Annotated in this window: 101 protein-coding genes, 1 tRNA gene, 1 other RNA gene and 1 pseudogene (2 of these 104 only partly in view); 54 read left to right on the top strand and 50 right to left on the bottom strand. The window is 69.4% G+C overall.

The features are described from left to right. The 4 genes from lnt to trmB all read left to right on the top strand — a co-directional run. Positions 1–767, top strand: partial view of an apolipoprotein N-acyltransferase gene (gene lnt, locus AB7M35_RS15840; protein ID WP_453962549.1) — the final stretch only. 886 nt of this gene lie to the left of the window's left edge; 767 of the gene's 1,653 nt are visible here — the last part of the coding sequence; its start codon lies beyond the left edge, outside the window; it ends in the stop codon at positions 765–767. Between the two features lie 103 nt (positions 768–870). After that, positions 871–1,281: a helix-turn-helix domain-containing protein gene (locus AB7M35_RS15845; RefSeq protein ID WP_453961323.1), complete on the top strand. Its 411-nt coding sequence runs from the start codon at positions 871–873 to the stop codon at positions 1,279–1,281. A gap of 166 nt (positions 1,282–1,447) precedes the next feature. Continuing rightward, positions 1,448–2,617: a methionine adenosyltransferase gene (gene metK / locus AB7M35_RS15850; protein ID WP_453961324.1), complete on the top strand. Its 1,170-nt coding sequence runs from the start codon at positions 1,448–1,450 to the stop codon at positions 2,615–2,617. Between the two features lie 40 nt (positions 2,618–2,657). Beyond that, positions 2,658–3,350 carry a tRNA (guanine(46)-N(7))-methyltransferase TrmB gene (gene trmB / locus AB7M35_RS15855; protein ID WP_453961325.1) on the top strand — a complete coding sequence of 231 codons (693 nt, stop codon included), beginning with the start codon at positions 2,658–2,660 and terminating at the stop codon, positions 3,348–3,350. A gap of 124 nt (positions 3,351–3,474) precedes the next feature. On the opposite strand, the gene AB7M35_RS15860 is transcribed toward trmB, so the two are convergent. Beyond that, complete coding sequence (locus AB7M35_RS15860) at positions 3,475–5,757, bottom strand: NADP-dependent malic enzyme (protein WP_453961326.1); 2,283 nt, start codon at positions 5,755–5,757, stop codon at positions 3,475–3,477. Positions 5,758–5,977: 220 nt separating this feature from the next. Here AB7M35_RS15860 and mutS point away from each other — a divergent pair, with 220 nt between their 5' ends. The 4 genes from mutS (at position 5,978) to AB7M35_RS15880 (ending at position 10,933) form a co-directional block, all read left to right on the top strand. Beyond that, positions 5,978–8,701: a DNA mismatch repair protein MutS gene (gene mutS, locus AB7M35_RS15865; protein WP_453961327.1), complete on the top strand. Its 2,724-nt coding sequence runs from the start codon at positions 5,978–5,980 to the stop codon at positions 8,699–8,701. A gap of 119 nt (positions 8,702–8,820) precedes the next feature. After that, positions 8,821–9,624: a 4-hydroxy-tetrahydrodipicolinate reductase gene (gene dapB, locus AB7M35_RS15870; RefSeq protein ID WP_453962550.1), complete on the top strand. Its 804-nt coding sequence runs from the start codon at positions 8,821–8,823 to the stop codon at positions 9,622–9,624. Between the two features lie 43 nt (positions 9,625–9,667). Beyond that, positions 9,668–10,288 carry a 2,3-bisphosphoglycerate-dependent phosphoglycerate mutase gene (locus AB7M35_RS15875; protein ID WP_453961328.1) on the top strand — a complete coding sequence of 207 codons (621 nt, stop codon included), beginning with the start codon at positions 9,668–9,670 and terminating at the stop codon, positions 10,286–10,288. A gap of 129 nt (positions 10,289–10,417) precedes the next feature. Further along, positions 10,418–10,933 carry a GNAT family N-acetyltransferase gene (locus AB7M35_RS15880; RefSeq protein ID WP_453961329.1) on the top strand — a complete coding sequence of 172 codons (516 nt, stop codon included), beginning with the start codon at positions 10,418–10,420 and terminating at the stop codon, positions 10,931–10,933. Between the two features lie 14 nt (positions 10,934–10,947). Here AB7M35_RS15880 and AB7M35_RS15885 read toward each other — a convergent pair whose 3' ends face one another. Continuing rightward, positions 10,948–11,775 (bottom strand): AraC family transcriptional regulator, encoded by an 828-nt coding sequence (locus tag AB7M35_RS15885; protein WP_453961330.1) that lies wholly within the window; start codon positions 11,773–11,775, stop codon positions 10,948–10,950. A 52-nt stretch (positions 11,776–11,827) separates the two neighbouring features. On the opposite strand from AB7M35_RS15885, the gene AB7M35_RS15890 reads away from it, so the two are divergent. Continuing rightward, positions 11,828–12,421 carry a LysE family translocator gene (locus AB7M35_RS15890; RefSeq protein ID WP_453961331.1) on the top strand — a complete coding sequence of 198 codons (594 nt, stop codon included), beginning with the start codon at positions 11,828–11,830 and terminating at the stop codon, positions 12,419–12,421. A 38-nt stretch (positions 12,422–12,459) separates the two neighbouring features. Here the strand turns inward: AB7M35_RS15890 and AB7M35_RS15895 are convergent, their stop codons facing one another. Then, positions 12,460–15,486 (bottom strand): ATP-binding protein, encoded by a 3,027-nt coding sequence (locus AB7M35_RS15895; protein WP_453961332.1) that lies wholly within the window; start codon positions 15,484–15,486, stop codon positions 12,460–12,462. A 375-nt stretch (positions 15,487–15,861) separates the two neighbouring features. On the opposite strand from AB7M35_RS15895, the gene AB7M35_RS15900 reads away from it, so the two are divergent. From AB7M35_RS15900 to AB7M35_RS15910, 3 genes are all read left to right on the top strand, one after another. Further along, a complete protein-coding gene (locus tag AB7M35_RS15900) occupies positions 15,862–16,257 on the top strand; it encodes a phasin family protein (RefSeq protein ID WP_453961333.1) in 396 nt (131 codons plus the stop codon). 394 nt (positions 16,258–16,651) lie between these two features. Beyond that, positions 16,652–17,161, top strand: coding sequence for a phasin (locus AB7M35_RS15905; protein WP_453961334.1), 510 nt, complete (start codon positions 16,652–16,654; stop codon positions 17,159–17,161). Between the two features lie 187 nt (positions 17,162–17,348). After that, a tRNA-His gene (locus AB7M35_RS15910) sits at positions 17,349–17,425 on the top strand. A gap of 40 nt (positions 17,426–17,465) precedes the next feature. On the opposite strand, the gene AB7M35_RS15915 is transcribed toward AB7M35_RS15910, so the two are convergent. From AB7M35_RS15915 to plsY, 3 genes are all read right to left on the bottom strand, one after another. Next, positions 17,466–18,263, bottom strand: a complete 798-nt coding sequence (locus tag AB7M35_RS15915; RefSeq protein WP_453961335.1) for an SDR family NAD(P)-dependent oxidoreductase — start codon at positions 18,261–18,263, stop codon at positions 17,466–17,468. 88 nt (positions 18,264–18,351) lie between these two features. Next, positions 18,352–19,482 carry a DNA-processing protein DprA gene (dprA, locus tag AB7M35_RS15920; protein ID WP_453961336.1) on the bottom strand — a complete coding sequence of 377 codons (1,131 nt, stop codon included), beginning with the start codon at positions 19,480–19,482 and terminating at the stop codon, positions 18,352–18,354. Beyond that, positions 19,479–20,093, bottom strand: coding sequence for a glycerol-3-phosphate 1-O-acyltransferase PlsY (gene plsY / locus AB7M35_RS15925; protein ID WP_453961337.1), 615 nt, complete (start codon positions 20,091–20,093; stop codon positions 19,479–19,481). Before plsY ends, dprA begins: the two co-directional genes overlap by 4 nt. A gap of 263 nt (positions 20,094–20,356) precedes the next feature. On the opposite strand from plsY, the gene AB7M35_RS15930 reads away from it, so the two are divergent. Together AB7M35_RS15930 and AB7M35_RS15935 are read left to right on the top strand one after the other, a co-directional pair. Then, the gene (locus AB7M35_RS15930; RefSeq protein WP_453961338.1) at positions 20,357–22,042 is read left to right on the top strand and encodes an acyl-CoA dehydrogenase family protein; all 1,686 of its coding nucleotides are present in this window, start codon (positions 20,357–20,359) and stop codon (positions 22,040–22,042) included. 87 nt (positions 22,043–22,129) lie between these two features. Beyond that, positions 22,130–23,488 carry a thaumatin family protein gene (locus tag AB7M35_RS15935; protein WP_453961339.1) on the top strand — a complete coding sequence of 453 codons (1,359 nt, stop codon included), beginning with the start codon at positions 22,130–22,132 and terminating at the stop codon, positions 23,486–23,488. 31 nt (positions 23,489–23,519) lie between these two features. Here the strand turns inward: AB7M35_RS15935 and ruvX are convergent, their stop codons facing one another. Further along, positions 23,520–24,008: a Holliday junction resolvase RuvX gene (ruvX, locus tag AB7M35_RS15940; protein ID WP_453961340.1), complete on the bottom strand. Its 489-nt coding sequence runs from the start codon at positions 24,006–24,008 to the stop codon at positions 23,520–23,522. Positions 24,009–24,186: 178 nt separating this feature from the next. Between ruvX and AB7M35_RS15945 the strand changes: the two genes are divergently transcribed. Beyond that, a complete protein-coding gene (locus tag AB7M35_RS15945; RefSeq protein ID WP_453961341.1) occupies positions 24,187–24,888 on the top strand; it encodes a metal-dependent hydrolase in 702 nt (233 codons plus the stop codon). 16 nt (positions 24,889–24,904) lie between these two features. On the opposite strand, the gene AB7M35_RS15950 is transcribed toward AB7M35_RS15945, so the two are convergent. Genes AB7M35_RS15950 through AB7M35_RS15970 form a run of 5 tightly spaced genes read right to left on the bottom strand, consistent with a single transcriptional unit; the run spans position 24,905 to position 30,423 of the window. Then, the gene (locus AB7M35_RS15950) at positions 24,905–25,663 is read right to left on the bottom strand and encodes a polysaccharide deacetylase family protein (RefSeq protein WP_453961342.1); all 759 of its coding nucleotides are present in this window, start codon (positions 25,661–25,663) and stop codon (positions 24,905–24,907) included. A gap of 4 nt (positions 25,664–25,667) precedes the next feature. Then, a complete protein-coding gene (locus AB7M35_RS15955; RefSeq protein ID WP_453961343.1) occupies positions 25,668–26,816 on the bottom strand; it encodes a glycosyltransferase family protein in 1,149 nt (382 codons plus the stop codon). Continuing rightward, positions 26,813–27,928 carry a glycosyltransferase gene (locus AB7M35_RS15960; protein WP_453961344.1) on the bottom strand — a complete coding sequence of 372 codons (1,116 nt, stop codon included), beginning with the start codon at positions 27,926–27,928 and terminating at the stop codon, positions 26,813–26,815. The genes AB7M35_RS15955 and AB7M35_RS15960 overlap by 4 nt, the downstream gene beginning before the upstream one ends. A gap of 43 nt (positions 27,929–27,971) precedes the next feature. Then, a complete protein-coding gene (locus tag AB7M35_RS15965; RefSeq protein WP_453961345.1) occupies positions 27,972–29,204 on the bottom strand; it encodes a glycosyltransferase family 4 protein in 1,233 nt (410 codons plus the stop codon). Between the two features lie 4 nt (positions 29,205–29,208). Beyond that, positions 29,209–30,423, bottom strand: a complete 1,215-nt coding sequence (locus tag AB7M35_RS15970) for a glycosyltransferase family protein (RefSeq protein WP_453961346.1) — start codon at positions 30,421–30,423, stop codon at positions 29,209–29,211. A 343-nt stretch (positions 30,424–30,766) separates the two neighbouring features. On the opposite strand from AB7M35_RS15970, the gene AB7M35_RS15975 reads away from it, so the two are divergent. The 4 genes from AB7M35_RS15975 to AB7M35_RS15990 all read left to right on the top strand — a co-directional run bounded on the left by AB7M35_RS15975 (position 30,767) and on the right by AB7M35_RS15990 (position 35,589). After that, a complete protein-coding gene (locus AB7M35_RS15975) occupies positions 30,767–33,439 on the top strand; it encodes an ABC transporter transmembrane domain-containing protein (protein ID WP_453961347.1) in 2,673 nt (890 codons plus the stop codon). Next, positions 33,436–33,900 carry a cyclic nucleotide-binding domain-containing protein gene (locus tag AB7M35_RS15980; protein WP_453961348.1) on the top strand — a complete coding sequence of 155 codons (465 nt, stop codon included), beginning with the start codon at positions 33,436–33,438 and terminating at the stop codon, positions 33,898–33,900. The genes AB7M35_RS15975 and AB7M35_RS15980 overlap by 4 nt, the downstream gene beginning before the upstream one ends. Then, the gene (locus AB7M35_RS15985) at positions 33,897–34,760 is read left to right on the top strand and encodes an MBL fold metallo-hydrolase (protein ID WP_453961349.1); all 864 of its coding nucleotides are present in this window, start codon (positions 33,897–33,899) and stop codon (positions 34,758–34,760) included. Before AB7M35_RS15980 ends, AB7M35_RS15985 begins: the two co-directional genes overlap by 4 nt. A gap of 61 nt (positions 34,761–34,821) precedes the next feature. Then, positions 34,822–35,589 carry an SDR family NAD(P)-dependent oxidoreductase gene (locus AB7M35_RS15990; RefSeq protein ID WP_453961350.1) on the top strand — a complete coding sequence of 256 codons (768 nt, stop codon included), beginning with the start codon at positions 34,822–34,824 and terminating at the stop codon, positions 35,587–35,589. 38 nt (positions 35,590–35,627) lie between these two features. Here the strand turns inward: AB7M35_RS15990 and AB7M35_RS15995 are convergent, their stop codons facing one another. Genes AB7M35_RS15995 through AB7M35_RS16005 form a run of 3 tightly spaced genes read right to left on the bottom strand, consistent with a single transcriptional unit; the run spans position 35,628 to position 37,349 of the window. After that, positions 35,628–36,329 carry a retropepsin-like aspartic protease family protein gene (locus AB7M35_RS15995; RefSeq protein WP_453961351.1) on the bottom strand — a complete coding sequence of 234 codons (702 nt, stop codon included), beginning with the start codon at positions 36,327–36,329 and terminating at the stop codon, positions 35,628–35,630. A 4-nt stretch (positions 36,330–36,333) separates the two neighbouring features. Next, positions 36,334–36,504: a DUF1289 domain-containing protein gene (locus AB7M35_RS16000; protein ID WP_453961352.1), complete on the bottom strand. Its 171-nt coding sequence runs from the start codon at positions 36,502–36,504 to the stop codon at positions 36,334–36,336. A 26-nt stretch (positions 36,505–36,530) separates the two neighbouring features. Next, the gene (locus AB7M35_RS16005) at positions 36,531–37,349 is read right to left on the bottom strand and encodes an adenosylcobinamide-GDP ribazoletransferase (protein WP_453961353.1); all 819 of its coding nucleotides are present in this window, start codon (positions 37,347–37,349) and stop codon (positions 36,531–36,533) included. 225 nt (positions 37,350–37,574) lie between these two features. Here AB7M35_RS16005 and cobT point away from each other — a divergent pair, with 225 nt between their 5' ends. Further along, positions 37,575–38,597, top strand: coding sequence for a nicotinate-nucleotide--dimethylbenzimidazole phosphoribosyltransferase (gene cobT, locus AB7M35_RS16010; protein ID WP_453961354.1), 1,023 nt, complete (start codon positions 37,575–37,577; stop codon positions 38,595–38,597). 462 nt (positions 38,598–39,059) lie between these two features. Here the strand turns inward: cobT and AB7M35_RS16015 are convergent, their stop codons facing one another. Continuing rightward, a complete protein-coding gene (locus AB7M35_RS16015; RefSeq protein ID WP_453961355.1) occupies positions 39,060–39,191 on the bottom strand; it encodes a hypothetical protein in 132 nt (43 codons plus the stop codon). A 226-nt stretch (positions 39,192–39,417) separates the two neighbouring features. On the opposite strand from AB7M35_RS16015, the gene AB7M35_RS16020 reads away from it, so the two are divergent. Together AB7M35_RS16020 and AB7M35_RS16025 are read left to right on the top strand one after the other, a co-directional pair. Next, a complete protein-coding gene (locus tag AB7M35_RS16020; protein WP_453961356.1) occupies positions 39,418–40,029 on the top strand; it encodes a glutathione S-transferase family protein in 612 nt (203 codons plus the stop codon). Then, a complete protein-coding gene (locus AB7M35_RS16025; RefSeq protein ID WP_453961357.1) occupies positions 39,987–40,694 on the top strand; it encodes a uracil-DNA glycosylase family protein in 708 nt (235 codons plus the stop codon). The genes AB7M35_RS16020 and AB7M35_RS16025 overlap by 43 nt, the downstream gene beginning before the upstream one ends. Before the next feature lie 3 nt (positions 40,695–40,697). Here AB7M35_RS16025 and AB7M35_RS16030 read toward each other — a convergent pair whose 3' ends face one another. From AB7M35_RS16030 to AB7M35_RS16050, 5 genes are all read right to left on the bottom strand, one after another. Continuing rightward, a complete protein-coding gene (locus AB7M35_RS16030; protein ID WP_453961358.1) occupies positions 40,698–41,543 on the bottom strand; it encodes a TIGR00282 family metallophosphoesterase in 846 nt (281 codons plus the stop codon). Continuing rightward, on the bottom strand, positions 41,521–42,153 hold the full coding sequence (locus AB7M35_RS16035) for a 5-formyltetrahydrofolate cyclo-ligase (RefSeq protein ID WP_453961359.1): 633 nt from the start codon (positions 42,151–42,153) through the stop codon (positions 41,521–41,523). Before AB7M35_RS16035 ends, AB7M35_RS16030 begins: the two co-directional genes overlap by 23 nt. A gap of 186 nt (positions 42,154–42,339) precedes the next feature. Continuing rightward, positions 42,340–42,498, bottom strand: a non-coding RNA gene (gene ssrS, locus AB7M35_RS16040) — 6S RNA. A gap of 117 nt (positions 42,499–42,615) precedes the next feature. After that, entirely contained in the window at positions 42,616–42,996 is a 381-nt protein-coding gene (locus tag AB7M35_RS16045; RefSeq protein WP_453961360.1) for a cell division protein ZapA, read from the bottom strand. Positions 42,997–43,131: 135 nt separating this feature from the next. Next, positions 43,132–43,413: a DUF4164 domain-containing protein gene (locus tag AB7M35_RS16050; RefSeq protein WP_453961361.1), complete on the bottom strand. Its 282-nt coding sequence runs from the start codon at positions 43,411–43,413 to the stop codon at positions 43,132–43,134. Positions 43,414–43,758: 345 nt separating this feature from the next. On the opposite strand from AB7M35_RS16050, the gene tkt reads away from it, so the two are divergent. From tkt to AB7M35_RS16100, 10 genes are all read left to right on the top strand, one after another. After that, entirely contained in the window at positions 43,759–45,783 is a 2,025-nt protein-coding gene (gene tkt, locus AB7M35_RS16055) for a transketolase (protein WP_453961362.1), read from the top strand. A gap of 105 nt (positions 45,784–45,888) precedes the next feature. Continuing rightward, positions 45,889–46,896, top strand: a complete 1,008-nt coding sequence (gap, locus tag AB7M35_RS16060) for a type I glyceraldehyde-3-phosphate dehydrogenase (RefSeq protein ID WP_453961363.1) — start codon at positions 45,889–45,891, stop codon at positions 46,894–46,896. Between the two features lie 87 nt (positions 46,897–46,983). After that, on the top strand, positions 46,984–48,177 hold the full coding sequence (locus tag AB7M35_RS16065) for a phosphoglycerate kinase (RefSeq protein ID WP_453961364.1): 1,194 nt from the start codon (positions 46,984–46,986) through the stop codon (positions 48,175–48,177). Positions 48,178–48,292: 115 nt separating this feature from the next. Then, positions 48,293–49,324, top strand: coding sequence for a class I fructose-bisphosphate aldolase (locus AB7M35_RS16070; protein ID WP_453961366.1), 1,032 nt, complete (start codon positions 48,293–48,295; stop codon positions 49,322–49,324). A 120-nt stretch (positions 49,325–49,444) separates the two neighbouring features. Continuing rightward, positions 49,445–50,083, top strand: a complete 639-nt coding sequence (locus tag AB7M35_RS16075; protein WP_453961367.1) for a thiamine phosphate synthase — start codon at positions 49,445–49,447, stop codon at positions 50,081–50,083. Then, positions 50,080–51,534, top strand: a complete 1,455-nt coding sequence (locus AB7M35_RS16080) for a tetratricopeptide repeat protein (protein WP_453961368.1) — start codon at positions 50,080–50,082, stop codon at positions 51,532–51,534. Before AB7M35_RS16075 ends, AB7M35_RS16080 begins: the two co-directional genes overlap by 4 nt. A 144-nt stretch (positions 51,535–51,678) precedes the next feature. After that, complete coding sequence (efp, locus tag AB7M35_RS16085) at positions 51,679–52,242, top strand: elongation factor P (RefSeq protein WP_453961369.1); 564 nt, start codon at positions 51,679–51,681, stop codon at positions 52,240–52,242. 63 nt (positions 52,243–52,305) lie between these two features. After that, a complete protein-coding gene (locus tag AB7M35_RS16090) occupies positions 52,306–53,115 on the top strand; it encodes an inositol monophosphatase family protein (protein ID WP_453961371.1) in 810 nt (269 codons plus the stop codon). A gap of 81 nt (positions 53,116–53,196) precedes the next feature. Next, entirely contained in the window at positions 53,197–54,195 is a 999-nt protein-coding gene (locus tag AB7M35_RS16095; RefSeq protein WP_453961373.1) for a flagellar motor protein MotA, read from the top strand. Between the two features lie 179 nt (positions 54,196–54,374). After that, positions 54,375–55,397 (top strand): peptidoglycan -binding protein, encoded by a 1,023-nt coding sequence (locus AB7M35_RS16100; protein ID WP_453961374.1) that lies wholly within the window; start codon positions 54,375–54,377, stop codon positions 55,395–55,397. Positions 55,398–55,437: 40 nt separating this feature from the next. Here the strand turns inward: AB7M35_RS16100 and AB7M35_RS16105 are convergent, their stop codons facing one another. The 3 genes from AB7M35_RS16105 to AB7M35_RS16115 form a co-directional block, all read right to left on the bottom strand. Beyond that, the gene (locus tag AB7M35_RS16105; RefSeq protein ID WP_453961375.1) at positions 55,438–55,968 is read right to left on the bottom strand and encodes an RES family NAD+ phosphorylase; all 531 of its coding nucleotides are present in this window, start codon (positions 55,966–55,968) and stop codon (positions 55,438–55,440) included. Beyond that, a complete protein-coding gene (locus AB7M35_RS16110; protein ID WP_453961376.1) occupies positions 55,949–56,299 on the bottom strand; it encodes an antitoxin Xre/MbcA/ParS toxin-binding domain-containing protein in 351 nt (116 codons plus the stop codon). Before AB7M35_RS16110 ends, AB7M35_RS16105 begins: the two co-directional genes overlap by 20 nt. A 117-nt stretch (positions 56,300–56,416) precedes the next feature. Then, a complete protein-coding gene (locus AB7M35_RS16115; RefSeq protein ID WP_453962551.1) occupies positions 56,417–58,288 on the bottom strand; it encodes an ABC transporter transmembrane domain-containing protein in 1,872 nt (623 codons plus the stop codon). 303 nt (positions 58,289–58,591) lie between these two features. Here AB7M35_RS16115 and rpmE point away from each other — a divergent pair, with 303 nt between their 5' ends. Then, the gene (gene rpmE, locus AB7M35_RS16120) at positions 58,592–58,816 is read left to right on the top strand and encodes a 50S ribosomal protein L31 (protein WP_453961378.1); all 225 of its coding nucleotides are present in this window, start codon (positions 58,592–58,594) and stop codon (positions 58,814–58,816) included. A gap of 385 nt (positions 58,817–59,201) precedes the next feature. Here the strand turns inward: rpmE and AB7M35_RS16125 are convergent, their stop codons facing one another. The 5 genes from AB7M35_RS16125 to AB7M35_RS16145 form a co-directional block, all read right to left on the bottom strand. Continuing rightward, positions 59,202–60,383: a kynureninase/PvdN C-terminal domain-containing protein gene (locus tag AB7M35_RS16125; RefSeq protein ID WP_453961380.1), complete on the bottom strand. Its 1,182-nt coding sequence runs from the start codon at positions 60,381–60,383 to the stop codon at positions 59,202–59,204. Beyond that, the gene (locus AB7M35_RS16130; RefSeq protein ID WP_453961381.1) at positions 60,380–61,471 is read right to left on the bottom strand and encodes a tryptophan 2,3-dioxygenase family protein; all 1,092 of its coding nucleotides are present in this window, start codon (positions 61,469–61,471) and stop codon (positions 60,380–60,382) included. The genes AB7M35_RS16125 and AB7M35_RS16130 overlap by 4 nt, the downstream gene beginning before the upstream one ends. A gap of 199 nt (positions 61,472–61,670) precedes the next feature. After that, positions 61,671–62,564 carry a hypothetical protein gene (locus AB7M35_RS16135; RefSeq protein ID WP_453961382.1) on the bottom strand — a complete coding sequence of 298 codons (894 nt, stop codon included), beginning with the start codon at positions 62,562–62,564 and terminating at the stop codon, positions 61,671–61,673. Positions 62,565–62,773: 209 nt separating this feature from the next. Next, positions 62,774–63,430, bottom strand: coding sequence for a hypothetical protein (locus AB7M35_RS16140; protein ID WP_453961383.1), 657 nt, complete (start codon positions 63,428–63,430; stop codon positions 62,774–62,776). A 334-nt stretch (positions 63,431–63,764) separates the two neighbouring features. Further along, positions 63,765–65,954: an anthranilate synthase component I gene (locus AB7M35_RS16145; RefSeq protein ID WP_453961384.1), complete on the bottom strand. Its 2,190-nt coding sequence runs from the start codon at positions 65,952–65,954 to the stop codon at positions 63,765–63,767. Positions 65,955–66,274: 320 nt separating this feature from the next. On the opposite strand from AB7M35_RS16145, the gene glpK reads away from it, so the two are divergent. The 3 genes from glpK (at position 66,275) to AB7M35_RS16160 (ending at position 70,237) form a co-directional block, all read left to right on the top strand. Further along, complete coding sequence (glpK, locus tag AB7M35_RS16150) at positions 66,275–67,792, top strand: glycerol kinase GlpK (protein WP_453961385.1); 1,518 nt, start codon at positions 66,275–66,277, stop codon at positions 67,790–67,792. 330 nt (positions 67,793–68,122) lie between these two features. Next, positions 68,123–69,325: an ABC transporter substrate-binding protein gene (locus tag AB7M35_RS16155; protein ID WP_453961386.1), complete on the top strand. Its 1,203-nt coding sequence runs from the start codon at positions 68,123–68,125 to the stop codon at positions 69,323–69,325. A gap of 237 nt (positions 69,326–69,562) precedes the next feature. Beyond that, entirely contained in the window at positions 69,563–70,237 is a 675-nt protein-coding gene (locus tag AB7M35_RS16160; RefSeq protein ID WP_453961387.1) for a DUF4136 domain-containing protein, read from the top strand. Positions 70,238–70,250: 13 nt separating this feature from the next. On the opposite strand, the gene AB7M35_RS16165 is transcribed toward AB7M35_RS16160, so the two are convergent. The 6 genes from AB7M35_RS16165 to AB7M35_RS16190 all read right to left on the bottom strand — a co-directional run bounded on the left by AB7M35_RS16165 (position 70,251) and on the right by AB7M35_RS16190 (position 76,168). Next, positions 70,251–71,639, bottom strand: a complete 1,389-nt coding sequence (locus AB7M35_RS16165) for an AmpG family muropeptide MFS transporter (protein WP_453962552.1) — start codon at positions 71,637–71,639, stop codon at positions 70,251–70,253. An 18-nt stretch (positions 71,640–71,657) separates the two neighbouring features. Beyond that, the gene (locus tag AB7M35_RS16170) at positions 71,658–72,602 is read right to left on the bottom strand and encodes a branched-chain amino acid ABC transporter permease (protein WP_453961388.1); all 945 of its coding nucleotides are present in this window, start codon (positions 72,600–72,602) and stop codon (positions 71,658–71,660) included. 37 nt (positions 72,603–72,639) lie between these two features. Next, positions 72,640–73,503: a branched-chain amino acid ABC transporter permease gene (locus AB7M35_RS16175; RefSeq protein WP_453961389.1), complete on the bottom strand. Its 864-nt coding sequence runs from the start codon at positions 73,501–73,503 to the stop codon at positions 72,640–72,642. 36 nt (positions 73,504–73,539) lie between these two features. Then, a complete protein-coding gene (locus AB7M35_RS16180; RefSeq protein ID WP_453961390.1) occupies positions 73,540–74,244 on the bottom strand; it encodes an ABC transporter ATP-binding protein in 705 nt (234 codons plus the stop codon). Between the two features lie 10 nt (positions 74,245–74,254). Next, positions 74,255–75,028: an ABC transporter ATP-binding protein gene (locus AB7M35_RS16185; protein WP_453961391.1), complete on the bottom strand. Its 774-nt coding sequence runs from the start codon at positions 75,026–75,028 to the stop codon at positions 74,255–74,257. Between the two features lie 249 nt (positions 75,029–75,277). Then, positions 75,278–76,168, bottom strand: coding sequence for a hypothetical protein (locus AB7M35_RS16190; protein ID WP_453961392.1), 891 nt, complete (start codon positions 76,166–76,168; stop codon positions 75,278–75,280). A gap of 256 nt (positions 76,169–76,424) precedes the next feature. Between AB7M35_RS16190 and AB7M35_RS16195 the strand changes: the two genes are divergently transcribed. From AB7M35_RS16195 to AB7M35_RS16215, 5 genes are all read left to right on the top strand, one after another. After that, on the top strand, positions 76,425–76,802 hold the full coding sequence (locus AB7M35_RS16195) for a rhodanese-like domain-containing protein (RefSeq protein ID WP_453961393.1): 378 nt from the start codon (positions 76,425–76,427) through the stop codon (positions 76,800–76,802). Between the two features lie 519 nt (positions 76,803–77,321). After that, positions 77,322–77,693 (top strand): hypothetical protein, encoded by a 372-nt coding sequence (locus AB7M35_RS16200; RefSeq protein ID WP_453961394.1) that lies wholly within the window; start codon positions 77,322–77,324, stop codon positions 77,691–77,693. After that, on the top strand, positions 77,690–80,035 hold the full coding sequence (locus AB7M35_RS16205) for a putative bifunctional diguanylate cyclase/phosphodiesterase (protein ID WP_453961395.1): 2,346 nt from the start codon (positions 77,690–77,692) through the stop codon (positions 80,033–80,035). The genes AB7M35_RS16200 and AB7M35_RS16205 overlap by 4 nt, the downstream gene beginning before the upstream one ends. 314 nt (positions 80,036–80,349) lie before the next feature. Continuing rightward, entirely contained in the window at positions 80,350–80,970 is a 621-nt protein-coding gene (locus tag AB7M35_RS16210) for an outer membrane protein (RefSeq protein WP_453961396.1), read from the top strand. A 282-nt stretch (positions 80,971–81,252) separates the two neighbouring features. Then, complete coding sequence (locus AB7M35_RS16215; protein WP_453961397.1) at positions 81,253–81,951, top strand: outer membrane protein; 699 nt, start codon at positions 81,253–81,255, stop codon at positions 81,949–81,951. Between the two features lie 96 nt (positions 81,952–82,047). On the opposite strand, the gene AB7M35_RS16220 is transcribed toward AB7M35_RS16215, so the two are convergent. Continuing rightward, entirely contained in the window at positions 82,048–83,622 is a 1,575-nt protein-coding gene (locus tag AB7M35_RS16220) for a trimethylamine methyltransferase family protein (RefSeq protein ID WP_453961398.1), read from the bottom strand. Positions 83,623–83,957: 335 nt separating this feature from the next. On the opposite strand from AB7M35_RS16220, the gene AB7M35_RS16225 reads away from it, so the two are divergent. The 7 genes from AB7M35_RS16225 to AB7M35_RS16255 all read left to right on the top strand — a co-directional run bounded on the left by AB7M35_RS16225 (position 83,958) and on the right by AB7M35_RS16255 (position 90,328). Further along, on the top strand, positions 83,958–84,659 hold the full coding sequence (locus AB7M35_RS16225; protein WP_453961399.1) for a corrinoid protein: 702 nt from the start codon (positions 83,958–83,960) through the stop codon (positions 84,657–84,659). A 55-nt stretch (positions 84,660–84,714) separates the two neighbouring features. Beyond that, on the top strand, positions 84,715–85,359 hold the full coding sequence (locus AB7M35_RS16230) for a DUF1638 domain-containing protein (RefSeq protein WP_453962553.1): 645 nt from the start codon (positions 84,715–84,717) through the stop codon (positions 85,357–85,359). A 249-nt stretch (positions 85,360–85,608) separates the two neighbouring features. Further along, positions 85,609–85,911 (top strand): virulence factor, encoded by a 303-nt coding sequence (locus tag AB7M35_RS16235; protein WP_453961400.1) that lies wholly within the window; start codon positions 85,609–85,611, stop codon positions 85,909–85,911. After that, positions 85,904–86,824, top strand: coding sequence for a methylenetetrahydrofolate reductase (locus AB7M35_RS16240; RefSeq protein ID WP_453961401.1), 921 nt, complete (start codon positions 85,904–85,906; stop codon positions 86,822–86,824). The genes AB7M35_RS16235 and AB7M35_RS16240 overlap by 8 nt, the downstream gene beginning before the upstream one ends. Continuing rightward, the gene (locus AB7M35_RS16245; RefSeq protein ID WP_453961402.1) at positions 86,821–87,765 is read left to right on the top strand and encodes a dihydropteroate synthase; all 945 of its coding nucleotides are present in this window, start codon (positions 86,821–86,823) and stop codon (positions 87,763–87,765) included. The genes AB7M35_RS16240 and AB7M35_RS16245 overlap by 4 nt, the downstream gene beginning before the upstream one ends. A 118-nt stretch (positions 87,766–87,883) precedes the next feature. Then, entirely contained in the window at positions 87,884–88,207 is a 324-nt protein-coding gene (locus tag AB7M35_RS16250) for a hypothetical protein (protein WP_453961403.1), read from the top strand. A gap of 15 nt (positions 88,208–88,222) precedes the next feature. Continuing rightward, on the top strand, positions 88,223–90,328 hold the full coding sequence (locus AB7M35_RS16255) for an ASKHA domain-containing protein (protein WP_453961404.1): 2,106 nt from the start codon (positions 88,223–88,225) through the stop codon (positions 90,326–90,328). A gap of 751 nt (positions 90,329–91,079) precedes the next feature. Here the strand turns inward: AB7M35_RS16255 and AB7M35_RS16260 are convergent. From AB7M35_RS16260 to AB7M35_RS16275, 4 genes are read right to left on the bottom strand one after another with little or no spacing between them, the layout of a single operon-like run. Next, a complete protein-coding gene (locus AB7M35_RS16260) occupies positions 91,080–91,724 on the bottom strand; it encodes a sarcosine oxidase subunit gamma (RefSeq protein WP_453961406.1) in 645 nt (214 codons plus the stop codon). Further along, positions 91,717–94,833 carry a sarcosine oxidase subunit alpha family protein gene (locus AB7M35_RS16265; RefSeq protein ID WP_453961408.1) on the bottom strand — a complete coding sequence of 1,039 codons (3,117 nt, stop codon included), beginning with the start codon at positions 94,831–94,833 and terminating at the stop codon, positions 91,717–91,719. The genes AB7M35_RS16260 and AB7M35_RS16265 overlap by 8 nt, the downstream gene beginning before the upstream one ends. Continuing rightward, a complete protein-coding gene (locus tag AB7M35_RS16270) occupies positions 94,830–95,207 on the bottom strand; it encodes a sarcosine oxidase subunit delta (RefSeq protein WP_453961410.1) in 378 nt (125 codons plus the stop codon). The genes AB7M35_RS16265 and AB7M35_RS16270 overlap by 4 nt, the downstream gene beginning before the upstream one ends. Positions 95,208–95,219: 12 nt before the next feature. Continuing rightward, positions 95,220–96,470 (bottom strand): sarcosine oxidase subunit beta family protein, encoded by a 1,251-nt coding sequence (locus AB7M35_RS16275; protein WP_453962554.1) that lies wholly within the window; start codon positions 96,468–96,470, stop codon positions 95,220–95,222. Between the two features lie 39 nt (positions 96,471–96,509). Here AB7M35_RS16275 and AB7M35_RS16280 point away from each other — a divergent pair, with 39 nt between their 5' ends. Further along, positions 96,510–97,769 (top strand): serine hydrolase domain-containing protein, encoded by a 1,260-nt coding sequence (locus tag AB7M35_RS16280; protein ID WP_453961411.1) that lies wholly within the window; start codon positions 96,510–96,512, stop codon positions 97,767–97,769. A gap of 27 nt (positions 97,770–97,796) precedes the next feature. On the opposite strand, the gene AB7M35_RS16285 is transcribed toward AB7M35_RS16280, so the two are convergent. Further along, positions 97,797–99,470, bottom strand: a complete 1,674-nt coding sequence (locus AB7M35_RS16285; protein WP_453961413.1) for a formate--tetrahydrofolate ligase — start codon at positions 99,468–99,470, stop codon at positions 97,797–97,799. A gap of 264 nt (positions 99,471–99,734) precedes the next feature. Here AB7M35_RS16285 and AB7M35_RS16290 point away from each other — a divergent pair, with 264 nt between their 5' ends. From AB7M35_RS16290 to AB7M35_RS16300, 3 genes are all read left to right on the top strand, one after another. Beyond that, complete coding sequence (locus AB7M35_RS16290) at positions 99,735–100,739, top strand: GlxA family transcriptional regulator (RefSeq protein ID WP_453961415.1); 1,005 nt, start codon at positions 99,735–99,737, stop codon at positions 100,737–100,739. A gap of 115 nt (positions 100,740–100,854) precedes the next feature. Next, entirely contained in the window at positions 100,855–101,253 is a 399-nt protein-coding gene (locus AB7M35_RS16295; protein WP_453961416.1) for a hypothetical protein, read from the top strand. Positions 101,254–101,299: 46 nt separating this feature from the next. Next, on the top strand, positions 101,300–101,794 hold the full coding sequence (locus AB7M35_RS16300) for a GFA family protein (protein WP_453961417.1): 495 nt from the start codon (positions 101,300–101,302) through the stop codon (positions 101,792–101,794). 65 nt (positions 101,795–101,859) lie between these two features. Here the strand turns inward: AB7M35_RS16300 and AB7M35_RS16305 are convergent, their stop codons facing one another. Beyond that, a complete protein-coding gene (locus tag AB7M35_RS16305; RefSeq protein ID WP_453961418.1) occupies positions 101,860–102,534 on the bottom strand; it encodes an NADPH-dependent F420 reductase in 675 nt (224 codons plus the stop codon). Positions 102,535–102,638: 104 nt separating this feature from the next. Between AB7M35_RS16305 and AB7M35_RS16310 the strand changes: the two genes are divergently transcribed. Further along, positions 102,639–103,547: a LysR family transcriptional regulator gene (locus AB7M35_RS16310; protein ID WP_453961419.1), complete on the top strand. Its 909-nt coding sequence runs from the start codon at positions 102,639–102,641 to the stop codon at positions 103,545–103,547. A 77-nt stretch (positions 103,548–103,624) separates the two neighbouring features. On the opposite strand, the gene AB7M35_RS16315 is transcribed toward AB7M35_RS16310, so the two are convergent. The 3 genes from AB7M35_RS16315 to AB7M35_RS16325 form a co-directional block, all read right to left on the bottom strand. Then, positions 103,625–104,431 (bottom strand): DUF1194 domain-containing protein, encoded by an 807-nt coding sequence (locus AB7M35_RS16315; protein ID WP_453961420.1) that lies wholly within the window; start codon positions 104,429–104,431, stop codon positions 103,625–103,627. 153 nt (positions 104,432–104,584) lie between these two features. After that, positions 104,585–107,095, bottom strand: a complete 2,511-nt coding sequence (locus AB7M35_RS16320; protein WP_453961421.1) for a GcvT family protein — start codon at positions 107,093–107,095, stop codon at positions 104,585–104,587. A gap of 289 nt (positions 107,096–107,384) precedes the next feature. After that, positions 107,385–107,987: a TetR/AcrR family transcriptional regulator gene (locus AB7M35_RS16325; RefSeq protein ID WP_453961422.1), complete on the bottom strand. Its 603-nt coding sequence runs from the start codon at positions 107,985–107,987 to the stop codon at positions 107,385–107,387. 116 nt (positions 107,988–108,103) lie between these two features. Here AB7M35_RS16325 and AB7M35_RS16330 point away from each other — a divergent pair, with 116 nt between their 5' ends. Beyond that, the gene (locus AB7M35_RS16330) at positions 108,104–108,499 is read left to right on the top strand and encodes a RidA family protein (protein ID WP_453961423.1); all 396 of its coding nucleotides are present in this window, start codon (positions 108,104–108,106) and stop codon (positions 108,497–108,499) included. 307 nt (positions 108,500–108,806) lie between these two features. Here the strand turns inward: AB7M35_RS16330 and AB7M35_RS16335 are convergent, their stop codons facing one another. The 5 genes and pseudogenes from AB7M35_RS16335 to AB7M35_RS16355 all read right to left on the bottom strand — a co-directional run. Further along, the gene (locus tag AB7M35_RS16335; protein WP_453961424.1) at positions 108,807–110,198 is read right to left on the bottom strand and encodes an NAD(P)(+) transhydrogenase (Re/Si-specific) subunit beta; all 1,392 of its coding nucleotides are present in this window, start codon (positions 110,196–110,198) and stop codon (positions 108,807–108,809) included. A gap of 13 nt (positions 110,199–110,211) precedes the next feature. Further along, positions 110,212–110,691 carry an NAD(P) transhydrogenase subunit alpha gene (locus tag AB7M35_RS16340; protein ID WP_453961425.1) on the bottom strand — a complete coding sequence of 160 codons (480 nt, stop codon included), beginning with the start codon at positions 110,689–110,691 and terminating at the stop codon, positions 110,212–110,214. After that, entirely contained in the window at positions 110,688–111,857 is a 1,170-nt protein-coding gene (locus AB7M35_RS16345) for a Re/Si-specific NAD(P)(+) transhydrogenase subunit alpha (RefSeq protein WP_453961426.1), read from the bottom strand. The genes AB7M35_RS16340 and AB7M35_RS16345 overlap by 4 nt, the downstream gene beginning before the upstream one ends. A 227-nt stretch (positions 111,858–112,084) precedes the next feature. Continuing rightward, positions 112,085–112,192: pseudogene (locus AB7M35_RS16350) on the bottom strand (aa3-type cytochrome c oxidase subunit IV); the annotation flags it as partial. Between the two features lie 322 nt (positions 112,193–112,514). Beyond that, positions 112,515–113,003 carry the 3' portion of a LysR family transcriptional regulator gene (locus AB7M35_RS16355; protein ID WP_453961427.1) on the bottom strand. Its footprint extends 456 nt past the window's final position, so only the last 489 of its 945 coding nucleotides appear in the window; its start codon lies beyond the right edge, outside the window — the gene reads right to left on this strand; it ends in the stop codon at positions 112,515–112,517.

Raw genomic sequence — 113,003 nt, forward strand, 5'->3', positions numbered from 1 at the left:
CGGAGAACCTCATCGTCATCTGGCCGGAATCGGCGATCCCGTTCTTTTTGTCCGACGCCCCGCTGGCGGCCGAGGCGATCGGCGACCTTCTGCCGAAGGGAGGCCGGTTGCTGACCGGTGCGGTGCGCCACGAGGCGCTGGCCTCCGATCCGGCGAACCCGCGCTATTTCAACAGCATCCTGCAGGTCACGTCCGACGGAACGGTCCGGCCGCTCTATGACAAGGTGCACCTTGTTCCGTTCGGCGAGTATCTGCCGTTCCAGGACTTCCTAGAGCGCATCGGGCTGGAGCAGCTCACCCAGCTTCCCGGCGGCTTCTCCGCCGGCCGCGACCGCGTCACGCTGCACATGGACGGCGTGCCTTCGGTCGGGCCGCTCATCTGTTACGAGATCATCTTTCCGGGCGCGGCCATCGATCCGACCGATCGGCCGGCCTGGCTCCTGAACATGACGAACGACGCCTGGTTCGGCCGCACGCCGGGGCCATACCAGCACCTGCTTCAGGCGCGCGTGCGCGCCGTGGAGGAGGGGTTGCCCGTGGTGCGGGCGGCCAACACGGGCATTTCCGCGCTCATCGACCCCTATGGCCGGATCCTGGATCGGCTCGGCCTCGACGAGGTCGGCGTCATCGACGCGGTCCTGCCCGCCGCGATTGCGCCGCCGCCCTATGCCCGCTTCGGCGACCTGCCGCTTTTCGCGGCGCTCGCCCTCTCCGGCCTCGGTCTTCTTGCCGCGCGCCGGGGTCGCGCCCGTCGGCCGGGAGATTGACGAACGGCATCGCGGATGGACATTATCCGCGACCCGCCGGGCCGAAACGATGCGCCGCCCCTGGGGTGCTACGCTTTCCGGCGGCAGGAGGGACGTACCCGCCATGGCTCTGAAGAAGACCCCGAATCCGGTCGACGTGCATGTCGGCAGTCGCGTGCGGATGCGGCGGATGATGCTGTCAATGAGCCAGGAGCGGCTGGGCGAGCAACTGGGCATCACCTTCCAGCAGATCCAGAAGTACGAGAAGGGCTCAAATCGCATTGGCGCCAGCCGGATGCAGGAGATCGCCCGGGCCCTCCAGGTGCCCGTTGCCTTCTTCTTCGAGGATGCCCCCGGCGGCGAGGCCGGCCAGCCGGGTTTCGCGGAAGGACAGTCGGCGAGCTACGTGACGGATTTCCTGACGTCCAGCGAGGGTGTCGCCCTCAACCGGTCGTTCGCGCGCATCGCCGACGCCAAGGTCCGGCGCCGGGTGATCGACCTTGTCGAGGCGCTTGCCGACAAGCCCTCTGAATAGCGCTTCAGCCGCCCTTAACTCCGCCCTATCTGCGCAGGAACGCTGGAAGATTTGCGGCTTGACCGGCCTCTCTATCCTTGTCACATAGCCCGTCACTAACCTGTGCCGTATTCCCGGCACTCGCGCCGAGTCTCCGTCCAACGGCGCGCCATGCGAGGATCAGATCGTGCCGCACGATACCTATCTCTTCACCAGCGAATCCGTTTCCGAGGGACACCCCGACAAGGTGTGTGACCGCATTTCGGACACCGTCGTGGATGCCTTCCTCTCGGAGATGCCGGAAGCGCGCGTGGCGTGCGAAACGCTGGCGACGACGAACCGGGTGGTGATTGCCGGCGAGACCCGCGGACCGGAGAGCATCACCCACGACTACATCGCGCACCTCGCGCGGCTCGCGATCCGTGACATCGGCTACGAGCAGGAAGGCTTCCACTGGCAGCACGCCAAGATCGACGTGCACCTGCACGCCCAGTCGGCCGACATCGCCCAGGGTGTCGATTCCGCCGGCAACAAGGACGAGGGTGCTGGCGACCAGGGCATCATGTTCGGCTACGCCTGCCGCGAGACGCCGGAGCTGATGCCGGCGCCGATCTACTATTCCCACAAGATTCTCAAGCTGCTCGCCGACGCCCGCAAGAGCGGCCGCGAGCCGGCGCTCGAGCCGGACGCGAAGAGCCAGGTCACCATCGCCTACGAGAAGGGCAAGCCGGTCCGCTGCACCCAGGTCGTGCTGTCCACCCAGCACACCGGCGACCTCTCCTCCCAGGACGTTCGCGGCATCGTCGAGCCCTACATCATGGCGGCGCTGCCCGACGACTGGGTGAACGAGGACACCGTCTGGCACGTCAACCCGACCGGCAAGTTCATCATCGGCGGTCCTGACGGCGACTGCGGCCTCACCGGCCGCAAGATCATCGTCGACACCTACGGCGGTGCCGCGCCGCACGGCGGCGGCGCCTTCTCCGGCAAGGACCCGACGAAGGTGGACCGCTCCGCCGCCTATGCCGCCCGCTATCTGGCGAAGAACGTTGTCGCCGCCGATCTCGCCGACCGCTGCACCATCCAGCTCGCCTACGCCATCGGCGTGTCCGAGCCGCTGGCCGTGTACGTCGACCTGCACGGAACCGGCAAGGTGTCGGAAACCGCGGTGGAGAAGGCCTGCCGGCAGGCCATGAACCTGACGCCGCGCGGCATTCGCGAGCACCTGAAGCTCAACCGCCCGATCTATGCGCGCACCTCCGCGTACGGTCACTTCGGTCGGGCCGCGGAATCCGACGGCGGCTTCTCCTGGGAGAACATCGACCTCGTCCATGCCCTCCGCGACGCCGCCCGCTGAGGCGGGCATATCGTCGCCCGACGACGAGGGGCCGCTCCGCATGACTGACGCGGAGCGGTCCCCCCGAACGCTTTTCGGCCGCCGCAAGGGCCATCCGCTTACCGAGACGCGCGCGGCCCTGTTCGAAACGGTGCTGCCGCGGCTCGCCTTTCCGCTCGACCAGCAGCGGATCGCGGATCCGAGGAGCCTCTTTCCCGAGCCGGTCGACGCGATCCGCGTCGAGATCGGCTTCGGCGGCGGCGAGCATCTCATCCACGAGGCGAAGAGCCGGCCGAACGACGGTTTCATCGGCTGCGAGCCGTTCCTGAACGGAATGGCCAAGGCGCTGGCGGCCGTGCAGGAGGCGGGGCTCACCAACGTGCGCCTGCACTTCGGCGATGCGGTCGAGGTGCTCGACCGGCTGCCGGACGCCTCGCTGGCGCGCGTCGATCTGCTCTATCCCGATCCCTGGCCGAAGAAGCGCCACTGGAAGCGACGCTTCGTGGCGTCCGACCGGATTGCCAGGGTCGCGCGGACGCTCGCCCCCGGCGCCACGTTCCGGGTCGCAAGCGACATCCCGTCCTACATCGACTGGACGCTGCTGCATCTCATCGACGACCCGGCGTTCCGCTGGACCGCCCGCACCGCAGACGACTGGCGCAGGCCTTATCCGGGCTGGCCCGGCACGCGGTACGAGGCGAAGGCGCTCAAGGCCGGACGCACGCCCGCCTACCTGACGTTCGAGCGGGTCTGAGCTCGGAAGCGTTGAGACACAAAAAAGGGGAGCATGTGCTCCCCTTTTTCTTGCCCGTCAGCAGGATCCGCCCCGTCCGGAGCGAGGCGGCGAAGCCGCTTCGCGTGGGGACAATGGACCTGCCTCAGGTGATCCCGTAGGCCGCGATCGCCGCCAGGTTGACGATCTCGGAGTCCTTGGCGCCGAACGGGACGATCTGCACGGGCTTGTCGAGACCGACCAGCAGCGGCCCGAGCACCATCGAGCCGCCGAGTTCCTGCAGCGTCTTGGTGGTGATGGAGGCGGCGTCGAAGGTCGGCATGACCAGCACGTTGGCCGGGCCGGTGAGCCGGCAGAACGGATAGGCCGAGCGCATGATCTCCGAGTTCAGGGCCACGTCGGCGGCCATTTCGCCGTCGTACTCGAAGTCGACGCGGCGCGAATCCAGCAGCTTCACCGCTTCCTGGACGCGGCTCGCGCGCTCGCCCGGCGGATGGCCGAACGAGGCGTAGGTGAGCAGCGCCACGCGGGGCTCGTAGCCGAGGCGACGGGCCACGTGGGCGGCCTCCTCGGCGATGTCGGCGAGGTCGACCGCGCTCGGGTCGTCATGCACGGCGGTGTCGGCCACCAGCACCGTCCGGCCGCGCGCCAGCACCATCGAGATGCCGATCATGCAGTGGCCGGGCTTCGGCTCGATCACCCGCCGCACCGTGTCGAGGGCGACCGAGTAGTTCCTGGTCACGCCCGTCACCATGGCATCCGCGTCGCCGAGCGCGACCATCAGAGCGCCGAAGAAGTTGCGGTCCTGGTTGACCAGCCGCTGGCAGTCGCGCAGCAGCATGCCTTTGCGCTGGAGCTTGGAGTAGAGGTACTCCGCATAGTCGCGGTTGCGCCGCGACAGGGCGGCGTTCAGCACCTCCAGGCCCGGCTTCAGCTCGATGCCGGCGGCGAGCGCCTGTTCGCGCACGCGCTCCTCGCGGCCGATCAGGATGGCGGTGCCGAGCTCCTGATTCACGAAGCTGGCGGCCGCGCGGATGACGGCCTCCTCCTCGCCCTCGGCGAAGACGACGCGCTTCGGCGACTGGCGCACCTTGGTGAAGATCCGCTGCAGCGAGCCCGCGACCGGGTCGCGGCGCGCCGACAGGGTCTCGGCGTAGGCCTTCATGTCGATGATCGGATGCCGGGCGACGCCGGAGTCCATCGCGGCGCGGGCGACCGCCGGCGGGATCACCGAGATCAGCCGAGGGTCGAACGGCACCGGGATGATGTACTCCGGGCCGAAGCGCGGCCGGTTGCCCTGATAGGCCGCCGCCACCTCGTCCGGCACGTCCTCGCGCGCCAGCTTGGCGAGCGCCTCGGCCGCGGCGATCTTCATCTCCTCGTTGATCGCGGTGGCGCGCACGTCGAGCGCGCCGCGGAAGATGTAGGGGAAGCCGAGGACGTTGTTGACCTGGTTCGGGTAGTCCGATCGGCCCGTCGCGATGATCGCGTCATCGCGGATCTCGGCGACCTCTTCCGGCGTGATCTCGGGGTCCGGATTGGCCATCGCGAAGATGATCGGCTTCGGCGCCATCGAGCGCACCATCTCGCGGGTCAGCGCCCCCTTCACGGAGACGCCGAAGAACACGTCGGCGCCGTCCATGGCCTCGGCCAGCGTGCGCGCGTCCGTCGGCACCGCATGGGCCGACTTCCACTGGTTCATGCCCTCGGTGCGGCCCTGGTAGATCGGTCCCTTGGTGTCGCACAGGATGACGTTGTTGTGCGGCACGCCCATCGCCTTGATGAGCTCGATGCAGGCGATGCCGGCCGAGCCGGCGCCGTTGCAGACGACCTTGATGTCTTCCAGCGTGCGGTCGGTCAGGAACAGCGCGTTGATCAGGCCGGCCATGGCGATGATCGCGGTGCCGTGCTGGTCGTCGTGGAAGACCGGAATGTCCATGATCTCGCGGAGCTGCTGCTCGATCAGGAAGCAGTCCGGCGCCTTGATGTCTTCCAGGTTGATGCCGCCGAACGACGGGCCGAGATAGCGCACGCAGTTGACGAACGCGTCCACGTCCTCGGTGTCGACCTCCAGGTCGATGCCGTCGATGTCGGCGAACCGCTTGAACAGGACCGCCTTGCCTTCCATCACAGGCTTGGAGGCGAGCGCGCCGAGGTTGCCGAGGCCGAGGATCGCGGTGCCGTTGGAAATCACCGCCACCAGGTTGCCGCGCGCGGTATAGTCGAAGGCGCGATCGGGGTTTTCCGCGATGGCACGAACCGGAACCGCCACGCCCGGCGAATAGGCGAGCGACAGGTCGCGCTGGGTCGCCATCGGCTTGGTCGGCGTGATCTCCAGCTTGCCCGGCCGGCCGCGCTGATGAAACTGCAGCGCTTCCTGGTCGGTGAAGGCGGGGCGGGTGCGGCCTTTGGTGCCGTCGCTGGTCATGTTCTCGCGTTTCCTCGAAGTCCGGGATTTTCAGGCGTCTTGAATATCGGTGCGGCGGGATCTGCCGTCGGGTGGGGACCTTACTTGTCCGGCAATGGCCTCACAAGCAGCGACCGGCGGGTCCCCGCATCGCCGATGGCGAAAACCGTTGGAGGAACGACGACCCGTCGGTGAAACGGCGGCCGCGGTTTGATAAGACCGGGTGCAAAGGGGACCGCCCATGGACGCTGACGCAAATCCCGCCCAGGCTCGGCCGACGCCGATGATGGAGCAGTACATCGAGATCAAGGCAGCGAACCCCGACTGCCTGCTGTTCTACCGCATGGGCGACTTCTACGAGCTGTTCTTCGACGACGCGGTGGCGGCGTCCCGCTCGCTCGGCATCACGCTGACCAAGCGCGGCAAGCATCTCGGCGACGACATCCCGATGTGCGGCGTCCCGGTCCATGCCGCCGACGACTATCTACAGAAGCTGATTTCGCTCGGCCACCGTGTCGCGGTCTGCGAGCAGACCGAGGATCCGGCCGAGGCGCGCAAGCGCGGCTCGAAGTCGGTGGTGAAGCGCGACGTGATCCGGCTGGTCACGCCGGGCACGCTCACCGAGGAAACGCTGCTCGACGCCGGCCGGGCCAATAACCTGCTCGCCCTGTCGCGGGTGAAGGCCGGTTCGGGCGGCGACGACGCCACCTACGGGCTCGCCTGGATCGACATCTCCACCGGCGCCTTCCGGGTGGGGGAGACCGGCAGTGCTGCGCTTGCCGGCGAGATCGCGCGGATCGACCCGAGCGAGATCGTCGTCGCCGAGCAGGTGGCCCAGGAGCTGGAGGTCGCGGCGGCGCTCTCCTATGCGCGCGGCGCCGTGTCGCCGGTGGCGCGCGCCCTGTTCGACGGCTCCACGGCCGAAGAGCGCATCACCCGCTATTTCGCCGTCGCCACGCTGGACGCCTTCGGCACCTTCTCGCGCGCCGAGATCGCCGCAGCCGGTGCCGCGCTCGCCTATGTCGAGAAGACCCAGATCGGCTCGCGCCCGCCGCTCGATCCGCCGGTGCGCGACGCCGGCGCGTCGACGCTCGCCATCGATCCGGCCACCCGCGCCAACCTGGAACTTACCCGGACGCTCTCCGGCGAGCGCAAGGGCGCGCTGCTGGCGGCCGTCGACCGCACCGTCACCGGCGCCGGGAGCCGGCTCCTCGCCGAGCGCCTGGCGAGCCCGCTCACCGACCCGGACGCCATCGCCGAGCGCCTCGACGCCGTCGGCTTCCTGCTCGGGGCGGAGACGCTGCGCAACGACCTCAGGGCGCAGCTCTCGGGCGTGCCGGACATGCCGCGCGCGCTCTCCCGGCTCGCCCTCGACCGGGGTGGGCCCCGCGATCTCGGCGCCCTGCGCGAGGGGCTGTCCACCGCCGGCGCCGTCGCCCGCGACCTCGACCGCGCGACCGATCCGCTGCCGGCGGAGCTCGCCGCCGTACGCGAGGCGCTGGCGCGCCTGCCCGCCGCCCTGCTCGACGACCTCGAACGCTGTCTGGACGACGATCTGCCGATGCTGCTGCGCGACGGCGGGTTCGTGCGCAAGGGCGTCGACGTCGACCTCGACGAGGCCCGCACCCTGCGCGACGAGAGCCGCCGGGTCATCGCCACCCTGCAGGCGACCTACGCCGAGGAAACCGGCATCCGGACGCTGAAGATCAAGCACAACGCCGTGCTCGGCTGGTTCATCGAGGTGACGGCGCTCAACGCCGAGCGGCTGATGGCGGAGGTCGCCACTGGCGACTCCAAGTTCCGCCACCGCCAGACCATGGCGGGCGCGATGCGCTTCACCACCGTCGAGCTCGCCGAGCTGGAATCGGCAATCGCGAACGCCGCCGACCGCGCGCTCGCCATCGAGACGCGCATCTTCGGTGAGCTGAAGCGCGCGGTGGTCGAGGCCGCCGAGGCCATCAAGCAGGCTGCGGCGGGGCTCGCCCGGCTCGACGTCGCGGCGGGCCTTGCCGAACTCGCGTCCGACCAGCGCTACGCACGCCCCCACGTCGACCGGTCGCTGCGCTTCCGCATCGAGGGCGGCCGCCACCCGGTGGTGGAGCAGGCGCTCGCCGCCGCCACCGCCGACCCGTTCGTGGCGAACGACTGCGACCTGTCGCCGGAAGACGGCGGCGAGGCCGGGCGGATCGTGCTCGTCACCGGCCCCAACATGGGCGGCAAGTCGACCTTCCTGCGCCAGAACGCACTGATCGCCATTCTCGCCCAGGCGGGATCATACGTGCCGGCGGACCGCTGCGAGATCGGCGTCGTCGACCGGCTGTTCAGCCGGGTGGGTGCTGCCGACGATCTTGCCCGCGGCCGCTCCACCTTCATGGTGGAGATGGTCGAGACGGCGGCGATCCTGAACCAGGCCGGCCCACGCGCGCTGGTGATCCTCGACGAGATCGGCCGCGGCACCGCCACCTACGACGGCCTGTCCATCGCCTGGGCGGCGATCGAGCACCTGCACGAGGTGAACCGGTCCCGCGCGCTGTTCGCCACTCACTATCACGAGCTCACCGCGCTTCCCGATCGCCTGGAGCGATGCGCCAACGTCACCATGCGGGTGAAGGAGTGGAAGGGCGACGTGGTGTTCCTGCACGAGGTGGTGCCCGGCGCGGCCGACCGTTCCTACGGCATCCAGGTCGCCAAGCTCGCGGGGCTGCCGAAGGCGGTGGTGGCGCGGGCGCGCGACGTGCTGGACCAGCTGGAGGCGAGCGACCGCAAGTCGGCGCGCGCCGACCTGGTCGACGACCTACCGCTGTTCTCCGCCACCATCCGCGCCTCGCAGGCCGCCTCTGCCGCGTCGCTCAGGGACGATCCCCTGCGCACCGCGCTGGAGACGATCCATCCCGACGACATGAGCCCGCGCGAGGCCCTCGATGCGCTCTACCGGCTGAAGGCGGCGGCCACGAAGGACACGTGACCGCACTCCCGTCGCCGGATGCGTTGCTCCCGGCGGCAGGCTCGGGATAAAAGGCTGCGTCTCAAGAGGTTTGGCAGCTCTCCGCCGCCGCGTTTTCAAGGGGTAGGATCATGGAAGCCATGCGACTGGTCGTGGTGGGCGCCGCGGGCCGGATGGGCCGGGTCCTGATCCGCACGGTGTCGGACACCCATGGCGCGGTGATCAGCGGCGCGGTCGAGCGCCCGGGCGCGGCCGAAATCGGCGAGGATGCCGGCACGCTGGCCGGCCTCGCGCCCCTCGGCGTCAAGGTGACCGACGACGCCGAGGCCGCCTTCGCCGGTGCCGACGGCGTGCTCGACTTCACCATTCCCGCCGCATCCCTCGTCTTCGCCGAGCTGGCCGCCAAGGCCGGCATCGCCCACGTCATCGGCACCACCGGGTTCACCGCATCGGGCGAGGCGGCGATCGACGAGGCGGCGAAGTCGATCGCCATCGTCAAGTCCGGCAACATGAGCCTCGGGGTGAATCTGGTCGCCGGGCTGGTGGAAAAGGCCGCCCGCGCGCTCGGCGACGACTTCGACATCGAGGTGCTGGAGATGCACCACCGCCGCAAGATCGACGCGCCGTCCGGCACGGCCTTCCTGCTGGGGCAGGCGGCGGCGCGCGGACGCCAGGTCGCGCTCGAGGATCGCGCCGTCTACGCCCGCGAGGGCGAGACCGGCGCGCGCGAGACCGGTGCCATCGGCTTCGCGACCCTGCGCGGCGGCACCGTCGTCGGCGAGCACTCGGTCATCCTCGCGGGGGAGGGCGAACGCATCGTGCTTACCCATATAGCGGAAGACCGCACGATCTTCGCGCGCGGTGCGGTGCGCGCCGCCCTGTGGGCGCACGGCCGCGCGCCGGGTCTCTATTCGATGACGGACGTGCTTGGCCTCAACGACTGAAGCCGGGCGAGCCGTCTCAATTCTCGATCGTTAGGAGTGAACAATGGACCGTCTTCTTGTGCTGGTGCGGCATGGCCAGAGCGAGTGGAACCTGAAGAACCTCTTCACCGGCTGGCACGACGTTGCGCTCACCGAGCAGGGCGTGGCGGAAGCCCACAAGGCCGGCGAGAAGCTCAAGGCACTCGGCTACGCCTTCGACGCGGCCTACACCTCCGACCTGAAACGGGCCCAGGACACGCTGGCGATCATCCTGGAAGAGCTCGGCCAGGCCAGCCTTCCGGTGATCCGCGACCAGGCGCTCAACGAGCGCGACTACGGGGATCTCACCGGCCTCAACAAGGACGACGCCCGCAAGCGCTTCGGCGAGGAGCAGGTGCACATCTGGCGCCGCTCCTTCGACGTTCCGCCGCCTGGCGGCGAGAGCCTGAAGGACACGGCCGCGCGCACGCTTCCCTACTACGAGAAGAACATCCTGCCGCGCGTGCTGGCCGGCGAGCGCATCCTCGTCGCCGCCCACGGCAACTCGCTGCGCGCCCTCATCATGGAGATCGAGGGGCTGTCGGGCGAGGAGATCGTCAAGCGCGAGCTCGCCACCGGCGTGCCGATCATCTATCGGCTCAACGAGGACGGATCGATCGCCGAAAAGAACGATCTGGCGGCCTAGGGCAAGATGAAGAGCAGTGGGAACCGGTTCTCCGCCGGCGCGAGGCCCCGGCGAGAGCGCCGGGCGCGCGGTCAGGTCGTCGGGTCGTTTCGATCCGAAGGCGTCTTGATCTGATCCGGGATGGGGCGGGTGGCGGTTCGCGCGCTTGATCCACACGACATCCGGCAGCACCGCAAGGCGCTCGGGAAGCTTCTCGTCGATTGCGTGGAGGAGGATGCGGCCGTCGGCTTCGTCCGGCCCTTCGGGCTGCGCGAGGCGATGGACTACTGGGACGAGGTGGCCACCTCCGTCGAGGCGCGCCGTGTCGTCCTCCTCGGGGCGTGGTCGACCGACCTGAGCTTCGTCGGCCTCGTCCAGGTCGCGCTGAAGATGCAGCCGAACCAGGCCCACCGCGCCATCATCTCCAAGCTCATGGTGGCGCCCGCCGACCGCCGCACCGGCCTCGGCAGCGCGCTGCTGCGCCGGGCCGAGGTCGAGGCGACGCTGCATGGGCGCACGCTGGTCACGCTCGATGCGCCGGCCGGCAGCGACGTGGAGCGCCTGTGCGTGCGCCATGGCTGGCGCCCGGGCGGCGTCATTCCCGGGCTGTCCACCTATCCCGACGGCACCTTCTGCGACACGATCTTCTACTGGAAGGCGGTCTGAGCGGAGGCGCGCGCTCAGCCGGCGGCGAGCATGCGGCGCCATCGTCCGGGCGCGAAGCCGTAGGTGTCCTTGAACTGCCGCGTCAGGTGGCTCTGGTCGGAAAAGCCCGCCTCCAGCGCGGCCTCGGCAAGACCTGCCCCGGCCCGGATCAGGGTGCGGGCCCGGTCGAGGCGGCGCATCTTCACGTAGCGGTAGGGGCTGACGCCATGCACGCCGCGAAACTGTCGGTAGAGCGTCCAGCGTTCCAGCCCGCTGATCCGTTCCAGCGTCTCGATGGAGAAGTCCTCCGTCGGCGCGGCGTCGATCAGCGCCGCGACCCGGCCCACCGCGCGGGTGTCGAGCGGTCCCGCCGCCGCCGCATCGTTGTCGGCGACCGCCTTCAGCGCATCGGCGAGGGACGCGATGATGTCCGTCGCCTGCATCTCCGAGATGGGGCTGTCGAAGTCGGTCATCGCGAGCCGCATCGCGGCCGCCAGCCGCGGATCGGTGCTCACCGGCTCGGGGACGAACGGGAGCCGGCCGCCGAGCGCCTCGGCGATCCGGTGCGGCGCGACGTAGAGCCCGTAGTAGGCGAGGCCGGTTTCGGTTCCCGGATGGCCGTCGTGGAGTTCGTCGGGATGGAGCACGCACACGTTGCCCGAGACGGATGCGCGGGAGGCTCCGCGATAGCGGAACGCCTGCACGCCGGAAATGGTCATGCCGAGCGCATAGGTGTCGTGGCGGTGCGGCGCGTAGGCCTCGTCGGCGAGGTCGATCTCGGCCCGCTCGATGCCGCAGGCGCCTCCGCCGAACCGCACACGGCTGCGCATGGGCAGCTGGAGGCTCGTGTCAGGATCGTTCAAGAGCGCCTCTCCCGTTCCCGCTAGGGTAGGTCCCGTTGGCCGGAGGTTGGACATGCTCGAAGCGGTGCTGGTGATAGTGTCGGTTGCCTTGCCCCTGATGGGAAGCCCGGGCCCGAACACGCTGTCGGCGGCGGCGGTCGGCTCGGCCTTCGGGGTCCGGGGCGGCGCGCGCTACGTCGCCGGCCTGAGCGTCGGCGCGGCGACCGTGCTCCTCGTGATGGCGTCCGGCGTCACCGGCATGCTCATCGCGGTCCCCGGCGCGCTGCCCGTGCTGATGACGCTCGCCGCCGCCTACATCCTCTATCTGGCCTACCGGATCGCCACCGCCCCCGTCGTCGCGGCGCGGGACGCGGGGCGGCAGGCGCCGTCGTTCCTGCCGGGCTATCTGCTGGCGATCGCCAACCCCAAGGCCTATGCGGCCTTCGGCGCGATCTACGGGTCCACCGCCAGCCTCGGAGGCGGTTCGGCCGCCTACGTGGCGCTGCGCATCGGCGTGGTGGTGGCGCTGATCTTCATCGTGAATCCGGCCTGGCTGGCGCTCGGATCCGCCTTCACGCGCGTGCTCTCCTCGCCGCGCTGGGGGCGGATCGTCAACGTCGCGTTCGCCCTGCTGCTCGTCGCCTCGGTGGCGGCGATGTTCCTCTGAGCGCCGACCGCCCGCGCCCGACCCTGACATGGGCCGTGTCAGGCGGCGAGCACCCGCGGCGCCGGGAAGATGATGTCCACCACCGTGCCGCCGCCAGGCTCGGAACGGATGGCGAAGTCGGCGCGGTTGGCCTCGGCCAGTGCCTTGGTCAGCGGCAGGCCCAGCCCGGTGCCGCTCTTGTTGCTCGACCCAACCCGCCGGAACGGCTCCATCGCCGCCTGCAGGTCGTCCGGCGACATGCCCACGCCGGTGTCGCTCACCCGCAGGATCACCGCCCCGCTCTCGTCGCGGAAGGTCGACAGCGAGACCTCGCCGCCGGAGCGGTTGAACTTGATGGCGTTGGACAGGAGGTTGAGCGTGATCTGACGCAGCGCGCGGCTGTCGGCGAGGATGCGCGGCAGGTCGCTCTGCAGCCGCGTACGGATCGCCACCCGGTCCGTGTGCGCCTGCGGCTCCATGATGTTCGCGCAGTCGCGGGCGATGTCGTTGGCCGACACCGGCTCGAACGACAGGTCCAGCTTGCCAGCCTCGATCTTCGACAGGTCGAGCAGGTCGTTGACCAGGCTCAGGATGTGATGGCCGGAGATGGAGATGTCGCGCAGGTAGTCGCGGTAGCGGTCGTTGCCCAGCGGGCCGAGCTTCTCCGCCAGCATCACGTCGGCAAAGCCAAGGATGGCGTTCAGCGGCGTGCGGATCTCGTGGCTGATGCGGGCGAGCATTTCCGATTTCTGGGCGTTGGCCGTCTCCGCCGCCTCGGTCGCGGCCGAGTAGCGGGCCTCCGCCGATTTCCAGCGCCCGACGTCGCGCAAGACGGCGCAGGCGCGGGGCCCGTTGCCGACGCGGCCGAGCGACAGGGCGAGCGGCACCTGGCCGCGCTCGCGGCAGAGGCCGACGACCTCGTCGATCACCAGCGGCTGCTCGCCGCCGAAGCCGGCGGACAGCTGGTCGAACAGGTCGCGCGTCGCGCCGGCGTCGTCCTCGCTGAGGAGATGCTCCAGCAGCATGCCCTTGAAGGCGGCGACCGGCCGCCGGAAGATCGCCTCGGCGCCGCTGTTCGCCAGCACGATCCGGCGGTCGGGATCGAGGACGAACACGGCATCGGGGATGGCGTCCAGCACGCCCGTGAGATGGGGCGAAGCGCCGGTCTGCGGAGCGTCCGCCGACTGTGCGGCATCGGTGCGTGTCCGGCCGTCTCCGGCGTCGGTCTCATCGCTCATGGCGTGGTCCTCCCCGGCGCTCTTGCCGGCGGGCTGGGCCCGCAAGATTATCAGAAGCGCGCGTCCGTCGCCCCATGGCACCGTATGAAGGCGGACCTCCGCGGGCATGGCGCGGCCGTCCGCATGGCTGAGATGGATGGCGTTGTCGCTTCCCCCCGGGCCGTCCACCACGTCGGCGAACACCGCGGTGAGCCCGCCGGCGCGCTCCAGCTCCTCCTGGCTCCCGTAGCCCAGCAGCTTGAGCGCCGCCTTGTTGGCGTGGGCGAGCCGCTGGTCGCGCGAGACGATGAGCGCCAGCGGCAGCCGGTCGAGGATGCGGGTGTCCGGCTCGCGCCCGAAGCTGGCGAAGGCGGACGGCATCGCCGTTGCCTCAGGCTCGGCGCGGCGCGGGCGCGGTGCGGTCGGCTGGGGACGGATGGGTGCCGGCTTGGGGGTAGGCTCCGGTGGTGCCGCGGCCTCCACGAAGGCCGGCGGCTCGTCGTCGTCGCCTTCGAAGCGGGCGCCGAGCGCCGCCGCGATCATGCGGAAGGCGTCGCGTTCCGGCCGCGACAGGTGCCGGTTGTCGGTGCGGTCGCCCTCCCGGCCGGGCAGCTGGACGACGTTGGTGCGGCGATCGGCCGGATCGGCCTCGTCCGTCGCAGCCGCTGCGGGCTTGCGGACGAGCGTCAGGTGCGCCGCCGCGCGGGTATCCATGTCGCCGCCGGCGGTCTCGTCGATGGCGGTGTCGCCGGCGCGGATCAGCCCGAAGCCTCGGAACCCGGAAAACACGCGGTCGCGGCTTTCGATGGCAAGGCCCGCGAGGTCGATCGGGACCCGGCCGCCGTGGCGGCGGCTCGGCCAGTGGATGGTGGTGCCGCTCCACGCCGCCCGCTCCGACAGGGCCTCGGCGAAGGTGCCTTCCGGGTCGAGGCCGTAGGCGCTCGACAGCTCCGGCCAGGGCAGGCCGAGGATCCCGTCGGTGGACCCGAACACTATGGAGAACTCGGGCGAGAGATAGGTCAGGCGGTCGTCGCCATCGGTCTGCCAGGTGAAGCGGATCGGCCGGGTGGTCTCGCCCGGCTCGGCGCTGGCTCCCTCGAACGGAGCCGCGATGTCGTCTTCCGCCTCGTCCGGCGCGTCGAACACGCCGTCGTCGTCGTCGTCCCAGGGAGACGGCGTCTCGTCGGCGGCGAAGCTTCCTCCCTCCGCCACCGCGTCGACCGGCGGCTTGGCCGGTGCGGGCGCCGCCTCCGCCGCTGGCGGTGCCGCCTTGGCGCCGAGGTCGGCCGGCGCCACGTGCCGGCAGGGCGACAGGTGCACGGCATCCAGGGGCGGCCGGGGCGAAGCGGATGTGTCGGGCATCTCGGGTGCGGTCTCTGGTTGGCCTGCCAGCCTGAGGAACAGGCCCGTGGTTCCGAGCGCGACGGATCGCCGCCCGAGCTGGCGGGGGAACCAGTCGCTGCCGGGGCCGGAAACGATGGATCCGTCGGCGTCGACCACGGCGGCGGTGTCGCCGCCGACGAACCGGGCGAAGGCGGCAAGCGGATCGTGGGTGCGGAGCGCGAAGCGGGCGGGCGCGGCGACGAGCGCGAAGGCGACGGGCTCACGGAAGGGATCGGCGTCGACGCCGTGCACCAGGCACTGCAGCACCAGCATCTCGGTGCCGACGCGGACCCGGACGAGCGTCGCGCGCTCCTCGCGTCCGCGCAGCCTGACGTGCCGGGAGAGGTCGCGGGCAAGCGTGGCGGCGCGCCGCGACGGCATCGTCACCAGCTCCCAGGCGGTGGAATGGCTGCACAGCCGGGCGCCCGCGGCGTTCGCCCAGGCGACCCTCTCGGCCTGCGGGTCGACCACGACAATCGGTCGCACCTCTCGCGTCGCTCCGCCGATCTCGGGGTGCGTGCACAGACTGAGGAAGGTTTCGAACGCCTCGTTCATGGGAAGGTGTGACAGGTCCCCGGCGCCTTGATGTGCAAGTGCTTCCTGCAGAAATGGCCCGTTTCCGGCTAATTTGGCGTTAATACAAAGCCATGGGCGGGCGGTCCACCATGCGGGGCGCAAACGGGGAGACCTTCAGCGGGGAGGGTTAACGCCGGCGGGCCGGTTGTTGCGACGCAATACCAATCGTGCGAAAGTCGCGGATGATGCAGTACGCATTCGCCTTGGTCTTGAGGGCTTCATATTCTTGTGGGCTTTTACCCGTTCATTCGACCGGTAGACGTCATGCAGGAGGGAGGGTTGGCGATGAGTGACAAACCGAATAGCCCATTCGAAATTCCCGATCAGCTCCGCACCTACGCGGAACAGAGCATTACGCAGGCGCGCAAGGCTCTCGAGGATTTCATGAAGGTGGCGCAGTCGACGGTGACGACGGTCGAGGGATCGACGAACCAGATCCAGGCCGGCGCGACCGACATCAACAACAAGATGCTCTCCTACGCCGAGGAAAACATCGCCGCCGCCTTCGACTTCGCGGAGAAGATGGCCCGCGCGAAGGACATGGACGAGATCGTGAAGCTCCAGTCGGACTTCATGACCAAGCGGATGTCCGCCTTCGGCGAGCAGACCCGCGAGATCGGCGACACGGCCGCCAAGACCGCGAGCGAGGCAGGCAAGGCCGCCAAGGCTGCGAAGTCCTGAGTTCGGCACTCCCCCGGCCGGCAGCGCGCTGCTTCCGGCTGGAGGACATGGATCCGCACATGCCAGGGCGCGCTGCGCCCTCGCGGTAGGGGCCGGCAAGGCCCGCCGCATCCGGGGCCGGGGCAACCAATCGGTCCGGTTTCAGCGATCCAGATCCCCTGCGTCCGCACCTCCGGTCCGGCGCGAGCGGTCCCTTTTTTCTTTTTTGCTGCACTGCAATAAAATTATTGCAATGCGATACATCCTCCCCTATATGGGGGGTGTCGCCCAATGGGCCGCCGGGAAGGCTGGTTGCGACCTTGGATTGAGTTCCCTGAGCCGCCCGCCTTAACCGGCATGTCAATCGCGCAGCTCGTCGAGTGAGTCGGCGCGAAGATTGGAAGGACCGAAACAAATGACCAAGAAGACCGAGTCCAAGCCCGACGCCACCGAAGCGGCGGAAGCCGCTGCCACCACCGCGCTGCCGGGCAATGTCACCGAATTCCCGGGCTTCTCTGCACAGAAGTTCGAGATTCCGGAGCAGGTCCGCGAGATCGCCGAGCAGGGCGTCGAGCAGGCCAAGCACAACTACGAAACATTCAAGAATGCGGCTGAGGAGGCCACTGACATGATGGAAGACGCTTACGAAAACGCCCGCAAAGGCTTCGTCGACCTGAACCTCAAGGCGATCGAGAACGCGCAGTCGAACACCGACCGTGTTTTCGCCTTCGCCAAGCAGTTCGTGACCGCGAAGTCCGTGTCTGACGCCGTCGAGCTGCAGACCAAGTTTGCCCGCGAGCAGTTCGAGACGCTCACGGCGCAGGTGAAGGACATGCAGGAGCTGGCCACCAAGGTGGCGTCCGAGAGCTCGGCTCCGGTGAAGGACATCTGGGAAAAGACCCAGGAGAAGATGAAGGTCGCGTAACGCGCCTCATCTGACGTCAATACGGAAGGGCGTGCCGGATCATCCGGCGCGCCCTTTCTGCGTTCGAAGGACGGCGCCGATCGCGCCGCCCGAATACTCCCCGGGGCGCATGTGAATTTGCCCGGGATTACGTCGTCAGACCCGCTTGCCAAACGGCGGCGTTGAACCTAGGTTGGCGGCCGTTCGCGCAGCCGTAGCTCAGTTGGTTAGAGCGCTGGATTGTGGATCCAGAGGTCGGTGGTTCGAATCCACCCGGCTGTACCATTCCCCGGCGAACGCACTCCCCCACGCTTCCCCTTGCCCATCAGTTTCCGGCGCGGAAACGACCTGCCCGGTTCACCACTTCGCTGATGGCGTTGCGGGCGAACGCGGCGGGCGCGAAGGCGACCTTCGAAAGCGGGTCGACCACCAGCGTGCGCTGGCGCCCGATCGCCCGGTAGGTCGCTTCGACGACGCGCTCCGGCGCGACCGCGCCCGGCAGGCTGCGTCCCTCGTAGCCGGCGTTCTCGCCGAATTCTGTGCGCGTCGGCCCCGGGCACACCGTCAGCACGTCGAGCGGCTCGCCGGCGAGCTCCGCCGCAAGCGCTTCCCCGAACGACAGGATGAACGCCTTGCTCGCGGCATAGGTGGCGATCTGCGGCGCCGGCACGAAGGCGAGGCTGGACGAGATGGTCACCAGCGCGGCGCGCCGGCCCTCGGCATCCGCGCTCGCGATCAGCGTCGGCACCAGCCCGTGGGTGAGCGCCAGCACGGCGGAGATGTTGACGGCGACCACGGCTGCGTGCCGGTCGGCGGGCACCTCCATGAACGCCCCGAACGCGCCCAGCCCGGCATTGTTGATCAGGAGGTCGATGCCAGCCTCCTGGCCGGCCTCGATCACCGCCTCGCGGCCCTCGGCGGTCGCGAGGTCGGCCACCAGCGTCTCCACCGTCCGGCCTTCCGACCGGAGGGCGTCGGCCACCTCTTCCAGGGCGGCCGCGTCCCGGCCGGTCAGGATCAGCTCGGTGGCGGGCGGCAGTCCTTCGGCGTAGGCGCGGCCGAGGCCGCGCGAGGCCCCGGTGATGAGCGCGCTGCGGTAGGTGCGGTCGGAATGGCGATGCACGTGGCGTCTCCCTGTTGCCGGCCCCAGCCCGGATAGCGACTATCGCTGCTGCGGCGGCCCATTCTAAGGCTACGCGCGCGCGGCTTTCTCAGATCAGCGACACCGATCCGCCACCGTGGCGGGCCAGCCGGCCGGCAAGGTCGAGTTCCAGCAGCACCAGTTGCACGACCGCCGGCGCGAATCCGGTCTCGCGGATGATCTCGTCGACCAGCACCGGCGTCGGGCCGAGCGCCTCGATGATCACCGAGCGGGCGCTGTCGTCGGGCTCCGGCGTCGTGTCGGTCGGCGGCATCGCGTCCTCCAGCCGCGGCGGCGGCGCGAGCGGCCGTTCGATGAGCGGGGCCAGCGCCTCGATGACGTCCTCGGCGCTCACGATCAGCGTCGCCCCCTCGCGGATCAGATGGTTGCACCCTTCCGCCCTCGGGTCGAGGGGCGAGCCCGGCACCGCGAACACGTCGCGGCCCTGGCTGCCGGCGAACCGGGCGGTGTGCAGCGAGCCGGACCGCTTCGCCGCCTCGATCACCACCACGCCCATGCTCATGCCCGAGATCAGCCGGTTGCGGCGGGGAAAGTCCTGGGCGCGGGCGGTCCAGCCGAGCGGCATCTCCGTCACCGCGGCACCGCCCTCGGCGACGATCGCCTCGAGAAGGGGCACGTTCTCCGGCGGATAGATGCGGTCGAGCCCGCCGGCCAGCACCGCCACCGTTCCGGTCTTCAGCGATGCCTCGTGGGCGGCGGCGTCGATGCCGCGTGCCAGGCCGGACACGATGACGAAGCCGGCCTCGCCCAGATCGGCCGCCACCTTGCGGGCCATCTTGCGGCCGGCGAGCGAGGCGTTGCGGGCGCCGACCAGCGCCACGGCCGGCCGGTCGGCGACGTCGGCGCCGCCGATCATCGAGACCAGCGGCGGTGGCGCGTCGATGGTGCGCAGGTGGACCGGGTAGCCGGGCTCGCCGATCGCCACCAGCCGCCCGCCCATCTGTTCGGTCGCGTCCAGCTCGGCCTCCGCCTCGTCGCGCGAGGCGATGCGGATGCCGCGCACGGCGCCGCCGCGCCGCGACAGCTCGGGCAGGGCGTCGACGGCGGCGGCCGCGGATCCGTAGTGATTGAGGAGTTCGCGAAACGTCGTCGGTCCGACCCGCTCGGAGCGGATCAGCCGAAGCCATGCGACCCGCTGCTCGAAGGTGAGCCGGACGGCCGATGGCGGCTCGCCGGTCATGCCTTGCTGCCGATCTTGCTCTCTGTGCCTGCCGCCAGCCGGGCGATGTTCTTCCAGTGCTTGGCCCAGGAGAGTGCGGTCAGAAGCGCGAACAGCTCGGCCCACTGCAGGCGCGAGAAGAACGCCAGGAAGATCACGGTGGCGAGGCTCGCCAGCAGGGCCGCCAGCGACGAGTAGCGCAGCGTGAAGGCGATCGCCAGCCAGACGACGGCGAACACCAGCGCCGCCGGCCAGGCGATGACGATCAGGATGCCGAGATAGGTGGCCACCCCCTTGCCGCCGCGGAAGCCGAGCCAGACCGGAAACAGGTGGCCGAGGAACGCCCCCAGCGCGGCGAAGACGACCGGGTCCGGCCCCCAGTGCGCGGCGATCAGCACGGCGACGGCGCCCTTGCCGGCGTCGCCCAGCAGGGTGAGGGCGGCCAGCCCCTTGCGGCCGGTGCGCAGCACGTTGGTGGCGCCGATGTTGCCGGAGCCGATGGTCCGCAGGTCGCCGGCCCCGGCGAGCCGTGTCAGGATGATGCCGAACGGGATCGAGCCGATGAGGTATCCGACGGCGAACGCGGCCAGGAAATAGGGCCACGTCAGGGACCAGCTGATCGGATCGGGCATGCGGGCTTCCTTGGATCGGTCGGTATGCGAAAACGGCGCGAGAGACCCTAAATCATAGATCGGTGCCGGGAAATCATCCGCTGCGCGAAATCGGCGGACCGGCGGCGGGGGCCCCGGAGCAGCCGGCCGCCGATGCGCCGATCGCCGCAAATGGCCGGGTGTTCAGCAAAATTTAGGATGCGCGCCGCTAGTTTAGGTCCCCGATTCGTCCCTTCCCGCCGCCGGCCCGCGCCAAAGGCGCCGGCGCAAAGGAGCCGACCGACATGTCGACCCCCGTGGACCCGCACTCCGACACGGCCGACTGGCTCGGATCGTTCGAGACCCATCGGGTGACGAACCAGGTGCCGCCGTCCGACGGGCGCAACCTGTTCGACGGCGACCCCATCCTGATCGCGATGCTGGAAGAGCTGCTCGAGCCGGAGACCGAGGACGAGCTCTACCGGGCCGGCGCCTACTGGGGTTCGGCGGATGCCCGCGACATCGCCCGCATCGCCAACGAGCACACCCCGGTTCTGCGCACCCACGACCGCAACGGCCGCAGGCTCGACGTGGTCGAGTTCCACCCCGCCTACCATGCCCTGATGAGCCGCAGCGTCGCCGCCGGCCTGCATGCCTCCATCTGGGAGGAGCCGGAGGGCGTCGCGGGGGCCCAGCACCGCCTGCGCGCGGCGCGCTTCTACATCACCGCCCAGACCGAGTGCGGCCATCTCTGCCCGCTCACCATGACCAACGCCTCGCTGGCGGCGCTCGCGACCTCCTCCGATCTCTTCGAGGACTGGCTGCCCGCCGTCTGTTCGCGCCGCTACGACTACCGGTTCGCGCCGGTTGGCGAGAAGACCGGCGCGACGCTCGGCATGGGCATGACGGAAAAGCAGGGCGGCACCGACGTCCGCGCCAACCGCACCGTCGCCGAGTGGAGTTCCGCCGACGAGGCCTACCGCCTGATCGGCCACAAGTGGTTCATGTCGGCGCCGATGTCCGACGGGTTCCTGGTGCTCGCCCAGGCGTCGGAAGGCCTCAGCTGCTTTCTGGTGCCGCGCTGGCGGCCCGACGGCACGCTGAACGCCATCCAGTTCCAGCGCCTGAAGGACAAGCTCGGCAACCGTTCCAACGCGTCCGCCGAGGCGGAATTCCTCGGTGCGTCCGGCTTCCTCGTCGGCCAGGAGGGGCGGGGGCTGCGCACCATCCTGGAAATGGTCACGCTGACCCGGCTCGACTGCGCGGTGGCCTCGGCGGGCATCATGCGCGCCGCCGTCGTCGAGGCCGTGCACCACGCGCGCTACCGCTCCGTCTTCGACAGGACGCTGATCGAGCAGCCGATCATGCAACGGGTGCTGGCCGACATGGCCCTCGATGCCGCCGGCGCCATCGCGCTCTCCATGCGGCTCGCGGAAGCCTTCGACAAGGCGGCCGACGACGACCTGGAGCAGACCTACGCGCGGCTCCTGACGCCGGTCGCCAAGTACTGGATCTGCAAGTCCGCGCCCCGGCTCGTCTACGAGGCGATGGAGTGCCTCGGCGGCAACGGCTACGTCGAGGAATCGATGATGCCGCGCCTCTACCGCGAGGCGCCGGTCAACGCGATCTGGGAAGGCTCCGGCAACGTCATGTGCCTCGACGTGATGCGGGTGGCCCATCGGATGCCGGAGGCGATCGAGGAGGTGCTGGCCGACATCGCCGGCGAGCTCGGCGACAGCGTCGAGGCGGAGATCGGCGCGCTGAGGACGGCGCTCACCGGCGGCGATCCCGACGAGGGGTCGCTGCGCGGCCACACCGAGCGGCTGGCCCTGCTCGCCGCCGCGGCGGCGCTGCGGCGGCATGCCCCGCGGGTCGTGTCCGACGCGTTCCTGTCGGCCCGCATTCATGCGCCGTGGCGGTCGAGCTACGGCGCGCTGGAGACCCGCTACGACGCCGCCGCGCTGATCGACTTCATCGTCCCGGATCACTGAGTAGATCTCACTCCGCACTTCAATCTGAAGTAGCGAAGTTGTACCTTTGATGGCATTCTGTAGGTTGGAAAACCTTAGGAGGCCGCCATGCCGACACGTCCGCCTTCTTGTCCGCCGAGGGTAGTGCTCATCGTTTTGTGGGTGATGGCGTTCGGTCTGGCTCCGACACCCTTGATCGCCAAAAACGACGACGACCGCACGATCGAGTTCGTCAACATGTGCCCGTCAACGGTCCGAATCGGCGTCAACGGTGGCTCGTTGTTGGATCGGAAGTCGGGTAACCCGATCGTCTGCGACAAGTCCGCACCGTGCCCGGATGGATCGACCTGCTATATCGCCGAAAGCGCGACATCAGGACACTGCTTCTTTAACTTTCCAGCGCCGACGAGCGGCGGCGCGGTCCTGAGTCCCGCTGGAAGCAAGAGTGGCACGACGGCCACTTACGTCTTGACCAATCCGCCTTGGATCGGCGGCGTCTCAGTGAAAGGTGGTGTAGCGACCACTTCCATCAAGTGGAGCGGCAACGTCTATGCTGCGGCGAATTGCGATTCGAAGGGAAACAACTGTCAAACCGGCATGTGCCCTCTGTCCAAGGACGGAAAGGCATATATCGTTCCTTGCCAATCTGGCGACGCGCCGGTCGGTCCCACAACTCTCGCCGAATTCACCTTGCAGAACACAGGGCCGGACTTCTACGATATCTCGATGGTGAACGGGGCCAACGTGCCGGTTTCCATGGAGCCGACCTCCTCCCCTTCTGCCAACCCGAACAACAGTTCCTATTGGTGTTCCGCCCCCGGGAGCACCAAGGTGAGTAGCGGTAGCTTATTGTCGGCCTGCGACTGGACATTCGACGCGACGATCGGTGGCGCCGACCACAGCAGCGTCTTGCGCGCTGTTACTGCCGGTTCGACCGTGTGCACCGACAGCTTGCCATGCACAAAACCAGAGGTCTGCGGGTACTCTTTCATCGTCGGCACCAATACCGTGACGCAAAATTGCGGAACGCCGATCGGGTGGTGGAACGCAGACGAACTCTGCACCTTTACGGGCGGCGCCTTCGGCAAGCCGATCTTATGTGCCAGCACCGTCAAGGATCAGGGGACCAACACCGACCTGTTCCAGTGCACGGCCGTAAATAGCGGTTCGTGCTATTCGGCAAATGCAGGATCAGACTGCTGCGGATGCCCGACCTGGACCGTCAACGGTCAGCCTCTGCCACTCACGCCGGGTAAGAGTTGCATAGCGACCAATAATAACTGGACGTCCGTCGCCAAACCCTGGGCCAAATTCACCAAGCAGGCGTGTCCGACGGCCTATAGTTTCCCCTACGACGACGCGACCAGCACGTTCGTCTGCTCGACCCAGGCCTCGCCCACTGAAAAGAACCCCAACGCGATGAACTACAAGATCACCTTCTGTCCCGGTGGGAAGACGGGGTTTTGAGAACGAAACCGGTAGGACGGCGGTTCGCCGTCTAATCCAAGCCGCGTGAGCCCATCCGGTCGAGGGCGCCCTGCAGGATGTAGGCGGCGGCCACCTTGTCGACGACCTCCCGGCGCCGGGCGCGCGAGGTGTCCGCCTCGATCAGCGTGCGGGTCACCGCCGCCGTCGACATGCGCTCGTCCCAGGCCAGCATCGGCAGGTCGGTGAGCTGCGCGAGGTTGCGCGCGAACGCCTTCGTCGCCTGCACGCGCGGGCCTGTGCTGCCGTCCATGTTGAACGGCATCCCCAGCACCAGCCCGGCGATCTCGCGCGAGGCGGCCAGCCTCAGGAGCTCCGCCGCATCGGTCTTGAAGGCCTTGCGGCGCAGCGTCACCATCGGGGTGGCCACCCGCCGGCCGAGGTCGGAGATGGCGATGCCGATGGTCTTGGTGCCGAGGTCCAGGCCGAACAGCGCGGTGCCGGCCGGCGCGGCGGCCAGGAAATCCTCCAGCGACAGAAGCGGATCGTTACGGGCGGTCATGCGTTGGCCTTCCTGAACCCGGGCGCCGGAATCCCGGCCGGCCGGTTGAGCCGCCTCGCGGTGGCTGGTTAGATCCGGTCGCGGCCCGAGGCGCGCTTATCGGCCGCGCGCGCAATCGGATCAAGCGATCCGCGCCGGACGGCCCAGCCGGCGCCATCTTAGAACGGAGCGACCCACCATGCAGATCACCTGGCTCGGACATTCCGCCTTCCGCCTCGAACTCGGCGAGGCGGTCGTCCTCATCGACCCGTTCCTGACGGGCAACTCCCTGTTCACCGGCTCCGTCGAGGCGGCCCAGGAGGGGTGCACCCACATCGTGCTGACCCACGGCCACGACGATCACGTCGGCGACGCGCCCGAGATCGCCAAGGCCACCGGCGCCCAGGTGGTTGCCAGCTTCGAGATCTGCATGTGGCTCTCCGAGAGCTTCGGGATCGAGAACATCAACCCGGGCAACACCGGCGGCACCGTCGACTGCGGGCCGTTCAGCGTGAGCTTCGTGCGCGCCGACCATTCGTCGGGCACCGTGCGCGACGGCAGGTCGATCTACCTCGGCAACCCGCTCGGCGTCGTCATCAAGGCGGAGGGGCAGCCGACGCTCTATCACATGGGCGACACCGACATCTTCTCCGACATGGCGCTGATCAACGAGCTGCACCAGCCGGAGATCGGCATCGTGCCGATCGGCGACCGCTTCACCATGGGCGCGCGGTCGGCGGCGCTCGCCTGCACCCGCTACTTCTCCTTCAAGACCATCATTCCCTGCCACTACCGGACCTTCCCGATCATCGACCAGTCGGCCGACGGCTTCCTGGACAACATGGGCGCCGGCCGCGATGCGGTCGTGGTCGCCGAGCCGATGGTGCCGTTCGAGGCCTGATCCGCGGCCCGCGCCGTCAGCCCTGGCCGAAGCCGAAGGCGTCGGCCGGGTGCGGCCAGCGGGCGGCGGGGTGGGCGGCCGCCACGCCGAGGAACGCGTCCAGGAACGACCACGTCGCCTCGTCCTGCACCAGGTGATGGGTCAGGATCCCGATCGGCGTCGGGCTTTCGGCCCGGCGGTCGATCTCGGCGGCGATCGCATCCGCCGCCGCCTGCCAGCCGACGAAGCCGCGGTCGCCGCGCCAGCCGATCGGATCGACATGGGTGTCGAGCCGGTGGTCGGCGGTCTCCAGCGACTTGAAGCAGGAGAGGCCGGGCAGTCCGGCTTCGACCCGCCGGGCGGCCACGTCGTCGGCGATCCGGTTCCAGGGCGGCACCACCACCGGCAGGAAGCGGCTGCCGAACATCCGCGACAACCGCTGGTGGCCGCGGCTCAGGTCGTCCAGCACCGTGCCGATCGGACGGTCGTTGCCGAGCTCGGTCGGCTTCTCGCCCTCGGCCGCGTGGTTCGCGTGGGCCCAGCCGTGCTGCAGCACCACCACGTCGCCGGTCGGCTCCAGCCGGTCGCCGAGCGCGCGCTCGGCCCCCGCGGCGATCACCGCGAGCGCCAGCGGCACCGCGTGAGCGTCCGCCAGCGTCAGCAGCCGGTCCAGCGCGGGGCTGGGCACCACCGCGTCGTCGTCGCGCCACCAGAAGGCGACGGTGCGGTCGTCGGCCGCCACCGCATCGAGCATCTGCCCGATGCGGCTCGCGAAGTCGGCTTCCATGCCGCTCATGATGTCAGATGCCTTTCCGCCGCGTCATTTCGTCAATCAGGATCTCGGCGCTCGCCGCCGCACCGTCGGTGCGCAGCATCACGTCCGGCGGAGCGAGGTCGAGGGCCCTGTCGGCCGCCGCCGCCAGCCGCCCCGGCGTCACCGCGTCTTCCGGCACGAGCTCCGCCATCCCGCGCTCGGCGAGGATCTGGCCCCGCTGCATCTGTTCCGTCTCGCCTTCCTCGGCGAACGGCACCAGCACCGCCGCGCAGCCGGCCGAGAGCACGTCCAGCACCGTGTTGTAACCGGCCTGGCTTACCGAAACCGCCGCGCGTTTCAGAAGCCCGGGAAAATCCTTCCGCGCCGCCTCGACGACGGTGCCCGGCCCGGCGCGGTCCCGGAGGTCCGCGAGCCGGTCGGCGCCGTGCTCGGCGCTCACCAGGATCCGCCACGTCCCCGTCGCAGCGCGCGCATGGGCGCGCGCCTCGAGCGCCGCCTCCAGCAGCCGCAGGCCCACCGGTCCGCCGCCGCAGGACACGATGACCTCGCCCTCGCCGTCGCCGGCCGGCGGCTCCAGCTCGGAGGGCGTGTACACGTAGCCCGTGTAGCGCACCATCTCCGCCACGTCGTCGGCAAACGGGAACGAATCCTCCAGCCGCACGAACGCCGGGTCGGAGTGTACCAGCAGAACGTCGTAGAAGGTCCGCGCGACGTCGGCCATCCAGCGTTCCTTGGCGATCTCCTGCTTGCGCACCAGGATGTCGCGCACCGAGGCGGCGACCAGCGGCGGGCGGGGCAGGGTGCTGGCCACTTCCAGCGCCGGGAACAGCTCGAAGGCGAACTGCCGGCGCCCGAGCGGAAACGTCTCGGTGAGGAAGAGGTCCGGCGCCGTCTCCGCGACCAGCCGGGTCAGACGGTCGGCCCGCTCGTTGCGGAAGGCGTCGTCCACCTCCCGGCCGTCCGGGGTAACGTAGCGCGAAAAGCGCGCGTCGGCGGCCCGCATCGGCGGCAGTTCGGCGATGGCGAGCCCGGCGGTGTCCAGCGTCGCGGGCAGCGTGTTGCCGGTCACCAGGGTCACCTCGACGTCGCGCGCCATCAGCGCCCGGGCGATGGCGACCGCACGCACCACATGGCCGGTGCCGAGCAGGTGCTGGACGTAGAAGAGGGCCTTCATGGGGTGCGGGCTCCAGCCCTTCGTGTCTTCGCCGCCTCGATGATTGCCGACAGCCTATCGCGGGCCTGGGCGATATCGTGGCGGGCGAGGGCATTGGTTCTCGCCGCGGCGGCAAACGTCGCGCGGCGGGCGTCGTCGGCGAGGAGGGCGCCCACCGCCTCCGCAAGCGCCGCCGCGTCGCCCGGCTCCACCAGCAGGCCGGCGACGCCGTCCTCAACCACCTCCGGCACGCCGCGCGCGCGCCCGCCGACCACCGGCAGCCCCGACGCCTGCGCCTCGAGGAAGACCAGCCCGAACGGCTCGTTGATCGCCGGCCAGACGAACAGGTCGGCTCCCGAATAGACGTCCGGCATGCGCGTCTTGTCGACCGCGCCCAGGAACGTCGTCCGCGCGGGATCGAACAGCGGCCGGATGTCGGAGGCCGCCTCGCCGTCGCCGGCGATGGTCAGGTGCCAGTCGCGTTCGCCCAGAAGCGCGGTCGCGTCGGCGAGCGTCCGGTAGCACGCTTCCTTGTTGCCCCGCCGCATCATGCCGGCCGCCAGCAGGCGCGGCGGTGTTCCGGGTGGGCGTGGCCGCGGCACCGCGGCCGCGAACGGCGCGGTGTCGATGAACGGGGCGAGGTCGAACAGCCGGTCGGACGCGACCACGGGGGCGAGCCCCTCGTGGTCCTCCGCGTGCATCGCCACCACCGCGTCGGCGGCGGCGAGCGCTTGATCGGCGGCGGCGAAGCCCGGCGCCCATGGCCCGCTCGCCCGCTTCGGCGCGCGGCTGGCCTCCACCACCACATAGGGGATGTCGAGGGCGCGGGTGACCGCCGGTCCGATCCAGTCCGGCGCCTTGTGGTAGAGGTGATAGGTGATCCAGGCGGCCGGCCGGGTGCCGTCGGCGCGCCAAGCGGCGACGATCCGCTCCGCCTCGGCAGCGGACTCCGCCTCGAGCGCGGCAAAGGTCGCTGCGTCCGGCTCGGCGCGCCATGTCCGCAGCCGCGAGGCGAGCACGGGCGTTTCGCCGAGCCCCTCGATGACGCGGGCGATCAGGCGCGCGAACTCGCGGTCGCCCGAGGCGACCGGATGGTCGGGCGGTTTCATCGGACAGTAGTAGGCGATGGTCATCGCAACGGTGCCAGCTGAAACGCGGCGCGGCGGCCGGGCAGGATCACGCCGCCTGCCGTCCCGCAGCGGAAAACCGGTTGGCGAGCCAGTCGAACCCCGGCGCGCTGGAAAAGCGCGTGCGCACGTCGGCGGCGGCGGCGTGTCCAAGCTCCGCCCGCCGGCGCGGATCGGTCACCAGCCGGCGCAGCGCGTTGGCCAGCGCCTCGCCGTCGTCGGGCTGCACCAGAACGCCGGTCTTCCCGTCGCGCACCAGTTCCGGAATGGCAGACACCTCGGTCGCCAGGATGGCGAGCCCGGTGGAGGCCGCCTCCATCAGCACGTTCGGCAGGCCGTCGCGGTCGCCGGACTTGGCCACCCGGCTCGCCAGCACGAACAGGTCGGCGTCGCGGTAGGCGGCGACCACGTCGTCGCGGGACTTGGCGCCGTGGAACGTGATGCGGTCGGCGATGCCGAGCCGGGCCGCCTGGTCCTCGAGCTTGCCGGTCAGCGGGCCGGCGCCGATGTGGTCGAACCGCCAGGCCACGTCCTTCGGAAGGGCGGCCAGCGCCTTCAGCACCAGGTTCAGCCCCTTCTTCTCCACCGCCCGGCACACCGACAGGATGCGCACCGGGTCGCCGCCGGAGCCGTCCCGCGCCGGCCGCGTCGCCTCGGCGGGAAAGCGCGACAGCTCCAGCCCGTGGTAGACGAGATCGACGGTCTTCGGCTTCGGCGACAGGCTGCGCAGGTAGGTCGTGTTGGCGGCGGTGCAGGTGACGCCCCAGTCGGCGTCCGCGAGCTTTTCGCGCAGCTCCCACTCCGGCGTCGTCCAGATGTCCTTGGCGTGGGCGGAGAACGACCACGGCAGTCCGGTCATCATCGCCGCGTAGCGCACCACCGACGCCGGCGTGTGGAGATAGTGCACGTGCAGGCGGGTGATGTCGTCCGGCAGTTCGTTGGCGAGCACGCACGCCTGGCCGAAGCGCCGGTGGCGGCTGGCCGAGCGGTCGCGTTCGAGGTCGTGGTGGTAGGCGGCTTCCGCCGCGCCGTAGCCGGCGAGCGTTTCCGCATGGCGCCGGCCGGCCCGCACCCGCGCCGGATCGTCCTTCAGGTACTCCGGAAGATAGAGCACGTCGGCGGCGATCTGGTCGTGCAGGTCGTGGTGGGTGGCGTCGGTCGGATGGCGCAGCGAGACGATCAGGCTCCGGATGCCGCGCCGTTCCAGGCCCAGGATCTCCTGGGCGATGAACGTTTCCGAAAGGCGCGGATAGCCTTTGACGACGATCGCGATGCGTCCCATGGGCTTATTCGCCGGCGGCCGCGCGGGCCGGCCTGGTCAGCGGTGCCGAGATGAAGTCGGCGACGCGATTGTTGATCACGTCGAGGCCGTCGAGCAGGCCGTCGACGCCGGCCACCGACGGGGGCGCCTGGCGCGGCAGCCGGGCCAGCGCGTCGACCATGGCGTCGACGTCCGGATAGAGCTCGATCGACAGAACGCTCAGGAGCCCGGCCGATTCGGCCTTGGCGGCGCGGATCGCCTGCTCGCGGCGCGGCTGGACGCGCGGCACCAGCAGCGTCGGCTTGTCGAACGACAGGATCTCGCAAAAGATGTTGTAGCCGCCCATGCCGACGATCGCGACCGCCTCGTCCATCAGGTTCTCGATGGTCGGGGTGAAGCGGATGATGTGCACGTCGCGCAGCTGTTCGGTGCGCGCGATGAAGCTTTCCTGGTGCTCGGTGGCCATGAACGGGCCGAGCACGATCACCGCCGGGAACAGCGGCTGGTCGTGCGCCTCGTAGGCGCGCAGAACCCAGTCGACCAGTTCCACGCCGTCGCCGCCGCCGCCGGGGGTCACCAGGATGAACGGCTCCTCGCCGAACGGAGAACGGAACGAATGGGGCGTCAGCGCCGGCATCTCGCGGCGCAGGTAGCCGGTGAACAGCGCCTTCTCGCGCACGCTGTCCGGGACGCCGATGCCCTCCAGCGGATCGTGGATTTCCTTGCGGCCGTACACCCAGACGTCGTCGTAGAGGTTCTCGACCGCTTCGGGAGCGCCCTTGCGCTCCCACTCTTCCTTCAGGACGTCCGGGTCGTCCATCACGTCGCGCAGGCCGAGCACCAGCCGGGTGCCGCGTTGGCCCAGCTTCTCTAGCGTGGTGCGAACCTCGCCGCGCAGGCCGAGCGGTTCCTTGTCGACGATGAAGACGTGCGGATCGAACACCTCGGCGGTGTGCTCGATGATCGAAGCGCGCAGTTCCAGCATCTCCTCGATGCCCAGCGGCAGCGTGTGCGCGCTGTACTGGCCGTTGCGCAGCTTGATCACCCCCGGCACGCGGACGAAGTCGACGCGGCTGCGGAAATCGAACGAGCCGATGATCGGCGAGCCGGACAGGATGATGACCGACAGCTCCTCGAACGCGCCGACGAGCGAATGCGCGATCGTCCGGCATCGCCTGAGATGGCCGAGGCCGAACGAATCGTGGCTGTAGATCAGGATCTTCGGTTGGTCACACCGCATCAGCAGATCGCCGGGGAACTCTCTTGATAGGCTGGACGTCCCCGCCGGTAGAGTGAGCGAGGCGCGACACGTGCAGACGACGCAGGACAGACTGACGTAAGGCAAGCGACGGCACGGCCGGGATCTCGTCCCGGGGTTGGCTAGACCCTAATCCGGAAAGGAAGCCGCAGTCCAGCGTGCGAGCGGTCGCGGGGCTCGCGAAGACGCCTTTTTGGCCTGCGGTCGAAACAGTCGACCGAGCGACGTGCGAAAGTGGCATTTCCGGGTTATGTCTTGCAGTCTGGAGCCGGTTGGGCACACAACCGGGGGCACGACCCCGCACCGGGGCGGTCGAGGCGGGCGGATGCAGAAGAGCCTTTTCGCGTTCATCTGGGAATACAGCAAGCGCCAGCAACTGGTGATCCTCGGGATCACCCTGCTGTCCTTCCCCATTCTCTACATGACGCTCGAACTGCCGAAGTGGATCGTCAACGACGCCATCGACGGGAAGGACTTTCCCCGCACGATCGCCGGATACACCCTCGACCAGATCCCCTATCTGCTTGCGTTGTGCGCGATTTTCCTCGCGCTCGTCGTGCTCAACAACGGCGTCAAGTTCGTCCTCAATCTCTACAAGGGCATCGTCGGCGAGCGCATGCTCCGCCGCCTGCGCTACCAGCTCTACTACCAGATCATGCGGTTCCGGCTGCCGCAGTTCCGCGGCGTCAGCGCCGGCGAGCTGATCTCCATGATGATCGCCGAGGTCGAGGATCTCGGCGTCTTCATCGGCGACGCGGTGGCCACGCCGGCGTTCCAGGGCGGAACGCTGATCGTCTACATCGTTTTCATCTTCGTGCAGGACCCGTTCCTCGGCGCGGCGGCGGTGTCGCTCTATCCGATCCAGGGCTACATCATCCCGAAGCTGCAGCGGAAGGTCGTGCTGCTCGCCCGCGAGCGGGTGAAGAACGTCCGCAAGATTTCCGACAAGGTCGGCGAGAGCGTCGCCGGCATCGCCGAAATCCACGCCCACGACACCGCCCAGTGGCATCTGGCCGACATCACCGACAAGCTTCTGACGAACTACCGCATCCGCTTGGATATCTACAAGCGGAAGTACATGATCAAGTTCATCAACAATTTCATGAATCAACTTCCGCCATTTTTCTTCTATGCGGTGGGCGGGTATTTCGTCATTTCCGGAAAGCTGTCCTTCGGTGCGCTGGTCGCGGTACTGGCCGCCTACAAGGATCTCGCCAATCCGTGGAAGGAACTGATCACTTACTATCAGAACCTGTCGAACATGAACGTGAAGTACGACACGGTGATCGAGAACTTCGATCCGCCGAACATGTATCCGCCGGCCCGCCTCGATACGGACCGCGGGGAGGACGAGATTCTCGACGGCGACATCGTCTTCACCAGCGCCAACGCGGCCTTCGGCAGCGGCCAGGAGGTCATCGACCTCAGCCTCACCATTCCCGCCAACCAGCAGCTCGCGGTGTTCGGGACCGGCTCGAGCGGGCGCACCGAAATCCTGCTGCTCGCCGCCGGGCTGATGGATCCGGCGACCGGCCGGGTGGAGATCGGCGGCAAGTCGCTGGACGGCATGGCCGAGGCGGTGACCGGGCGCGAGATCGCCTACGTCGGCCCGTCGCCCTACATGTTCAACGACACCATCCGCGCCAACGTCGTCTATTCGCTGCGCCACCGGCCGATCGCGCCCGCCGAGATCGACGACGACGAGCACAAGCTGCGGCTGTCGGAGGCCAAGCTCACCGGCAACAGCCGCTATGACTTCGACGCGCGGTGGGAGGATCTCGAAAGCGCCGACGTCAGCGACCTGAAGGACCTCGACCAGCACATCCTCGATCTGTTCGACCGCACCGGCCTCGGCAACGATCTGTTCCGCATGGGCCTGAAGTCGACCATCGACCCGGAGGCCGATCCGGGCCTCGCCGAGCGGGTGCTCGAGGCGCGCCACACCATCACCGAGCGGATCCGGGGCGACGACGAGTTGCAGGACCAGGTGGAGCTGTGGCGGGCGGATGCGTTCAACGCCAGCGGAACGCTCGCCGAGAACGTGCTGTTCGCGCTGCCCGCCGATCCCGACGTCTCGGTGGATGCGATCGCCCAGGACCACGAGGTGATCGCCGCCCTGAAGGAAGCCGGGGTCTACGACGATCTGGTCGACATCGGCGCCAAGGTCGCCGAGACGATGATCGAACTGTTCTCCGGCATGACGGTCGACGACGGCCTGATGGGCGATTTCAGCCTGCTGACCAGCGACCAGCTGCCGGCGTTCGAGCCCTACGTCAAAGCCTACAAGAACGGCGGCGTCGACGGGCTGAAGCCGGCCCAGGCGAGCGACCTGATCGGGCTCGCCTTCCGGCTCATTCCGGCCCGACACCGTCTGGTGGAAATCGACGGGGAGCGCGCCGCGCGCTTCGTCGCCGGGCGCGAGGTGATGCGCGAGCGGCTCGAGGCCCTCGAAGGCCGCTACGCGCTCTTCGATCCGGAACGCTACATCAAGCCGCTGAAGGTCGAGGAGAACATCCTGTTCGGCAAGCCGCGGCTCGACCGGCGCGGCTCCAGCGAGCGCATCGAGGGCTTCATCCGCAACGCGCTCACGGAGCTCGGCGTGCGTGACCCGATCGCGCGGGCTGGCCTCGACTATCCGGTCGGGGTGGCCGGTTCGCGGCTCTCCCCGGTGCAGCGCCGGCGGGTCGGGCTGGTGCGGGCGCTCCTCAAGCGGCCCCGGATCACCCTGCTCGACGGCACGGTCGACGAGGAGCCGCGTGTCATCGACGAGATCCGCAAGGCGATCGGCGACAAGACGCTGGTGGTGGGGACGTCCTCCACCCAGGTCGCCCGCCGGTTCGACCGCGTGGTGGTGATGCTGGACGGACGCTTGGTCGCCGACGGCGATTACGATAGCGTTGCGGACGCGATATCCGACGACGACGATCATCAGCAGCACGAGCGGGCGCCGGCCGAAGAGGCCGGTGAGACCGCGGAAGCCCAGGAGGAGACGGCGTGAGCCTGGACACGGAGGTTGAGGCTCTGAAGAAGGTCCCGCTCTTCCGCGGGGTCGACGACGCGAAGCTTCGGCTGCTTGCCTTCATCAGCGAGCGGATGAGCTTTCGCCCGGGCGAGCACCTGTGCGAGCAGGGCGAGCGCGGCGACGTCGCCTACATCATCCTGGATGGCGCGGCGGACATCCAGATTTCCACGAACCACGGTCAGGAGACCGTGGCGACCGTCAAGCAGCACGACGTGGTCGGCGAGATCGCCATCCTGATCGACGTGCCCCGCACGGCCTCGGTCGTGGCCACCACCGAAATGAAGGTGCTGGCTATCGCCAAAGACAATTTCTTGAAACTTCTTAAGAATTTCCCAGATATGGCGATTGAGGTCATGCGCGTGCTGGCGCATCGTCTTGAACGGACGACGCGGGAAGTTGGCCGGTTGCGCGCCGGATCGGCAGAGGCCGAACAATGACGATGATCGATCAGAGGGATAATCTGAGCATCAACTTCTGGGGTGTCCGCGGGTCGATCCCGACACCGGGCCGGCACACCCTGCGCTACGGCGGCGAGACCACCTGCCTGGAGGTCCGCGCCGGTCCGCATCTGCTGATCATCGACTGCGGCTCGGGCGCCCGGCGGCTCGGCTGGCTGATGGACAAGCGCCAGGCCCAGCCGGCCGACCTGCTGTTCACCCACACCCACCTCGACCACATCTGCGGCCTGCCGTTCTTCTGCCCGGCCTACAGCCAGCGCTCCGAGATCAAGGTCTGGGCCGGTCACGTGCCCCGCGACGGCTCGCTGGAGGACATGCTGGCGCGGCTGATGTCGCCGCCGCTGTTCCCGGTACCGACCTCGGCCCTGCGAGGCTGCCAGTTTCGGCGCTTCACCGCGGGCGAGTCCGTCGGTCTCCGGCCGGGCCTCACCATCAAGACCATGCCGCTCAACCATCCCGGCGGCTCGACGGCCTACCGCATCGAATGGGGCGGCGGCGTCATCGTCACCGTGACCGATCACGAGCACGGCAATCCGGAGATCGACGCGGCCGTCGCCAAGTTCGTCGAGGGCGCCGACATCATGGTCTACGACGCCACCTACCGGGACGAGGAATACGAACGCTTCGTCGGCTGGGGCCATTCCACCTGGCAGAAGGCGGTCGCGCTTGCCGACAAGGCCGGCGTCAGCCATCCGGTGATGTTCCATCACGACCCGACCCGCACCGACGAGGATCTCGACCGCATCGCCGAGCTGGCGATGGCGCGTCACCCCGGCGCCATCGTCGCCCGCGAGGGCCTCGAGCTGGTGGCCGGTACCGCGCCGGTGATGGCCGTCTGACGGCCCGATCTTCCGACAACCAGAACACTGACACTGACAGCGACCGAGAGGAACGCTCGCGATGAAACTCGACGACAGTGCCGCCGCCGTGGTCACCGGCGGGGCCTCCGGCCTCGGCGCCGCCACCGCCCGCGATCTCGCCAGCCGGGGCGTCAAGGTCGCCCTTTTCGACCTGTCCGAGGAGGCGGGCGAAAAGCTCGCCGACGAGATCGGCGGGATCTTCGTGCGGGTCGACGTCACCAGCGACGAGAGTGTATCCGCCGGTTTCGCGGTGGCCCGCGCCCGCCACGGTCAGGAGCGCATCCTGGTCAACTGCGCCGGCATCGCGCCGGCCGCGAAGACCACCTCCCGCGGCGAGCCGCATCCGCTCGGCATGTTCGAGAGCGTCATCGCGGTCAATCTCGTCGGCACCTTCCGCTGCGTCGCCCATGCCTCCACCGGCATGGCGGAGCTGGAGCCGCGCGGCCCCGACGGCGAGCGCGGCGTCATCGTCATGACGGCCTCGGTCGCCGCCTTCGACGGCCAGATCGGCCAGGCGGCCTACGCGGCGTCGAAGGGCGGCATCGCGTCGCTGACCCTGCCGGTCGCCCGCGACCTCTCGAAGCTCGGCATCCGGGTGATGACCATCGCGCCGGGGATCTTCGAGACGCCGATGCTGACGGGGCTGCCCCAGGAGGTGCAGGATTCGCTCGGCACCCAGGTGCCGTTCCCCTCGCGGCTGGGAAAGGCCACCGAATACGCGGCGCTCGCCATGCACATCTGCGAGAATCCGATGCTGAACGGCGAGACCATCCGCCTGGACGGCGCCATTCGGATGGCGCCGCGCTAGGGCCTTTTCCGGTGAGGTGAGATCACCCGCCGGCGCGCCTACTGCTGCATCACCAGCCGGTCGCCGGTGATCTCGAAGCGATAGAGCCGGGAGAGGAAGCTCATCCCGAGCAGGCTGGTCGCCACCGAGCCGGCCGGCGCCACGGCGCCGTCCACATGGGTTTCCTCCACCGAGCCGACGGTCACGAGATCGAGCGACACCGGCGCCACGTGCGTCATCCCGTTTGCCGTGGAGACCGGCAGCGAGAAGTCCGTGCGCGTGGGCGCGATGCCGGCGCGCGACGCGTCCTCGGCGGTCAGCAGGATCAGGCTCGCGCCGGTGTCCAGCAGGAAGGTCACCGGGGTGCCGTTGATCGCCCCCTTGATGCGGAAGTGGCCGTCGGAGCTGCGGGTGATGGTCACCCCCTCCTGGATCGGGACCGCGAGGCCAGGGATCACCGAGGACAGCACGTTTCGTCCGCCGCGCTCGATGTCCGCCCGGTAGCTGTAGACGGCGATCAGGATGAGGGCGAGGACACCCCAGATCAGCACGGCGCGCCCCACCTCGACGAGGCGTGGCCCGCCGGCGATCACGCCCGCGCCCAGCACGGCCAGCAGCAGCACCAGGCTGATCGTGCGCGGCCATGTGGTGTCCAGCTGGGCGCGCAGCTCCTCGGTCGTCGTGGGAGATCCGGACGCCATCCACCAGATGACGGCGGTGGCGCAGATCGCGACGATCACGAAGATGGCGATGCGGCGCATGGGCCTACGCCTCCTGGACGCGGTGGAGGCGGTCGCCGAGGCGGCGCATGATGTCCCGCCGGCCCGCTTCCGGCAGCGATCCCCACGCGGCGATCTCGTCGAGCGTGCGGCCGCAGCCCACGCAATAGCCGCTGGCGTCGTCGATCCGGCAGGTCTTCACGCAGGGGCTCGTCACGTCGGCGCACTCGCGGGTTGGGAACGTCACGAGACAGAGATAACGATGGCGGCGAGAACCGCAATCTCGGCGATCTGCTGTGTCGCCCCGAGCACGTCGCCGGTGTGGCCGCCGATCAGCCGTTCGGCTGACGTCGCGAGGTACCATCCGGCCAGCGCCGCGCCGATCGCCGCCGGCAGCACCGCGACCGGGGCGAACCACACGGTGAGGGCGAAGACGATGACCGCGGCGGTGATCCCGGCGGTGATCGCGGCCGCGGTATGCGGTCGGCCGACCAGCCGGGCGAGGCCGTCGGGGCGCGCCGGGGGCTGCGAGATCCAGGGCCACAGCATGGCGGTGCGGCTGGCGGCGGCCGCCGCGATCAGCCCGGCCGCACCGATCAGCGGCGCTTCATCGGCCAGCGCGCCGAGCAGGCTCGCGCGCACCAGCACCGTCAGGGCGAGCCCCAGCGCGCCGAACGCGCCGATCCGGCTGTCGCGCATGATGGTCAGGCGCTGTTCCGGGTCGCGGCCGCCGAAGAAGCCGTCGCAGACGTCGGCGAGGCCGTCCTCGTGCAGCGCGCCGGTGGTAATCGCGAGCACCGCGAGCGCCACGGCGGCGCAGGCGAGTGGCGGCAGGTCGATGGCGGCAAGCACCGCCAGCACGCACGCGGCGGGCAGCGCGATCAGCGCGCTCGCGACGGGCAGCGCGCGCACAGCGCCCGACAGGCGCCGGCGCCCGGCCAGCCGCGAGAACCGGTCGGGAAGCGCAAGCGCCAGCCGCGAGAAGAAACGCAGGCAGACGACCACGTCCGCGCCGTAGGCGGAAACGGGGTTCAGACGGTCCTGACGGTCGTAGGCGGTCATCGTCGGTACCTTCTCGTGGATCTGTGGGGGCGGTTTCGCGACCGGTCGCGCCGCCGGATGCCGCCGCCTGCCCGTTCCCTGCCCCGGACGCCGGCAGGGTAGGAGTCCGCGGCGCCGCTGCCAACACGGGAACGTGGATATTCGGCAGCCGTTGCATCGGTGTGAACCGAGCCTGTAAGACGCGGTCTAGGCTCCGGCCCCGCAGCACCATATTCGAGAGTGATCATGACAGGTTCAACCGGGCTTCCGTTCGACGACATCCGCGCCCTCATTTCCTCGATGCCCGGACCCGACACGGCGGCAATGGCGGCGGTCGCCGAGCGCGACGCGGTGCTGACCAAGCCGGCCGGATCGCTCGGCCGCCTGGAGGACATCGCCAGCTGGGTGGCGGCCTGGCAGCGCCAGGCCCAGCCGGAGATCCAGGCGCCGATGGTGGCCGTGTTCGCGGCGAACCACGGCGTCGTCGATCAGAACGTGTCGGCCTATCCGGCCGCCGTCACCAAGCAGATGGTGGAGAACTTCCGCGCCAACGGCGCCGCCATCAACCAGATCTGCCTCGCCAACGACATGTCGCTCAGGGTGTTCGAGCTGGCCCTCGACCGGCCGACCGGCGACATCTCGCTGGTCGATGCCTTCGACAGCGAGCGCGAGTGCGCGGCCACCATAGCCTACGGCATGGAAGCGATCGCCGGGGCGGTGGATCTGCTGTGCCTGGGTGAGATGGGGATCGCCAACACCACGGTCGCCGCCGCGCTCTTCCACGCGCTCTACGGCGGCGAGGCGGCCGACTGGGTCGGGCGGGGCACCGGCGTCACCGGCGATGCGCTGGTCCACAAGGCCGAGATCGTCGCGCGCGCCGTTGGCCGCATCGAGGGCGAACGCGATCCGCTGGTCATCCTGCAGCGGCTCGGCGGCCGCGAGATCGCGGCCATGGTCGGCGCGATCATCGCGTCGCGCCACCAGAACATCCCGGTGATCGTCGACGGCTTCGTGACGACGGCCGCGGTGGCCGTGCTCCATGCGATCGACCCGTCGGCGATCGGCCACTGCATCTTCGGTCACGTGTCGGCGGAGAAGGCGCATCGGGCGGCGCTCGAGCGCCTCGGCGCCGAACCGCTCCTCGACCTGGGCATGCGGCTGGGCGAGGGCACCGGCGCGGCGCTCGCCGCCGGCATCATCCGATCGGCCATTCAGGTCCATCGGGGCATGGCGAGCTTCGCCGACGCGGGCGTCTCCGGTCCCGCCTGAGCCTGGCTTCGGCCCGCAAGCCCGGCGCAAGGATGGGCTGGCAGGCTTCCCGGCATCGTGTCTCGCGTCGTGATGGTCGAGTGCCGTCACGTCGGTCAGGGCCCTGTCGATCGCCCCCCCGCGACGGGGTTCTGTGTCCGTGCGACGGCGCGCGGCGAAGCACTGCGGGTGCCTTTGGCCCCGCGGTGCTTCAACCGCCGGCGATCGGCCGCGCGGGGTGCCCCGCACCTGCCACCACGCCTCATGGTCTCCCGGCATTCTCCCTTCGGTCCGCCCATCGCGCGGCAGGACTGTCATTCGCCTGGCCATCCGGGATCCGTCCCGGGGCCCCGCAAAAGCAAAGCCCCGCGGAGGCACGAGGCTTCCACGGGGCTCGGGTCGTTTCGAAGATGAAGGCCAGGTCCGGAGGTTCAGGTCCGCTTGATGATCAAACCGGACGGTGAACGGACGGTCGGCGCGGGCTCAGCCCAGGCGCGCCCGGATCCACTCCGCCGAGGCGCGCGACAGCTGCGACCACCGGCTCTCGGAGACCTGATCGTGCCGGTACTTGTCCCGGCAATAGAGTGCCCGTCCCAGAAGAAGTTCATTCAGCATCGCAAGACCTCCCCAACGCAACAAGGCCACAACAAACTCACAAACGCAGTATGCACTCTGTACGCTTCGGCGCAACAGAAAAAAGCGCAGTGAGTGCACTGCATTGCAGCATGGGGGAAGGCGTGCTTTCTCGCGGGTGGGGGCTGATGCCATATTGGGTCGGCGAACGGCCCTAAGGGGCTCCGCGAACCGGCATGCCAGACGCGTCGACAGCGAGAGAAACCCAATGAAACTCTACGATTCTCCACGCGCGGCCAATCCGCGGCGGGTGCGTATCTTTCTCGCCGAGAAGGACGTCGTCATCGAGACGGTGCCGGTCGACATCATGGCCGGCGAGCACCTGGAGGATGCGTTCACCCGTCTCAACCCGTTGCAGCGGCTGCCGGTTCTCGTGCTCGACGACGGCACCGTCATCGCCGAATCAGTTGCGATCTGCCGCTACTTCGAGGAGACGCATCCCGATCCGCCGCTGTTCGGCCGCGACCCGAAGGAGAAGGCGCTGGTCGAGATGTGGCAGCGCCACGTCGAGTTCGGCCTGCTGATCCCGGCCCAGCAGGCGTTCCGCCACACCCATCCGGCGATGCGCGAGCTCGAGGTGCCCCAGGTTCCGGACTGGGGCGAGGCCAACAAGTCCAAGATCCTCACCTTCCTGTCCATTCTCGAGCGCCAGCTCTGCCACGACGAGTTCGTGGTCGGCGACACCTACACGATCGCCGACATCACGGCGCTGGTCGGCATCGACAGCCTGAAGCTCGCCAAGGTGCGGGTGCCGGACGATCTGGAGCGGTTGAAGAAGTGGTACGATCGCGTCTCGAGCCGCGCCAGCACGGTGCTCTAGGCCCGGCGCGGGAGGGCGAGGGCTGGCGCGGGCTTCCCGATCCGCCCGACAGCGAGCTCGGCGGCCTCGTCGGTCGCATCCGCCGTTGCCGGATCTGCGTGGAACGGCCGCTCGGCCGGCCGCTGCCGCATCAGCCGCGCCCGGTCATCCGCGCCGCGTCGGCGGCCTCCATCGTGGTCTGCGGCCAGGCGCCGGGCACCCGGGTGCACGCCAGCGGCCAGCCGTTCACCGATCCCTCCGGCGTGCGCCTGCGCGACTGGATGGGCGTCGACGAGACGGTCTTCTACGACACGACGAAGGTGGCGGTGGTGCCGATGGGCTTCTGCTTCCCCGGCCAGGATGCCAAGGGCGGCGACCTGCCGCCGCGCCGCGAGTGCGCGCCCACCTGGCACGACCGCGTCTTCGCCGAACTGCCGAACCTCAAGCTGGTGCTGGCCGTCGGCCTCTACGCCCACAGCTATCATCTGCCGCAATGGCGCAAGCGCTCGCTGACGGAGCGGGTGGCGGCCTATCGCGAGATCATGGCGGCGGGCGACGGGCCGACCATCGTGCCGCTGCCGCATCCGTCGTGGCGCAACAACGCGTGGATCCGGCGGAACCCCTGGTTCACCGAGGAGCTTTTGCCGGTGCTGCGCCGGGAAGTCGCCGGCGCGCTCGCGGGCTGAGGGTCAGTCGGCGAGGCCGCGCGGCATCTCGCCCAGCATCGCCGGCCAGGCGTGCGAGAGCTCGCCGCCCAGCCGCAGCGGCTCGATCGCCAGCGCCAGGCCGGTCGTCTCGTCGAGCTCCACCACCACGCCCGACAGGGTCGGCGGTCCGCTGGCCGCGGCGAAGCGGTTCTGCGGGATCTTGCGCAGGAACCGGCCGAGCGGCTCCTCCTTCTCCATGCCGATGATGGAATCGTACGAGCCGCACATGCCGATGTCGGTCATGAAGCCGGTGCCGCCCGGCAGGATCCGGTGGTCGGCGGTGGGCACGTGGGTGTGGGTGCCGACGACGAGGCTGGCGCGGCCGTCCAGGTGATAGGCCATGCCCTGCTTCTCCGACGTCGCCTCGGCGTGCACGTCGACGATCACCGCGTCGACGTCGCGGCCCAGCACCAGGCCGTCGAGGATCCGGTCGACGGCCGCGAACGGGTCGTCGAGGGGATCCATGAAGATCCGCCCCATCAGGTTGGCGACCAGCACGCGGGCGCCATTGGTGGCGGTGAAGATGTTGGCGCCGCGCCCGGGCGTGCCGGCCGGATAGTTGGCGGGCCGGATCAGGCAGGGCTGGCGCTCGATGAAGACGAGCGCCTCGCGCTGGTCCCAGGAGTGGTTGCCGAGCGTCACCGCGTCGGCGCCGGCGTCCAGCAGGTCCTGGCAGATCGCCTCGGTTATGCCGAAGCCGCCGGCGGCGTTCTCGCCGTTGATGACGACGAAATCCAGCCGCCCGTCCGCGACGATCTCGGGCAGCATGTCGGCGACGGCCGTCCGGCCGGCGCGGCCGACGACGTCACCCAGAAACAGTACGCGCATCGGGTTCTCCGGAGAGCGGGGTAAAGCGGAGGAGGCCGGCCTCGGTCAGTACGGCGTCGAGACGGCGGTCGTGGGGTTCCATGGGTACCACGTCCACCTCCTGGGTGGCGAAGGCAACCCCGATCGTCCGCAGCGGCCCGTTTTCGGCAAGCCGCCGGATGGCGCCGTCGTAGTGGCCCTTGCCGTAGCCGAGGCGCGCGCCCTCGCGGTCGAAGGCGGCCAGCGGGACCAGCAGGATCGCGGGATCGCACTCGGGGCAATCGGGGCCGGGCTCGGAGGTGCCGAAGCCGGCCGGCACCAGCGGCGCGCCGATGGTCCATTCGCGGAAGGCGAGGTGCCGCTCCGGCCCGATCACCGGCAGCGCCAGCCGGTGGCCGGCCTCCGCCAGCGCCGCCATCAGCGGCCGCACGTCGATCTCGTCGCGGATCGGCCAGAAGCCGGAGATCAGCGCGGGCGCGTCGGGGAGCGTCAGGTCGGGGATCTGGTCGACGAGGGTCTGCGCCGCGGCTTCGCGCTCGGCGGGCGAGAGCGCTGCGCGGCGCGCCAGAACCGTCTTCCGCAGCGCGCTCTTCCTGCGGACGGTGTCGCTCGGCGCGGGTGCATCGGTCAAGGGATCGGCTCGCGGACAGGGCAGGGGAAGGATGCGCCGGGGGGCCGTGTCGCCGGGATGCCCGGGCCTTTTGGGCCGCGTGGCGGGCGACGAACGCGGGTCGGCCGCGCCGGAGGACATTCCCGGCCCCGGGGCGAACGCCTCGGGGCACGGGCTCCAGCCGCCCGGCAGGGCGGAGAATCGGTCGGCGAACCGCCTCGGCCGTCGGAGGTATCGATCCCGGGAAACCTACAGAGTAGGTGGGCGCCGTTTTGTCCGAGCCCACGGGCCCGGACAGTGACAGCTCCCGTTTGGGTCGATAAGGCCCCGGGGATGCGTGGCTCCAGTCGAACCGTGCAGTGTCGCCTGAGCGCAATATAGGGTGTCGCGGGGGCCGCGCGAAGGGGGGCGCACTGCGATTTCCAACGGCGTCCGGATCTGCGGCCGAACGCCGGCCGGATCGCGAGGAGTCCGGCGGCGCGTCTAGCCGTCGCGGTCGGTGCGGACGCTGTCGTTGAGGCTCTTGGCGAAGCGGTCGATGGTGTCCGCCGTCTCGCCGACGCGCGCGGCGATGCCGGCCTCGCGCTCGTACTGGTGCTGGACCACCGCGTCGCGGGATTCCTTCAGGCTCTGGATCTCGGCGGTGAGCGCCACCAGCCGGCGTTCCGCCTCGACCAGCGAATCGGTCACCCGGATCCCGGCCATCACGGTCAGGCGCTGGTCGCCGATTTCGCCAAAGGCGCCGCGCAGCTCCTCGATCGCCCCATCGAACCGCTCGGCCAGCGCGGCCAGCCGCTCCTCCTCGCCGTCGTCGCACGCCATGCGATAGCTGCGGCCGTTGATGGTGACGGTGATATGGGACATGCGCAGTCCTTTCGAGCCCCCGACGGGGCGACACGCGACCGGGTCTGACGGTCTAACCGGTTGGCATGAGACGCCTTTTCATCGCCATAGATAGGGGTTGCGGCGGACGGGATAAAGAGGGGCGCCGCTCCGGGCCTATCCGCCGTGCTTGTCCAGCACGCTGCGGACCGTCTCCATCGCCGTCACAAGGCGGCGCGAGACTTCCCGGTTGGTTTCCTCAAGCCGGGTGGCGCGGCCCTCGGCGCGGTCGAGCGAACCGGCCAGTTCCGAGCGGTCCTCGGTCAGCCGCTGGATCTCGTCCTCGAGCGTGCCGACGCTGCGATCGGCATCGATGCGCCGGTTCACGGCCGCCTCGAGCCGATCCAGGGCGGTCAGCAGTCTGTCGAATGCCTGATCAACGGCTGGCCGTTCCGCCATGGCGGCAGGGTTTCCTACGCGGTCGCGATTCGATAGCCATATCAGCCGGTTTCGCTTCGTGCATCCAGTTCTGCATGAAGCGGGTGGCGGACGGGCTGCTCCTCCTCGCATCCGCGCGCGCCAAGATCAAGCCGCGAGTGGGCGCGGGCCGCCGGCGGGCCTCTGCGGCCACGCGTCTACAGGCTCGTTGCCCGCCTCACGTTGACTCGCGTCGGCGACTTGGTATTGAACGGCGCCGTTGCCATGACAACGAATGGCGGACCGCTCGCAGGAGCAAGGCCGCGATCGAGGGTTGAGAAGGCCCGGACGTTCCCACAGACCAAACCGTGTTCACCCGACCTCGTGATGAGTGTCCGGGACGCGGCGGAGTTCACGATGATCGACCTCGACAAACAAAAAGCGATGGCCAACGCGATCCGCGTGCTCGCGATCGACGCCGTCGAGGCGGCGAAGTCCGGCCATCCCGGTATGCCCATGGGCGCGGCCGACGTCGCAACCGTCCTGTTTTCCTCGATCATCAAGGTCGACCCCAGCCAGCCCGACTGGCCCGACCGCGACCGCTTCGTGCTGTCGGCCGGCCACGGCTCGATGCTGCTCTATTCCGTCCTGCACCTGCTCGGCTTCGAGGACTTCGGCACCGAGGAGCTGCGCCGCTTCCGCCAGCTCGGGTCCCGCGCCGCCGGCCATCCGGAGTACGGCCACGGCGCTGGCATCGAGACGACCACCGGTCCGCTCGGCCAGGGCCTGGCGACCGCGGTGGGCATGGCGCTCGGCGAGCGCATGCTGAACGCCGAGTTCGGCGACGACCTGGTCGACCACTACACCTACGTGCTCGCCTCCGACGGCGACCTGATGGAAGGCATCAGCCACGAGGCGATCTCCATCGCCGGCCACATGAAGCTGAACCGCCTCATCGTGCTCTACGACGACAACGAGATCTCCATCGACGGCAAGCTGGACCTGTCGGAATCCGGCGACGCGCTGAAGCGCTTCGAGGCGGCCGGCTGGGCCGCCGTGCGCATCGACGGCCACAACCCGGCCGACGTGCACGCGGCGCTGGTGGCCGCGCAGTCGAGCGACCGGCCGACGCTGATCGCCTGCCGCACCATCATCGGCTACGGCTCGCCCAACAAGGCCGGCAGCTCCGCCTCCCACGGCTCGCCGCTCGGCGCCGCCGAGGCCGCCGCCGCCCGCGACATGCTGAAGTGGAAGGCCGAGCCCTTCGAGATCCCCGCCGACATTCGCGACGCCTGGCGCATCGCCGGCCTGCGCTCCGGCAGCTCCCGCAAGGAGTGGGAGAAGCATCACCAGGCGATGGACCCGGAGCGGCGCGCCGAGTTTGACCGGCGCATCCGCGGCGACCTGCCGGCCGGCTTCCAGGACGCCATGACGGGGCTGCGCGCGCAGATCGCCCGCGACCGGCCGACGCTCGCCACCCGCAAGGCCTCCGAAATGGTGCTGGAGACCGTCAACGCGGCGGTACCGGAGACGGTGGGCGGCTCGGCCGACCTCACCGGCTCCAACAACACCAAGACCAAGTCGATGGGCATCGTGTCCGCCGCCAACGACTACCAGGGTCGCTACATCCACTGGGGCGTGCGCGAGCACGGCATGGCGGCCGCGATGAACGGCATGTCGCTGCACGGCGGCTTCATCCCGTACGGCGGCACCTTCCTGGTGTTCTCCGACTACTGCCGCCCGGCGATCCGGCTGGCCGCGCTCATGGGCGTGCGCTCGGTCTACGTGATGACCCACGATTCGATCGGTCTCGGCGAGGACGGCCCGACCCATCAGCCGGTCGAGCACCTGGCGGCGCTGCGCGCCATTCCGAACCTCGTCGTGCTGCGCCCGGCCGATGCCATGGAGACGGCGGAAGCCTGGGAAATCGCCCTGTCGAACACTTCGGGCCCGACGCTGCTCGCGCTCACCCGGCAGAACTGCGACGCGCTCCGCCTCGACGACCACGACGGCAACCTGTCCCGGCGCGGCGCCTACCAGCTCGCCGATGCCAACGGCGACGCCACGGTGTCGCTGTTCGCCACCGGCTCGGAAGTCGGCATCGCCATGCGGGCCAAGGGGCTCCTCGACATGGAAGGCATCCCGACGCGCGTCGTCTCGGTGCCGTCGTTCGAGCTGTTCGAGCGCCAGCCCTCGGAGTACCGCACCGACGTGATCGGCACGGCCCAGGTGAACGTCGGCATCGAGGCCGCGGTCCGGCTGGGCTGGGACCGGCTGATCGGCATGGACGGCATCTTCGTCGGCATGTCCGGTTTCGGCGCCAGCGCGCCCTTCGAGGAGCTCTACGAGCACTTCGGCATCACCGCCGAGGCGGTCGTTGCCAAGGTGAAGGCGCGGCTTGCGGCCGCGTAGGGATCTTTCGACGCTGATTTGACTTTCCCTCCCGGGAAATCGGATGCATCAGAACGTCATGATCGCATCCGATCAGGTGACAAGAAGACGAGGTGAGAAGACGTCATGACCGTACGCGTCGGCATCAACGGGTTTGGCCGCATCGGCCGCAACGTGCTGCGCTCCATCATCGAGTCGGGCCGGACCGACATCGAGGTGGTCGCCGTGAACGACCTCGGCCCGGTGGAAACCAATGCCCACCTGCTGCGGCACGATTCCGTGCACGGGCACTTCCCGGCGAAGGTCACCGTCGACGGCGACACCATCGACGTGGGCACCGGTCCCATCAAGGTGACCGCCGAGCGTGACCCCAAGGCGCTTCCGTGGGGCGATCTGGGCGTCGACATCGCGATGGAGTGCACCGGCATCTTCACCGCCCGCGACAAGGCGGCGCTGCACCTGGAGAACGGCTCCAAGCGCGTGCTGGTGTCCGCGCCCTCCAGCGGCGCCGACAAGACGATCGTCTACGGCGTGAACCACGACGCGCTGACCAAGGACGACCTCGTCGTCTCCAACGCGTCGTGCACCACCAACTGCCTGGCGCCGGTCGCCTACGTCATGCACGAGACGATCGGCATCGACAAAGGCTTCATGACGACGATCCATTCCTACACCGGCGACCAGCCGACCCTCGACACCATGCACAAGGACCTCTACCGGGCCCGTGCGGCGGCCATGTCGATGATCCCGACCTCCACCGGCGCGGCCCGTGCCGTCGGCCTCGTGCTGCCGGAGCTCAACGGTCGTCTCGACGGCGTGTCGATCCGCGTGCCCACCCCGAACGTGTCGGTGATCGACTTCAAGTTCGTCGCCAAGCGCGCCACCTCCGTCGAGGAGGTCAACGAGGCCTTCCGCGCGGCGGCGGGCGGCAAGCTGGCCGGCATCCTGGCCATCACCGACGAGCCGCTGGTCTCGATCGACTTCAACCATGATCCGGCGTCCTCCACGGTGCACATGTCGGAAAGCAAGGTCATGGACGGCACGCTGGTGCGGATCATGAGCTGGTACGACAACGAGTGGGGCTTCTCCAACCGGATGAGCGACACCGCCGTTGCGATGGCCAAGCTGATCTAGCTCGGCCTCCGCTCACGATGGACCCTGCCCGGGCGGCGCGATCCGATCGCGCCGCCGGCTCACGACAAGAAGACAAGTCTGGGAAACATGACCGACATCAGGACGCTCGACGACGCCACGGTGGCCAACATGCGGGTCCTCACCCGCGTCGACTTCAACGTCCCGATCCATGACGGCAAGGTCTCCGATGCGAGCCGCATCGAGGCGGCCGCGCCGACGATCGCCGAACTCGCCCAGAAGGGCGCCAAGGTGATCCTTCTGGCGCATTTCGGCCGGCCGAAGGGCAAGCGCGTCGAGGACGAGTCGCTCGGCAAGATCGTCGAGACCGTCGCCCGCGTGCTCGGCAAGCCGGTGGGCTTCGTTGACGACTGCATCGGCGACGACGTGAAGGCCGCCGTCGGCAACATGGTGCCGGGCGAGATCCTCCTCCTGGAAAATACCCGCTTCCACGCCGGCGAGGAAAAGAACGATCCCGCCTTCGTGGACGCGCTCGCCGAGAACGGCGACGTCTTCGTCAATGACGCCTTTTCCGCCGCCCACCGCGCCCACGCATCGACCGAGGGCCTTGCCCACAAGCTGCCGAGCTACGCCGGCCGCGCGATGGAGGCGGAGATTGTGGCGTTGACCAAGGCGCTGGAGAAGCCGCAGCGGCCGGTGGTCGCCATCGTCGGCGGCGCCAAGGTCTCCACCAAGATCGCGCTCCTGGAAAACCTCTGCGAGAAGATGGACGCGATCGTCATCGGTGGCGCCATGGCGAACACCTTCGTGGCTGCGCACGGCGGCGACGTCGGCCGCTCGCTGTACGAGCCGGAGCAGGCCGACCTCGCGCGCCGCATCGTGCTGCGCGGCGAGGAGACCGGCTGCGCCATCGTGCTGCCGAAGGACGCGGTCGTGGCGCGGAAGTTCGAAGCGGGCGCCGAGAGCTGGGCCGTCGGTCTCGACGCCATGCCCGAGGATGCGATGATCCTCGATCTCGGACCGCATTCGGTGGACACCGTGAAGGCGGAGATCCGCACCGCCAAGACGCTGCTGTGGAACGGCCCGCTCGGCGCGTTCGAGGTGTCGCCGTTCGATCGCGCCACCGTCGAGGTGGCCCGCTACGCGGCGGAGTTGACGCAGGCCGGCAAGCTCACGACGGTGGCCGGTGGCGGCGATACGCTCTCCGCGCTGCATCACGCGGGCGTCGCCGACAACATGACCTATGTTTCGATGGCGGGCGGGGCGTTCCTCGAATGGCTCGAGGGCAAGCCGCTTCCCGGTGTCGAGGCCCTGAAGAAGTAGTCCGGACGGTCCGGGAGCGGTTTTCGAGTTTGCCCGGCGCCCCGATGCGGGAGCGGGCGTCCGGCGCGCCCAGGCGCGCCATGCAGATCATGGATCAAGGATGAAGGGTGGAACGATGAGCGAGCGTCTTGAAGATATTGCTGCCGCGATGATGGCCGACGGTCAGGGGATCCTGGCCGCCGATGAAAGCTCGGGCACGATCAAGAAGCGGTTCGACACGATCGGCCTCACCTCCACCGAGGACGCCCGGCGCGACTACCGCGAGATGCTGTTCCGCTCCAAGCAGGCGATGACCGACTACATCTCCGGCGTCATCCTCTACGACGAGACGATCCGCCAGAAGGCCGCCGACGGCACGCCGCTGGTCGAACTCCTGAAGGCCACCGGCTCGGTGCCGGGCATCAAGGTCGACATGGGCGCCAAGCCGATGGCCGGCTGCCCGGACGAGAAGCTGACCGAGGGCCTCGACGGCCTCAGCGGCCGCCTGAAGGAGTACTACGAGCTGGGCGCGCGCTTCGCGAAGTGGCGGGCGGTGATCGACATCTCCAAGTCGACCCCGTCCTGGACGGCGCTGCGCGCCAACGCCCATGCGCTCGCCCGCTACGCGATCCTCTGCCAGGAAGCCGGGATCGTGCCGATCGTCGAGCCGGAGGTCATCATGGATGGCCCGAACGCGGACCACACCATCGACCGTTGCTACGAGGTCACCGAGTGGACGCTGAAGACCGTGTTCGACGAGCTCTATGAGGCGCACGTCTCGCTGGAAGGCATGGTCCTGAAGCCGAACATGGTGATCGCCGGCCAGAAGTGCCCGACCCAGGCGTCGGCGGAAGAGGTCGCCGAGAAGACGCTGAAGTGCCTGAAGGCGTGCGTGCCGCCGGCGGTGCCGGGCATCGCGTTCCTGTCGGGCGGCCAGTCCGACGAGGCCGCCACCCAGCACCTGTCGCTGATGAACGCCGCCGGCCCCCTGCCGTGGACGCTGACCTTCTCCTATGGCCGCGCGCTGCAGGCCGCCGCCATCAAGGCGTGGGGTGGCAAGGCGGAAAACGTCGCGGCCGGACAGCGTGCCTTCACGCACCGCGCCAAGATGAACTCGCTCGCCGCCCTCGGCACCTGGTCCGCCGACCAGGAACGCGCCGCGGCCTAGAGCCTGCTTGTCGTCCGGATCGCGCGGATCTGGACGGGAAACGCTCCGATTGAAGCTCGCGGCGGCCCGATTTGGGTCGCCGCCACCACCTCGCCATGATGGTCGAGGAAGGAACGGTCGATGGATCGCACCCGCCTCGTTCTCATTGTGCCCGCCACCGGACCCGAACCGGTCGACGCCGCGCGTCTCGATGCCGCCCTGGCCGGCGGCGACGTGGCTGCCGTGGTCATCGACGCGGGCGACGCCGACGCCGGCGACCACGTCCAGTCGGCCGTCGCGGCCCTGGTCGACAGCGCTCAGAAGGCCGGTGCCGCGGCGCTCATCCGCGGCGACAGCCGGCTCGTCGGCCGCACCCACGCCGACGGCGTCCACGTCGACGAGAGCCTCGAGGAGATCGAGGCCGCGCTCGAGCGCTTCCATCCCAATGGCATCGTCGGCACCGGTGGCGCCGATACCCGTCACGACGCGATGCTGATCGCCGAGACCGGGCCGGACTACGTCTTCTTCGGCGACATCGACGCGCCCGACGCCGACGAGGCGGATCCGCGCGCCTTCGACTTCGGCATCTGGTGGGCGGAGGTCTTCGAGATCCCGGTCGTCGTGCTCGTCGGCCTCGACATGACCGAAATCCCCGAGCTCGCCGCCGCCGGCGTCGAGTTCGTCGCCGTGCGCGGCGCGGTGTGGGGCCATGCCGACGGCCCGGCCGCGGCGGTCGCGCGGGCCAACGCGCTGATCGACGAGGGCATGGCGGTTACATGACCTCGCGCCTGACCATCGCCTGCCTCGCGCTCTCGCTTGCCGGGGGCACCGCCGCCGCCCAGACCGCGCAGGGCACCCGGACCCGCGTCCCCGAAAGCCCTCCGGAGCAGGTCCAGGGCGCCCAGGGGCAGGTCCCCCAGGGCCCCGGCATGGCGGTGCCGCTGACCAACCTGCTGGGCGGCCTGGCGATCCCGACGAACAAGCCCACCGACGCCACCGAAGGCCGCGACCTGACCCTCGACGCGCCGGCCCAGAGCGGCCGCCGCACGCTGCCGAGCGCCATCGCGTTCCCGCCGCGCATGCCGCCGCGCGACCGGCCGGGGCTGCGCACGGTCGGCCCCGCCGGCAACGCCGAGCAGCCCCCCGAGCCCGCCGCCGGCACGGACGCCGAAGGAGACGCCGCGGCGGTCTCCGGCGAGCCGGACGACAGCGGCGCCATCGCGGGCGGCCCCGAGGCCCCCAGGCCGGACGCGCCCGCGACCGCCGACGCGCCCGCAACGCCCGGTGAAGCCGCCGGTGCCGGGGAGACCGCCGCCGACGGCGAGGCGGCGCCCGCCGACGGTTCCGCCGACGCCATGGACGGCGAGGCGATCTCGGCCGCCGAGCTGGCCGCCGTGCCCGGCGTCGACCGGGCCTACGGCGCCTTCCAGCGCGGCTTCTTCCTGACGGCGCTCGCCTACGCGCTCAAGCCGGCCGAGCAGGGCGACCCCACCGCCCAGACGCTGATGGGCGTGCTCTACGAGGACGGGCGCGCCACCCGCCGCGACTATGCCGCCGCGGCCGACTGGTTCAAGCTCGCCTCCGCCCAGGGCGACATCAACGCCAGCTACCGCCTCGCGCTCCTCTACCTGAGCGGCGAGGGCGGCGAGAAGAACGAAGTCGAGGCGGCGCGGCTGTTCCGCATCGCGGCCGAGGGCGGCAACGAGGACGCCGCCTACAACCTGGCGATCATGACCCTGCAGGGCAGCGGCGGGATCACCCGCGACGCCGCCGCCGCCGCCCGGCTGCTGCAGCAGGCCTCCGACGCCGGCAGCGCCGATGCCACCTACGCCCTGGCGCTGCTCTACGGCGCCGGCAACGGCGTGGTGCCCGACGACCGGCGCTCGACCCAGCTTCTCCTGGAGGCGGCCGAGGCCGGCAGCGTCCCCGGCCAGGTCGAATACGCGATCCGCCTGTTCAAGGGCGTCGGCGTGCCGGCCAACGAGGCGGTGGCCGCCGCCTGGTTCGAGCGCGCCGCCCAGTCGGGCAACCCGGTCGCCATGAACCGGCTGGCGCGGCTCTACGCCACCGGCCGCGGCGTCGGCATCGACGCGGTCGAGGCGGTGAAGTGGCATCTGATCGCGCGCTCGCGCGGCCTGTCCGACATCTGGCTCGACAGCTTCATGGAAGCCCAGTCGGAAGACGTGCTCAAGGCGGCGCGGCAGCGCGCGCGCACGTGGTGGAACGGCTGAACCGGCCCCCGCCGGGCGGCGTTTCCCCTTGAATCCGCCTGTGCTTTGTGGTCCAGAAGCCACGACTTCTGCTTGCTTCCCGCCGGTTTCGCGGTCGACACGACGCGCGGGAAGGCGCAATTCAACTTCGACAAGGCGTCATTAATGAAGATCAACGGCAACGAAATCCGACCGGGCAACGTGATCGAGCACCAGAGCACCCTCTGGGCGGCTGTGAAGGTCCAGCACGTGAAGCCCGGCAAGGGCGGCGCGTTCGCGCAGGTCGAACTCAAGAACCTCATCGACGGCCGCAAGCTCAACGAGCGCTTCCGCTCCGCCGACACCGTCGAGCGCGTGCGCCTCGAGCAGAAGGATTTCCAGTACCTCTACGCCGAGGGGGACAATCTGGTCTTCATGGACACCGACTCCTACGAGCAGATCGAGCTGTCGCGGGACTTCGTCGGCGAGCGCGCCGCGTTCCTGCAGGACGGCATGACGGTGACGGTGGAGCTCTACGAGGAGAAGCCGATCGGCGTGACGCTGCCCCAGTACGTGACGCTGGAGATCTCCGAGGCCGACCCGGTGGTGAAGGGCCAGACGGCGTCGTCGTCCTACAAGCCGGCGATGCTGGAGAACGGCGTGAAGCTGATGGTGCCGCCGTTCATCGCGGCGGGCGAGAAGGTCGTCGTCGACACCGAGGAAATCACCTACGTTCGTCGTTCGGAATGATCCCGACGGCCCTCCCGGACGTTCTCCCACTGCCCGACATGAAAAACGCATAGGTAGATCGCGATGGCTCGCTCGGCGATCCTCAACGTAATGGTTTCGGCCGCAATGAAAGCCGGTCGCGCGCTGGCGCGCGATTTCGGCGAGGTCGAGAACCTGCAGGTGTCCCGCAAGGGACCGGGCGACTTCGTGTCCGCCGCCGACCGCCGCGCGGAGGAGATCATCCGCGCCGAGCTGGAAAAGGCCCGTCCGGGCTACTCGTTCCTGATGGAAGAGTCCGGCGCCCACAAGGGCACCGACGACCAGCACCGCTGGATCGTCGATCCCCTCGACGGCACCACCAACTTCCTCCACTCCATCCCGCTGTTTGCCGTGTCGATCGCGCTGGAGAGCCAGGGCCAGCTGGTGGCCGGCGTCATCCTCAACCCGGTGACCGACGAGCTCTACGTCGCCGAGAAGGGCCGCGGCGCCTTCCTCAACGACCGACGGCTCCGCGTCTCGGCGCGCCGCGACCTGCACGATGCGGTCATCGCCACCGGCGTTCCGCACCTCGGCCGGGGCGACCACGCGCGCTTCATGGCCGAGCTGAAGGCGGTGATGGGCGAGGTCTCCGGCATCCGCCGCGCCGGCGCCGCCTCGCTCGATCTCGCCTGGACCGCGGCCGGCCGCTACGACGCCTACTGGGAGCACGACCTCTCGCCCTGGGACGTCGCCGCCGGCATCCTGATGGTGCGCGAGGCGGGCGGATTCGTCTCCGATCTGGAAGACCGCGACCGCATCTTCGAGACCGGCTCGATCTGTGCCGGCACCGAGGAGGTCCGTCGCGATCTGCTCAAGCTCGTGCGCGGGGCGCGGCCCGGCGCAACCGGAAAATGAAGCCTCGGGTGCTCGAAATCACGGGTTCGTTTTCCGCAACAAACCGGCTATTTCTGGCCGTTGCAGGAAGGTAGCTGATCGATGGCCCGCGACCGTGACCCGTATCGCCTGGTGAACCCGCACGTCTATCTCGTGCGGATGGTGATCTTCCTGCTGATCACCGTCTTCCTCGGCCTGATCCTCAATCGGCCGATCAAGACGGCGTTCATGAGCAACCCGGGCCTCAACGGTCTGATCATCGGCGTCGGGCTGATCGGCGTCGCGCTGGCGTTCCGCCAGGTGATCCGCCTCTACGCCGAAATCAACTGGGTCAACAGCTACCGGGCCGGCCGCATCGACGAGCGCCGGACGCCGGCGCTCCTGGGGCCGATGGCCTCGCTGCTCGGCGGTCGCGCCGACGACAGCTATCTGAGCGCCACCGCCATGCGCTCGATCCTCGACACCATCGGAACCCGCCTCGACGAGGCGCGCGAGATCAGCCGCTACCTGACCGGCCTGCTGGTGTTCCTCGGCCTGCTCGGCACCTTCTGGGGCCTGTTGCAGACGGTCAGCTCGGTCGGCGCGACGATCCAGAACCTCGACGTGGGCGCGGGCGATGCGGGCGTCGTGTTCCAGGACCTCAAGGCCGGCCTCCAGGCGCCGCTCGCCGGCATGGGCACGGCCTTCTCCTCGTCGCTGTTCGGCCTCACCGGCTCGCTGATCCTGGGCTTCCTCGACCTGCAGGCCGGGCAGGCGCAGAATCGCTTCTACACCGACCTGGAAGACTGGCTGTCGACGGTCACCGAGATCGACGTCGCCCGCGCCGGCGACGGCAGCGGCGCGGCCGCGCTGCAGGCCCACGGCCTGCAGCAGGCGATCGACCGGTTGAACCGCACCATGAAGGAAAGCGGGACCGCGGCCACGCCGCCGGCGACCCAGGCGATGGCCAACCTCGCCGACGGGATCCAGGGGCTGGTCAATCATCTGCGCAGCGAGCAGAAGCTGATGCGCGAATGGGCGGAGTCCCAGGCCCAGCAGAACGTCCGCATCGAGAAGCTGCTGGAGCGTCTCAACACCGCGCTGGAACAGGAAGACCGCTAGGGCCGTCTCCGATCGGGTGATCTCCCCGATCGATAGGACATGGCCAGAGAATCAACATCTTGAGCACGTCCTCTGTGGTCGGATCGCTTCGATCCGGACGGGAACTGCTCCAGAATGGTCGAGCGCCGCGGGGTCCGGCAGGCGCCGGCCCCGGACGACAATCGCGAGGATCGTGACCGATGCCGCTCAGTGCCTCCCGACGCCGCCAGCCGCGGCCCGACTACTGGCCGGGCTTCGTCGACGCGATGGCGACGCTGCTGCTCGTCATCATCTTCCTGCTGTCCGTTTTCATGCTGGCGCAGTTCTTCCTCAGCCAGGAAATCTCCGGCAAGGATAATGCGCTCACCCGCCTCAACGCGCAGATCGCCGAGCTGACGAACCTGCTGGCGCTGGAGCGCGCCAACAGCGGCGGTCTGGAAGACCAGCTCGCGGTGCTGCAGGCCTCCATCCAGGACGTGGAGAGCGAGCGTGACAGCCTGCAGGGCCGCATCGCCGCCCTGCGCGCCGAGAACGAGGGGCCGGGCACCAGCGCGCTGCAGACCCAGCTCGCCGACGAGCGGCAGCTCAGCCAGCAGGCGCTGGCGCGGGTGGAACTGCTGAACCAGCAGCTCTCCGCGCTCCGCCGGCAGATCGCCGCGCTGGAAGCGGCGCTGGAGGCCTCCGAGGGGCGCGACCAGGAAAGCCAGACCCGCATCGCCGATCTCGGCCGCCGCCTGAACGTGGCGCTGGCGCAGCGCGTGCAGGAGCTGTCGCGCTACCGCTCGGACTTCTTCGGCCGGCTCCGGCAGCTCCTCTCCGACCGGTCCAACATCAAGATCGTCGGCGACCGGTTCGTCTTCCAGTCGGAGGTGCTGTTCCCGTCGGCCTCCGACCAGCTCAACCCGGGTGGCGAGGCGGAGCTGAACACGCTGGCGACCCAGCTCATCGAGCTCGGCAACGAGATCCCCGACGACATCGACTGGGTACTCCGGGTCGACGGCCACACCGACGCGCGGCCGGTCACCGGCGGCCGCTTCGCCTCCAACTGGGAGCTGTCGGCGGCGCGCGCCATCTCGGTGGTGAAGTATCTGATCTCGCGCGGCGTTCCGCCCGACCGGCTGGTCGCGGCGGGCTTCGGCGAGTACCAGCCGCTGGTGGAGGGCGACACGCCCGAGGCCTACGACCAGAACCGCCGCATCGAGCTCAAGCTCACCGAACGGTAGGGCATAGCGGCCGGGCGGATCCGCTCGCCCGTCTCTGCGATCAGCTGGGCAGCCGGGAGAGCCGCTTCTCGTCGTCGATGAGGATCAGGCTGTCGCGGTCGCCGGTGTTCCAGCGCCAGAGCACCAGGTTCATCTCGTCGGGTGGCGCTCCGCGCGCGAAGCTCGGCACCAGCATCCCCGCGTAGCCGGCCGACGACAGCGCCACCGCCAGATCCTGGGTGGGGACGGCGGCACCCCTGTGCATCCGCTCGCGCCAGCCCGTGTCGGCGAGATCGGCAGGCGTCAGCGACCAGGGGGCCAGCGCGTTCGGGGCCCGCGTATCGAAGATGGCGGCGAGGTCGGCCCGATAGGCGACCAGGGTCGTCGGCTGCAGCGCGCCGATCTGGTTGGCCTCGCGGATCGCGCCCTCCGGCGACAGCGACGTGTAGAGCGCTTCCATGCCGCGGGGATTGAACCGCCCGCCGAAGAGCGCCGCGCCCCGGCCCGACAGCGGCTGGCGGGCATGGACGGGGTTCAGGCTCCGGTAGAGCAGTCCGCGGAAGGATGGGTGCTCAGGCGTGGACGCCGGCATCGACGGCATCGATCAGCGTCATCACCTCGTCGGCGCGGCCGTCGCGCACAAGCTGCATGGCCGTCTGTCCGCCGAACCCGGCGAGCGGTTCGGAGCGGTACCAGGCGTAGGCGATGAGCGCCGATCCGAAGCGGGGCTCGACGCGGTTGAGGATTTCCAGCATCTCGCGCAGCCGCCGCTGGGTGCGGGCCGACTGGAGACGGCTGGTCCGCTGCAGGGCGTCCTTGCTGAGGCCGAGCGTCCGCGCCACCTCGTCGGCCGAGGTCCGCAGCTGGCCGGCGATCTTGCGCGGCGCGAAAAGTCCGTTCTCCGAGTATTCAGCCAGGTTCATGGCTCATATCCATGCCAGTTCGATACACGCAATATCGTGTCATCCGAACTGGCATGCAAGGGCGGGCCGGTGCCCCCGCCTTCCGACCCTCGGCCGACGCGCCGTGAGGCGTGTCGCCTACTCGGCGGCCGGATCGTAGGCCGCGCGGTCGCTCGCGGCCGGTGCCGCCGCCATCGCCGACCGCGAGGTGTCGAACTGGAGCCGGGCGAGGCGGGCGTAGAGCCCGTTGCGGGCGACGAGGCTCGAATGGTCGCCTTCCTCGACGATCTGGCCGCCATCCAGCACGAGAATCCGGTCCGCCGCCAGCACGGTCGCGAGCCGGTGGGCGATCACCAGCGTCGTGCGGCCGACCATCAGCTGTTCGAGCGCCGCCTGGACCAGCGTCTCGCTCTCCGCGTCCAGCGCGCTGGTCGCCTCGTCGAGCAGCAGGATGGGCGCATCCTTGAGGATGGCGCGGGCGATGGCGATCCGCTGGCGCTGGCCGCCGGACAGCGTCACGCCGCGCTCGCCCACCCGCGTCTCGTAGCCGTTCGGCAGGTCGCGCACGAAGCCGTCGACCCGGGCGGCCTCGGCGGCGGCGATCACCTCGGCCTCGCTCGCGTCCGGCCGGCCGAAGCGGATGTTCTCCATGATCGTCGTCGCGAAGACGGTGGAATCCTGCGGCACGATGGCGATCCGGCTGCGCACCTCGAACGGGTCGGCGGCGCGGATGTCGGTGCCGTCGATGAGGATGCGGCCCGACGCCGGGTCGTAGAAGCGCAGCAGCAGGTGGAACAGCGTCGACTTGCCGGCGCCCGAGGGGCCGACGATGGCGACCGTGGCGCCCGCCTGGATGTCCGCCGACACCCCGTTCAGCACCGGCAGGTTGCCGCCGGCTGGATAAGCGAAGCTGACGTCGTCGAAGCTGACGTCGCCGCGCGGCGGCGAGGGCAGGGCGGCCGGCGCGTCAGGGCTGCCGATCTCGGTGCGCTCGGCGAGCAGGCCGGCGAGGCGTTCGGCGGCGCCGGAGGCCTGGGCGACCTCGCCCCACACCTGGCTCAGCTGTCCGAGCGCGCTGGAGGCGAGCACCGCGTACAGCACGAACTGGCCGAGCGTGCCGCCGGTGGTGGTGCCGTCGAGCACGTCCTGGGCGCCCACCCACAGCACCGCGACGACGCTCGCCGACACCATGAAGATGGCGATGCCCGTCAGCAGGGCGCGGGAGGCGGTGGCCGCGCGGGCGTTGTCGAACGCCGCCTCGACTTCCGTGTCGAAGCGCCGCGCGGCGGCGGCCTCGGCGGTGAACGCCTGCAGGGTCCGCACCGCGCCGATCGCCTCGATGGCGAACGACGAGGCATCCGCCAGCGTGTCCTGGGCGAGGCGGGAGCGCCGCCGCACCGAGCGGCTGAACGCCACCAGCGGCAGCACGATGAACGGGATGGCCAGCAGCACCATCGCCGACAGCCACGGGCTGGTGACCACCATCATCACGGCGGCGCCGATGAACAGGAACAGGTTGCGCAGCGCGATCGACGCGCTGGCGCCGACGGCGGCCTTGATCTGGGTGGTGTCGGCGGTCAGCCGCGACACGATCTCGCCGGAGAGCGTCCGGTCGAAGAAGGCGGGCGACAGCCGGGTCACGTGGGCGAACACGTCGGAGCGCACGTCGGCGACGACGCGCTCGCCGAGCCAGGTGACGAAGTAGAAGCGCATGGCGCTGGCCGCCGCCAGCACGGTGACGACGACGATCAGCATCATGAAATACTGGTCGATGAAGCTCGAATCCGCCTGGTCGAAGCCGTGGTCGATCATCCGGCGGACCGCCAGTGGCAGCGCCAGCGTGGCGATCGACGCGGCGATCAGGGCGAACAGCGCCAGCGCCACGTGCCAGCGGTAGCGCAGGACGTACGGAACGAGGTGGCCGAGGGGCCGCAGCTTCGGGCGCTTGCGCTTGCCCTCCGATGCCGCCGCGGGATCCGCCTCCGGTGTGGTTTGTCCGTTTCGTGCCACCACGGCCTCTTTCCAACGTTTTAAAGCTTGAAGTCGTGCGTTGGTGTTGCGCCGGGCCTTCCGGTCTTGTCAACGCGCGTATGGTCCCAGGCGTGGCCGGCGGGCCTTGCGTTGCCATGCGCCCCGGGCTATATCGGCCTCCTTGTGGCGCAGCGTCGCGGATCGACGATCCCGAAGCCGTGGCCGACAATCCAGTTCCCAAGCGACGTACGAGCACTGGCCCAGGGGTCGGCTCTCGTCGGTGTCCCTCCGGCGCGCTGCCGTGACGGACGGTGCAGTTTGCGCGATCAGGCGAAGCGAACGATGAAGAAAGACATCCATCCCGACTATCATCGGGTCACGGTCGTGATGACCGACGGCACCGAGTTCCTTACCCGCTCGACCTACGGCGAGGAAGGCGACACGATCCGTCTCGACATCGACCCGAGCACGCACCCGGCGTGGACCGGCGGCGAGACGCGTCTTCTCGACCGCGGTGGCCGCGTGTCGCGCTTCAAGAGCAAGTACAAGGGCATCCTCGGCAACTGAGGCGTCCGGGCGGCCCAAGGCCGCGGGACGACCGGTTGACGCCGGAGCGCTTCTCCTCGGCCGGTTCGGTTCTTGGGGGAAAGTCTCGGGCTTCCGGGAGCTTAAATCGGGCGCGGTCGGATCTTCCGGCCGCGCCTTTTTGCGTTCCGGGACCGGCCGTAGCGTTCGCCCCGGGACGGCGGGGAAGGGGCGCCGCGCTCCGGACAAAAAAAGAGCCGCCAACGAGGGCGGCTCTGAAGTCAATTTGAGGAGGCGTCAAACGGAGTGGACGAACCACTCGGATCCAGCGGGCTGGATGACCCCTTCATAGATTGGAAACCTTACCGGGCCGTTAACGCTGCCGACGGATTGCCGGGCCGGATGCGAAAAAACCCGTCCGGCCGGCTCATGCGGCCGCAAGCGTCTCCTCGATCCGCGCCAGCGCCCGGTCGACGGTGTCGCCGGTGTGGTAGCAGCCGAAGCCGAAGCGGAGCCGGTCGCCGCGCACGTCGGTGACCACGCCGGCCTCCAGCAGCCGCGCGTGCAGGTCCGCCGCCCGGGGCGTCTCGAAGGTCAGGAAATGGCCGCGCTCGACGCCCGCCCCCACCGGGGTCACCAGGCGCGCGTCGGTCAGCAGCGCGATCCCAGCCGCCGACACCCCCTCCAGGAACCGGTCCTGCAGGCCCAGCACGTGGGCGTGGATCGCCGGCACGGTCAGCCCGATCCCGTCCATCCATTCGAACACCGCGCGCATCCGGTAGAGCCCGCTCGGGTCGAAGGTGGAGCCGAAGAAGCGGTTGCCGTCGGTGGGGTAGGCGACGCCGCCGTCGGACCGCTCGAGCGCCGAGAACGCCGCGTACCAGCCGGTGTCGCGCGGCCGCTCGCCGTAGCCCGGCGGGCAGTGCAGGAAGCAGCACCCTTCGCCGCTCATGGCGTACTTGTAGCCGCCGGCGAGGTAGAAGATCCGGTCCGCCACCGCCGAGAGGTCGGTCGGCACCGCCATGAAGCCGTGGTAGGCGTCGAGGACGATGACCGTCTCCGGATCGGGCACGGCGGCGGCGAGTGCCGCGATGTCCGGCCCGATGGCGCCCGACGAGAAGAACACGTGGCTGACGAACACCAGGTCGTGGGGGCGCACGGTCGCGGCCGCCGCCAGCCGCTCGGTGAAGCCGGCGAACGGCTCGGCCGGCACCCGGTCGACCACGACGAGCCCCGCCTCCTCCAGCCGCGCGATCTGGCGGGAGAAGGAATGGAACTCGGCGTCGCTGGCGAGGATGCGGACGGGCCGGTCGGCGGGGAAGCACGACAGCAGCCGCTTGACGAACTCGTGGGTGTTGGGCGCGAAGGCAATCGTCGTCGCGTCGGGCAGCGACAGCCGCGCCGCGATGCCCCGCTGCACCGCCGGGACGACCTCGCCGAACACGGTGGCCCATTTCTGGTCGACGTGCAGCGCCGCGTCGGACCAGGCGCGGTGCTGGCCCTTTTCGCTGGCGTCCGGCCAGAAATGATGGCTGTGGGCGGCAAGGTGCAGCCGTTCGGGTGCCGCGCCCAGGAAGCGGCTGAAGTGGGCGGTGAGATCCAGGCTCACGCGGCCGGCTCCTCGGAATAGACGAACTGCATCATCCGCTCGACCTCGCGCGGCAGCGCCGGCAGCGCCGACCGCGGGATGAGGTAGGTCGACAGGTGGAAGAGGTCGGTGAAGATCTTGTGCTTCTCGGCGGTCTGGCGCAGGTAGTCGTGGCCCGACGAGCCGCCGGTGCCGATCTTCACGCCGATCATCCGCTGCACCATCAGCGCGTGCCGGTAGCGCCACAGCGTCATCGTCTCGTCGATGTCCATCAGCGTCTGGAAGATGCGGCTCGGCACGTGCAGCACCGGGCGGTCGTTGTAGACGGTGATGAACAGCGCCGCCTGCACGGCCTTCGGCGACATCCGCCACGCCCCCTGGTGGGCTTCCGGCTCGAACAGCGCCTTGAAGGATTCCTTGGCCTTTTCCAGCGCCCGGGCTTCGGCTTCCCGCTGCTCCTCGTCCAGGCCTTCGTTGGCACGCAGCGTGCGGATGTCCTTGGTCAGGAAATCCAGCACGGCCTCGCGGTAGGCCTCGGAGAAGGCGAAGCTGCCGGCCTTCACGAAGGGGGTGCGCGCCAGCCACGCGTCGAGCTGCTCGATCAGCGACGGATGGCTCTCCGCCGCGCCCAGAAGCTTGCTTTCCTCCGGCTTCAGGCGGCTGTGGACGCCGGTCCCGTCATACAGCATCCGCTGGTTCGGGCCGAGCCCGAGGCGCGTCTCGACGAGGCGGAACTGCAGCGACTGGAAGCCTGAGCCGGAGGTGAGCAGGTCGCGGAATTCCAGGAAGTCCTGGGAGGTCATGGTCTCCAGCACGTCGATCTGGTTGACCAGCAGCTTCATGATCTCGTTCACCCGCAGCAGCGAGTGCAGGATCTGGCCCATCCGCCAGTCGTCGACGGGGGCATGGGAGAAGTTCGCCTGAACCCGGTCGAGCTCGTGCAGGATCTGCTTGAACCACAGCTCGTAGGTCTGGTGGATGATGATGAAGAGCATCTCGTCGTGGGCTTCCCGCCCGACCTTGACGCTCTGGAGGTCCTGCGCGTTCAGGATCCTGTCGAGGCTGAGATAGTCGGCGTAGCCGATCTCGGTTCCGGTGGGAGATGCCATTGTGCTCACCTGGGTTCGGAGTGTCTGCCCGAGACTATCCGACCTGACGAGACGCTTTAAGCTTAAAATGTTTGCGGCCCCGGGGCGCCTGGAGGGCAGGGGGGCCGCACGTCGCGCCGGTCCGGCACGCGATCCGCGCCGGACACGGATGTCCGGCGCGGGCTCTCTCGTCCGGGGCCCTGCGTGGGGCCCGGACCGTCTACTGGAGCTCGTTGGCGATCATGCAGAGCTCGGCCACCGAATTGTCGAAGCGCGCCGGGTTGGCGAGCACGTCCTGACACTTCGTCATCAGCGCCTCGCGCTCGGTCGGCGACATGGCGCCAAGCCGCGCCGCCACTTCCTGCGAGGTGATCGAGCCGGTGCTGGCGCCGGTCACGTTCGAGCCGGCCGCACCGTCGAGCCCGGTCGCCCCGGGCGTCGCTCCGGCCGTGGCCTGGCCCGTGCCGCCACCGGCGGTGCCGCCACCCGGCGTTCCACCGGCTGTGCCGCCACCGGCCGAGACGCCGACGCCTGCATTGGTTCCGCCGGTCCCGCCGACCGACGCACCGACGCCCGCGTTGACCCCGCTGCCGCCGCCGATCGAGGCGCCGGCACCCGCGTCGACACCGCTGGTGCCGCCCACGGACGCGCCGGCCCCGGCATCCACACCCGTGCCGCCGCCGACGCTGGCTCCGACGCCCGCGTCGACGCCGTCGGTCCCGCCCACGGACGCGCCCGCGCCGGCATCCACGCCGGTGCCGCCACCGACGCTTGCGCCCACGCCGGCATCGACGCCGCTCGCGCCGCCGACCGATGCGCCGGCACCCGCGTCAACGCCCTGTCCGCCGCCTGCGGTTGCGCCGGCACCGGCATTGGCGCCGTCGGCGCCGCCCGCGGACACGCCCACGCCGGCGTCCACGCCGCTGCCGCCGCCCACTCCGACACCCGCACCGACCCCGACGCCCCCCACGTCGGCGCCGGCGCCGACTCCGACCCCGCCACCTCCGGTTCCGCCCACGCCCTGGGCTCGAACCTCGGTGCCGGCGACCATCATCACGGCGCAAACCGCGGCCACGGCACAACCTGTCAGCATGTGATTCCTGAGATGTCGCATCCCACTCTCCTCCAAAGGTGTGACAACCATCGGGTGAGTAAGTTGTGGTTGACGCGACTTGTTCCGAAGAATCTCAGGATGCTGCCGGAAAAATGACTCGGTGTTCGATCTGGGGAAGGGGGTCGCGGCCCCGAAAAATGACCGCGACCTCTAAGGTTACCGCTGGATTCGCAGGCCGCAATAATCGCGGTACTGCTTGGGGTAGTCTTTCAGGTGGTTGAGTACGTCAACGCACCACTCGCGCTCGTTGACGCCATACGGCAGGCCGCTCGAGGAGGGAGCCGTGGTCGTGCTGCTGCCATGGCTTGCCAGTCCGAAACCCGACCCGCCACGGTCACGGTTGCCGTTGCCGCTCTGGTCGCCGCCACCCGAGCCTTCGGAGGTCGGGCTGCCGCCCTGGTGGTTGTCGACTCCGCCATGACCGCCGGTGTCATGTTCGCCGCCACCGGACGGATCACCCCCACCCGAATCTCCGCCGCCGGAGGGACCATCACCGCCTGAGTGACCGCCGCCGCCTGGGCCGCCGCCGCCACCGGGACCGCCACCGCCACCGGGGCCACCGCCACCGCCGGGACCACCGCCACCGCCGGGACCACCGCCACCGCCGGGACCGCCGCCACCGCCGGGACCACCGCCTCCGCCGGGACCACCGCCTCCGCCGGGACCACCGCCTCCGCCGGGACCACCGCCTCCGCCGGGACCGCCACCACCGCCGGGACCGCCGCCATCACCAGGACCACCACCGCCACCGGGACCATCGCCTCCGCCGTGGCCGCCGCCATCACCGGGACCGCCGCCATCGCCCGGGCCGCCGCCACCGCCGCCGGGGCCACCGCCGCCGCCACCGGTGGCGACGAGGAATTCATGGCCGGTTTCCAAGGACGGGGTTTCGGCACGAACGCCAGCCAGCGGGACCGCGTCGAAGCCGGTGGCGGCGAGAGGCCGTGTCGTCATGGGAGCGCCTGTCGGGACGTCGGCCTGTGCCGACGGTGTCGCCGTCATGAACGCGCAAAGAGCTATCGTGGCGCAGCTTGCCGCTGACGCCATTCTGGGAAATCGCATTATTTCTTCCTGATTTTCGGATAATACAGTCATTGTCCAGGAAGAAGTGCCTCGAACTCCGCAGGTTCCGGATATTATTTGAAAACTAACAAATCTTAATCTCCCGCATAGGTATAGATTAACATATATTACTTATTATTACATTTTAGATTGCGTTTTGAGCCCGCGGTCTCTTCGAAACGTATTTTCAATTGCATTGCGAATGATTGTAATTCCGGCGTTCTGCCCAAGCATCATGATGGACTCCGGATGGAACTGGACCGCCGCGACCGGCTCGGTGGCGTGCTCGATGGCCATGATGGATCCGTCGTCGGTGGTGGCGGTCACCAGAAGGTCGGCCGGCAGGCGGACGGGATCCGCGACGAGCGAATGGTAACGGCCGACGGGGAAGCTGTCGGGCAGCCCCTCGAACAGCCGGGTGGCTGGTTTCGCCTTCACCCGCGAGCTCTTGCCGTGCACGGGAACGTCGAGCTGGCGCAGGCTCCCGCCGTAGGCTTCCACCAGGGCCTGCAGCCCCAGGCAGACCCCGAAGATCGGCAGCGCGTGGCGGCGCGCGGTGGCGATGCTGGCGGCGCAGTCGAAGTCCGACGGCCTGCCCGGGCCGGGCGACAGCACCACCATCTCGGGAGCCAGGCGATCGATGTCCGCATCGGTGATCGGGCCGCGCATGGTCGTCACCTCGGCGCCCGCCTGGCGCAGGTAGTTGGCCAGTGTGTGGACGAACGAATCCTCGTGGTCCACCAGCAGCACCCGGCGGGTGGGCGGGGCGGCCGGAGCCGCCGTTGGCGCGGCGCCGCTGGCATTGCTGCCGGCGGTGCGGATCGCGGCGATCATCGCGGAGGCCTTGAGCTCGGTCTCGCGCTCCTCGGCCTCGGGCTCGGAATCGGCGAGCACCGTGGCTCCGGCGCGCACCTCCGCGACCCCGTCCTTGATGCGCACGGTGCGGAGCGTCAGGCCGGTGTTCATGTCGCCGTTGAAGTTGAGCAGGCCCACGGCACCGCCGTACCAGAAGCGCGGGCTGCGCTCGTGCGCCTCGAGGAAGCGCATCGCCCACGGCTTCGGCGCGCCGGTCACCGTCACCGCCCAGGCGTGGGAGAGGAAGGCGTCCAGCGCGTCGCGGTCGTCCAGCAGCGTCCCCTCGATGTGGTCGACGGTGTGGATCAGCCGGGAATAGAGCTCGATCTGCCGGCGGGCGAGCACGCGCACGCTGCCTGGCACGCAGACGCGGCTCTTGTCGTTGCGGTCGACGTCGGAGCACATGGTCAGCTCCGTCTCGTCCTTCTCGGAATTGAGCAGGCGGCGGATCTGGGCCTCGTCCTCGATGGCGTCGCGGCCGCGGGCGATGGTGCCGGAGATCGGGCAGGTCTCGACGCGCTTGCCGGTGACGCGGACGAACATTTCAGGCGACGCGCCGACGACGTATTCGCCGTCGCCCAGGTTGATGAGGAAGCCGTAGGGGCTCGGGTTGATGTCGGTCAGGCGGCGGCTGACGGCGGCCGGCGATGCCGCGCACGGCTCGCGGAACACCTGGCTCGGCACCACCTCGAACAGCTCGCCGCGGGCGAACGGTCCGAATGCCTTGGCAACCGTCTGGGCGTACTCGCCCGGCCGGTGGTCGCCTTCGGGCGCGGCGTCGAGGTCGGGGGCGTAGGGGCGGCGTTCGCCGCCGCGCTCAAGGCCGTCGGTCGCCTCGCCGTCGACGGTGAAGTCGTAGGCGTAGACGGTGGCCGTGCGGCCGTAGTGGTCGACCACCAGGATCTCGTCGGGAAAGTACAGCACCAGGTCGCGCTGGCCGGCCTCGCGCGGCACCTGCTTCTCCACCGGCTCGAACTGGTAGACGAGGTCGTAGCCGAAGGCGCCGGCAAGCCCGAGCTTGTCGTCCTCGTGGCTGGCGAAATGGGCGATCAGGGCGCGCACCACGCTGAACACCGACGGCTGCCGGCTGCGTTCTTCCTCGGTGAACGTGGCCTCCGACGGCACCACCCGCAGCGTGATGCGGTCGGCCTCGGTGGTCCGGTCGGCGACGAAATCGAGATCGGCGAGGGCGGCGGAAAAGGCCGGCAGCAGCACCCGGCCGCGGCCGTTCAGCGCCGAGATGGTCACGTCGTAGCCGGTGGCCTCGATGGCGACGGGCGGATTGACGAGCGCGAAGTCCCAGCGCGTGTAGCGGCCGGGATACTCGTAGGTGGACGAGAACACGGCGCCGCGCTCGGCGTCGAGACGCGCGATCCACGACGCGGTCGCGTCCGCGTAGGCGATCTCGCGGCTGATGCGCCGGACGGAAACGCCGCCGGCCGTGGTGTAGAGGGTTTCTGCGGTCGTCCGCATCGTCGAAGCTCCCGGTGAACGGGGAACGATCGGAGACAGATGACACCTGTTGCCGCCGGTCGGTCCCGGGCGGCACAGTCGATTGGGTATGGGGTCCCTACCGCGCCGCCAATGAAGCGACGCGCCACCAGCGCGCGGAAAGGAAGGACCCGGTCATCATGGACGCTAGCGTTACGCAACCTCGGCGCGGCTGGCAACTCGAAATCGCAGCCGGCCCCAGCCCGCCGCTCGCCAGCGCGGCGAAGCACCCTGGCGGAACCGTCGCCCGCTGATAGGGTTCGCTCCAAGATTCGAAAACAAGAGCATGCGGGAGAATGCCCATGGCGGATCCGATCCTCGCCATCGACCAGGGAACGACCTCGAGCCGGGCGATGCTGTTTTCCGGCCCCACCCGGGTCGCGGCCATCGCCCAGGAGGAGTTCGCCCAGGCCTATCCGCGGCCGGGCTGGGTGGAGCACGATCCGGCGCTGATCTGGGAGACGACGCTCCGCACGGCCCGCGACGTGCTCGCCAAGACGCGGACGGCGCCCGAGGCGGTGGCCGCGATCGGCATCACCAACCAGCGCGAGACCACGCTCGTGTGGGACCGCGAGACCGGCCGTCCCATCGCCCGCGCCATCGTCTGGCAGGACCGGCGGACCCACAAGGTCTGCGAGGAGCTCCGGGCGGGCGGGTCCGAGCCGCTGGTCACCGAGCGCACCGGGCTGATCGTCGATCCCTACTTCTCCGCCACCAAGATCGCCTGGCTGCTCGACCACGTCGACGGCGCGCGGGAGGCGGCGGAAGCCGGCCGGCTCGCCTTCGGCACGGTCGACTGCTGGCTGGTCTGGCAACTCACCGGCGGCCGGGTGCACGCGACCGACGCCACCAACGCCTCGCGCACCATGCTCTACGACATCCGCCGCAACCGCTGGGACGAGGAGCTGTGCGCCCTGTTCCGGGTGCCGATGGCGATGCTGCCGGAGGTGCTCGACAGCGACGGTGACTTCGGCACCACCGATCCCGACCTCCTCGGCGCGGCGATCCCGATCCGCGGCGTCGCCGGCGACCAGCAGGCGGCGACGCTGGGGCAGGCCTGCTTCCGGCCGGGCATGATGAAGGCCACCTACGGCACCGGCGCGTTCGTGCTTTTGGTCACCGGCAACGAGCCGGTTGTCTCCTCCAACCGGCTGCTCACCACCGTGGCCGTGCGGCGCGGCGGCGAGACCCGCTATGCCCTGGAGGGCGCCATATTCGCCGCCGGCTCCACGGTGCAGTGGCTGCGCGACGGGCTCGGCCTGATCGGCTCCGCCTCGGAAGCGGGCCCGCTCGCCGCCCGCGCCGACGACGACCAGGAGGTCTACATGGTGCCGGCCTTCACCGGCCTCGGCGCGCCGTGGTGGGACCCGGAGGCGCGCGGCGCGATCTACGGGCTCACGCGGGGAACCGGACCGGCCGAGCTCGCCCGCGCCGCGCTGGAGGCGGTCTGCTACCAGACCGGCGACCTCTACGCCGCCATGCGGGAGGACTATTCCGGCGGCGAGGCCACCGTGCTCCGGGTCGACGGCGGCATGGCGGTGAGCGACTGGACCATGCAGCGCCTCGCTGACCTGCTCGCCGCCCCGGTCGACCGGCCGACGATTCCCGAGACGACGGCGCTTGGCGCCGCCTGGCTGGCGGGCCAGGCCGCCGGCGTCTGGCCGGACGAGGAGGGCTTCGCCCGCATGTGGGCCAGGGACCGCCGCTTCGAGCCGGAGATGGGATCGGAGGAACGCGAGCGACGCGTCGCCGGCTGGAAGACCGCCGTCCGGCGCACCCTGACCGAGGGATCCGGTCGGAACCCATCCGTATCGGGATGACGGCGCGCGCATGCGTGTGCGCGAGCGGGGCCGGTCGGCCGGCTGCGCGCGAAAACGCAAGGTTGCAGGGGCGGCCGCGCGCGGAAACGCGCAATAACGCGCAGAATCGCGCAGCCGACGCGTGCGCACCGCGCCTGCGCGCAGCCCGAAAACGATGCGTCGGGAACGTCTTATCCCCGGCCTCCAGCCGGACCGAAGGCGCCGCACGCCCTTTCGGAGCGTGCCGCGATCGGCTAGTAATGGAGCCACACTCGGTCGGACCTTTGCAACCGCCAAGGAGCTGTCAAAGCTTGCGGTTGGCAACCCGGCCACATCAGGAGGGAGTGTTACATGGCAATCAATCGTTGGATGACGGCAGCGTCCGTCGTCGCGCTCACCGCGGCCGCCTTTGCCGGCCCGGCCCTTGCCCAGGACATGAAGATCGGCGCGCTGATGCCGATGACCGGCGACCTGTCGGCCTATGGTGAGGCGGACCTCAGCGGCATTCAGCTCGCCGCCGAAGAGATCAACGCGGCCGGCGGCAAGGTCGAGATCGTCGTCGCCGATACCCAGACCAACCCGCAGGCCGGCGTCGACGCCGCCCAGAAGCTGGTCAACGTCGAGGGCGTGAACGCCATCGTCGGCGCGCTGTCGTCGGGCGTGACCATCCCGGTCGCCACCTCGATCACCAGCCGCGAAGGCGTCCTGCAGATCACCAGTGCCTCCACGTCGCCGACCATCACGACGCTGAAGGACAACGACTTCCTGTTCCGCACCGTGCCGTCCGACGCCTTCCAGGGCATCGCGCTGGCCAAGCTGGTGAAGGAAAAGGGCGTCAACGACGTCTCGATCATCTACGTCAACAACGCCTACGGCCAGGGCCTCGCGGATGCGTTCGCCAAGGCCTACCAGGGCATGGACGGCAAGGTGACGGAGTCGATCCCGTTCGAGGCCGGACAGGCCTCCTACCGTGGTGAACTGCAGCGCGCGAAGACCGGTGACGCCGAGGCCCTCGTGCTGGTCGCCTACCCGGAAAACGGCACGGTGATCCTGAAGCAGTCGCTGGAAGGCGGCTATTTCGACAAGTTCATCTTCACCGACGGCATGAAGGCCCCCGAGGTCATCGAGCAGATCGGCGCCGACTACATGAACGGGTCCTACGGCTCCGTTCCGCAGTCGCCGGAGAGCGAGGGTCTGACCAAGTTCCAGGACGCCTACAAGGCGAAGAACGGCCAGATCCCGCCGCTGCCGTACATCGACACCGCCTATGACGCGACCATGCTGATCGCGCTGGCCGCGGTGAAGGCCGGCTCGAACGACCGCAAGGCCGTCCGCGACGCGCTGCGCGACGTCGCCAATCCTCCCGGCGAAAAGGTCGGCCCGGGCGACTACGCCAAGGCCGTCGAGCTCCTCAAGGCCGGCAAGGACATCAACTACGAAGGTGCTGCCGGCTCCCAGGACTTCGACGAGAACGGCGACGTTCCCGGCACCATCGGCATGTGGTCCTTCGAGGACGGCAAGATCGCCGACGGCGGCCTGATCAAGCTGGACTGATCCGGGTGGCCGGGCCTTTTGCCCGGCACTCCAGATGAGACGACAGGGGCGCGGATCCGGCAACGGTCCGCGCCTTTTTCTCGCGCGGGCGGAGGCATGCGCGCGGCCGCGTCCCTCCCGGTCCGGTGGAACGCCCATCGACAAGCGGCGGACGCGGATTCAATATCGCCCGCACTGCCTGGTCGACCATATCGCTGCGATCGGCCCGGAATGTCCCCAGTTCGGAATGTGGCGCCCATGAAAATTCTGCGTTTGCTGGCCGTCCTCGTCGGTTTTGCGGCCCTGGCCGGGTGCATGCAGGTGAGCACCCAGGTCGATGCCTACTCGGTCATCCCCGCCGACATCGAGCCCAAGACGGTTTACATCGCGCCCTACAAGGGCATGGACGGCTCGTCGCTGGCCTGGCAGGCCAACGCGGCGCTCGTCGCCCAGGTCCTGGCGGAAAGGGGCTACACCCGGGTGGCGACCCGCAAGCAGGCGCGTCTCGTCGCCTTCTTCGGCTTTGCCGTCGACCAGGGCGAGCGCGTCACCACCCCCTATCTCATCCCCCAGTGGGGCTACGTCGGCTACGGGCCCGGCTGGTACGGGCCCGGGCCGGGCTTATACGGCCCGGGCTGGGGTGGCGGGGTCTATTTCGGCGGGCCGGGGCCCTACTGGGGCTGGGGCGGGCCGCAGATCGGCGTCGTCGGCTACACCACCGCGCTGCGCACGGAGACCGTCTTCACCCGCTCGGTGTCCATCGACATGATCGACACGCGCATCGGCAAGCAGGTGTTCCAGGCGCGGGCGGTCAGCCGCGGCGCCTGCGGGCTGTTCGCTCCGGTGGCCGAGCCGATCGTTCGCGCCGCGCTCAAGCAGTTCCCCCTGGGCGTGTCCGGAACGATCACGCTGCCCCAGTCCGACAGCTGCTGAGGCGGAGCCTGGTCTAGGATGGCCGTGCCGCCGGGCGGAAATGGCCGCGGCGGCCGAGCCACCACAGCAGGGCCAGCCCCGGGATCGCGGCCAGCGCGGTGACGGCGAAGAAGACGATCCAGCCCACCGCCTCGGCGGCGTAGCCGGAGGTGGCCGCCAGTACGGTCCGTCCGACCGCCGACAGCGCCGCCAGCAGGGCATACTGGGTGGCGGTGTGGCGGGCGTCGGTGCACAGGCTGGAGATGTAGGCGACGAAGACCACCGTCCCGAGGCCGCCGGTGAAGTTCTCCACCGCGATGGTGACCGACAGCGCCCAGACCTCGGGCCCCATCATCGCCTGCCACGAGAACACCAGGTTCGAGGCCATCTGCAGCAGCCCGGCGATCCACAGCGCCCGGTACATGGGCAGCGCCTTCGCCATGGCGCCGCCGGCGAACCCGCCAAGCAGCGCCGCGGCGAAGCCGACGCCCTTGACGATGCCCGCGTAGGCGGCCTTGGAGAAGCCGATGTCGATCACGAACGGGGCCGTCATCACCCCCGCGAAGGCGTCGCAGAACTTGTAGAGCACCACGAACAGCAGGATCGCCAGGGCGTCCTTGCGGGTGAGGAACTCGTGGAACGCCGCGTAGGCGGTGGTGGCGACGCGCAGCAGCGGGTTCTGCTCGGGGGCGGGGATCTCGCCCAGATGGGCCTCGCCCGGCCGGACGGGGGCTTCGGCGGGCTCTCGGCCCGGCTCGGTCGCCAAGAGCGTCGTCACCATGCCGATCAGCACGAGCCCGGCCATGCCGGCATAGGCCCAGCCCCAGGCGTCCGCCAGGGCGAAGCCGCGAAGCTGCAGGGCTGCCACCAGCAGGGCAGCGCCGGCGGTCGAGGACAGCATGCCGACCCGGTAGGCCGAGACGAACCAGGCCATGCCGGCCGCCTGCTCCTCGTCGGGAAGGCTTTCGACGCGGAACGCGTCGATGACGATGTCCTGTGTCGCCGAGGCGATGGCGACCAGCACGGCGCCGAACGCCACGGCCCACGGCACCAGCGTCGGGTCGAGGACGCCGAGGTAGAGGATCGCGGCGATCAGCAGGATCTGGGAGAAGATCAGCCAGCCCCGGCGCCGGCCGAGGAGCCGTGACAGGATCGGCACCCGTGTCGCGTCGACGATCGGCGCCCACAGGAACTTGATCGTGTAGGGAATGCCGGCGAGCGAGAACAGGCCGATGGTCGACAGGTCGACGCCCTGGTCGGCCATGCGCAGCGCCAGCGTCGAGCCAGACAGCGCCAGCGGCAGGCCGGACGCGAAGCCGAGGAACAGGACGATCAGCACCCGGCGTTTCAGGAACACCGCCAGCGCGGCCCTGAATCGGTCCCTGCGCGAGGCCTTCGGTTCCGGGGCCTCGTCGGTGGTCACTGACGGCACGGATTGACCCTATGTCTTGCGACGGGCGATGGGCTTCGGCCGCTCTTCGGGCAGCATGCCCTGGGGACGGGTGAGCAGCACGACCTGCAGCAGCACGCCCACGAGCAGCACGCGCGCCGAGCTCGCCTGGGTGGCGTATTCGGGCGGCAGCCGGCTCGCCAGCGTCTCGGTGCCCGACCAGACCAGCCACACCACGATGGAGCCCAGCAGGGTCCCCTTGTTGTTGCCGCTGCCGCCGGCGATCAGCATCACCCAGACGATGAAGGTGGCGAACACCGGCTCGAAGGCGTCCGGCGAGATGAAGCCGATGAAGTGGGCATAGAGCGCCCCGGCGAAGCCCATGATCGCCGAGCCGAACACGAACGCCTGCAGGCGGAAGATGCGCACGTTCTTGCCGGCGGCCTCCGTCGCGTCCTCGTTGTCGCGGATCGCCCGCAGCACGCGACCCCACGGGGCGAGGCGGGCGCGCTCGACGAGGAAATAGACGAGCGCGAGACTGACCAGCACCACGGCGAGGAAGACCAGGCCGGAGTCCTTGCCGTCGGTGAACGGGCGCGGGATATCGGCGATGCCGCGCACGCCGTGGGAGAGCCACTGCTCGTTCTGGAACACGAAGCGGATGATCTCGGCGATGCCGATGGTGGCGATCGCCAGATAGTCGGATCTGAGGTTGACCGTGATCATGCCGATCAGCAGCGCGATGACCCCCGACAGCACGATCGCGGAGGCCGCGCCGACCAGGAACGGCATGCCGAAGCCGCCGACATGTTCGGGGTTGGGCCCGCCGGTCAGGATCGCCGTCGTATAGGCGCCGATGGCGTAGAACCCGGCGATGCCGATGTTGATCTGCCCGGTCAGGCCCCACTGCACGTTCAGGCCGAGGGCGAGGATCGCATAGATCGAGACCGTCGACAGGAAGAAGACGAGATAGCCGGCGAGGCCGCTCAGCTCCATGACGCGTCTCCGCTCAAGAGGGGAAGGGGCGAGGCGATCACAGCGACGTCCCCTTGAAGATGCCCGTCGGGCGCACGATCAGCATCAGCACCAGGAGCGCGAACGCCACGGCGTGCTTGTAGCCGGGGTCGATCACCATGGTGGACAGCTCCATCGAGATGCCGATGACGAGGCCGCCGACGATGGCGCCGTAGGGGCGCCCGATGCCGCCGAGAATGGCCGCGGCGAAGACCGGCAGCAGCAGCCGCCATCCCATGACGGGGTGGAGGCGCGTGTCCATGCCGAGGAACACGCCGGCGACGGCGGCGAGCGCGGCGGCGATCACCCAGGTGATCAGGATCATGCGATAGGCGGGGATGCCGGAGATCCGGGCCAGATCCATGTTGTCGGACATGGCGCGCATCGCCTTGCCGAACTTGGAGCGCGACAGGAACAGGTGCAGCGCGAGGATGATCACGATGGTGCCGCCGACGATCCAGAAATGGTCGGGCCGAATGACGATGCCGGCGTAGCGGATCGGCATCTGGATGCCCGACTTGAAGACCTGCGGCGACGGGCCGGCGAAGAGCTGGATGGCGCTGCGCAGGATGAGGGCGACGCCGAACGACGAGATCAGCAGGATGATCGGATGGCTCGACCTGAGCGGCCGGTATAGCAGCACCTCGGCGGCGAGCGCGACGGCCACGGAAAAGACGATCGCGGCTGGAATGGCGAGGATCGGCGAGACGCCGGTCAGCGTCACCCCGACGAGCGCGCCGTAGGCGCCCACCGTCATCACGTCGCCGTGGGCAAAATGGGCAAAGCGCAGGATCGAGAACACCAGCGAGACGCCGATTGCGCCGAGCGCCAGGATCGACCCGGTCACGATACCGTAGACGACGAGTTGCAGGACATCGGTCACGAGCGTCGATCCATCGTCTCTGGTTGCCTCGCGGTGTCAGCCGCCAAGGAACATCTCCGCGATTTCCTTATTGTCGAGCAGTCCGCGGCCGGTGTCCTCGAAGCGGTTCTGGCCGCTCGCGAACACGTAGCCCCGGTCGGCGATGGCGAGTGCCTGCTTGGCGTTCTGCTCCACCATCAGGATGCCGACGCCGAGCGCGTTGACCCGCTTCACCTGCCGGAAAGTCTCGTCGATGAATTTCGGCGACAGGCCGGCGGTCGGCTCGTCCAGCAGAAGCAGCTTCGGCTCGAGCATCAGCGCGCGGCCCATGGCCACCATCTGCCGTTCGCCGCCCGACATCTGCCCGACCGGCTGGCGCTTGCGCTCGGCAAGGCGCGGAAACAGTTCGTAGATGCGCTGCATCTGGGGGCGCCAGTCGTCGGTGCGGATGAACGCGCCCATCTCCAGGTTTTCCTGGACGCTCATCGACGGGAAGACGTTGCGCTCCTGGGGCACGTAGCAGATGCCGCGGCCGACGATGTCCTCGGGCTTGCAGTTGGTGATGTCGCTCCCGGCCAGCCGGATCGCGCCGGCGCGGACGTTCACCAGGCCGAAGACGGCCTTCATGAAGGTCGACTTGCCGGCGCCGTTCGGGCCGACGATGACGACGATTTCCTTGTCCTCCACGGTGAGGTTCAGGCCGCAGAGGATGTCGGCGCCGCCATAGCCGCCGATGACGTCTGTCGCTTCGAGGAGTGCCATGGGGTGCGCCTCAGCCGGTCTCGGCGGTCTCGGGGTTGCCCAGATAGGCTTCCCTGACCGCGGGGTTGGCGCGGATCTCGGCCATCGAGCCACGGGTCAGGACCGATCCCTGCGCCATGACGATGATCGGATCGCAGAGCTCGGCGATCACGTCCATGTCGTGCTCGATGAGGCAGAAGGTGTAGCCCCGCTCCTCGTTGAGGCGGCGTATGGCGGTGGTGATCGCGCCGAGCAGCGTGCGGTTGACGCCGGCGCCCGGCTCGTCGAGCAGCACGACGCGGGCATCGGTCATCATGGTGCGACCGAGATCCAGCAGCTTCTTCTGGCCGCCGGAGAGGTTGCCGGCCAGTTCGTCGGCGACGTGGGCGATGTTGAGGAAGGCGAGCACCTCGTCGACCTTGTCGGCGATGTCGCCGTCCTGGCGTCTCACGGCGCCCCAGCTGAACCAGGACTTGAACAGGTTCTCGCCGCTCTGGCGCGGCGGCACGATCATCAGGTTCTCGCGCACCGTCATGCGGTAGAACTCGTGCGGGATCTGGAAGGTGCGCACCAGGCCGCGATGGAACAGCACGTGGGGCGGCAGGCCGGTGATGTCCTCGCCGTCGAACAGGATGCGGCCGCTGTCGGGCTTGAGCACGCCGGCGACGATGTTGAAGAGCGTGGACTTCCCCGCGCCGTTCGGGCCGATCAGGCCGGTGATCGAGCCTTCGGCGACTTCAAACGAGCACCCGTCGACGGCGTGAATGCCACCGAAGGAAAGCGAAACGTCCTCGATCCGGATCAAGCAGGTCTCCCTGGCAGCGAAGACGCGGAAAACGGAAGGGTGTCGGAGTCCGGACGGCAAGTCCAGCCCGCGCAACGATGTTTTCCGCCGGGCCGTGGCCGGTCCGGCGAACGGCGGTGGGGTACGCAATTTCCGGTGGAAACACAAGCGCGGCGGGACGATCGCCTGTGTGTTTTGCGAAAGCCGGAAAATCCGTCCGGAACGTCGCCGGCGGCGGAAAGAGCTTCCGCTATTCGGGCGCTGGCCGGATCAATCTCCCAGCGCCCTCATGACGATGTCGAGGATCTTCCGTTGGGTGGCGCTGTCCCCGTCGACGACCTCGATGTTGACGTAGGGCCGGATGCCGTTGAGCGCGGCGTAGTGCGAGAGCGAGCAGTCGGTGGTGGCCGCCGAGGTGGTTTCCACCAGCGCGTTGACGCCGGCCGCGTTCAGCGTGTCCACCAGCGCGGCCGTCCGGGCGTCGGCCTTGCCCTTGCCGGAAACGGCGGTGATCACCAGCGAATCCGGGCTAGCGAGGGGACCCGACGGGCTGTTGCCGGGATAGGCCGTCCCGTCCTTGCCGGGTGTCCGGATCGAGATCGAGCCGCTGCCGCGGCGGCCGGCCACTCCGGGAGCATTGGTGTGGAGGGCGATCACCGGAGCGCGGCGGCTGCGGTCGCCGAGCATGGCGGCGATGTAGCGGGAGGCGGTCGGCCCCGCACAGCGCGAGCGGCCACCATTGAAATGCCGGTTCGGGTCGATCGGGCCGTTGGTCCGCCGGCCGCCCGTCTCGACCAGCACGGCGGTGCCGCCGTACTGCGCCAGCGCGTAGGCGACGGTGTCCACCGCCGCCTGTTCGTTGTCGTGGGGCAGCACCCAGAGCGGGCCGGGGAGGGCGGTGTTGCGCACCGTCTGCACGATCCAGTCTCGGCCGCCTTCGCGGAAGGTGACCTGGCTGACGCAGCGCTCGGGCCCGAACAGCTCCGGATGGCGGCGGAAATCGCCGTCGCCGTCGGTGACCTGATCCGCCGACAGGCAGGCGCGCGACGAGGGCAGCAGGCCCTGCTGCCCGTTGGGGACGCAAGCCGCGATGGCGATGACGGTCAGCAGGGCACCGAGGGCGCGGAAGGTCGCCCGGGCGAATTGGCGGGAAAGCGGCATGGCGGATCTGGATCTCGGAACGGGTCGCGGTGAGCCCCCGGGCGCCGGGACCATTCACCCGATTTGTGGCGGACTGACGGACGAAGACGACACATCCACGCCATTGCAGGCTGAAACAGCTATTGTCGACGGACGACCGTCCGTCGCGCTGGGACCGGCTCCCGGCCGGGAAGCCCGAGCTGCGCCCGACCGACAGGGTGACCCACCTCGTCGGGAAGGGGTTCCAGACGGCACACCAACCGAGCGAGGCACAACCATGGCCAAGACCGAAACGATCGCGGGCGCGACCCTCGAGCTGCTGTCACCGCAGGAGGTCAGGGGCCGGTTCGACCGGAACGAGATCGTCCTCATCGACGTTCGCACGCCGGCCGAATTCGCGTTCGAGCACATCAAGGGCGCGCTCCTGTTTCCGTTGTCGTCCTTCGATCCGAAGAAGCTGCCAGGCCAGTCGGAGAAGCCGATCGTCTTTCACTGCGGCTCCGGTATCCGCTCCCACAAGGTGGCGGAGGCGTGCGCCGCGGCCGGACTGGCCCGTCTTGCGCACATGGAGGGGGGCTTCGGGGCCTGGAAAAGCGCCGGCCTTCCCTATCTGGCCGTCGATCCGGCAACCGGATCCACCGTGTCGAAGCCCTGAGCGGCGGGTTTCCCGGGCGTGCCGGATCGCGCGCAGTCCGGGTCGATTTACAGTCTGGAAAGCGTTTGAGCCCCACACATCGGGTGCGGCAGGGGGCATGGCGACCGCTTCTTCACCTCAGAGTGTTTGCGCCATTCCCGGGCTCAGCTTGACGTTGCTCGACTGAGGGCGACAGGATCAGGTGCGCTGAAAGCCGCCCAAGGAGGCGAAGTCGATCTTTGACGCGGGACCCCAGACGGCATCTGCAGGCTTGCCACGTCAGGTGGCGGCGATGGCCGATGGCTTGTCCGCCGGGCCCCCGGATGCGCGCCCCCGCCGACCGGACGACTGCATGACCGGTCTGGCGGGCCGAAGTTCCCCGCGCCGCTCCTGGCTGGAGGAGGCGCGGCATTTCCCCCGCAGGCAGGCGATCATCGTCTTGCCTCTCCCCGCCGGTTCCGCCCCCGACAGCTCACAGGCAGCATTGGACCGGCAAGCGGCCCAGCCGGCAGAGGTCGAAGCGGCGGACGGGGGGCGCGTATGAGCAAGCAGGCCCCGGCACCTCCCTCCGGCTGCAACGGGATCGGCCTCACGTTGTTCGTCGGCGGCAGCCATGCAAGTTCCGTCCGGGCAACCGAAGTCCTCAGAGACGCGCTCCAGGCCCACCCGGGGCTGGCCGAACTGCTGCGTGTCATCGATGTCTTCGACGAGTCGCGCGCCGCGCTGGAGGCGGGCGTCGTCGCCACGCCGTCCCTTCTCGCCGCCGACGGAGACCGGCGGCTCTGGATGATCGGAGAGTTCGAGGACAGGGAGGAGCTCGACGCCTTTCTGCGCGGCTTCTCCGAGCGGCTCGGCGGGCGGGCGCCTCCGCGGACCGGCAGTCCCGACGACACACGGGAAGCCGGCGGATGAGGATGTTCCGGCGGACGCGCGCGTCCATCCTCCTCGCCGCGGTGCTGATAGCGTGTTCGCTCACCGCAGGTGTCGTGTGGCTGCTGCTGTACGGCCTTGGGGGCGGCAAGGGCGATTCCGGGCTGGCGCTCCGGCTCGCCGAAGGCGTCATCTTCGTCCTGCTGCCCGCCGTGTCGTTGCTGATCCTGCTTGCCGGGGTGCTGACGCGGTCGCTGGGCATCGAGGACGAACTGGCGCGCGCGACGGCTGCCGGCCGGATCGGCACGTGGACCTACCACCCGGCGAGCGGCCTGGCGTACGTCGCCGCATCCGAACTCGTCCTGCTCGGCTACGCCGAGACGCGCAAGCCCGGCTGGTATCCCGCCTTCGACAACATCCACCCCGACGACGTGCCGAGGGCGATGGCGACCATCGACCACGCGGTCGCCGTGGGCGCGCGCGACTGCCGCAACGTCTACCGCCTGCGCCTTGCCGACGGGCGCTACGTCAGCGTCGAGGCACGCGGTGTCCTGGAGCGCGATTCGGACGGCAACCTCGTGATGATCCACGGGGTCCATTTCGACATCAGTGGTCGCATCGCCCGCAAGGCGGCCGCCAACAGCTACGATCTCCTCCCCAGCCTGAAGGAGCAGGCCCTCAACGCCGTGCGCGAAGGGGTGATCCTGGTGGACATGGGGCTGAAGGAACAGCCGATCATCTATGTGAGCGACGGCTTCCTGCGCCTGACCGGCTACGATGAGTCCGAGGTCATCGGCCGCAACTGCCGCTTTCTCCAGGCCTCTGACGATGCGCAGCCCGCGATCGGGTTGATCCGCGATGCGCTGGGGCAGGGGCGGACGCTCAGCGTGACGCTCAGGAACTACCGCAAGAACGGCACGATGTTCTGGAACGAGCTGTCGCTGTCCCCGATCCATTCCGACGACGGCAAGCTGACCCACTACGCCGGGGTGGCCCACGACGTGACCGAGGCCGTCGAGGGGCTGAACAAGATGCGGGAGGCCGCCTATCAGGACGGGCTCACCGGGATCCGGAACCGGCTCGGCCTCGAGCGCGACCTGGAAGACCTGGTGGCCGAGCGCGGCACGATGATGGTGGCGGTTGCGCTGTTCAACGTGCGGGGCATGGGTTCGCTGAACGAAAGCTACGGGATGGACGTCGGCGACCAGATGCTGTCGTCGATTGCCCGCCGCCTGCGGTCCCACCAAAGCCCCAACCGCCTGTCGGCCCGTACCGGCGGCAACGAATTCGCCTTTGCCTTCACGGCCGCGACCTTCGCCGAATGCGAGGGCGACGTCGCGGCCCTCAAGGCGCTGCTCTCGGAACCCTTCAACCTCGCCGGCGGGCTGATCACCATCGGTGTATCGATGGGGTGGGCGACGACCGTCCACAGCGCTCAGGTGAGCGCGCTCATCCGCAACGCCGAGATCGCGCTTGCCGATGCATGGCGGTCCGCGGCGGGCACCGTCTCGCGCTTCGAGCCCGCCCTGGCGCTCGCGACGGAGCAGCGGTCGCGGCTGGTGGCGGGCATGCGGGAGGCCATCTCGCGCGACGAACTGAGCTTCCTCTACCAGCCGATCGTCGATCTCGAGACGGGCCAGATCGTCCAGGTGGAAGCCTTGATGCGCTGGCACCATGCCAGCTACGGGCCGCAGTCGCCGGCGGTGTTCATTCCGCTGGCCGAGGAATCCGGCCTCATCGATACGCTGGGCGGGTGGGGGATCGACCGGGCGGCCCAGTTCGCGGCCGCGATCGCCGGCAAGACGGCAAAGCCGATCCCGATCTCGGTCAACGTATCGGGTGCGCAGTTCACCACCACGCCGGTGCTGAAGCAGCTGGAGGAGGCCATCGCCCGCTACGGCATCCCCCCGAACCTGCTGGTGGTCGAACTTACCGAATCGGTGCTTGCCGACGAAACCAAGCTGATCGGCCAGCTCGCGGGCATCCGGGCGGCGGGCTTCAAGATCGCCATCGACGATTTCGGCACCGGCTACTCGTCGCTCAGCTATCTCCAGAACTACCCGATCCAGGAGATCAAGATCGACAAGGGCTTCATCCGGAAGATCGAGTTCGACAGCTACAGCGTGAAGATCGTGCGGATGTGCGTGGAACTGGCCCGGGAAATGGGCTGCTCGGTTGTCGCCGAGGGCGTCGAGACCGCCGCCGAGTGCCAGATCCTGCGGGAGGTCGGGTGTGACTTCGCCCAGGGCTACTTCTTCGCCAGGCCCATGACCGAGGAGCAGCTCATTGCGGTCCTCGACAAGGGCGGGCTCGGATGGTCCGGCGACAAGCGGCCTCCAGGCATGGTCCAGCCGGCCGGCACTCCCGTGGACAGTGACGCCTAGCAGGCGTTCGGGACGGAGGGCCTTCCTGGCGCCCGGCGCCTTCCGTCGGAGGCCCTGCCGCGGGTGATGCAGCAATGCAACGCTTAAGTCTTTGTTGACCTTGCCAACCCGTTTCCCCTCCCTTCGCCGCATTCTCGTCACCAGATAGCGAAACGAAAGCCCAATTCAGGCGTTCACTTGGAACGTAAGCCGGCGGTCTACGGACGAAGGATCCGGCGGGGGTGGCCTTTTCGTGCCCCGAACAAACGAGTGTCAGCAAGGTGGTTACAATGATGGTATTGCGTCGATTTGCTATTGCTGGGGTTGGCCTGTGCATGGCTGCAGCTCCGGCCCTCGCGGCAGATCTCCCCCAGGAGACCTACAGCGCCCCGATCCAGCCGGCTCCGGTCCAGGTCTATGACTGGACGGGTATCTACCTCGGTCTGCATGCGGGCTGGCTGGGCGGCGACGTCGATCCGGACTTCACCGGCACCGACGGCGCCGACGGTAGCGCCTTCACCGGCGGCTTCCACGCCGGCGCGAACTACATGGTCACGCCGCAGTTCCTCGTCGGTATCGAAGGCGACGTCGACGGTACCTCGTTCGACGAGGACGGCACGTTCCAGCCGGGTGTCGCGGGCAACGCGAACATCAACTGGACGTCCAGCATCCGTGGCCGCGCCGGCTTCGCGTTCGACCGGTTCCTGGCCTACGGTACGGGTGGTGTGGCCTTCGCCGACGTCGACGTGACGTCCGGTGCCTTCAAGGAGTCCAACACCCACGTCGGCTGGACGGTCGGTGCCGGTCTCGAAGGCATGATCACGCCGAACATCACGGCGCGCCTCGAGTACATGTACGCCGACTACGGCAGCCAGGACTACACGTTCGGCCCGACCACGACCGACATCGACGTGACGTCGAACGTCGTTCGCGCCGGTGTGTCCTACAAGTTCTGATCCGTCATAGGATGCCGCGGCGGTCTCGCCGCGGCATCGTCCGGTCAGAGATCGAAAAAGGCGCCCTCGGGCGCCTTTTTTATTGGCCACATTTATGGTTTACGGGCGTTAAGGTTAATTTCCTTAAGGTAAACGACTGATAAACCTAATATTTAAAATTAGATGCGAAAACACTCCTGACCACGTGACAAGAGTGTTCGATCGATTCGGTTCTTTTTGGTTCGAACTGAATAGATCGAGTGTCACGGGGGCCATATCGAGACGATCAGGGGTGTAATGAGTATGATTGCTTCTCGCATTGTGTCGGCCGCTGCCATCGCGATCGCGATGACCGGCGCCGCGACTGCAGCAGACCTTCCGAACATCGTGTTCGAAGAGCCCGTGCCGCTGCCGGAGCCCAGCCGCTTCGACTGGACCGGCTTCTATTTCGGCGGCCATGCCGGCGTCATCGCAAATTCCGTCGATCCGGGCTTCGTCGGCCAGAAGTCGATGTACGAGAACGCGTTCATCGGCGGCGCGCACGTCGGCTACACGGCGGCGGTGCCGATGAACATCTACGGCATGTCTCTCGTGGCCGGCCTTGAAGGCGACTTCGACGGCTCGGGCTACGACGAGACCCGCAACTACACGTTCGGGCCGGTCAACACGCGGCTCGACTGGACCGCCTCGGTCCGCAGCCGCATCGGCGTCGCGTTCGGGCAGTTCATGGGAACCCAGAGCATTCTGGCCTATGCCACCGGCGGTACCGCGTTCGCCCGCATCCGGGCCCAGACGCCGGGATACGTGGACTCCAACACGCACACCGGCTGGACGGTCGGCGGCGGCGTCGAGGCGGCGGTCACCAACAACATCACGGTCCGCGCCGAATACCTCTACACGAGCTACGCTCAGGAGGTCTATTCGCTCGGTCCGGTGCTGTCGAACGTCGGTATCGAGGCGCGCACCAACGTCGTGCGCGGCGGCGTCAGCTACTACTTCTAGAGTCTGGCCGCACGAGACTGCCTGACAGGCACCCCTGCCGTCCCGATCAAGCGGAAGGCCCTCTCCGGGGCCTTCCGCCGGGCGGGCGGGAGATGATCAGACGAACGCGTCGGGCATCGACGCCTTCTTCCGGTCGATGAACGCTCTGACGGCCTCGTCGACGCCCGGATCGATCTCGGGCGCCTGATAGTCGGCGAGCCACGTCTTCCACAGCTTGTTGGCGCGCTCGTCGGCGCGCAGCGCGCCGTCCGCCTCCCATTGCTCGAACGAATTGTTGTCGGCGATGGTGGACCGGTAGAAGGCGCTCTTGAAGTTGGCCTGGGTGTGGTCGCAGCCGAGATAGTGGCTGCCGGGCCCCACTTCGCGGATGGCGTCCATGGCCTGGCCGTTCGGCGAGATGTCGATGCCGCCCAGGAAGCGCTGCATCATGGCAAGCTGGTCGCAATCCATCACGAATTTCTCGTAGCCGGCCACGAGGCCGCCTTCCAGCCAACCTGCGGCATGGAGCACGAAGTTGGTGCCGGCCATCACGGTCGGCAGCAGCGTGTTGGCGCTCTCGTAGGCCGCCTGCGCATCCGCGACCTTGGAGCCGGCCAGCGAGCCGCCCGAGCGGAAGGGGACCTTCAGGCGGCGGGCGAGCTGGGCAGCGCCGTAGAGCACCAGCGCCGGCTCCGGCGTGCCGAAGGTGGGGGCGCCGGATTGCATCGAGATCGAGCTGGCGAACGTGCCGAACACGACCGGCGCGCCCGGACGGCAGAGCTGGGTGAACGCCATGCCGACCAGCGCCTCGGCGAGGATCTGGGTCAGCGTGCCGGCCACGGTCACCGGCGACATGGCGCCGGCCAGGATGAACGGCGAAATGACGGTCGCCTGGTTCGCCCGCGCATAGACCTTGAGCGCACCCACCATGGTGGCATCGAAGACCATCGGCGAGTTGGCGTTGATCAGGTTGATGAGCACGCAGTTCTGGTCGACGAACTCGGCCCCGAACACGAGCTTCGCCATCTCCACCGAATCGGCGGCCCGCTCCGGGTGGGTGACCGATCCCATGAAGGGTTTGTCGGACCAGCGGATGTGGGCATAGACCATGTCCAGGTGGCGCTTGTTCACCGGCAGATCGACCGGTTCGCAGACGGTGCCGCCCGAGTGGTGCATCGCCGGGGCCACATAGGCGAGCTTCACGAAGTTCTCGAAGTCGGCCAGCGTCGCGTAGCGGCGGCCGCCGTCGAGGTCGCGCACGAAGGGCGGGCCGTAGACCGGCGCGAAGACCGTCGACGGGCCGCCGATGGTCACAGACCGCCCCGGGTTGCGGGCGTGCTGGGTGAACACCTGCGGCGCCGTCGCCAAAAGCTTGCGGCAAAGTCCGCGGGGAAAGCGGACGCGCTCGCCGGTGACATCGGCGCCGGCGTCGCGCCACATCGCCAGCGCTTCCTCGTCCTCGCGAAACTCGATGCCGACCTCCTCGAGGAGCGTGTCGGCGTTGTCCTCGATCAGGCGGAGGCCTTCCTCGTCCAGCACCTCGAAGGTGGGGAGGCGGCGCGTGATGAAGGTGAGCGCTTCGGTCGGCGACACCTGGTTGGCGCGGCGGGCGGCGGACCCGCCACCACCCCGGCGTCGCGGGGGAGCGGAACCGCCGCCCGTGGCTTGGGTCTCATCAACGATGTCTGTCATGGCCAGCTCTCTTGGTCCGCAACCGAAATCCCATTGGCTCGGGTGCAAGCATGCGCGCGACGCGGCCGGCCGGCATGCCCGGTTGCGGCATCCGGCCGCCGTCAACGGAACAGTCTGCCGCCGACATTTGGCCGGCATCACCCTGGAGAAGGTCAGGCAATTCCCGCTCCCCCGATCGGGTTGACATGCAAAGGACGGCTCCGGCGTCGCAATCGCGGCCGGTCGGCGTCGCTTTTCGGAACGGGGGCGCCCCTTGCGGGGTGCTACGTCTGGGTGCGTGATCCGGATGATCCGGAAGGTGATGCGTTGTCCCGACGGGACGAGGAGCGTTTGCCATGTCCGACGACGAACTCGATCTTGCCTCCCTCTCCGACGAAGAGCTCGTCGAACAGATGCATGCCGATCTCTACGACGGCATGAAGGACGAGATCGAGGAGGGGGTGAACCTGCTCCTCGCGCGCGGCTGGCCGCCCTACCGGGTGCTCACCGAAGCGCTGGTCGAGGGCATGCGGATCGTCGGCATCGATTTCCGCGACGGCATCCTGTTCGTCCCCGAGGTGCTGCTGTCGGCCAACGCCATGAAGGCCGGCATGACCATCCTGCGGCCGCGCCTGGCCGAGACCAACGCGCCGAAGATCGGCAAGATCGTCATCGGCACGGTGAAGGGCGACATCCACGACATCGGCAAGAACCTGGTGGGCATGATGCTCGAGGGCGCCGGCTTCGAGGTGATCGACATCGGCATCAACAACCCGGTCGAGAACTATCTGCGGGCGCTCGAGGAGCACAAGCCGGACATTCTCGGCATGTCGGCGCTGCTGACGACGACCATGCCGTACATGAAGGTGGTGATCGACACGATGAAGGAGCGCGGCATCCGCGACGACTTCGTGGTGCTGGTCGGCGGCGCGCCGCTCAACGAGGAATTCGGCCTCGCCGTCGGTGCGGACGCCTACTGCCGCGACGCCGCGATCGCGGTGGAGACCGCGAAGGAGATGATGGCCCGCCGTCACAACCAGCGCGTCGCGGCGCACTAGGCGCGCGGACGGCAGAGACCGGCATCCGATGCTCGACGCCTTCGCCCCCTGCGACATGGACCTCGTCGAGGACGGCCTCGACGAGGTGGAGGCGCGCGACCGGGTCGCCGAACCGCGCACCGTCACGGTGATCGCCTGCGGGGCGCTCGCCCGGGAGATCCTGGCGGTGAAGGCCGCCAACCGGCTGGACCATCTGCGCCTCGCCTGCGTTCCCGCGACCCTCCACAACCACCCCGACCGCATCCCCGAGGCGGTGCGCGGGGCGATCCGTGCGGCGCGCGCGGCGGGGGCGGACGAGGTGGCCGTCGCGTTCGGCGACTGCGGCACCGGCGGGCAGCTCGACCGGGTGCTGGCGGAGGAGGGCGTGGAGCGCATCGACGGGCCGCACTGCTACGCCATGTTCATGGCCGGCTTCGAGGGGCCCGAGCCCGCAGAGGACGAGGACATGACGGCGTTCTTTCTCACGGATTTCCTGGTCCGCCAGTTCGAGACGCTGGTGATCCGGCCGCTCGGCATCGACCGGCATCCGGAACTCCGGGACATGTATTTCGGGCACTATCGCAGCGTCGTCTATCTCGCCCAGACCGACGACCCGGTGCTCGATGCGCGGGCGCGGGCGGCGGCCGGCCGGCTCGGTCTGGCCTATGTGCGACGCGCCACCGGCATGGGCGCGCTGACGCCGTTCCTGCGCGCGCTCTGATCTTTTTCCACGATTCCAGGGTGCGCGCGGCTGCGCGTTTTTGCGCGTTCCTGCGCTTTTTTGCGCGCGGCGGCGCGCGTGCGTTCGCAGGCGCGGCAAACCGCTGCCGGCTCAGGAATTTTCTCGCGAAGACAGCTTTGCGACAGCCTCGACGCACAAGTGTCGCAAACCATATTCGCCGCGTCGCAAGTGCTGCATCCCGGACCTCCGATCGCGCGCATCGTCGGAGCCTGAGGATAGGAGTGGGCCATGGCCGAACGGGTCGTCGTCTTCTGGCGGGACATCCCCGCCCAGGTCATCGTCAAGGCGGGCAGGCGGCAGGCCAAGCGGCTTCTGCCGGATCGGTTCGCGGTCGCGATCGACCGATGCGCAATGGCCAGCGGTGCCTCCGGCGAGGACCCGTACCTGGCCGACTGGCGCCGCGGCGCCCCCGAGCCCTGCGGCGACGACATCGAATCCGAGGCCGACGCCGCCTCGACCCTCCTGAGCGAGACCTACTCCATCGACCGCCTGAAGGCGCTTGTCGAAACCCGGGGATATGATCATGGCTGACCCTGCCCGGACTGCCCTGCCGTTCACCGCAGCGGCCTCCATCGAGGCGTCCCCGAAACAGATCCTGGAGCTCGCCGACCTCGAGCTGCTGTTCCCGGCCCGCACCCGCGTCTACCTGACCGACACCGGCACCGCGCCGGCGGCGGTGCAGATCGAGGCGGCGCGCCGTCTCTCAAGGGCAGGCTACGTGGCGGTGCCGCACATTCCGGTGCGTCGCATCGAGAGCCGCGCCGAGCTGGAGAACCGCCTGCAGCGCCTCGCCCTCGACGGCGGGGTGCGCGAGGCGCTGGTGATCGCCGGCGGCGTGCCGCGGCCGGCCGGGCCGTTCGCCTCGTCGATGGATGCGCTCGCGACCGGGATGTTCGCAGACGCCGGCATCACCTCCATCGCCGTGGCCGGCCACCCGGAGGGAAGCCCCGACATTTCCGAGGACGAGATCCGCAAGGCGGTCGCCTGGAAGAATGAATTCGCGGCCCGCACCGGCGCCGACATGCGGATCGTCACCCAGTTCTCGTTCGATCCGCGGCTCGTCATTGCGTGGTCGCGGCGACTGGCCCGTTCGGGAAACCAGCTGCCGATCCACGTGGGCGTCGCCGGTCCGGCGAAGATCACCACGCTGGTCAAGTACGCGGCGCTGTGCGGCGTCGGGGCCTCGATGTCGTTCCTGCGGTCCAAGGGCGCGAGCCTCGCGGTGCTGGCCACCTCCTACAGCCCGGAAGGGGTGCTCGGGCCGCTCGAGGCGCACCTGGCCGAGGAGCCGGGATCGGCGATCGCCCAGGTGCACGTCTACCCGTTCGGCGGACTGCGCCGCACGGCCGAGTGGCTGAGCGAGCGCGGTACCTGGTTCGCCGGCACTGCGGAAGCCGACGCCGAGACTGGATCCGAAACCGTCGCCGCGGAGGCCGGACTATGAGCCGTACCGTCCTGTCTTCGGCCACCCGCGAGGTGGTCATCGGGTTCGAGGCGCCGTTCTGCGTGATCGGCGAGCGGATCAACCCGACCGGCCGCAAGAAGCTGTCCGAGGCGATGCGCCAGGGCGACTACTCGACGGTCGCCTCCGACGCCATCGCCCAGGTGGCGGCCGGCGCCAACGTGCTCGACGTCAATGCGGGCATTCCGCTGGCCGACGAGCCGAAGATCCTCGCCGAGTGCATCCAACTCGTGCAGTCGCTGGTCGACGTGCCGCTGTCCATCGATTCCTCGATCATCGAGGCGCTCGAGGCGGGGCTTGCGGTCTACGTGGGCAAGCCGCTGGTGAACTCGGTCACCGGCGAGGACGAGACCATGGAGCGGGTGCTGCCGCTGGTGCGCAAGTACGGTGCCGCCGTGGTGGCGATCTCCAACGACGAGACCGGCATCTCGCCCGACCCGGACGTGCGCTACGAGGTCGCCCGCAAGATCGTCGAGCGCGCCGCCGACCATGGCATCCCGCGCGAGGACGTGGTCGTCGATCCGCTGGTGATGCCGATCGGCGCGGTGAACGACGCCGGCCGGCAGGTGTTCCGCCTGCTGCGGCGCCTGCGCGAGGAACTTGGCGTCAACACCACCTGCGGCGCCTCCAACATCTCGTTCGGCCTGCCGAACCGGCGCACCATGAACGGGCATTTCCTGTCGATGGCGGCGACCGCCGGCATGACCTCGGCGATCATGAACCCGCTCCACATGGAGGACATGAACGCCATCCGCGCCGCCAACGCGTTGCTGGGCTTCGATCCCGACTGCCGGAAGTGGCTGAACGCCAACCGGCCGGAGAGCGAGCCGCGCCCGGCACCGGCGGACGGCATCGCGATGCCCCAGGGAGACGCACCGCGCCAGCGCCGGGAAAACCGGCGCCGCGCGCCGGCGGCGGTATGACCGCGGTGCGGGAACAATCGACAGGCAGGGCGATTGATGCGGGACGCGCCGGACGGCGCGGCCCCTTCCTCACATCCGCCCGGGACGGCACACGCCGATGACCAGATTGACACGTGACATGGCAAGCCTGTGGTTCGAGGCGCCGATGGTGATCGCCACGCGCTGCCAAGCGATGGCGATGGCGGCCGCGGCCGGCAAGCCGCAGGACACCGTCGAAATCGGCCGCATGATCCAGGAGAAGATGGCGGCCACGGCCGAGTCCGCCCTGGCCGTGCAGGCCGAGATGGTCCGCCAGGGCATCGATGCCTTCTGGCAGATGGCGCTCGGGCACCGGCCGACGACCTCACGCGCCAAGACCGACCGCCTGTCCGCCAAGGCAGTGGCGCCGTTCGCCAGGCAGGTGCGGCGGAATGCGCGACGCCTGAAGAAACCCAAGGCCTGACGAAGGGACCCGCCGATGTCCGCACCGACCGACGCCCTCGTCGTGTTCCAGCCTTCGGGCCGGCGCGGCCGCTTCGCGCTCGGGACGCCGCTTCTGGATGCGGCACGCGGACTGGGCGTCTACGTGGAATCGGTCTGCGGCGGGCGCGGCATCTGCGGCCGCTGCCAGGTGTCGGTGGAGGAAGGCAATTTCTCCAAGCACCAGATCGTCTCGTCCGCCGACCATCTGACGCCGTTCTCCGAGACCGAGGCGCGCTACCGCCGGCTGCGGTCGCTGCCGGCCGACCGGCGGCTCTCTTGTTCGGCGAAGATCATGGGCGACCTGGTGGTCGACGTGCCCCAGGACGTGGCGACCCACGCTGCCGTCGTGCGCAAGCGCGCCGAGGGCCGGCCGATCGCCGTCGATCCGTCGACGCATCTGGTCACCGTCACCGTCGACGAGCCATCGATGGAGCATCCGCGCGGCGACGCCGACCGGATCCGGGACGCGCTGATCGCGGCCGAACAGCTGGTCGGGCTGTCGTTCGACGCGCCGTTGCTGCCGGGCGTGCAGAAGACGCTGCGCGCCGGCAACTGGACGGTGACCGCCGCGGTCCATTCGTCCGGGCAGGGCAACACCATCATCGGGCTGTGGCCGGGCGAGAAGGCCCGCGTCTTCGGGCTTGCCGTCGACATCGGCTCGACGACGATTGCCGCCCATCTCTGCGATCTCGGCTCCGGGCGCACCGTCGCCTCGGCCGGGACCGCCAACCCGCAGGTCCGCTTCGGCGAGGACCTGATGTCGCGGGTCTCCTACATCCTGATGAACCCCGACGCGCTGCCGAAGCTGACCGAGGCCGTGCGCGGCGCCATCGGCGGGCTGATCGACAAGGTGTCGGGCGAGGCGGGCATCGCCGCCACCGACATCGTCGAGGCGGTGTTCGTCGGCAATCCGATCATGCATCACCTGTTCCTGGGCATCGATCCGACCGAGCTCGGCGGCGCGCCGTTCGCCATGGCGGTGTCCGACAGCGTGACGCTGGCCGCGCGCGACATCGCGCTGGGCATCCACCCGTGCGGGCGCGTCTACATTCCGCCGCTGGTCGCCGGCCATGTCGGCGCCGACGCCGCGGCGGCGACGCTTGCGGAAGGCCCGGGCCGCACCCCGCCCGGCGACGGCGCGGCGTCGGAGATCGTCACGCTGCTGGTGGACATCGGCACCAACGCGGAAATCGTGCTCGGCCAGGGCGAGCGGGTGATCGCCTGTTCCTCGCCGACCGGCCCTGCCTTCGAGGGCGCCGAGATCAGCTCCGGCCAGCGCGCCGCCCCCGGCGCCATCGAGCGGGTGCGCATCGATCCGGTCACGCTGGAGCCGAGGCTGAAGGTGATCGGCTGCGACCTGTGGTCGGACGAGGAGGGCTTCGACGAGGCGGTCCAGTCGGTCGGCGTCACCGGGCTCTGCGGATCGGGCATCGTCGAGGCGGTGGGCGAGATGTTCCTCGCCGGCATCCTGACCGAGGACGGCGTCCTCGACGGGCGGCTCGCGGCGGTGTCCGACCGCATCGTGCCCACCGAGCGGACCTTCGCCTACGTGCTGCATCGCGGGCTGATCGACCTGCGGGTCACCCAGGCCGACGTGCGGGCGATCCAGCTCGCCAAGGCGGCGCTCTACGCGGGCGTGAAGCTCCTGATGACGCGGCTGGGCGTCGATCACGTCGATCGGATCCGGCTCGCCGGCGCCTTTGGCTCCTACATCGATCCCAAGTACGCGATGGTGATCGGGCTGATCCCCGACTGCGCCCTCGACCACGTGGTCTCGGTCGGCAACGCCGCCGGCACCGGCGCGCGGATGGTGCTGCTCAACAAGACGCACCGCGCCGAGATCGAGGAACTGGTCGGCCGCATCGAGAAGGTGGAGACGGCGCTTGAGCCGGCCTTCCAGGGCCACTTCGTCGCGGCGATCGCACTGCCCAACAAGATCGACCGGTTCCCCATGCTGTCGGCCACGGTGCCGCTGCCGCTTCCCCGCGCCACGGCCCGGGGCGAGACGTCGGGCGACGAGGCGACGCAGGAGGCGGCCGCTGGCGGCCGCCCGCGCTCGCGCCGCGGCGTGCGGAAGACGGCGTCGGAGGCGACGGAGTAGGGCTCCCGGCACGGCTGGTTGGTCCCGTCCCCGGACTCATCCTCTGGTGAGGCGCACCCGCGGCGCGGCTTTTCTCCGCTCATTCCAGCGAAGGCTGGAATCCAGTTGCTGAGGTTGCGGCAGGCCGGAGGCGGGTTGATGAGCGGGGCGGGAGTTGCGTGCGCCAACCGGCATATTGATCTGGAGCTTCCGCCGTATCTGGATTCCAGCCTTCGCTGGAATGAGCGGAGGTTGGGGCGGGGCTTTGGGGGATTTCGGCAGGTCTTGGGCCTGCGGAGATTGGGCTGCTCCGGGCTAACCTCTCATACCTCCCGAGTGACCGGATGGGCCCTATGGATCCCCGCTTTCGCGGGGATGAGCGGAGTCAAAGGCACGCAGGGAGCAACCCTGTGAACTCACCGCATCACTCCCACCAGCGCGCGACCGCGCGCCGCCCGGTCAGGGCGCCCTCGCGGAGCCGGTGCGCGTAGCGCACTCGGCGCGAGCGGACCAAATCAAGCCCCAAGTCTGGAGCCCTGGATCCCCGCTTTCGCGTGGATGAGCGGCGGTTGGGGTGGGGCGGAGCAACCCTCTGAACTCACCGTATCCCGCCACCAGCGCGCGACGGCGCGCCGGCCGTAGGCCGCCCTCGCGGAGCCGGTGCGCGTAGCGCATTCGGCGTGAGCGGACCAGACCAAGCCCGAAGTCTGGAGCCCTGGATCCCCGCCTCCGCTGGAATGAGCGGAGTTTGGGGTGGGACCAAACCAACACCTCAGGCGGCGCTGCTCTCCAGCGCGCCGCGCATGGGTTCGCCGGCGCGGGGGTGTTGGGGCGGGCAGCCGAACTCGGCGCCGGAGTCGGCGAGCAGGCACCAGAGATAGTCGGCCATCGACCAGCGCACGACGAGATCGAACACCGGCCCGGCCGCGGCACTCTCGTCGCGCAGCCAGATGACGATGTTCGCCGACCCGGCCATCGTGCCGACGACGCGGCCCTTCGCGAAATGGCGGGGGTGGAGGTCGATGGTGACGAACTTGGCGAGAACGTCGCGGCCGCGCGGACCGGTCAGGGTGATGACCGTGTAGTAGTCGGAGACGTCGACCGCCTGGGTGCGCGGGCCGGCGAGCGCGTCGGTCAGGGCGGCTTCCAGCGCGGCCGCCTCGCCGTCGGGGGCGACCAGCATCCATTCGTCCGGCCCGAGCCAGAGCAGCGACCGCTCGCCGGCGGTGGCGCTGGTGCAGGCCTCGGTGGGAAGCGCCACCCCGGTCGCGGCCGTGACGGCGGCGGCGTCCCGGCCGGCCTCACATCGCAGGATCAGCTTCGCGAGGAACGGCCACTCGGCGAGGCTGACGGCGCCGTTGTCGGCGCGGATCGGCGTGCGGTGGGCGAGCGGCGAGCGGCGGCGCGGGTCACTCATGGCCGGTCTCCTTCATGGAGAGGAAGTCGATCTCGGTGACCCTCGCGGCGATGGGCGTGCCGCCGCCGAGCCGGGTGACGTAGACGGTGTCGCCCATCCGGCTGCCGCCGTCCTTGATGAGCGCCATGGCGATGGAGTGGCCCAGCGTCGGCGAGAAGTAGCTGGAGGTGACGTGGCCGAGCATCGGCACCGGCGGGGCGGGCTCGTCCGGCGTCTCGATGACGTGGGCGCCCTCGGTGAGCACCGCCTGCGGGTCCTGGGTCAGGAGCCCGATGAGCTGGCGGCGGCCGGGACGGTCGGTGTCGGAGCGGGCGAGCGAGCGCTTGCCGATGAAGTCGCCCTTCGCCTGGGAGACCATCTTCTCCATGCGCAGGTCGACGGGCGTCGCCGTCCCGTCGGTGTCCTGGCCGACGATGATGAAGCCGGCCTCGGCGCGTAAAAGGTGCATCGCCTCGGTGCCGTAGGGCGTGATCCCGAAGGGGGCGCCCGCCGCCATGATCTTCTCCCAGAGCCACGCGCCGTGGCCGGCGGCGACGTTGATCTCGTAGGAGAGCCCGCCGGTGAACGAGATGCGGAAGACGCGCACCGGCACGCCGTCGATGTGGGCCGGCTTCCACGACATGAACGGGAAGGTGTCCGGGTCCGGATCGAGGTCGTCCAGGAGGGCGGCCATGAGCTCCGGCGTCTTCGGGCCGGTGAGGGAGGCGACCGCCCACTGCTCGGTGACGGTGGTGAGCCGGACGTCGAGGTCGGTCCACTCGGTCTGCAGGTAGTCCTCCAGCCACGACATGACGCTGGCGGCGCCGCCGGTGGTGGTGGTCATGTGGAAGTGGTCGTCGGCGATGCACGAGGTGACGCCGTCGTCCATCACCATGCCGTCCTCGTTGAGCATCAGCCCGTAGCGGCAGCGGCCGGGCGCGAGCTTCGACCAGGCGTTGGTGTAGACGCGGTTGAGGAAGGTGCGGGCATCCTTGCCGCGGATGTCGATCTTGCCGAGCGTCGAGGCGTCGAGGACGCCGATGGCCTGGCGGGCGGCGATGGCCTCGCGCCGGATCGCCTCCTCCGGCGTCTCGCCGGGGCGGGGATAGGTCCAGGCGCGCAGCCAGTCGCCGGAGCTCTCGAAGATGGCGCCGTTGGCGGCCTCCCACTCGTGCATCGGGGTGGTGCGGCGGGGGCGGAAATGGGTGCCGGCGTGGGCGCCGGCGAGGACGCCGAAGGTGACCGGCTTGTAGGGCTGGCGGAAGGTCGTGGTGCCGACCGCCGGCAGCTTGAGCGCCTGCTTGTCGGCGAGCACGGCGAAGGCGTTGAGGTTCACCGTCTTGCCCTGGTCGGTGCCCATGCCGGTGGTGGTGTAGCGCTTGGCGTGCTCGACGGAGGAATAGCCCTCCTGCACGGCGAGCCGCAGGTCCTTCACCGTCACGTCGTTCTGCAGATCGATGAAGGTGCGGCCGGTCCTGGCGGAGGGCAGCACCGCGCGGGCATCGAGGCTGCCGGGAGCGAGCGCGTCGTCCTCGACGCCCGGGGCCGGGCCCGCGTCGGCGGCGAAGCCCGCGGCGGAGGCGGCGTCGGCGCCGGCCTTCGCGCCCTCGGCGAGGCAGGCGGAAAGGTCGAGCGTGCCGGCGCAGGCGCCGGCGGAGCGCTCGCGCTGGACCGAGCGGCCGGGCACGAAGGCGCCGAGCGCCTCGTCGTAGCGGAGCTGGCCGCGCGACTGGGAGAACAGCGCGACGTTGGGCGAGAAGCCGCCGGCGACGGCGAGCGCGTCGCAGGCGATCGTGCTGCGGCTGCCGGTGGGCGAGCCGTCCGGGCCAAGCGCGGAGACGGTGAGGCCGGAGACGCGCGTGCGGCCGGCGGTGGCGACGATGGCGGTGCCGCGGTGGACGGGGATGCCGGCGGCGGAGGCGCGCTCGGCGGCGCCGACGCCGGCGGCGGGGCGCTGGTCGATCACCGCGACGACCTCGGCGCCGGCGGCCTTCAGCCGGCAGGCGGCGTCGTAGCCGGTGTCGTTGTTGGTGGCGACGGCGATGCGGCGGCCGACGAGCACGCCGTAGCGCTCGGCGAAGGTGAGCGCCGCCGAGGCGGTGACGATGCCCGGGCGGTCGTTGCCGGGAAACAGCAGCGGCCGCTCCAGCGCGCCGGTGGCGAGCACGACCTCGGCCGCGCGGATGCGCCAGTTGCGCTGGCGCGGCAGGCGGGGATCGCGGTCGGCGGGAAGCTGGTGGTCGGCGAGCTTCTCCCAGAGGTTCACCTGGTTCTCGGCGTAGTAGCCGTAGGCGCAGGTGCGCGTCAGGATGCGGACCTCGTCATTGGACCGGAGCTCGGCCTCCGCCCGGGCGATCCACGCGGCCGGGGCGAGCCCGTCGATGCGGGTGGCGGGATCGGCCGACAGCAGCCAGCCGCCGAGCTGCGCGGTCTCCTCGCACAGCACGACGCGCGCGCCGGAGCGGGCCGCGGCAAGCGCCGCCGACAGGCCGGCCGGACCGCCGCCAACGACGAGCACCTCGCAGTGGTGGTTGACGTGGTCGTAGCGGTCCGGATCGGGCGCCTTCGGCGCGCGGCCGAGGCCGGCGGCGGCGCGGATGATCTTCTCGAACCCCATCCACGAGCCCGGAGGACCCATGAAGGTCTTGTAGTAGAAGCCCGACGGCAGGAAGCGGTGGAAGACGTCGTTGAGGACGCCGACGTCGAAGGCGAGCGACGGCCAGGCGTTCTGGCTGAACACCTCCAGGCCCGGATAGATCTCCTGCTCGGTGGCGCGGGTGTTCGGGTCGGTGAGGGCGTCGTGGGCGCCGATCTGGACGAGGCCGGCCGGGTCGTCGGAGCCGGCGGTGAGGATGCCGCGCGGGCGGTGGTACTTGAAGCCGCGGGCGACGAAATGGATGCCGTTGGCGATCAGCGCCGAGGCGACGGTGTCGCCGGCGTAGCCGGTGACCGGCTTGCCGTCGAAGGTGAAGTGGACCGGCTTCGACCGGTCGACCTGGCCGCCGGCGGCGCGGCGGAGCGGCTGGCGGGAGGCGGCGCGCAGGGACGTGCGGTCGGAGGCCGCGTTCGCGTTGCCGTCGGCGCGGAAGGCGAGCGGTTCGCCCCGGGTTGCGCGGTCGGACAGGCTCATGGCCGTCGCTCCTCTGCGGTCGTGGAGGCCGGGACCAGCTTCACGGCGTCGTTGCCCGAGCCGACGACCTCGCCGGACGGCGTCGCCGGCCCGTCGCCCTCGACGGCCGGCGGCGGGGTGCCGATCTCGTAGGCCGCATAGATGCGGTCGGAGGCGGTGGAGCGCAGCACGTTGAACCAGCGCCGGCATCCGGACGCGTGGTTCCAGCGCTCGGCGAACAGGCCCTTGGGGTTGTCGCGGAAGAACACGAACTCGGCCCACTCGGCGTCGGTGAGCGACGCCGGGTCCTTCGGCCGCGCCACGTGGGCCTGGCCGCCATAGGCGTACTCGGACTGGTCGCGGGTGCCGCAGTAGGGGCAGGGGATGAGGAACATGGTCGCGGTCCCCTAGTGAGCGACGGCGGCCGCGCCGTGCTCGGCGACGAGCTTGCCGGTCACGAAGCGGTCGAGGGCGAACGGCGCGGCGATGCGGTTGGGCTCGCCGTTGGCCACGAGGTCGGCGAAGGCGTGGCCGGAGCCGGGCGTCGCCTTCCAGCCGCCGGTGCCCCAGCCGCCGTTGAGGAAGAAGCCCTTCACGGCCGTCGCCGTCACGATCGGGCTGGCGTCCGGGCTGACGTCGACGATGCCGCCCCACTGACGCAGCATCCGGAGCCGCGAGAAGATCGGGAAGACCTCCTTGATGGCCGCGATCTGGTGCTCGATGAGGCCGATCTGGCCGCGCTGGGTGTAGGAGTTGTGGTGGTCGATGCCGGCGCCGATGACCAGCTCGCCCTTGTCGGACTGGCTGCAGTAGGCGTGCACGGCGTTGGACATCACCACGCAGTCGAGCACCGGCTTGATGGGCTCGGAGACGAGCGCCTGCAGCGGGTGGCTCTGGATCGGCAGCCGCACGCCCACCATCCCGGCGATCACCGAGGAGTGGCCGGCGACGACGGAGGCGACCTTCGGCGTGCGCACGGTGCCGCGCGAGGTTTCCACGGCGGTGACGGCGCCCGCCTCGACGCGGATGTCGAGGACCTCGGTCTGCTCGACGATGTCGACGCCGAGGTCGCTGGCGGCGCGCGCGAAGCCCCAGACCACCGCGTCGTGGCGGTTGACGCCGCCGGAGCGCTGCAGGCTGGCGCCGATGACCGGATAGCGCGCCGTCGGCGACATGTTGACCACCGGGCAGAACTCGGCGACCTCCTTCGCCTCCAGCCACTCGGCGTCGACGCCGTTCAGCCGGTTCGCCTCGACCCGGCGCTTGATCTGCCGCGCCTCGTGCTCGTCGTGGGCGAGGTTGAGCACGCCGCGGTGGCTCATCATGATGTTGAAGTTGAGCTCGCGGCCGAGCGTCTTCCACAGCGTCAGCGCGTGGTCGTAGATCGCGGCGGACTCGTCGTTCAGGTAGTTGGACCGGATGATGGTGGTGTTGCGGCCGGAGTTGCCGCCGCCGATCCAGCCCTTCTCGATGACCGCGATGTTGGTCATGCCGTGAACCTTGGCCAGGTAGTAGGCGGTCGCCAGGCCGTGGCCGCCGCCGCCGATGATGACGGCGTCGTACGCGTCCTTGAGCGTCGCCTTGCGCCACGCGGGATCCCAGCCGGTGTGGCCGGCAAGGCCCTCGCGGACCAGACGGAGGAGGGAGTAGCGCTTCATCGCGAGGCCGCCCTTCGCGTGGATCGGCCGGTGCCCGCCATGCCGGCGAGCCACGGCCGGTCGTCCATGGTTCGGCCCATAGTATCGCGCGACGGGGGGCGCCGTCGCCGTCTCATCAGCGCCGCACGATGTCGCAATGGGTCGTGTGTGACAGCTTTTGACGCCATGTTACCCCCCTGCCCGATTCTCACCGGGCTGGCTCAGCCGACAGGGGGCTTGATGATTTCCAGGAATGCAATTCGTTTGAGCCTGGCGCTGGCGGCCGCGTTCGCCGCGGCCTGCCCGGTCTGGGCACAGGGGGACATGCCGTTGAACGACCAGCTGAACCAGGCCTTCGCGGCCGGCGAACTGGCCGGCCTGCACGCCGTCTATGTGAAGCATCGCGGCGAGACGCTCGCGGAGGCCTATTTCGAAGGATCCGACGAGCGCTGGGGGCAGCCGTTGGGCGATCGGCAGCTCGGTCCCGAAGACCTCCACGATCTGAGGTCGGTGACGAAATCCATCGTCGGCCTGCTCTACGGGATCGCGCTGGCCGAAGGCAAAGTCCCGCCCGTCGACGCGCCGCTGATTGAACAGTTTCCCGAGTATCCCGATCTCGCCGCCGATCCGGAGCGCGCGAAGATTACCGTCGGAGACGCGCTGTCGATGACCATGGGGACGGCGTGGAACGAAGACGTGCCCTATACCAGCCCGGAAAACAGCGAAGTGGCCATGGAGATGGCCGCCGACCGGTACCGGTTCGTGCTCGATCGGCCGATGGTCGCCGCGGCCGGCGAGACCTGGACCTACAATGGCGGTGCGACCGCGCTCATCGGCAAGCTGATCGCCGACGGCGTCGGCGAACCGATCGACACCTACGCCGAAAGCCATCTGTTCCGTCCGCTCGGGATCACCGAGTTCGAGTGGATCGCGGGCGCCGACGGGGTGCCCTCCGCCGCATCCGGACTGCGTCTCAGGCTACGCGATCTCGTGAAGATCGGGGAGCTCGTGCTGGCGGGCGGCCAGGTCGATGGCAAGCAGGTGGTGCCGAAAGCGTGGCTGGAGGCTTCCTTCGCACCCCATGCGACTACGTCGGAAGGGCTCCGCTACGGCTATTTCTGGTGGCTGGCGCCCTGGGGCGATCCGCCGGCCTGGGCCGCGGGTTTCGGCAATGGCGGCCAGCGGCTTACCGTCCAGGCGGATCACGACCTCATCGTCGTCGTGCTGGCCGGCAACTACAACCAGCCCGATGCCTGGAAAATCCCGGTGAAGATCATCGAGGGCTTCGTGGTTCCGGCGGTGCGGGCGCGCGCGAAGTAGAGCGCCGCACCCGCACCTGAACCCGCTCTAGAACAGCCCCTCGATCCAGCCTTCTTCCGACAGGCCGATCTTTTCGGCCGCAGGATGGCGGGGGAGGCCGGGCATGGTCATGATCTCGCCGGTGAGGGCGACGATGAAGCCGGCGCCGGCCGACAGCCGCACCTCGCGGACCGGGATGACAAAGCCGGTCGGCGCGCCGCGGGCGGCGGGGTCGGTGGAGAAGGAATACTGGGTCTTCGCCATGCAGACCGGCAGGTTGCCGTAGCCGGCCACCTCCCAGGCGGCGAGCTGGGTGCGCACGCGGGTATCGGCGACCGCGTCGTCGGCGCGGTAGATGCGCCGGGAGACGGCGCGGATCTTCTCCCACAGCGGCATGTCGTCGGGATAGATCGGCGCGAAGTCGGCGGCGCCGCCCTCGACCGCGGCGACCACGGCGTGGGCCAGCTCCTCGGTGCCCTCCGAGCCCTTCGCCCAGTGCTCGCACAGGACGGCGGGCACGCCCATGGTCCCGCAGAAGGCCTTCACGGCGGCGATTTCCGCCTCGGTGTCCGACAGGAAGCGGTTGAGCGCGACCACCACCGGCACGCCGTAGCCGCGGACGTTCTCCACGTGGCGGGCGAGGTTCGCCGCCCCCCGGGTCACCGCCTCGACGTTTTCCTTCGAAAGCTCGGTCTTGTCGACGCCGCCGTGCATCTTGAGCGCGCGGATGGTGGCGACGACGACGGCGGCGGCCGGCTTCAGCCCGCCCTTGCGGCACTTGATGTCGAAGAACTTCTCGGCGCCGAGATCCGCCCCGAAGCCGGCCTCGGTCACCACGTAGTCGGCGAGCTTGAGGGCGGTCTTGGTGGCGACCATCGAGTTGCAGCCGTGGGCGATGTTGGCGAACGGGCCGCCGTGGACGAAGGCGGGGTTGTTCTCCACCGTCTGCACGAGGTTGGGCGCGAACGCCTGGCGCAGCAGCACCGTCATGGCGCCGTCGGCCTTGAGGTCGCGCGCGGTGACGGTGGTGCCGTCGGTGCGGTAGGCGACGACGATGTCGCCGAGGCGGCGTTCCAGGTCGGCGAGGTTCTCCGCCAGGCAGAAGATCGCCATGATTTCCGAGGCGACGGTGATGTCGAAGCCGGACTCGCGCGTGAAGCCATTGTTGGCGCCGAGGCCGAGGACGATCTGGCGCAGCGCCCGGTCGTTCATGTCCATCGCCCGCTTCCAGACGACGCGGCGCGGGTCGATCTCCAGCGCGTTGCCCCAGTAGAGGTGGTTGTCCACCATGGCGGAAAGCAGGTTGTGGGCGGTGGTGATGGCGTGCAGGTCGCCGGTGAAGTGGAGGTTGATGTCCTCCATCGGCAGCACCTGGGCATAGCCGCCGCCGGCGGCACCCCCCTTCATGCCGAAGCAGGGGCCGAGCGAGGGCTCGCGCAGGCAGATGGCGGTGCGCTTGCCGATCCGGTTCAGGCCGTCGCCGAGCCCGACGGTGGTGGTCGTCTTGCCCTCGCCCGCCGGGGTCGGGCTGATGGCGGTGACCAGCACCAGGTTGCCGTCCGGGCGGTCGGCGAGCGATGCGACGTAGTCCAGCGACACCTTCGCCTTGTCGTGGCCGAACGGCACGAGGCTTTCGTAGGGCACGTCCAGTCGGGAGGCGATCTCCGCGATCGGCTTCAGCGTGGCGGCCCTGGCGATCTCGATGTCGGATTTTGGTGTCATGGGTCCCGGAAAGCGTTCGAAGGCAGGAGGGACTGTCTTTCTAGTCAGTCGGGCTTGGCGACCACAACCCCCGGCCCCTTTCCGGCGGGCGGCGAGGGCCCGCGCGGCCGGCGAATCGGGGCAGCGGCTGCCCGCCGAAAGGGCAGGCGGGGCCTGCATTCTGACATTGCGGGACGGTCGCCGGACAATTAGTCTGGCCGCAATGAGTGCGGTGCTTCGAGGTGCGCTTTCGGGGGCGACGTCGAATGCGGAGCGGCGGCGTAGATGACCAATCAGTCGCGTCAGTCAAAGACGATCGTTTTTCTGCTTCTGCCGAACTTTTCCATGATCGCCTTCGCCACGGCGATCGAGCCCTTGCGCCTCGCCAACCGCCACCTCGGCCGGCCGTTCTACAAGTGGCGGCTCGCCTCCGAGCACGGCGGCACGGAGACGGCCAGCAACGGCTGCACCATGGCGGTGCAGACCTCGCTCGCCGAGGAGCGCCGGTTCACCGGCCCCGACCGGCCGGACATGGTGCTGGTCTGCTCGGGCATCGGCGTGGAGGCGCTCGACACGCGGCAGGTGCGGCCGTGGCTGCGCCAGCTGCACACCGCCGGCATCACCATCGGCGGGCTGTGCACGGCGGCCTGGGTGCTGGCCGATGCGGGCCTGCTCGACGGCAGGCGCTGCGCGATCCACTGGGAAAACCTGCCGGCGTTCTCCGAGCGGTTCCCCGAGGCCAACGTCTTCGCCGACCTGTTCGAGGTGTCCGACAACATCTACACCTGCGCCGGCGGCACCGCGGCGCTCGACATGATGTTTTCCATCATCCACGCCGACCACGGCGAGAACGTCGTCAACCGGATCTGCGAGCAGTGCCTCGCCGACCGCGTGCGCAACCCCCACGACCGCCAGCGCCTGCCGCTCAGGGCGCGGCTCGGCGTCCACAACACCAAGCTCCTGTTCATCATCGAGCTGATGGAGGCGAACATCGACGAGCCGCTGTCGCTCGTCGACATCGCCAACTATGTCGGCCTGTCGCGCCGCCAGATCGAGCGGCTGTTCCGCACCGGGCTCGGCATGTCGCCGGCCCGCTACTACCTGGAAATCCGCCTCGACCGGGCCCGTCACCTGCTTCTGCAGTCGAACATGGCGATCGTCGACGTGGCGATCGCCTGCGGGTTCGTGTCCGCCTCGCACTTCTCCAAGTGCTTCCGCGAGATGTACGGCATGTCGCCGCTGGCCGCCCGGATGGAGCGCGACGCGGCGCAGCTGGCCGCCGCCGAATAGGGCCGCCGACGGCTGCGTCCCGGCGCCGCATGGGACTCGCCTTGCCCGCCCCGATCCCGTTAAGGTGTCGTTAACGTTTGGGGGTCTCGACGGACCGGGAAGGCGGAGGTGTTTCATGGCACGCGGATGGCGTCTTGCGGCAATGGCGACGGCGATCGTCGCGGGTGGGCTGGTTTCCTCGCTGGCCGAGGCGAAGGAATTCTACGTCGAGGACAGCAATCCGACGGCGCAGAAGTGCTACGTGAAGGCCTTCGTGCCGGCCAAGGTGCACGTCAACACCGAGGGCCAGCTGGTGCGGCCGCAGACCCAGCAGTGGGTGGTGTCGACCGTCGGCACGGTGGAGAAGTGGACGCTGGTCACGGAGCCGGCGGTCTACGTGGAGACCCGCGAGGTGGTCGAGGCCGCGCACTACACGCTGCGCCCCGTCGACTGCGCCGCCTACATGGCTCCGCCGAAGCCGGCGCTCTCCTGCTACAAGACCGGCGGCGACCGGATCATCTGCGCGCCGAACTGAGCGGGAGCCCGCCGCAGGGCCAGGACGTTCGAACGGGGGGCTGCGCGTGACACCATCCTTCAAGCCGCTGGTCGGCACCTGCCGCTGCGGGCGGACCGAGTTCGAGGTGAGCGCGCCGCCGCTGATCACGGCGGCCTGCCACTGCCGGGGCTGCCAGCGGATGAGCGCCAGCGCGTTCTCGCTGACGGCGATGGTGTCGAGTGCGTCGTTCCGGGTGCGCGCCGGAGAACCCGTTCCGGGCGGCGTGCAGGGCAACGGGCTCGCCCACTTCTGCTGTCCGCACTGCAAGTCGTGGATGTTCACGCGGATCGACGCGGCGCCGGAGTTCGTCAACGTGCGCCCGGCGATGATCGACGATCCGGCGTGGTGCGACCCGTTCATGGAGACGATGACGTCGGAGAAGCTCTCCTGGGCGCGCACGCCGGCCCGGCACAGCTTCGCGACGTTCCCGACGATGGACGAGCTGCCGGGGCTGATGCAGGCCTTCGCCGATCATCTGAAGACGATCGGGACGGGCGGCGGCGCGGCGGATCCGGCTTAGGCCGGGCCTCCAGCGGAGGCAGCCCCGACCCCGAGCGAGGGTCGGGGCCTGTCGCAGCCGCGCGCTTACGGCCCGACGCGGGGCCGGCGGCGCCAGGAGCCGTGCGGCAGTTCGCGCTCGCGGTCGGCGGCGGCGAGTGCCGCGCGCAGCTCCTCGGCGTTGAAGGGAATGCAGTAGGCCGGCTTGGCGCGCTCGAAGCGCCAGCTTTCGGCGAGCCCGCCGGCGTCCACCACGTCGAAGTCGATCTGGTCGTGCAGGTCGGCGGCGATCGCCTTGGCGTCGGCGTCCTCGCCGGCAATCGGCAGGGCGCGGCGGCCCGAGGTGATCGGCGGCCGGCCTTCCAGCGGCAGGTCGTAGGACAGGATGGCGTTGAACGCCTTGACGATCCGCGCGTCCGGGAAACGGGCCGCGACGATCTGGGAGGTGGTGGTCTCGTGCGCGTCCATCTCGCGGATGGCGCCGTCGCGGGCCGGATAATAGTTCATGGTGTCGAGGACGACCTTGCCGGCGAGCGGGGCCGGCGGGATGACGTCCAGCGCGTTGAAGGGCAGGGCGGCGATGATCAGCTCGCCGAACTGGCAGGCCTCGTCCACCGTGCCGGCCCTGTAGCCGCCGGCCGCCGCGGCCGCGGCAAGGGCTTGCGGGTGACGCGAGCTCGCCATCACGCGGTGTCCGGCGTGGGCGAACAGCCCGGCCAGCGTGCCGCCGATCTCGCCGGCTCCGAGAATGCCGATGTCCATGGGGGAATCCTTTCCGGTGACGTGTGTCTCGGCCGAATTTAATTCCCACCCGTTCGAGATACTATACGGCCATTGCGATGCGGACATGAAACGGAGGGTTTCGAATGGCCGACCGCCTGACCAGCATGGCCGTGTTCGTGAGGACCGCCGAGACGGGCTCGTTCTCGGCCGCCGCGCGGGCGCTCGGCATGTCCGCGCAGATGGCGGGCAAGCACGTCGACGCGCTGGAGACGCAGCTCGGCATGCGGCTCCTGCATCGCTCGACCCGGCGCCACAGCCTGACCGACGCCGGCGGGCTGTACCTCGACGGATGCCGGCGCGTGCTCGCCGAGCACGACGCGGCGACCGCCTCGGTGCTCGCCCAGAGCGACCATCCGCGCGGCACGGTGCGGGTGACGGCGCCCAACGCGTTCGGGGCGTGCCGGCTGATGCCGGAGATCTCGGCCTTCCTCGCCGCCTTTCCGGAGGTGGCGGTCGAGCTGGTGCTCTCCGACCGGAACCTGGACCTGATGGAGGAGGGGATCGACGTCGCCATCCGGATCGGACATCTCCCCGATTCCGACCTGGTGGCGCGGCCGCTCGCCGACTACCGGCTGATCGCCTGCGCCTCGCCCACCTACCTCGCGGCGCGCGGCGTTCCGGCGCATCCGCGCGAGCTTGCGGGGCACCACTGCCTGCACCACGCGAGCGGCGGCCGCGCCGCACCCCGGCCGTGGACGTTCACCGGGCCCGACGGCGTGTTTACCGCCGAGCCGGCCAACCGGCTGAAGGTCAACGACGGGCGGGTGCTGGTGGACGCGGCGATCGCAGGCGGCGGGATCATCCTGGCCGGCGAGCCGACCGTCCACGATCACCTCGCCGCCGGACGGCTGACGCGGGTGCTGACGGACTATCCGGGACCCGTCCGGGCCATGCACCTGGTCTATCCCGGCGGCCGGCCGCTGCCGCCGAAGCTGCGCGTCCTCACCGACTGGATGCTGCGCGCGTTCGGCCCGCCCGCCAGGAGCCGGTGAGCGCCGGCGAACCCGGCGCGAGGGGGGGTCTTCGACCGCTCTCCCGACGGGAAACCGCAAGAGCGCTTTTCCCGGGATTACTCGGCGCCACCCCGCCAGCGCTGCCAGAGCTTCTCGCCGATCAGGCAGTCGATGCGCGGGGCGGCGGTCTGCATCTGGGCCGGGACGACGCGCGGGCGGGCGGCGGCGATCTCCATGATCAGCTTGCGCCGGATGGCGCTGGCGAACTCGTCGGCGTCCTTGACCACCACCATGAACGAGCCGTAGCCGCCGATGACGCAGTCCTCGTAGTAGACGTCGAGATTGTTGATCTGGAAGAACGGGTCGTAGGACGAGCGCCGGATCATGATCGGCAGGCCGTTCACGGTGACGCCCGCCTCGATGAGCTTGTCGCGCTCGTCGGTGACCGGTCCGCCCATGTTGTTGGGGCCGTCGCCGGAGATGTCGATGACGCGGCGGAAGCCCTCGTAGCCGTTGCCGTCGAACAGCGTGCCGGAGAAGGCGAGCGCGCTGGAGATCGAGGTGCGCCGGAGCCTGGCCAGCGGCGCGGCGGCGAGCTTTGCGGCGAATTCCTGGGCGGTGTCGGGCCCGTCGATGACGGTCCACGGCACCTGCACCATCTGCAGGCCGGCGCCGGCCCACTCGACATAGGTGACCGCGATGCGGCCCCAGTCGCCGCGGCCAATGGCGGCGATCACGTCGGGATGCAGGAACGCGCCCATGTAGCCCTGGCGCTGCAGGAGCTGTTCGTCGTGGTCCATCGACCACGACACGTCGACGGCGAGCACCAGCTCGATGTCGACGACGTCGTCGACCTGCGCCGCACCCGCCTGAAGAGGGACCAGCGCCACAAGCGCCGAAACCGCCCGCACCATCCACCGCATCGCGCCAACTCCCTTGTGAACCGTCCCCCTTGCCGTCACGCCGTCCGAAGACGCCCCCTCCGGAAAAAGGTAGGGCGGGCAACCCGCGGTGGCGAGATCAAAGCGTGGGCATCGAAGGGCGCAATGCTGGGCAGACCGGCGCGACGGCGCCGGTCAGGCCCTGAGGCGGAGGTTGTCGGCATCGAACGGCGATTCCGGCACGACGGTCGCCATGTGGCGCTTGCCGAGGATCGAGATCTCGATCTCGGTGCCGATCCCGGCGTAGTCGGGCCGGACCATGCCGAGCGCCAGGCTCTTGTCGGTGCGCCAGCCGAAGCCGCCCGAGGTGGCGCGGCCGATCAGCTTGCCGCCCACATAGAGCGGTTCGTTGCCGCGCGCGTCGGCGTCGGAGACGTCGTGGACGTCGAGGGTGGCGAACGCCCAGTCGAAGCCGGCCTGCTGCTTCTCCACCAGCGCCTCGCGGCCGATGAAGCTCGCCTTGTTGAGGTGGACGAAGCGGTCGAGGCCGGATTCCAGCGCCGCGTACTCGATGGAGAGCTCGCGGGGAATGAGCCGGTAGGATTTCTCGATCCGGAGCGCGTCCATGGCGCGGATGCCGAACGGCTTCAGGCCATGCGGGGCGCCGGCCTCCATCAAGAGGTCGAAGATGGTGTTCTGCATCTCGATCGGGTGATGCAGCTCCCAGCCGAGCTCGCCGACGAAGTTGACCCGGAGCGCCTTCGCGGTGGCGTGGCCGACGTTGATGGTCTGGCCCGTCAGCCACGGGAAGGCTGCGGTGGAGAGGTCGGCGTCGGTGAGGCTTTCCAGGATGGCGCGCGACTGCGGGCCGGCCAGCACCAGCACGCCGTACTGGGTGGTGACCTTCTGCAGCATCACCGAACCGTCGGTGGGCAGCAGCTTCTGCAGGGTGTCGAAGTCGTGCCGCTCGTAGGCGCCGGCCGAGACGAGATAGAAGCGCTGCGGTCCCTCGCGGTAGATGGTGAACTCAGAGCGCACGCCGCCGGATTTGGTCAGCAGGTGGGCAAGCCCGATGCGGCCGATCTTCTTGGGGATGCGGTTGGCGACGAGATGGTCGAGCCAGCCCTCGGCGCCCGGACCCCAGACCTCGAACTTGGCGAAGGCCGACATGTCGAGCAGGCCCGCCTGCTCGTGGACGTGGCGCGCCTCGCGGCCGACCTGGTCGAAATAGTTGGAGCGGCGGAACGACCACAGCTCCTTCACCTTGCCATCGGGGCCGACGGGCGGGTGGTTGTGGTTGAGGAGCACGTCGGGCTTGTCCAGCGCGCTCTCCTCGATCCCGAAGCCCTCGGGCGCGAACCAGTTCGGCCGCTCCCAGCCGTAGACCGAGCCGAACACCGCGCCGAGCGCCTTCATGCGGTCGTAGCAGGGAGCGCGCTTCAGCGGCCGGCCGCCCGGACGCTCCTCGTCGGGATAGTGGACGGTGAAGACGTTGGCGTAGGTCTCCTCGTTCTTCTCCCGCAGATAGCCGCGCGTGGCGTAGGGGCCGAAGCGGCGGGGGTCGACGCCCATCATGTCGATGGAGGGCTCGCCCTCGACGATCCACTCGGCGAGCTGCCAGCCGGCGCCGCCGGCGGCCGTCACGCCAAACGAGTGGCCCTCGTTCAGCCAGAAGTTCTTCAGGTCCCAGGCCGGACCGACGATGGGCGAGCCGTCCGGGGTGTAGGCGATGGCGCCGTTGTAGACCTTCTTGATGCCGACCTCGCCGAACGCCGGCACCCGGGCGATGGCCGTCTCGATGTAGGGCATCAGCCGGTCGAGGTCCTCCTGGAAGAGCTCGTATTCCGAGCCGTCGGAGGGGGCGTCGACGTAGCAGCAGGGCGCGCCGATCTCGTACGGGCCGAGCAGCAGGCCGCCGGCCTCCTCGCGCATGTACCAGGAGGAGTCCGCCTCGCGCAGCACGCCCATCTCCGGCAGGCCCTGGGCCTTGCGCGCCTTGATGGCCGGGTGCGCCTCGGTGACGATGTACTGGTGCTCGACGGGGATGACGGGGATGTCGAGGCCGACCATGGCGCCGGTCTTGCGGGCGAAGTTGCCGGTGGCCGAGATCACGTGCTCGGCGGTGATGTCGCCCTTGTCGGTCTTCACCAGCCACTCGCCCGACGGAAGCTGCTCGATGGCGAGCACGGTGGTGTAGCGGTTGATCTCGGCGCCCCGGGCGCGCGCTCCCTTGGCGAACGCCTGGGTCAGGTCGGCCGGCTGCACGTAGCCGTCGTCGGGGTGCTGGATGGCGCCGAGCAGCCCGTCGGTCTCGCAGAGCGGCCAGATCTCCTTCACCTGCTCGGGGGTGAGGATGTTGACCTTGACGCCGATGGTCTCGGCGATGCCGGCGTAATACTGGAACTCCTCCCAGCGGTCGCGGGTGCGGGCGAGCCGGATGTTGGAGACCTTGCGCAGGCCGACGTCCTGGCCGGTCTCCTCCTGCAGGCGCTCGTAGAAGGCGACCGAGTATTTGTGGATCTGGCCGACCGAGTAGGAGACGTTGAACAGCGGCAGCAGGCCGGCGGCGTGCCAGGTCGAGCCGGAGGTGAGCTCCTTGCGCTCGATCAGGACGACGTCGTCCCAGCCCTTGGCGGCGAGGTGGTAGAGCGTCGAGACGCCGACCACGCCGCCCCCGATGACGACCGCGCGCGCATGGGTTCTCATCTCGACCGTCTCCCCTGAGAGCGGATCCCGCCGGATCTTCGCGATCCGTGGCTGTCCATGGTCGAGTATGCGCCGCCGCAAGGCCGGCCGATTTCGCAGATGCGACAGCGGAGGTGTCGTGCGGCGACACGGAGGCGGCGTTCCGGCAAGGAAAGAATACGATGTTGGACGGCGTTGCGCTTGGCTGCCGCGATGCCGGAGTTCTTCACACAGCGCGGACCGCAACGCGGGCAACGCTGTACTGGGCGGACATTGTCGCACCCCATTCATCGCACGCGGTCATGCAGGCTCACCCTACATGGGCGTCGATCAGGAACCCTGACGCGAGCTGCTCGAAGGCCGCGACGGCATCCTTCAAGACTTGATCGGGCGCGTCGCTTGCGGCAACCCATAGCGCTGCATTGAGAGCGGCCCCATTCAAAAGGCGCGCGGCGGCTTCGATTGCGACCGGCTTGATCGCCCCCTGATCCGCCAAGCTCTTGAGGCTGCGCATCGTGGCGGCGAGGCACTTGTTCTGGCTGGGCCATTGTGAAGGATCGCCCAGCACTGCGGGGCCGTCCAAGAGAACGATACGTCGGATCTCCGGATCCATTGCCGCTTCGATATAGGCCGTGCCCTCGGCAAGAAGCTTTTCCCAGTCACTGCCGCCCCGGCGCTCAGCATGCGCCATCGCGGCCGCCGCCATTTCTCCATCGACCTGTTCGACGACAGCCGCGAGGAGCCCGCGCTTGTCGCCGAAGTTGTGATAGAGCGCGCCGCGGGTCAGCCCGACGTCGGCGGTCAGGTCATCCATCGACGTTCCCGCATAGCCTTTTTCGGCAAAGGCCTTCCGCGCCGATGCGATCAGCTTGGCACGGGTCTCCTCCATCATCTGAGCTCTCTTGGCGGCCATCGTCCCTCCACGATCGCTATACATCACGAGCATTGACATACGCTTCGTATGCGAATATTTCACATACGAAGCGTATACGAAACCGCCTGTTGAGGCGATACCCGGAAGACATACCAATGCTTCGTAACGAACCCGTCTTTCCCGCCGACCGCCACGCGCTCTATGAACAGCATGGCTATTCCGCCGCAATTCGCTCCGGCGACCTGCTGTTCGTCTCGGGTCAGGTCGGCAGCCGCCCGGATGGATCGCCGGAACCGAACTTCGCCAAACAGGTGCAGCTGGCTTTCGACAATCTGCTGGCCGTACTCAAGGCGGCAGGATGTGGTCCGGAAGACATCGTTGATGTCACAACCTTCAACACGGATCCCGAAGCGCAGTTCGGCACCGTGATGGAAGTGAAAAACCGGGTCTTTCCCCAGCCCCCTTTTCCGAACTGGACGGCCATTGGCGTCACATGGCTTGCGGGGTTCGACTTCGAGATCAAGGTTATCGCCCGCTGCCCCGCGCGGTAGAACACGGAAGTCCGGCGTGCCCCAGCCGCCCGGAGCATTTCGGTTCAGAACGAACCGCTCTGAACCAGAAAGAAGAGCTCAGAGGATTTGAAGCTGGAGCCATTTCCAACCGATCCAGGGATTTCACCTGATCGGGAAAGGGTCGAGGCGGCGGCATGCCGACCACCCCCAAATGCCGAACGCCTTGGAAGGTCTCGACGTCGATGCCTTCACATAAGAAAGGCCCCGGGAAGCGGACTTCCCGGGGCCTCGTTGTCTGAAGAGCGGAGCGTTGCGGAAAACCGGTACCCGGCTTTCCTGGGTTTGCTCAGAGCGACTTGACGATCTCCTCGACCATCTTCTTGGCGTCGCCGAACAGCATCATCGTGTTGTCCTTGTAGAACAGCGAGTTGTCGATGCCGGCGTAGCCGGAGCCGAGCGAGCGCTTGATGAACAGGCAGGTGCCCGCCTTGTCCACGTCAAGGATCGGCATGCCGTAGATCGGCGAGGACGGATCATCGCGCGCCGCCGGGTTGGTCACGTCGTTGGCGCCGATGACGAAGGCGACGTCGGCCTGCTGGAACTCCGAGTTGATGTCCTCCAGCTCGAAGACGTCGTCGTAGGGCACCTGGGCCTCGGCGAGGAGCACGTTCATGTGCCCGGGCATGCGGCCGGCGACCGGGTGGATGGCGAACTTCACCTCCACGCCTTCTTCCTTGAGCACGTCGGTCATCTCGCGGAGCGCGTGCTGGGCCTGGGCCACCGCCATGCCGTAGCCCGGCACGATGATGACCTTGGAGGCGTTCTTCATGATGAAGGCCGCGTCCTCGGCCGAGCCCTGCTTCACGGTGCGGTCGCCGAGGTCGTCGGCCGGGCCGGCGCTCTCGCCGCCGAAGCCGCCCAGGATGACCGAGATGAACGAGCGGTTCATCGCCTTGCACATGATGTAGGACAGGATCGCGCCCGACGAGCCGACGAGGGCGCCGGTGATGATCAGCGCCGTGTTGCCGAGCGTGAAGCCGATGCCGGCCGCCGCCCACCCCGAGTAGGAGTTGAGCATCGACACGACCACCGGCATGTCGGCGCCGCCGATCGGGATGATGATCAGCCCGCCCAGCACCAGTGCGACGATGGTGATCACCCAGAACAGCCAGTGTGCCTCGGTGGTCACGAACAGGATGATCAGGATGACGAGCGCGGCGGCGAGGCCGGCGTTCACCAGATGCCGCGCCGGCAGCATGATCGGCTTGCCCGACATGCGGCCGTCGAGCTTCAGGAAGGCGATCACCGAGCCGGTGAAGGTGATGGCGCCGATGGCGACACCGATGGACATTTCCACGAGGCTGGCGCCGTGGATGTCGCCCGGAATGCCGATGCCGAAGGCCTCAGGCGCATAGAGCGCGCCGGCGGCGACGAACACCGCCGCCAGGCCCACCAGCGAATGGAAGGCGGCGACAAGCTGCGGCATCGCCGTCATGGCGATCTTCTTGGCGGTGAAGGCGCCGATGCCGCCGCCGATGGCGATGGCGAGGATGATCCAGAACCAGCCACTGGCCGAGGGGGCCGCCACGGCGAGCGTGGTCAGCACGGCGATGCCCATGCCGGCCATGCCGTAGTGGTTGCCGCGGCGCGCGGTCTCCGGATGGGAGAGGCCGCGCAGCGCCAGGATGAACAGGATCCCCGAGATCAGGTAGAGAACGGCTGCAATATTTGCGTTCATGTGTCCGTTCCCCTCACTTCTGCTTCTTCTTGTACATGGCGAGCATGCGGCTGGTGACGAGGAAGCCGCCGAAGATGTTCACGCTGGCCATGACGAGTGCGAGAAAGCCGAAGATGCGGGCCCAGACCGCGCCGTCGGAGGCGGACAGGTCGATGCCGACCGCCAGCAGCGCGCCGACCACGATGACGCTCGAGATGGCGTTGGTCACCGACATCAGCGGGGTGTGGAGCGCAGGCGTCACCGACCACACCACGTAATAGCCGACGAAGATCGCCAGCACGAAGATCGACAGGCGGAAGACGAACGGGTCGATCACGCCGCCGGTGGCGGTGTGGGCGATGGCGGCGAGGCCGTCGGCCATGCCGTCGGGCGCCGCGAAGAGCTGGGCCTCGGCGGCGCGCGCGGCGGCGTCGGCGGCGTCGGCCGCCTGACGCGCGACCTCGGCTGCCGAGCGGGCCTGGTCGACGAGGTTCTGCGTTACGGGATCGCTCATTCCTGGCCCCCTTCTTCATGCCCTTCGGTGGCGGGCTTCGGCGCGAAATTCGGATGCACGATGCGTCCGTCGCGGGTCAGCGCCGTCGCCTTCACGAGTTCGTCGTCCCAGTTGATGGCGAACGCCTTGGTCTCCTTGTCGACCATCACGCCGTCGACGAAGGTCAACAGGTTCTTGGCGTAGAGGAGCGAGGCGGAGGCGGCGATGCGGCCGGGCAGGTTGCGGTAGCCGATGACGCGGGCCGGACCGACCTGGACGATCTGGTCGGCCTCGGCGCCCTCGACGTTGCCGCCGCGCTCGACCGCCATGTCGACGATCACCGAGCCGGGCTTCATCGCCTCGATCATGGCGCGGGTGATGAGCCGGGGAGCCGGACGGCCGGGGATCAGCGCCGTGGTGATGACGATGTCCTGCTTGGCGATGTGCTCGGCGACGAGCTCGGCCTGCTTGCGCCGGTACTCCTCCGACATCTCCTTGGCGTAGCCGCCGGCGGTCTCGGCCGCGCGGAACTCGTCGTCCTCGACGGCGACGAACTTGGCGCCGAGCGAGGCGACCTGCTCCTTGGCGGCCGGGCGGACGTCGGTGGCGGTCACCACGCCGCCGAGGCGGCGGGCGGTGGCGATCGCCTGCAGGCCGGCGACCCCGGCGCCCATGACGAAGATGCGGGCGGCGGGCACGGTGCCGGCCGCGGTCATCATCATCGGGATGGCGCGGTCGAAGGTCGCCGCCGCCTCGATCACCGCCTGGTAGCCGCCGAGGTTCGCCTGGCTCGACAGCACGTCCATCGACTGGGCGCGGGTGATGCGGGGCATCAGCTCCATGGAGAAGGCGGTCAGGCCGCGGTCGGCCATGTGCTGCAGCGCGCCCTCGTTGCCGTAGGGGTCCATGATCGAGACGACCGTGGCGCCCTGCCGGATCTGGTCGATCAGCTCGCCCGACGGGCGCTGGACGGTGAGGACGAGATCGGTGTCGCGCACGGCGTCGGCGCTGGAGCCGACGATCTCCGCGCCGGCTTCCGCGAAGGCGGCGTCCGGAATGCGGGAGCGCTCGCCGGCTCCGCTGGCGACCATCACCGTGGCGCCGAGACCGGCCAGCCGTTTCACCGTGTCAGGTGTCGCCGCAACCCGCGGTTCCTGATCCCCCTCGCGCGGGACGCCTATGCGCATGCGTGTCCTCCCATTGATGTCGTAGATGACCGACCGCACGGGACGCCGCGCCGATGGCGCGACCGCCCGGTGACGGCGGCGGCGTTCGGGACCAGCGGTCAGGCCGGGCGCGCGCAGGCCGCGCCGGGCGTTGCTGGTCCGCAGTCATGTCGAGGGGCCGGACGCGGTGCTCCCCAAGCCCCGCATCGGCGCCGATCCGCCTTCCGGCCGTCCGGTCAGGTCAGGAAGAAGCCCATCAGCGCCAGCAGGATGGCGAGGCCGACGATGCTCCACTTCACCAGCTTGGTGAATCCGGCATAGGTCCGCTCGTGCTCGTGATAGTCCATGGAGGTCATGTGACCTTCATCGTGCAGCAGGGGCGCAGTGCCAGCGGGATGGTGAGCCATGATGTTCCTCGATATCCAGACGCGCGTATTCGTGGGCTTTGTAACCGCGGACGGGGCGCGGGGCAACGCGCCGCGGCGCTGAATTGCGTTTTACGCAATCGATTGCACACAGGGGAGGCCCGATTTTCCCGGAAGCGACACCCTGCCGGCGGCCGGTCGGGCCGATCCGCAGGCGCCGGGCGGCGCGCACCGGCGCGAATTCGGGAGCCTTTCCTGTGGATCGGGGCCGAGGGTGCCCTGGTGGGACGCCGCAGCCGCGGCGCTCGCGGCGTCAGCGGGCGACGCGCTCGCCGGCACGCTCCGCCAGCACGCCGGCCAGTCCGTCGTCCCAGTAGGGGGTGGGCGCGTAGATGTCGGCCAGGAAGTCGATGAACAGCCGCACCTTCGCCGGCAGGAAGCGGCGCGTCGGATAGATCGCGTAGACGCCGACCCGGTCGGAGGCCTGGTAGGCGGGCAGCACGATCTTCAGCCGGCCCGCCGCCAGCTCCGGGCCGACGTCCCAGGTCGAGCGGAGCGCGATGCCGAGGCCGGCGAGCAGCGTCTCGCGCACCACCTCGCTGGAGTTGGTGGACAGCGGCGCGGCCGGGCGCACGCTCACCGGTCCGTCGGGACCCTCCAGGCGCCAGGGGATCTGCTGCTGCGCGGCGAGGCAGACATGGTCGGCCAGCTCGTCGATGGTGGCGGGCTCGCCGTGCCGGTCCAGATAGGCGGGGGCGGCGCACAGCACCCGGTAGACCGGGGCGAGGCGCTTGGCGACCAG

The organism is Amorphus suaedae (genome assembly GCF_053629675.1).

Coding starts and splice junctions, on each gene's coding strand:
- ruvX (WP_453961340.1), bottom strand. CDS start 24,008: ATGACCGCCCGTAACGATCCGCTTCTGTCGCTGGAGGATTTCCTGGCC.
- AB7M35_RS16230 (WP_453962553.1), top strand. CDS start 84,715: ATGGACCTCGTCGAGGACGGCCTCGACGAGGTGGAGGCGCGCGACCGG.
- AB7M35_RS16270 (WP_453961410.1), bottom strand. CDS start 95,207: ATGTTCCTCATCCCCTGCCCCTACTGCGGCACCCGCGACCAGTCCGAG.
- AB7M35_RS16200 (WP_453961394.1), top strand. CDS start 77,322: ATGAGCAAGCAGGCCCCGGCACCTCCCTCCGGCTGCAACGGGATCGGC.
- AB7M35_RS16180 (WP_453961390.1), bottom strand. CDS start 74,244: ATGGCACTCCTCGAAGCGACAGACGTCATCGGCGGCTATGGCGGCGCC.
- AB7M35_RS15955 (WP_453961343.1), bottom strand. CDS start 26,816: ATGAAGGCCCTCTTCTACGTCCAGCACCTGCTCGGCACCGGCCATGTG.
- AB7M35_RS16155 (WP_453961386.1), top strand. CDS start 68,123: ATGGCAATCAATCGTTGGATGACGGCAGCGTCCGTCGTCGCGCTCACC.
- AB7M35_RS16145 (WP_453961384.1), bottom strand. CDS start 65,954: ATGCGGACGACCGCAGAAACCCTCTACACCACGGCCGGCGGCGTTTCC.
- AB7M35_RS16045 (WP_453961360.1), bottom strand. CDS start 42,996: ATGTCCCATATCACCGTCACCATCAACGGCCGCAGCTATCGCATGGCG.
- AB7M35_RS16215 (WP_453961397.1), top strand. CDS start 81,253: ATGATTGCTTCTCGCATTGTGTCGGCCGCTGCCATCGCGATCGCGATG.
- AB7M35_RS16080 (WP_453961368.1), top strand. CDS start 50,080: ATGACCTCGCGCCTGACCATCGCCTGCCTCGCGCTCTCGCTTGCCGGG.
- AB7M35_RS16005 (WP_453961353.1), bottom strand. CDS start 37,349: ATGACCGCCTACGACCGTCAGGACCGTCTGAACCCCGTTTCCGCCTAC.
- AB7M35_RS16110 (WP_453961376.1), bottom strand. CDS start 56,299: ATGAACCTGGCTGAATACTCGGAGAACGGACTTTTCGCGCCGCGCAAG.
- efp (WP_453961369.1), top strand. CDS start 51,679: ATGAAGATCAACGGCAACGAAATCCGACCGGGCAACGTGATCGAGCAC.
- plsY (WP_453961337.1), bottom strand. CDS start 20,093: ATGCCCGATCCGATCAGCTGGTCCCTGACGTGGCCCTATTTCCTGGCC.
- AB7M35_RS16260 (WP_453961406.1), bottom strand. CDS start 91,724: ATGAGTGACCCGCGCCGCCGCTCGCCGCTCGCCCACCGCACGCCGATC.
- AB7M35_RS16065 (WP_453961364.1), top strand. CDS start 46,984: ATGACCGACATCAGGACGCTCGACGACGCCACGGTGGCCAACATGCGG.
- dapB (WP_453962550.1), top strand. CDS start 8,821: ATGCGACTGGTCGTGGTGGGCGCCGCGGGCCGGATGGGCCGGGTCCTG.
- AB7M35_RS16265 (WP_453961408.1), bottom strand. CDS start 94,833: ATGAGCCTGTCCGACCGCGCAACCCGGGGCGAACCGCTCGCCTTCCGC.
- mutS (WP_453961327.1), top strand. CDS start 5,978: ATGGACGCTGACGCAAATCCCGCCCAGGCTCGGCCGACGCCGATGATG.
- AB7M35_RS15860 (WP_453961326.1), bottom strand. CDS start 5,757: ATGACCAGCGACGGCACCAAAGGCCGCACCCGCCCCGCCTTCACCGAC.
- AB7M35_RS16130 (WP_453961381.1), bottom strand. CDS start 61,471: ATGGCATCTCCCACCGGAACCGAGATCGGCTACGCCGACTATCTCAGC.
- AB7M35_RS16195 (WP_453961393.1), top strand. CDS start 76,425: ATGGCCAAGACCGAAACGATCGCGGGCGCGACCCTCGAGCTGCTGTCA.
- AB7M35_RS16105 (WP_453961375.1), bottom strand. CDS start 55,968: ATGCCGGCGTCCACGCCTGAGCACCCATCCTTCCGCGGACTGCTCTAC.
- AB7M35_RS16295 (WP_453961416.1), top strand. CDS start 100,855: ATGGCACGCGGATGGCGTCTTGCGGCAATGGCGACGGCGATCGTCGCG.
- AB7M35_RS16220 (WP_453961398.1), bottom strand. CDS start 83,622: ATGACAGACATCGTTGATGAGACCCAAGCCACGGGCGGCGGTTCCGCT.
- cobT (WP_453961354.1), top strand. CDS start 37,575: ATGACAGGTTCAACCGGGCTTCCGTTCGACGACATCCGCGCCCTCATT.
- AB7M35_RS15965 (WP_453961345.1), bottom strand. CDS start 29,204: ATGGGACGCATCGCGATCGTCGTCAAAGGCTATCCGCGCCTTTCGGAA.
- AB7M35_RS15950 (WP_453961342.1), bottom strand. CDS start 25,663: ATGAGCGGCATGGAAGCCGACTTCGCGAGCCGCATCGGGCAGATGCTC.
- trmB (WP_453961325.1), top strand. CDS start 2,658: ATGACTGACGCGGAGCGGTCCCCCCGAACGCTTTTCGGCCGCCGCAAG.
- AB7M35_RS15945 (WP_453961341.1), top strand. CDS start 24,187: ATGCAGATCACCTGGCTCGGACATTCCGCCTTCCGCCTCGAACTCGGC.
- AB7M35_RS15960 (WP_453961344.1), bottom strand. CDS start 27,928: ATGACCATCGCCTACTACTGTCCGATGAAACCGCCCGACCATCCGGTC.
- AB7M35_RS16275 (WP_453962554.1), bottom strand. CDS start 96,470: ATGAAGCGCTACTCCCTCCTCCGTCTGGTCCGCGAGGGCCTTGCCGGC.
- AB7M35_RS16255 (WP_453961404.1), top strand. CDS start 88,223: ATGTCCGCACCGACCGACGCCCTCGTCGTGTTCCAGCCTTCGGGCCGG.
- AB7M35_RS15845 (WP_453961323.1), top strand. CDS start 871: ATGGCTCTGAAGAAGACCCCGAATCCGGTCGACGTGCATGTCGGCAGT.
- AB7M35_RS16285 (WP_453961413.1), bottom strand. CDS start 99,470: ATGACACCAAAATCCGACATCGAGATCGCCAGGGCCGCCACGCTGAAG.
- AB7M35_RS16070 (WP_453961366.1), top strand. CDS start 48,293: ATGAGCGAGCGTCTTGAAGATATTGCTGCCGCGATGATGGCCGACGGT.
- AB7M35_RS15985 (WP_453961349.1), top strand. CDS start 33,897: ATGACGATGATCGATCAGAGGGATAATCTGAGCATCAACTTCTGGGGT.
- AB7M35_RS16280 (WP_453961411.1), top strand. CDS start 96,510: ATGCCGGCGAGCCACGGCCGGTCGTCCATGGTTCGGCCCATAGTATCG.
- AB7M35_RS16245 (WP_453961402.1), top strand. CDS start 86,821: ATGAGCCGTACCGTCCTGTCTTCGGCCACCCGCGAGGTGGTCATCGGG.
- AB7M35_RS16020 (WP_453961356.1), top strand. CDS start 39,418: ATGAAACTCTACGATTCTCCACGCGCGGCCAATCCGCGGCGGGTGCGT.
- AB7M35_RS16100 (WP_453961374.1), top strand. CDS start 54,375: ATGCCGCTCAGTGCCTCCCGACGCCGCCAGCCGCGGCCCGACTACTGG.
- AB7M35_RS16240 (WP_453961401.1), top strand. CDS start 85,904: ATGGCTGACCCTGCCCGGACTGCCCTGCCGTTCACCGCAGCGGCCTCC.
- AB7M35_RS16290 (WP_453961415.1), top strand. CDS start 99,735: ATGACCAATCAGTCGCGTCAGTCAAAGACGATCGTTTTTCTGCTTCTG.
- AB7M35_RS16140 (WP_453961383.1), bottom strand. CDS start 63,430: ATGAATTCCTCGTCGCCACCGGTGGCGGCGGCGGTGGCCCCGGCGGCG.
- AB7M35_RS16340 (WP_453961425.1), bottom strand. CDS start 110,691: ATGAGCGATCCCGTAACGCAGAACCTCGTCGACCAGGCCCGCTCGGCA.
- AB7M35_RS16310 (WP_453961419.1), top strand. CDS start 102,639: ATGGCCGACCGCCTGACCAGCATGGCCGTGTTCGTGAGGACCGCCGAG.
- AB7M35_RS15970 (WP_453961346.1), bottom strand. CDS start 30,423: ATGCGGTGTGACCAACCGAAGATCCTGATCTACAGCCACGATTCGTTC.
- tkt (WP_453961362.1), top strand. CDS start 43,759: ATGAGTGTCCGGGACGCGGCGGAGTTCACGATGATCGACCTCGACAAA.
- AB7M35_RS16335 (WP_453961424.1), bottom strand. CDS start 110,198: ATGAACGCAAATATTGCAGCCGTTCTCTACCTGATCTCGGGGATCCTG.
- glpK (WP_453961385.1), top strand. CDS start 66,275: ATGGCGGATCCGATCCTCGCCATCGACCAGGGAACGACCTCGAGCCGG.
- AB7M35_RS16325 (WP_453961422.1), bottom strand. CDS start 107,987: ATGGCCGCCAAGAGAGCTCAGATGATGGAGGAGACCCGTGCCAAGCTG.
- AB7M35_RS15975 (WP_453961347.1), top strand. CDS start 30,767: ATGCAGAAGAGCCTTTTCGCGTTCATCTGGGAATACAGCAAGCGCCAG.
- gap (WP_453961363.1), top strand. CDS start 45,889: ATGACCGTACGCGTCGGCATCAACGGGTTTGGCCGCATCGGCCGCAAC.
- AB7M35_RS16210 (WP_453961396.1), top strand. CDS start 80,350: ATGGCTGCAGCTCCGGCCCTCGCGGCAGATCTCCCCCAGGAGACCTAC.
- AB7M35_RS16315 (WP_453961420.1), bottom strand. CDS start 104,431: ATGCGGTGGATGGTGCGGGCGGTTTCGGCGCTTGTGGCGCTGGTCCCT.
- AB7M35_RS16250 (WP_453961403.1), top strand. CDS start 87,884: ATGGCAAGCCTGTGGTTCGAGGCGCCGATGGTGATCGCCACGCGCTGC.
- AB7M35_RS16050 (WP_453961361.1), bottom strand. CDS start 43,413: ATGGCGGAACGGCCAGCCGTTGATCAGGCATTCGACAGACTGCTGACC.
- dprA (WP_453961336.1), bottom strand. CDS start 19,482: ATGACCGGCGAGCCGCCATCGGCCGTCCGGCTCACCTTCGAGCAGCGG.
- AB7M35_RS16225 (WP_453961399.1), top strand. CDS start 83,958: ATGTCCGACGACGAACTCGATCTTGCCTCCCTCTCCGACGAAGAGCTC.
- rpmE (WP_453961378.1), top strand. CDS start 58,592: ATGAAGAAAGACATCCATCCCGACTATCATCGGGTCACGGTCGTGATG.
- AB7M35_RS15935 (WP_453961339.1), top strand. CDS start 22,130: ATGCCGACACGTCCGCCTTCTTGTCCGCCGAGGGTAGTGCTCATCGTT.
- AB7M35_RS16345 (WP_453961426.1), bottom strand. CDS start 111,857: ATGCGCATAGGCGTCCCGCGCGAGGGGGATCAGGAACCGCGGGTTGCG.
- AB7M35_RS16205 (WP_453961395.1), top strand. CDS start 77,690: ATGAGGATGTTCCGGCGGACGCGCGCGTCCATCCTCCTCGCCGCGGTG.
- AB7M35_RS15930 (WP_453961338.1), top strand. CDS start 20,357: ATGTCGACCCCCGTGGACCCGCACTCCGACACGGCCGACTGGCTCGGA.
- AB7M35_RS16190 (WP_453961392.1), bottom strand. CDS start 76,168: ATGCCGCTTTCCCGCCAATTCGCCCGGGCGACCTTCCGCGCCCTCGGT.
- AB7M35_RS15990 (WP_453961350.1), top strand. CDS start 34,822: ATGAAACTCGACGACAGTGCCGCCGCCGTGGTCACCGGCGGGGCCTCC.
- AB7M35_RS16015 (WP_453961355.1), bottom strand. CDS start 39,191: ATGCTGAATGAACTTCTTCTGGGACGGGCACTCTATTGCCGGGACAAG.
- AB7M35_RS16170 (WP_453961388.1), bottom strand. CDS start 72,602: ATGGAGCTGAGCGGCCTCGCCGGCTATCTCGTCTTCTTCCTGTCGACG.
- AB7M35_RS15875 (WP_453961328.1), top strand. CDS start 9,668: ATGGACCGTCTTCTTGTGCTGGTGCGGCATGGCCAGAGCGAGTGGAAC.
- AB7M35_RS16030 (WP_453961358.1), bottom strand. CDS start 41,543: ATGCGCGTACTGTTTCTGGGTGACGTCGTCGGCCGCGCCGGCCGGACG.
- AB7M35_RS16235 (WP_453961400.1), top strand. CDS start 85,609: ATGGCCGAACGGGTCGTCGTCTTCTGGCGGGACATCCCCGCCCAGGTC.
- AB7M35_RS16330 (WP_453961423.1), top strand. CDS start 108,104: ATGCTTCGTAACGAACCCGTCTTTCCCGCCGACCGCCACGCGCTCTAT.
- AB7M35_RS16320 (WP_453961421.1), bottom strand. CDS start 107,095: ATGAGAACCCATGCGCGCGCGGTCGTCATCGGGGGCGGCGTGGTCGGC.
- AB7M35_RS16095 (WP_453961373.1), top strand. CDS start 53,197: ATGGCCCGCGACCGTGACCCGTATCGCCTGGTGAACCCGCACGTCTAT.
- AB7M35_RS16135 (WP_453961382.1), bottom strand. CDS start 62,564: ATGCGACATCTCAGGAATCACATGCTGACAGGTTGTGCCGTGGCCGCG.
- AB7M35_RS16160 (WP_453961387.1), top strand. CDS start 69,563: ATGAAAATTCTGCGTTTGCTGGCCGTCCTCGTCGGTTTTGCGGCCCTG.
- AB7M35_RS15995 (WP_453961351.1), bottom strand. CDS start 36,329: ATGCGCCGCATCGCCATCTTCGTGATCGTCGCGATCTGCGCCACCGCC.
- AB7M35_RS16305 (WP_453961418.1), bottom strand. CDS start 102,534: ATGGACATCGGCATTCTCGGAGCCGGCGAGATCGGCGGCACGCTGGCC.
- AB7M35_RS15890 (WP_453961331.1), top strand. CDS start 11,828: ATGCTCGAAGCGGTGCTGGTGATAGTGTCGGTTGCCTTGCCCCTGATG.
- AB7M35_RS16075 (WP_453961367.1), top strand. CDS start 49,445: ATGGATCGCACCCGCCTCGTTCTCATTGTGCCCGCCACCGGACCCGAA.
- AB7M35_RS15905 (WP_453961334.1), top strand. CDS start 16,652: ATGACCAAGAAGACCGAGTCCAAGCCCGACGCCACCGAAGCGGCGGAA.
- AB7M35_RS15900 (WP_453961333.1), top strand. CDS start 15,862: ATGAGTGACAAACCGAATAGCCCATTCGAAATTCCCGATCAGCTCCGC.
- AB7M35_RS16090 (WP_453961371.1), top strand. CDS start 52,306: ATGGCTCGCTCGGCGATCCTCAACGTAATGGTTTCGGCCGCAATGAAA.